This is a genomic window from Caulobacter sp. 1776 (genome assembly GCF_040545685.1).
In the GTDB taxonomy this organism is placed as follows: domain Bacteria; phylum Pseudomonadota; class Alphaproteobacteria; order Caulobacterales; family Caulobacteraceae; genus Caulobacter.
Genome location: NZ_JBEPMI010000007.1, coordinates 287,224 through 399,434, shown reverse-complemented (window position 1 = coordinate 399,434; position 112,211 = coordinate 287,224). Strand labels below are relative to the sequence as shown.

General features: G+C 67.5%; 107 protein-coding genes and 2 pseudogenes (2 of these 109 only partly in view). 68 read left to right on the top strand and 41 right to left on the bottom strand.

Annotation, left to right across the window (positions count from 1 at the left end):
- The 3 genes in view from proS to ABIC66_RS20380 are tightly spaced (each overlapping or abutting the next) and all read left to right on the top strand, a layout consistent with a single transcriptional unit that may run on beyond the window.
- A protein-coding gene (gene proS, locus ABIC66_RS20390) for a proline--tRNA ligase (RefSeq protein ID WP_354072603.1) crosses the window boundary here: on the top strand, positions 1-1,290 show its 3' portion. It extends 39 nt beyond the left edge of the window; only the last 1,290 of its 1,329 coding nucleotides appear in the window; its start codon lies off the left edge, out of view; its stop codon occupies positions 1,288-1,290.
- Complete coding sequence (locus tag ABIC66_RS20385; RefSeq protein ID WP_354072601.1) at positions 1,290-2,570, top strand: lipoprotein-releasing ABC transporter permease subunit; 1,281 nt, start codon at positions 1,290-1,292, stop codon at positions 2,568-2,570. The genes proS and ABIC66_RS20385 overlap by 1 nt, the downstream gene beginning before the upstream one ends.
- Positions 2,563-3,249: an ABC transporter ATP-binding protein gene (locus ABIC66_RS20380; RefSeq protein ID WP_354072599.1), complete on the top strand. Its 687-nt coding sequence runs from the start codon at positions 2,563-2,565 to the stop codon at positions 3,247-3,249. Before ABIC66_RS20385 ends, ABIC66_RS20380 begins: the two co-directional genes overlap by 8 nt.
- Before the next feature lie 6 nt (positions 3,250-3,255).
- On the opposite strand, the gene ABIC66_RS20375 is transcribed toward ABIC66_RS20380, so the two are convergent.
- Together ABIC66_RS20375 and ABIC66_RS20370 are read right to left on the bottom strand one after the other, a co-directional pair.
- Positions 3,256-4,494 (bottom strand): hypothetical protein, encoded by a 1,239-nt coding sequence (locus ABIC66_RS20375; RefSeq protein WP_354072597.1) that lies wholly within the window; start codon positions 4,492-4,494, stop codon positions 3,256-3,258.
- Between the two features lie 36 nt (positions 4,495-4,530).
- Positions 4,531-5,490, bottom strand: coding sequence for a nucleoside hydrolase (locus ABIC66_RS20370; protein ID WP_354072700.1), 960 nt, complete (start codon positions 5,488-5,490; stop codon positions 4,531-4,533).
- A gap of 166 nt (positions 5,491-5,656) precedes the next feature.
- On the opposite strand from ABIC66_RS20370, the gene sidA reads away from it, so the two are divergent.
- From sidA to ABIC66_RS20355, 3 genes are all read left to right on the top strand, one after another.
- Positions 5,657-5,746 (top strand): cell division inhibitor SidA, encoded by a 90-nt coding sequence (sidA, locus tag ABIC66_RS20365; RefSeq protein WP_354072596.1) that lies wholly within the window; start codon positions 5,657-5,659, stop codon positions 5,744-5,746.
- A 37-nt stretch (positions 5,747-5,783) separates the two neighbouring features.
- Entirely contained in the window at positions 5,784-9,215 is a 3,432-nt protein-coding gene (gene dnaE / locus ABIC66_RS20360; RefSeq protein ID WP_354072594.1) for a DNA polymerase III subunit alpha, read from the top strand.
- 96 nt (positions 9,216-9,311) lie between these two features.
- Positions 9,312-9,662: a GFA family protein gene (locus tag ABIC66_RS20355; RefSeq protein ID WP_354072592.1), complete on the top strand. Its 351-nt coding sequence runs from the start codon at positions 9,312-9,314 to the stop codon at positions 9,660-9,662.
- A 224-nt stretch (positions 9,663-9,886) separates the two neighbouring features.
- Here ABIC66_RS20355 and ABIC66_RS20350 read toward each other — a convergent pair whose 3' ends face one another.
- Positions 9,887-10,594, bottom strand: coding sequence for a haloacid dehalogenase-like hydrolase (locus ABIC66_RS20350; protein ID WP_354072590.1), 708 nt, complete (start codon positions 10,592-10,594; stop codon positions 9,887-9,889).
- A gap of 321 nt (positions 10,595-10,915) precedes the next feature.
- Here ABIC66_RS20350 and rpsB point away from each other — a divergent pair, with 321 nt between their 5' ends.
- From rpsB to ABIC66_RS20265, 17 genes are all read left to right on the top strand, one after another.
- On the top strand, positions 10,916-11,776 hold the full coding sequence (gene rpsB / locus ABIC66_RS20345) for a 30S ribosomal protein S2 (protein ID WP_354072588.1): 861 nt from the start codon (positions 10,916-10,918) through the stop codon (positions 11,774-11,776).
- Between the two features lie 148 nt (positions 11,777-11,924).
- Positions 11,925-12,863 carry a translation elongation factor Ts gene (tsf, locus tag ABIC66_RS20340; RefSeq protein ID WP_354072587.1) on the top strand — a complete coding sequence of 313 codons (939 nt, stop codon included), beginning with the start codon at positions 11,925-11,927 and terminating at the stop codon, positions 12,861-12,863.
- A 177-nt stretch (positions 12,864-13,040) separates the two neighbouring features.
- Positions 13,041-13,781, top strand: coding sequence for a UMP kinase (gene pyrH / locus ABIC66_RS20335; RefSeq protein ID WP_354072585.1), 741 nt, complete (start codon positions 13,041-13,043; stop codon positions 13,779-13,781).
- 28 nt (positions 13,782-13,809) lie between these two features.
- The gene (gene frr / locus ABIC66_RS20330; RefSeq protein WP_354072583.1) at positions 13,810-14,376 is read left to right on the top strand and encodes a ribosome recycling factor; all 567 of its coding nucleotides are present in this window, start codon (positions 13,810-13,812) and stop codon (positions 14,374-14,376) included.
- 49 nt (positions 14,377-14,425) lie between these two features.
- On the top strand, positions 14,426-15,205 hold the full coding sequence (gene uppS, locus ABIC66_RS20325) for a polyprenyl diphosphate synthase (protein WP_354072581.1): 780 nt from the start codon (positions 14,426-14,428) through the stop codon (positions 15,203-15,205).
- The gene (locus ABIC66_RS20320; protein WP_354072580.1) at positions 15,165-16,010 is read left to right on the top strand and encodes a phosphatidate cytidylyltransferase; all 846 of its coding nucleotides are present in this window, start codon (positions 15,165-15,167) and stop codon (positions 16,008-16,010) included. Before uppS ends, ABIC66_RS20320 begins: the two co-directional genes overlap by 41 nt.
- Complete coding sequence (gene dxr, locus ABIC66_RS20315; RefSeq protein WP_354072698.1) at positions 15,998-17,197, top strand: 1-deoxy-D-xylulose-5-phosphate reductoisomerase; 1,200 nt, start codon at positions 15,998-16,000, stop codon at positions 17,195-17,197. The genes ABIC66_RS20320 and dxr overlap by 13 nt, the downstream gene beginning before the upstream one ends.
- A 21-nt stretch (positions 17,198-17,218) precedes the next feature.
- Complete coding sequence (locus ABIC66_RS20310; protein ID WP_354072579.1) at positions 17,219-18,415, top strand: M50 family metallopeptidase; 1,197 nt, start codon at positions 17,219-17,221, stop codon at positions 18,413-18,415.
- A 17-nt stretch (positions 18,416-18,432) separates the two neighbouring features.
- Positions 18,433-20,796, top strand: a complete 2,364-nt coding sequence (bamA, locus tag ABIC66_RS20305; protein ID WP_354072696.1) for an outer membrane protein assembly factor BamA — start codon at positions 18,433-18,435, stop codon at positions 20,794-20,796.
- Positions 20,797-20,798: 2 nt separating this feature from the next.
- On the top strand, positions 20,799-21,434 hold the full coding sequence (locus tag ABIC66_RS20300) for an OmpH family outer membrane protein (RefSeq protein ID WP_354072577.1): 636 nt from the start codon (positions 20,799-20,801) through the stop codon (positions 21,432-21,434).
- Positions 21,435-21,487: 53 nt separating this feature from the next.
- The gene (gene lpxD / locus ABIC66_RS20295; RefSeq protein ID WP_354072576.1) at positions 21,488-22,507 is read left to right on the top strand and encodes a UDP-3-O-(3-hydroxymyristoyl)glucosamine N-acyltransferase; all 1,020 of its coding nucleotides are present in this window, start codon (positions 21,488-21,490) and stop codon (positions 22,505-22,507) included.
- 2 nt (positions 22,508-22,509) lie between these two features.
- On the top strand, positions 22,510-22,989 hold the full coding sequence (gene fabZ / locus ABIC66_RS20290) for a 3-hydroxyacyl-ACP dehydratase FabZ (RefSeq protein WP_354072694.1): 480 nt from the start codon (positions 22,510-22,512) through the stop codon (positions 22,987-22,989).
- The gene (lpxA, locus tag ABIC66_RS20285; RefSeq protein ID WP_354072574.1) at positions 22,986-23,777 is read left to right on the top strand and encodes an acyl-ACP--UDP-N-acetylglucosamine O-acyltransferase; all 792 of its coding nucleotides are present in this window, start codon (positions 22,986-22,988) and stop codon (positions 23,775-23,777) included. The genes fabZ and lpxA overlap by 4 nt, the downstream gene beginning before the upstream one ends.
- Positions 23,778-23,786: 9 nt before the next feature.
- Positions 23,787-24,629, top strand: coding sequence for a UDP-2,3-diacylglucosamine diphosphatase (gene lpxI / locus ABIC66_RS20280; protein ID WP_354072572.1), 843 nt, complete (start codon positions 23,787-23,789; stop codon positions 24,627-24,629).
- Between the two features lie 17 nt (positions 24,630-24,646).
- The gene (lpxB, locus tag ABIC66_RS20275; RefSeq protein WP_354072692.1) at positions 24,647-25,798 is read left to right on the top strand and encodes a lipid-A-disaccharide synthase; all 1,152 of its coding nucleotides are present in this window, start codon (positions 24,647-24,649) and stop codon (positions 25,796-25,798) included.
- 81 nt (positions 25,799-25,879) lie between these two features.
- Entirely contained in the window at positions 25,880-27,658 is a 1,779-nt protein-coding gene (fliK, locus tag ABIC66_RS20270) for a flagellar hook-length control protein FliK (RefSeq protein ID WP_354072570.1), read from the top strand.
- Positions 27,655-27,918: an EscU/YscU/HrcU family type III secretion system export apparatus switch protein gene (locus ABIC66_RS20265; protein WP_354072569.1), complete on the top strand. Its 264-nt coding sequence runs from the start codon at positions 27,655-27,657 to the stop codon at positions 27,916-27,918. The genes fliK and ABIC66_RS20265 overlap by 4 nt, the downstream gene beginning before the upstream one ends.
- A gap of 55 nt (positions 27,919-27,973) precedes the next feature.
- Here ABIC66_RS20265 and gltA read toward each other — a convergent pair whose 3' ends face one another.
- Complete coding sequence (gene gltA, locus ABIC66_RS20260; RefSeq protein ID WP_354072568.1) at positions 27,974-29,254, bottom strand: citrate synthase; 1,281 nt, start codon at positions 29,252-29,254, stop codon at positions 27,974-27,976.
- Positions 29,255-29,321: 67 nt separating this feature from the next.
- On the bottom strand, positions 29,322-30,734 hold the full coding sequence (gene gltX / locus ABIC66_RS20255) for a glutamate--tRNA ligase (RefSeq protein WP_354072566.1): 1,413 nt from the start codon (positions 30,732-30,734) through the stop codon (positions 29,322-29,324).
- Between the two features lie 162 nt (positions 30,735-30,896).
- On the opposite strand from gltX, the gene ABIC66_RS20250 reads away from it, so the two are divergent.
- Positions 30,897-33,059, top strand: a complete 2,163-nt coding sequence (locus ABIC66_RS20250) for a ComEC/Rec2 family competence protein (RefSeq protein WP_354072564.1) — start codon at positions 30,897-30,899, stop codon at positions 33,057-33,059.
- Between the two features lie 49 nt (positions 33,060-33,108).
- The gene (locus tag ABIC66_RS20245) at positions 33,109-33,876 is read left to right on the top strand and encodes an isocitrate lyase/PEP mutase family protein (RefSeq protein WP_354072562.1); all 768 of its coding nucleotides are present in this window, start codon (positions 33,109-33,111) and stop codon (positions 33,874-33,876) included.
- 100 nt (positions 33,877-33,976) lie between these two features.
- On the opposite strand, the gene lexA is transcribed toward ABIC66_RS20245, so the two are convergent.
- The 6 genes from lexA to ABIC66_RS20215 all read right to left on the bottom strand — a co-directional run bounded on the left by lexA (position 33,977) and on the right by ABIC66_RS20215 (position 39,038).
- Positions 33,977-34,681 carry a transcriptional repressor LexA gene (gene lexA / locus ABIC66_RS20240; RefSeq protein ID WP_354072560.1) on the bottom strand — a complete coding sequence of 235 codons (705 nt, stop codon included), beginning with the start codon at positions 34,679-34,681 and terminating at the stop codon, positions 33,977-33,979.
- Between the two features lie 171 nt (positions 34,682-34,852).
- Positions 34,853-35,710 (bottom strand): class I SAM-dependent methyltransferase, encoded by an 858-nt coding sequence (locus ABIC66_RS20235; protein ID WP_354072558.1) that lies wholly within the window; start codon positions 35,708-35,710, stop codon positions 34,853-34,855.
- Between the two features lie 51 nt (positions 35,711-35,761).
- Positions 35,762-36,562 (bottom strand): signal peptidase I, encoded by an 801-nt coding sequence (gene lepB / locus ABIC66_RS20230; RefSeq protein ID WP_354072556.1) that lies wholly within the window; start codon positions 36,560-36,562, stop codon positions 35,762-35,764.
- A 58-nt stretch (positions 36,563-36,620) separates the two neighbouring features.
- Entirely contained in the window at positions 36,621-37,409 is a 789-nt protein-coding gene (trpC, locus tag ABIC66_RS20225; RefSeq protein ID WP_354072554.1) for an indole-3-glycerol phosphate synthase TrpC, read from the bottom strand.
- Entirely contained in the window at positions 37,406-38,431 is a 1,026-nt protein-coding gene (gene trpD, locus ABIC66_RS20220) for an anthranilate phosphoribosyltransferase (protein WP_354072553.1), read from the bottom strand. Before trpD ends, trpC begins: the two co-directional genes overlap by 4 nt.
- A gap of 10 nt (positions 38,432-38,441) precedes the next feature.
- On the bottom strand, positions 38,442-39,038 hold the full coding sequence (locus ABIC66_RS20215; protein WP_354072551.1) for an anthranilate synthase component II: 597 nt from the start codon (positions 39,036-39,038) through the stop codon (positions 38,442-38,444).
- Positions 39,039-39,154: 116 nt separating this feature from the next.
- Here ABIC66_RS20215 and ABIC66_RS20210 point away from each other — a divergent pair, with 116 nt between their 5' ends.
- Positions 39,155-39,364 carry a hypothetical protein gene (locus ABIC66_RS20210; RefSeq protein WP_354072690.1) on the top strand — a complete coding sequence of 70 codons (210 nt, stop codon included), beginning with the start codon at positions 39,155-39,157 and terminating at the stop codon, positions 39,362-39,364.
- A gap of 73 nt (positions 39,365-39,437) precedes the next feature.
- Here the strand turns inward: ABIC66_RS20210 and trpE are convergent, their stop codons facing one another.
- Together trpE and ABIC66_RS20200 are read right to left on the bottom strand one after the other, a co-directional pair.
- Positions 39,438-40,973, bottom strand: coding sequence for an anthranilate synthase component I (gene trpE / locus ABIC66_RS20205; protein ID WP_354072549.1), 1,536 nt, complete (start codon positions 40,971-40,973; stop codon positions 39,438-39,440).
- Positions 40,973-42,934 carry a peptidylprolyl isomerase gene (locus ABIC66_RS20200; protein WP_354072547.1) on the bottom strand — a complete coding sequence of 654 codons (1,962 nt, stop codon included), beginning with the start codon at positions 42,932-42,934 and terminating at the stop codon, positions 40,973-40,975. The genes trpE and ABIC66_RS20200 overlap by 1 nt, the downstream gene beginning before the upstream one ends.
- A 139-nt stretch (positions 42,935-43,073) precedes the next feature.
- On the opposite strand from ABIC66_RS20200, the gene tpiA reads away from it, so the two are divergent.
- Entirely contained in the window at positions 43,074-43,835 is a 762-nt protein-coding gene (gene tpiA / locus ABIC66_RS20195; protein WP_354072545.1) for a triose-phosphate isomerase, read from the top strand.
- Positions 43,836-43,924: 89 nt separating this feature from the next.
- A complete protein-coding gene (gene aspS, locus ABIC66_RS20190) occupies positions 43,925-45,763 on the top strand; it encodes an aspartate--tRNA ligase (protein ID WP_354072544.1) in 1,839 nt (612 codons plus the stop codon).
- 92 nt (positions 45,764-45,855) lie between these two features.
- On the opposite strand, the gene ABIC66_RS20185 is transcribed toward aspS, so the two are convergent.
- The 3 genes from ABIC66_RS20185 to ABIC66_RS20175 all read right to left on the bottom strand — a co-directional run bounded on the left by ABIC66_RS20185 (position 45,856) and on the right by ABIC66_RS20175 (position 50,106).
- Positions 45,856-46,728 (bottom strand): pentapeptide repeat-containing protein, encoded by an 873-nt coding sequence (locus ABIC66_RS20185; RefSeq protein ID WP_354072542.1) that lies wholly within the window; start codon positions 46,726-46,728, stop codon positions 45,856-45,858.
- 94 nt (positions 46,729-46,822) lie between these two features.
- Positions 46,823-47,314, bottom strand: coding sequence for a pentapeptide repeat-containing protein (locus ABIC66_RS20180; RefSeq protein ID WP_354072540.1), 492 nt, complete (start codon positions 47,312-47,314; stop codon positions 46,823-46,825).
- Between the two features lie 68 nt (positions 47,315-47,382).
- Entirely contained in the window at positions 47,383-50,106 is a 2,724-nt protein-coding gene (locus ABIC66_RS20175) for a TSCPD domain-containing protein (RefSeq protein WP_354072538.1), read from the bottom strand.
- Between the two features lie 278 nt (positions 50,107-50,384).
- Here ABIC66_RS20175 and ABIC66_RS20170 point away from each other — a divergent pair, with 278 nt between their 5' ends.
- Together ABIC66_RS20170 and ABIC66_RS20165 are read left to right on the top strand one after the other, a co-directional pair.
- Complete coding sequence (locus tag ABIC66_RS20170; protein WP_354072536.1) at positions 50,385-50,780, top strand: NADH:ubiquinone oxidoreductase subunit NDUFA12; 396 nt, start codon at positions 50,385-50,387, stop codon at positions 50,778-50,780.
- A 2-nt stretch (positions 50,781-50,782) separates the two neighbouring features.
- On the top strand, positions 50,783-51,421 hold the full coding sequence (locus tag ABIC66_RS20165; protein ID WP_354072534.1) for a DUF2155 domain-containing protein: 639 nt from the start codon (positions 50,783-50,785) through the stop codon (positions 51,419-51,421).
- Here ABIC66_RS20165 and aat read toward each other — a convergent pair.
- From aat to aroQ, 4 genes are all read right to left on the bottom strand, one after another.
- Positions 51,358-52,011: a leucyl/phenylalanyl-tRNA--protein transferase gene (gene aat / locus ABIC66_RS20160; protein ID WP_354072532.1), complete on the bottom strand. Its 654-nt coding sequence runs from the start codon at positions 52,009-52,011 to the stop codon at positions 51,358-51,360. The two genes, ABIC66_RS20165 and aat, sit on opposite strands and share 64 nt — an antisense overlap.
- A gap of 13 nt (positions 52,012-52,024) precedes the next feature.
- The gene (accC, locus tag ABIC66_RS20155) at positions 52,025-53,371 is read right to left on the bottom strand and encodes an acetyl-CoA carboxylase biotin carboxylase subunit (RefSeq protein WP_354072530.1); all 1,347 of its coding nucleotides are present in this window, start codon (positions 53,369-53,371) and stop codon (positions 52,025-52,027) included.
- A gap of 5 nt (positions 53,372-53,376) precedes the next feature.
- Positions 53,377-53,889, bottom strand: a complete 513-nt coding sequence (gene accB / locus ABIC66_RS20150; protein WP_354072528.1) for an acetyl-CoA carboxylase biotin carboxyl carrier protein — start codon at positions 53,887-53,889, stop codon at positions 53,377-53,379.
- 61 nt (positions 53,890-53,950) lie between these two features.
- Positions 53,951-54,391, bottom strand: a complete 441-nt coding sequence (aroQ, locus tag ABIC66_RS20145) for a type II 3-dehydroquinate dehydratase (protein ID WP_354072526.1) — start codon at positions 54,389-54,391, stop codon at positions 53,951-53,953.
- Positions 54,392-54,470: 79 nt separating this feature from the next.
- Between aroQ and thiS the strand changes: the two genes are divergently transcribed.
- On the top strand, positions 54,471-54,671 hold the full coding sequence (gene thiS, locus ABIC66_RS20140) for a sulfur carrier protein ThiS (protein WP_354072525.1): 201 nt from the start codon (positions 54,471-54,473) through the stop codon (positions 54,669-54,671).
- Positions 54,672-54,800: 129 nt separating this feature from the next.
- On the top strand, positions 54,801-55,613 hold the full coding sequence (locus ABIC66_RS20135) for a thiazole synthase (protein WP_354072523.1): 813 nt from the start codon (positions 54,801-54,803) through the stop codon (positions 55,611-55,613).
- A gap of 4 nt (positions 55,614-55,617) precedes the next feature.
- On the opposite strand, the gene ABIC66_RS20130 is transcribed toward ABIC66_RS20135, so the two are convergent.
- The 4 genes from ABIC66_RS20130 to ABIC66_RS20115 form a co-directional block, all read right to left on the bottom strand.
- The gene (locus ABIC66_RS20130; protein ID WP_354072521.1) at positions 55,618-56,358 is read right to left on the bottom strand and encodes a DsbA family protein; all 741 of its coding nucleotides are present in this window, start codon (positions 56,356-56,358) and stop codon (positions 55,618-55,620) included.
- A gap of 26 nt (positions 56,359-56,384) precedes the next feature.
- A complete protein-coding gene (locus tag ABIC66_RS20125) occupies positions 56,385-57,800 on the bottom strand; it encodes a M48 family metalloprotease (RefSeq protein WP_354072519.1) in 1,416 nt (471 codons plus the stop codon).
- A gap of 144 nt (positions 57,801-57,944) precedes the next feature.
- Positions 57,945-60,656 (bottom strand): Rne/Rng family ribonuclease, encoded by a 2,712-nt coding sequence (locus ABIC66_RS20120; protein ID WP_354072518.1) that lies wholly within the window; start codon positions 60,654-60,656, stop codon positions 57,945-57,947.
- Positions 60,580-60,798: a hypothetical protein gene (locus ABIC66_RS20115; RefSeq protein ID WP_354072516.1), complete on the bottom strand. Its 219-nt coding sequence runs from the start codon at positions 60,796-60,798 to the stop codon at positions 60,580-60,582. Before ABIC66_RS20115 ends, ABIC66_RS20120 begins: the two co-directional genes overlap by 77 nt.
- A 368-nt stretch (positions 60,799-61,166) precedes the next feature.
- Here ABIC66_RS20115 and ABIC66_RS20110 point away from each other — a divergent pair, with 368 nt between their 5' ends.
- The 3 genes from ABIC66_RS20110 (at position 61,167) to prfB (ending at position 66,176) form a co-directional block, all read left to right on the top strand.
- Positions 61,167-62,357 carry an N-acetylmuramoyl-L-alanine amidase family protein gene (locus tag ABIC66_RS20110; RefSeq protein WP_354072514.1) on the top strand — a complete coding sequence of 397 codons (1,191 nt, stop codon included), beginning with the start codon at positions 61,167-61,169 and terminating at the stop codon, positions 62,355-62,357.
- 270 nt (positions 62,358-62,627) lie between these two features.
- Positions 62,628-64,994: a penicillin-binding protein 1A gene (locus tag ABIC66_RS20105; RefSeq protein WP_354072512.1), complete on the top strand. Its 2,367-nt coding sequence runs from the start codon at positions 62,628-62,630 to the stop codon at positions 64,992-64,994.
- 68 nt (positions 64,995-65,062) lie between these two features.
- Positions 65,063-66,176 (top strand): peptide chain release factor 2 gene (prfB, locus tag ABIC66_RS20100; protein ID WP_354072510.1). Its coding sequence is split into 2 segments (ribosomal slippage): positions 65,063-65,131 and positions 65,133-66,176, totalling 1,113 coding nucleotides; the frame shifts between segments, so codons are not numbered across the junction.
- 7 nt (positions 66,177-66,183) lie between these two features.
- On the opposite strand, the gene ABIC66_RS20095 is transcribed toward prfB, so the two are convergent.
- Positions 66,184-66,486: a helix-turn-helix domain-containing protein gene (locus ABIC66_RS20095; protein WP_354072508.1), complete on the bottom strand. Its 303-nt coding sequence runs from the start codon at positions 66,484-66,486 to the stop codon at positions 66,184-66,186.
- Positions 66,487-66,569: 83 nt separating this feature from the next.
- On the opposite strand from ABIC66_RS20095, the gene ABIC66_RS20090 reads away from it, so the two are divergent.
- Positions 66,570-66,938, top strand: a complete 369-nt coding sequence (locus tag ABIC66_RS20090) for a VOC family protein (RefSeq protein WP_354072507.1) — start codon at positions 66,570-66,572, stop codon at positions 66,936-66,938.
- A 56-nt stretch (positions 66,939-66,994) separates the two neighbouring features.
- On the opposite strand, the gene ABIC66_RS20085 is transcribed toward ABIC66_RS20090, so the two are convergent.
- The 4 genes from ABIC66_RS20085 to tyrS all read right to left on the bottom strand — a co-directional run bounded on the left by ABIC66_RS20085 (position 66,995) and on the right by tyrS (position 70,806).
- Entirely contained in the window at positions 66,995-67,480 is a 486-nt protein-coding gene (locus ABIC66_RS20085; protein ID WP_354072505.1) for a bactofilin family protein, read from the bottom strand.
- Positions 67,461-68,612, bottom strand: coding sequence for a peptidoglycan DD-metalloendopeptidase family protein (locus ABIC66_RS20080; RefSeq protein WP_354072503.1), 1,152 nt, complete (start codon positions 68,610-68,612; stop codon positions 67,461-67,463). Before ABIC66_RS20080 ends, ABIC66_RS20085 begins: the two co-directional genes overlap by 20 nt.
- A 249-nt stretch (positions 68,613-68,861) precedes the next feature.
- On the bottom strand, positions 68,862-69,323 hold the full coding sequence (locus ABIC66_RS20075; protein ID WP_354072502.1) for a peroxiredoxin: 462 nt from the start codon (positions 69,321-69,323) through the stop codon (positions 68,862-68,864).
- Between the two features lie 142 nt (positions 69,324-69,465).
- Positions 69,466-70,806, bottom strand: coding sequence for a tyrosine--tRNA ligase (gene tyrS, locus ABIC66_RS20070; protein WP_354072500.1), 1,341 nt, complete (start codon positions 70,804-70,806; stop codon positions 69,466-69,468).
- 200 nt (positions 70,807-71,006) lie between these two features.
- Here tyrS and ABIC66_RS20065 point away from each other — a divergent pair, with 200 nt between their 5' ends.
- Positions 71,007-72,110 (top strand): anhydro-N-acetylmuramic acid kinase, encoded by a 1,104-nt coding sequence (locus ABIC66_RS20065; protein WP_354072498.1) that lies wholly within the window; start codon positions 71,007-71,009, stop codon positions 72,108-72,110.
- Positions 72,111-72,187: 77 nt separating this feature from the next.
- Here ABIC66_RS20065 and ABIC66_RS20060 read toward each other — a convergent pair whose 3' ends face one another.
- Both ABIC66_RS20060 and ABIC66_RS20055 read right to left on the bottom strand, forming a co-directional pair.
- A complete protein-coding gene (locus tag ABIC66_RS20060) occupies positions 72,188-73,468 on the bottom strand; it encodes an NAD(P)/FAD-dependent oxidoreductase (protein ID WP_354072496.1) in 1,281 nt (426 codons plus the stop codon).
- A gap of 92 nt (positions 73,469-73,560) precedes the next feature.
- On the bottom strand, positions 73,561-74,211 hold the full coding sequence (locus ABIC66_RS20055; RefSeq protein ID WP_354072494.1) for an alpha/beta hydrolase: 651 nt from the start codon (positions 74,209-74,211) through the stop codon (positions 73,561-73,563).
- A gap of 182 nt (positions 74,212-74,393) precedes the next feature.
- Between ABIC66_RS20055 and ABIC66_RS20050 the strand changes: the two genes are divergently transcribed.
- From ABIC66_RS20050 to ABIC66_RS20010, 9 genes are read left to right on the top strand one after another with little or no spacing between them, the layout of a single operon-like run.
- Positions 74,394-74,855 carry an Rrf2 family transcriptional regulator gene (locus ABIC66_RS20050; protein ID WP_354072492.1) on the top strand — a complete coding sequence of 154 codons (462 nt, stop codon included), beginning with the start codon at positions 74,394-74,396 and terminating at the stop codon, positions 74,853-74,855.
- Positions 74,852-75,991, top strand: a complete 1,140-nt coding sequence (locus ABIC66_RS20045) for a cysteine desulfurase family protein (RefSeq protein ID WP_354072490.1) — start codon at positions 74,852-74,854, stop codon at positions 75,989-75,991. The genes ABIC66_RS20050 and ABIC66_RS20045 overlap by 4 nt, the downstream gene beginning before the upstream one ends.
- Positions 75,991-77,460 (top strand): Fe-S cluster assembly protein SufB, encoded by a 1,470-nt coding sequence (sufB, locus tag ABIC66_RS20040; RefSeq protein ID WP_354072488.1) that lies wholly within the window; start codon positions 75,991-75,993, stop codon positions 77,458-77,460. The genes ABIC66_RS20045 and sufB overlap by 1 nt, the downstream gene beginning before the upstream one ends.
- A complete protein-coding gene (locus tag ABIC66_RS20035) occupies positions 77,457-77,846 on the top strand; it encodes a hypothetical protein (RefSeq protein ID WP_354072486.1) in 390 nt (129 codons plus the stop codon). The genes sufB and ABIC66_RS20035 overlap by 4 nt, the downstream gene beginning before the upstream one ends.
- Positions 77,839-78,588, top strand: coding sequence for a Fe-S cluster assembly ATPase SufC (sufC, locus tag ABIC66_RS20030; protein ID WP_354072484.1), 750 nt, complete (start codon positions 77,839-77,841; stop codon positions 78,586-78,588). Before ABIC66_RS20035 ends, sufC begins: the two co-directional genes overlap by 8 nt.
- Positions 78,585-79,607 (top strand): Fe-S cluster assembly protein SufD, encoded by a 1,023-nt coding sequence (gene sufD / locus ABIC66_RS20025; protein ID WP_354072482.1) that lies wholly within the window; start codon positions 78,585-78,587, stop codon positions 79,605-79,607. Before sufC ends, sufD begins: the two co-directional genes overlap by 4 nt.
- Positions 79,607-80,833, top strand: coding sequence for an aminotransferase class V-fold PLP-dependent enzyme (locus ABIC66_RS20020; RefSeq protein ID WP_354072480.1), 1,227 nt, complete (start codon positions 79,607-79,609; stop codon positions 80,831-80,833). Before sufD ends, ABIC66_RS20020 begins: the two co-directional genes overlap by 1 nt.
- A 7-nt stretch (positions 80,834-80,840) precedes the next feature.
- Positions 80,841-81,200, top strand: a complete 360-nt coding sequence (locus ABIC66_RS20015) for an SUF system Fe-S cluster assembly protein (RefSeq protein ID WP_354072478.1) — start codon at positions 80,841-80,843, stop codon at positions 81,198-81,200.
- Between the two features lie 14 nt (positions 81,201-81,214).
- A complete protein-coding gene (locus ABIC66_RS20010; protein ID WP_354072476.1) occupies positions 81,215-81,610 on the top strand; it encodes a HesB/IscA family protein in 396 nt (131 codons plus the stop codon).
- Here the strand turns inward: ABIC66_RS20010 and ABIC66_RS20005 are convergent.
- Complete coding sequence (locus ABIC66_RS20005) at positions 81,573-82,424, bottom strand: lysophospholipid acyltransferase family protein (RefSeq protein WP_354072474.1); 852 nt, start codon at positions 82,422-82,424, stop codon at positions 81,573-81,575. The two genes, ABIC66_RS20010 and ABIC66_RS20005, sit on opposite strands and share 38 nt — an antisense overlap.
- Complete coding sequence (locus tag ABIC66_RS20000) at positions 82,421-82,981, bottom strand: TetR/AcrR family transcriptional regulator (protein WP_354072472.1); 561 nt, start codon at positions 82,979-82,981, stop codon at positions 82,421-82,423. The genes ABIC66_RS20005 and ABIC66_RS20000 overlap by 4 nt, the downstream gene beginning before the upstream one ends.
- A 94-nt stretch (positions 82,982-83,075) precedes the next feature.
- On the opposite strand from ABIC66_RS20000, the gene ABIC66_RS19995 reads away from it, so the two are divergent.
- Together ABIC66_RS19995 and ABIC66_RS19990 are read left to right on the top strand one after the other, a co-directional pair.
- Positions 83,076-84,050, top strand: a complete 975-nt coding sequence (locus ABIC66_RS19995) for a glycosyltransferase family 9 protein (RefSeq protein WP_354072470.1) — start codon at positions 83,076-83,078, stop codon at positions 84,048-84,050.
- Positions 84,051-84,455: a DUF6165 family protein gene (locus tag ABIC66_RS19990; protein ID WP_354072468.1), complete on the top strand. Its 405-nt coding sequence runs from the start codon at positions 84,051-84,053 to the stop codon at positions 84,453-84,455.
- A gap of 55 nt (positions 84,456-84,510) precedes the next feature.
- Here ABIC66_RS19990 and ABIC66_RS19985 read toward each other — a convergent pair whose 3' ends face one another.
- Both ABIC66_RS19985 and ABIC66_RS19980 read right to left on the bottom strand, forming a co-directional pair.
- Positions 84,511-85,314: an enoyl-CoA hydratase/isomerase gene (locus ABIC66_RS19985; RefSeq protein ID WP_354072466.1), complete on the bottom strand. Its 804-nt coding sequence runs from the start codon at positions 85,312-85,314 to the stop codon at positions 84,511-84,513.
- A gap of 137 nt (positions 85,315-85,451) precedes the next feature.
- A complete protein-coding gene (locus tag ABIC66_RS19980) occupies positions 85,452-86,513 on the bottom strand; it encodes a GGDEF domain-containing protein (RefSeq protein WP_354072464.1) in 1,062 nt (353 codons plus the stop codon).
- A gap of 335 nt (positions 86,514-86,848) precedes the next feature.
- Between ABIC66_RS19980 and ABIC66_RS19975 the strand changes: the two genes are divergently transcribed.
- The gene (locus ABIC66_RS19975) at positions 86,849-88,015 is read left to right on the top strand and encodes a glycosyltransferase family 61 protein (RefSeq protein WP_354072463.1); all 1,167 of its coding nucleotides are present in this window, start codon (positions 86,849-86,851) and stop codon (positions 88,013-88,015) included.
- Between the two features lie 4 nt (positions 88,016-88,019).
- On the opposite strand, the gene ABIC66_RS19970 is transcribed toward ABIC66_RS19975, so the two are convergent.
- On the bottom strand, positions 88,020-88,292 hold the full coding sequence (locus tag ABIC66_RS19970) for a hypothetical protein (RefSeq protein WP_354072462.1): 273 nt from the start codon (positions 88,290-88,292) through the stop codon (positions 88,020-88,022).
- A 156-nt stretch (positions 88,293-88,448) separates the two neighbouring features.
- Between ABIC66_RS19970 and ABIC66_RS19965 the strand changes: the two genes are divergently transcribed.
- Together ABIC66_RS19965 and ABIC66_RS19960 are read left to right on the top strand one after the other, a co-directional pair.
- Positions 88,449-88,889 (top strand): hypothetical protein, encoded by a 441-nt coding sequence (locus ABIC66_RS19965; protein WP_354072460.1) that lies wholly within the window; start codon positions 88,449-88,451, stop codon positions 88,887-88,889.
- Positions 88,886-89,569: an HTTM domain-containing protein gene (locus ABIC66_RS19960; RefSeq protein WP_354072458.1), complete on the top strand. Its 684-nt coding sequence runs from the start codon at positions 88,886-88,888 to the stop codon at positions 89,567-89,569. Before ABIC66_RS19965 ends, ABIC66_RS19960 begins: the two co-directional genes overlap by 4 nt.
- A gap of 68 nt (positions 89,570-89,637) precedes the next feature.
- Here the strand turns inward: ABIC66_RS19960 and ABIC66_RS19955 are convergent, their stop codons facing one another.
- A complete protein-coding gene (locus ABIC66_RS19955; protein WP_354072456.1) occupies positions 89,638-91,290 on the bottom strand; it encodes a DEAD/DEAH box helicase in 1,653 nt (550 codons plus the stop codon).
- Between the two features lie 122 nt (positions 91,291-91,412).
- Here ABIC66_RS19955 and ABIC66_RS19950 point away from each other — a divergent pair, with 122 nt between their 5' ends.
- From ABIC66_RS19950 to mfd, 3 genes are read left to right on the top strand one after another with little or no spacing between them, the layout of a single operon-like run.
- On the top strand, positions 91,413-92,144 hold the full coding sequence (locus ABIC66_RS19950; protein WP_354072688.1) for a class I SAM-dependent methyltransferase: 732 nt from the start codon (positions 91,413-91,415) through the stop codon (positions 92,142-92,144).
- 23 nt (positions 92,145-92,167) lie between these two features.
- The gene (locus ABIC66_RS19945; protein ID WP_354072454.1) at positions 92,168-92,461 is read left to right on the top strand and encodes an FAD assembly factor SdhE; all 294 of its coding nucleotides are present in this window, start codon (positions 92,168-92,170) and stop codon (positions 92,459-92,461) included.
- Positions 92,462-92,481: 20 nt separating this feature from the next.
- Positions 92,482-95,949, top strand: a complete 3,468-nt coding sequence (mfd, locus tag ABIC66_RS19940) for a transcription-repair coupling factor (protein ID WP_354072452.1) — start codon at positions 92,482-92,484, stop codon at positions 95,947-95,949.
- Between the two features lie 11 nt (positions 95,950-95,960).
- Here mfd and ABIC66_RS19935 read toward each other — a convergent pair whose 3' ends face one another.
- Both ABIC66_RS19935 and ABIC66_RS19930 read right to left on the bottom strand, forming a co-directional pair.
- A complete protein-coding gene (locus tag ABIC66_RS19935; protein ID WP_354072450.1) occupies positions 95,961-96,122 on the bottom strand; it encodes a hypothetical protein in 162 nt (53 codons plus the stop codon).
- A gap of 773 nt (positions 96,123-96,895) precedes the next feature.
- The gene (locus ABIC66_RS19930; protein ID WP_354072448.1) at positions 96,896-97,411 is read right to left on the bottom strand and encodes a GNAT family N-acetyltransferase; all 516 of its coding nucleotides are present in this window, start codon (positions 97,409-97,411) and stop codon (positions 96,896-96,898) included.
- Between the two features lie 141 nt (positions 97,412-97,552).
- Here ABIC66_RS19930 and secG point away from each other — a divergent pair, with 141 nt between their 5' ends.
- The 14 genes and pseudogenes from secG to ABIC66_RS19865 all read left to right on the top strand — a co-directional run bounded on the left by secG (position 97,553) and on the right by ABIC66_RS19865 (position 111,168).
- The gene (secG, locus tag ABIC66_RS19925; RefSeq protein WP_354072446.1) at positions 97,553-98,125 is read left to right on the top strand and encodes a preprotein translocase subunit SecG; all 573 of its coding nucleotides are present in this window, start codon (positions 97,553-97,555) and stop codon (positions 98,123-98,125) included.
- A gap of 113 nt (positions 98,126-98,238) precedes the next feature.
- Positions 98,239-99,891 (top strand): CTP synthase, encoded by a 1,653-nt coding sequence (gene pyrG, locus ABIC66_RS19920; protein ID WP_354072445.1) that lies wholly within the window; start codon positions 98,239-98,241, stop codon positions 99,889-99,891.
- A 116-nt stretch (positions 99,892-100,007) separates the two neighbouring features.
- A complete protein-coding gene (rpmF, locus tag ABIC66_RS19915) occupies positions 100,008-100,190 on the top strand; it encodes a 50S ribosomal protein L32 (protein WP_010919589.1) in 183 nt (60 codons plus the stop codon).
- A gap of 122 nt (positions 100,191-100,312) precedes the next feature.
- Entirely contained in the window at positions 100,313-101,302 is a 990-nt protein-coding gene (locus ABIC66_RS19910; protein ID WP_354072443.1) for a retropepsin-like aspartic protease, read from the top strand.
- An 81-nt stretch (positions 101,303-101,383) separates the two neighbouring features.
- Complete coding sequence (eno, locus tag ABIC66_RS19905) at positions 101,384-102,664, top strand: phosphopyruvate hydratase (RefSeq protein ID WP_354072441.1); 1,281 nt, start codon at positions 101,384-101,386, stop codon at positions 102,662-102,664.
- Positions 102,665-103,034: 370 nt separating this feature from the next.
- Positions 103,035-103,337 (top strand): FtsB family cell division protein, encoded by a 303-nt coding sequence (locus ABIC66_RS19900; protein WP_047405705.1) that lies wholly within the window; start codon positions 103,035-103,037, stop codon positions 103,335-103,337.
- Between the two features lie 165 nt (positions 103,338-103,502).
- On the top strand, positions 103,503-104,534 hold the full coding sequence (gene pdhA, locus ABIC66_RS19895; RefSeq protein ID WP_354072439.1) for a pyruvate dehydrogenase (acetyl-transferring) E1 component subunit alpha: 1,032 nt from the start codon (positions 103,503-103,505) through the stop codon (positions 104,532-104,534).
- Positions 104,531-105,895, top strand: a complete 1,365-nt coding sequence (locus ABIC66_RS19890; protein WP_354072438.1) for a pyruvate dehydrogenase complex E1 component subunit beta — start codon at positions 104,531-104,533, stop codon at positions 105,893-105,895. Before pdhA ends, ABIC66_RS19890 begins: the two co-directional genes overlap by 4 nt.
- Before the next feature lie 55 nt (positions 105,896-105,950).
- A pseudogene (locus tag ABIC66_RS24280) lies at positions 105,951-106,226 on the top strand (GFA family protein); the annotation flags it as partial.
- A gap of 75 nt (positions 106,227-106,301) precedes the next feature.
- Positions 106,302-106,385 (top strand): annotated as a pseudogene (locus tag ABIC66_RS19885) (aldehyde-activating protein); the annotation flags it as partial.
- A 12-nt stretch (positions 106,386-106,397) separates the two neighbouring features.
- Positions 106,398-107,702 carry a pyruvate dehydrogenase complex dihydrolipoamide acetyltransferase gene (locus ABIC66_RS19880; RefSeq protein ID WP_354072436.1) on the top strand — a complete coding sequence of 435 codons (1,305 nt, stop codon included), beginning with the start codon at positions 106,398-106,400 and terminating at the stop codon, positions 107,700-107,702.
- Between the two features lie 25 nt (positions 107,703-107,727).
- Positions 107,728-108,204, top strand: coding sequence for a glutathione peroxidase (locus tag ABIC66_RS19875; protein ID WP_354072435.1), 477 nt, complete (start codon positions 107,728-107,730; stop codon positions 108,202-108,204).
- A gap of 83 nt (positions 108,205-108,287) precedes the next feature.
- Positions 108,288-109,688, top strand: coding sequence for a dihydrolipoyl dehydrogenase (lpdA, locus tag ABIC66_RS19870; RefSeq protein ID WP_354072433.1), 1,401 nt, complete (start codon positions 108,288-108,290; stop codon positions 109,686-109,688).
- Positions 109,689-109,707: 19 nt separating this feature from the next.
- Entirely contained in the window at positions 109,708-111,168 is a 1,461-nt protein-coding gene (locus ABIC66_RS19865; RefSeq protein ID WP_354072432.1) for a DUF6880 family protein, read from the top strand.
- A 12-nt stretch (positions 111,169-111,180) separates the two neighbouring features.
- Here ABIC66_RS19865 and ABIC66_RS19860 read toward each other — a convergent pair whose 3' ends face one another.
- Positions 111,181-111,576, bottom strand: coding sequence for a DoxX family protein (locus ABIC66_RS19860; protein ID WP_354072430.1), 396 nt, complete (start codon positions 111,574-111,576; stop codon positions 111,181-111,183).
- Between the two features lie 79 nt (positions 111,577-111,655).
- Positions 111,656-112,211 carry the 3' end of an AMP-binding protein gene (locus tag ABIC66_RS19855; protein ID WP_354072429.1) on the bottom strand. Its footprint extends 998 nt past the window's final position, so only the last 556 of its 1,554 coding nucleotides appear in the window; its start codon lies beyond the right edge, outside the window — the gene reads right to left on this strand; its stop codon occupies positions 111,656-111,658.

Genomic DNA, 112,211 nt, shown 5'->3' with positions numbered 1-112,211 from the left:
GCACCGTCCGACGCCCAGATCGTTTCACACCAGCTGATGCTTCGCGCCGGCATGATCCGCCAGGAAGCCGCGGGTATCTATGCCTGGCTGCCGCTGGGCCTTCGCGTGCTGAACAAGGTCGAGCAGATCGTCCGCGAGGAAATGGATCGCGCCGGGGCCATCGAGCTGCTGATGCCGACTCTGCAACTGGCCGACCTGTGGCGCGAGTCTGGCCGCTACGACGCCTACGGTCCCGAGATGCTGCGCATCAAGGACCGCCACGAGCGCGAGCTGCTGTACGGGCCCACCAACGAGGAAATGATCACCGAGATCTTCCGGGCCTATGTGCGCAGCTACAAGGACCTGCCCAAGAACCTCTACCATGTGCAGTGGAAGTTCCGCGACGAGCGCCGTCCGCGCTTCGGCGTGATGCGCGGCCGCGAATTCCTGATGAAGGACGCCTACAGCTTCGACCTCGACGCCGAAGGCGCGCGCAAGGCTTATAACCGCATGTTCGTGGCCTATCTGAACCTGTTCTCGCGCATGGGTCTGAAGGCCGTGCCGATGCGCGCCGACACGGGCCCGATCGGCGGCGATCTCAGCCACGAGTTCATTGTCCTGGCCGAGACGGGCGAAAGCGCCGTCTTCTGCCACAAGGACCTGGTCGAGATGCCGCCCCCGGGGCCGGACGTCGACTGGTATGGCGACCTGCAGCCGCTGGTGAACCAGCGCACGGCGCTCTACGCCGCGACCGAGGAAATGCACGACGCGGCGGCGTTTGACGCGCTGCCCGAGGGTGATCGTCTGTCGGCGCGCGGCATCGAGGTCGGCCATATCTTCTCGTTCGGCACGAAGTATTCCGAGCCGATGAAGGCCCTGGTCACGGGCCCCGACGGCAAGGACGCGCCGGTGCAGATGGGCAGCTACGGCGTCGGCGTCTCGCGTCTGCTGGGCGCGATCATCGAGGCCAGCCACGACGACGCCGGGATCATCTGGCCGGAAGGCGTCGCGCCGTTCGACGTCGGCATCGTCAACATGCGCCAGGGCGACGCGGCCTGCGACGCGGCCTGTGAAACGGCCTACGCCGCGCTCAAGGCCGCCGGCAAGGACGTGCTCTATGACGACACCGACGCCCGCGGCGGCGCCAAATTCGCCACCATGGACCTGATCGGCCTGCCCTGGCAGCTGATCGTCGGCCCCAAGGGCCTCGCCGACGGCGTGGTCGAGATCAAGAATCGCAAGACCGGCGAGCGCCAAACCGCCTCGCTGGAGTCGGTCCTCGACGGCCTGATCAAGAGCAAGACCGCCTGATGCCAGACGCCCGCGCCGCCGGTCCCTTCAGTCGCTGGGAGCGCTCCGTCGCTCGCCGGTACCTGTTCGCCAAGCGCAAGAACGGCGGCGTGGCGCTCATCTCGGTCATTTCGTTCTGCGCGGTGATGCTGGCGGTCTTCGCCTTGATCACCGTGATGAGCGTGATGAACGGCTTCCGAGCCGAGCTGCTGGGCCGGATCCTCGGCTTCAACGGCCACCTTTACGCACAATCGCCGCTGATCAATGGTCCGGACCGCGACACCATTATTCGGCGGATCAAGGCCTCGCCAGGCGTGATCCAGGCCGCGCCGATGGTGGAGGCCCAGGCCATGGTCATCGGCCCGACCCAGGTGACCGGCGCCATCGTGCGCGGGGTGACCACCACGGATCTGCGGCACATGTCGCTGATCGCCGGTAACATCAAGAGCGGCGGCATGGACGGCTTCGGCCAGGGTGAATACGGCGGCGACATCGTCCTGATTGGCGATCGCATGGCCCAGACCCTGGGCGTGCGGCCAGGCGACGCCATTACCCTCATCTCGCCCACGGGTCCGGCCACGGCGTTCGGGACCTCGACCCGCGAGAAGAACTACATCGTCGGCGGGATCTTCAGCGTCGGCATGAGCCAGTTCGACGAGGCGTTCGTCTACATGCCGCTAGAGCAGGCCCAGCTGTTCTTCGGTCGCGACACCTCGATCGACTATGTCGAGATCAAGCTCGACGACCCCGACAAGGCCAAGGATCTCAAGCATGCCGTCGAGGTGGCCAGCGGTCCCGGCGCGCTCGTGACCGACTGGCAGGACAAGAACCACAGCTACTTCACCGCCCTCCAGGTCGAGCGAAAGGTGATGCGGCTGATCCTGTTCTGCATCGTGGCCATCGCCACCCTGAACATCATTTCCAGCCTGGTCATGCTGGTGAAGAACAAGGGCAAGGACATCGCCATCCTTCGCACCATGGGCGCGGGGCAGGGGGCGGTGCTGCGCATCTTCCTGATGGCCGGCGCCTCGATCGGCGTGGCCGGCACCATCTGCGGCCTAGCCCTGGGTGTGGTGTTCTGCGCCTACATCACCCCCATTCAGAACTTCGTGGAATGGGCCACTGGCACGGCCGTGTTCAGCGCCGACGTCTACATGCTCTCGCACATCCCGGCCAAGATCGACTGGGCCGAGGTCGGCGGCATCGTGGCGGCGTCCGCCCTGATGAGCATCATGGCGACCCTGCCGCCCGCCTGGCGCGCCTCGCGCCTCGATCCGGTGGAGGCGCTTCGCTATGAGTGATCCTGTCCTAGCCTTGCGCGGGGTCGAGCGCGTCTACAAGACCGAGGCCGGCCCGCTGCCGGTGCTCCGCGGCGTCGACATCGACGTCTATCCGGGCGAGGTCGTCGGCCTGATCGGCCCTTCGGGCTCGGGCAAGTCCTCGCTGCTGCACTCGGCAGGCCTGCTGGAACGCCCCGATGCCGGCCTCGTGGCTCTGGAGGGGCGCGACTGCTCCAAGCTGTCCGAGCGAGTCCGCACGCGCATCCGTCTCGGCACGGTTGGGTTCGTCTACCAGTTCCATCACCTGCTGCCCGAGTTCTCGGCCCTCGAGAACGTCGCCATGCCCCTGACCATCGCCGGCAAGAGCCGCCGCGAGGCCGAAGCGCGCGCCAAGGACCTGCTGGAGGGTCTGGGCCTGGGTCACCGCATGAACCACCAGCCTGCCCAGATGTCCGGCGGCGAACAGCAGCGCGTGGCCATCGCCCGCGCCCTGGCCAATCATCCCAAGCTGTTGCTGGCCGACGAGCCGACCGGCAATCTCGATCCCGCGACCTCAGCGGCCGTGTTCCAGTCGCTCTATCAGGTCTGCCGCGAACAGCGCGTCGCGGCCGTGATCGCCACGCACAACATGGAACTGGCCCGCTACATGGACCGCGTCGTCGCCCTCAAGGACGGCCACTTGGAGGCGCGGACCTTTTAATCGGCGTCAGAACTGGCGGCGAAAGGCGGTCTGCAGGACCGTTTGGCTTTGCCGCGGCGCTAACCCCAGTCTGACGCGGTCGCGGCGGAAGCTGTCGATGTGCAGCGCCTCGAACACGATCTGGCTGTTGGGTTTGACATCCCAGCGATAGGCGGCCAGGCCCGACCAGCCGTGCTCGGCGTTGTTGTCGGTGGCCTTGTTGGTCCGGTCGGTTGTCGAGAAATGATCGTAGCGCACGGTCGCTGACCCCCGCCCCAGCGCCTTGCCGGCCGAGACATAGGCCGCCTCGAAACCCATGTCGGCCCAAAGACCCAGGGCGTTCGAATAGCCCATCAGAGTCTCGCCGGTCAGGACTTGGGCCTTCACCGCGACGGCGTCGAGATCCAGCCGCATGCCGAGGTTCCAGAATCGGGTCTCCCACGACCATTCGCGATAGTCGTTGACGCTGGTCCGGTCGCCCTCGTTTTCGGAACCGAACAGGTCGAAGGTCAGGACGGACGATGGCCGCCACTCGACCCGCCCGTAATAGCCGACGCGCCCGTCGATCTCGGCCAGCGGCGTGGTCGACGGTGCTTGACGCACCGCCATGCGGGGGCTGAGCGGCGGCAACGGGAAACGGCCGAACACCGGCGACTTGAGATCGTGCAGGGCCCAGCCTCGAAAGGTCAGCTCGGTGCCCGATGTGTCGCCGTTCTTGAAGCCGCCGGCCGTCAGGCTGAACGTCTGGCCAGCCAGGGTGCGACGGATCGTGGCCTCGACGCCGACGACCTTGGTCTCCTCGGCCACCCAGGTGTTGATCGCGGAGGGCGTGATGGTGTCGGGCACGGACCAGTCCAGGCCGTCGTGCTCCAGTGAGATCGGCGGATAGAACACCCCAGCCCGAGCCGACAGGCGCATCGCCGAACCCGGGCGCGAGCGATAGGCCAGGTAGCCTTCGCCGAGGTCGACCAGATGACGCTGGCCGTCCTGGCTCTCGCCGACAACCACGGCCGAGACGGTGTCGGAAAAGCGGGGATTCCAGACCAGGGCGGCCTCACCCAGGCGCAGGCCCTGATGGCCATCACCGAACCGGGCCTTGCCCACGCGGCCGTCGATCCAGGAGGTCTCGCCGTCGGCCGCGACGAGGCGCAGATCGACGAGGCCGGAGAAGGTGTCGCGGGCGAACAGCTCCGCCTGCGCGCACGCTGAACTCGCGCTCGCCAAGACCAGCGCCGTCCCCACAACGGTCGAAGTCAGCTTCCCCATGGGCCGGAAGCCTGCGGGAAGACCGCTGCGAATAGGTTAAGAGAGCGCCTGCTTCATCGCCGCGAAGAAGCCGGCCTGGTCGATCCGTTTGATCACCCTGGCATTGGGCGCGCGGCGCTTTAGGGCCGGATCGGCGATCTCGATGTCCGGCAGGATCGCGTGCGAGACGGAAAGATAGCCGCGCGTCAGCTCGCCCATCGTCTCGACATCGACCACGCAATCCTCGGCCTCGAGGATCAGGGTTTCGTCCAGGGCGATGGCGCAGGTGAGGGCGTCGGGGTGCAGGCTGCCATCCAGCCCCTCGGTCTCGCGGGCGAAGGCCAGGGAAGCGCGGTTCACGTCGGTGAAGAACCGGGCCTTCTCGGTGCCCAACGCTTCCAGTTCGGCGAGCTGGGCGGTGCTCCACAGACCGTCCCGCAAGGTCAGGGTCCAGGTGGCGATCGACAGGTTGAACCCGGCGTTGACGACGATCTTGGCCGCCTCGGGATCGACATAGAAGTTGTACTCGGCCGCCGGGGTGACGTTGCCGACCCCGTTGTCCGTGCCGCCCATGATCCAGAGATGCTTCAGGGCCTGGGCGATGCGCGGTTCGCGCAGGTAGGCCAGGGCGATGTTGGTCAGCGGGGCCTGCGCGATCAGGACGATCTCGCCGGGCGCGGCCATGATCCGCCGCACGAGTTCGTTCACCGCGTGACCGTCGGCGGGGCGTTGGGCGGCCCGCGCGAAGCCGCTGTCGCTCATGCCGTCGTGACCGAAGACATAGGCCGCATCGAGCGGCGCGCGCGTGAACGGCGTCTCGGCCCCTAGATAGATGGGGACCTCGCCCGCCTTGCCGCATCGCTCCAGCGTCACAAGCGCGTTCTCGGCGTGCTGGGCGAAGCCGACATTGCCGTGGGCGATGGTGATGGCCTCGACGGTGACGCCGGGACGGGAGAGGGCCAGCATTAGCGAGAAGACGTCGTCGCCGGCGGTGTCGGTGTCGATGATCAGGCGCATGGCCTGGATCTGCCCCGATCCGGCGCGCTTGGCCATAGTCGTTCAAGCGGAGGCGGGGCCTATCGAGTGACTCGCCCGAAGAAAATGCGGTGGAACGTCGCGGAACATCTTGTGAACAGAACAAAAGCGGAATATGGAACAAAACAAGAAATCTGTGGAGGTTCCGATGATCCGTATCGCGCGTGAGTCTTTGGCTCTTGTATCGGTCGTCAGCTTCGTCTGGATGATGTGCACGGTCGCCCAGTTGGTGGCCTGAGTCGTCCAAGCGGCTGTCGTTTAGCGGAGGTCGGTCAATGGCGGACGGGGAAGGACAAGGGTTCGTCCATCTGCGGGTCCGCTCGGCCTATTCGCTGCTCGAGGGGGCCATCAAGGCCGATCAGATCGGCAAGCTGGCCGCGGCGGCGGGCATGCCGGCCGCGGGGATCGCCGACCGCGCCAACCTGTTCGGGGCTCTGGAATATTCGTCCTACGCCAAGGACGCGGGAGTCCAGCCGATCATCGGCTGCGCCATTCCGATCACCGGCATCGGCGGCGGCCCGACCGAGCGTTGGGCTCGGGCGCCGACGATCATGCTGTTGGCCCAGAACGAGCGGGGCTATCTCAATCTCTCCGAGCTCTCGTCGATCGCCTATCTCGACAGCGCCGAACTGCCCGAGCCGATCGTGCCCTGGGCCAAGGTGGTCGAGCACAGCGAGGGTCTGATCCTGCTGTCGGGCGGCACGGACGGTCCGGTCGACGCCCTGTTCGCCGCCGGCAAGACGGCCGAGGCCTCGGCGGCCCTGGCCGAGATGCAGCGGGTCTTCGGCGACCGCTTCTATGTCGAGCTGCAGCGTCACGGTCTGCCCAAACAGGCGGCGGCCGAGCCCGGCTTGGTGAACTGGGCCTACGAGAACGACGCGCCGCTGGTCGCGACCAACGACGTCTATTTCGCCAAGGAAAACTTCTACGCCGCTCACGACGCGCTGCTTTGCATCGCCGACGGTTCGTTCGTCGGCCAGGATGAGCGTCGGCGGGTCACGCCCGAGCACTGGTTCAAGCCGCCAGCCGACATGCGCAAGCTGTTTTCGGACCTGCCGGAAGCCTGTGACAACACCCTCGACATCGCTCGGCGCTGCGCTTTCATGGTGCACAAGCGCGACCCGATCCTGCCCAGTTTCCCGACCGGCGACGGCCGCGACGAGGGCGAGGAACTGACGCACCAGGCGAAAGAGGGCCTGAAGATGCGCCTCGACGGTCTGGAACTGGCCGCGCCCGAGGAGGAGTACTGGAAGCGGCTCGATTTCGAACTCGACATCATCAAGAAGATGGGCTTCCCCGGCTACTTCCTGATCGTGTCGGACTTCATCAAGTGGGGGAAGTCGCATGGCATCCCGGTCGGTCCGGGGCGCGGTTCGGGCGCCGGCTCGCTGGTTGCGTGGGTGCTGACCATCACCGATCTGGATCCGCTGCGCTTTGGCCTGCTGTTCGAGCGTTTCCTCAATCCCGAGCGGGTCTCGATGCCCGACTTCGACGTCGACTTCTGCCAGGAGCGACGCGAAGAAGTGATCTCCTACGTGCAGGAGAAATATGGCCGCGACCGCGTGGCCCAGATCATCACGTTCGGCAGCTTGCAGGCTCGCGCCGTTCTGCGTGACGTCGGCCGGGTGATGCAACTGCCGCTGGGCCTGGTCGACCGTCTCTGCAAGATGGTGCCGAACAACCCCGCGGCGCCCGTCACCCTGGCGCAGGCTATCGATCTGGAGCCACGCCTCAAGCAGGCTAAGAACGAGGACGCCAACGTCTCGGCCTGTCTGGATGTGGCGCTGCAGCTGGAAGGTCTGTTCCGCAACGCCTCGACCCACGCCGCCGGCGTGGTGATCGGCGACCGGCCGCTGACCCAGCTGACGCCGCTATACAAGGATCCACGCTCGGACCTGCCGGCCACCCAGTTCAACATGAAGTGGGTCGAGAGCGCGGGCCTGGTAAAGTTCGACTTCCTGGGCCTGAAGACCCTGACGGTGCTGGACCGGGCGGTGAAGCACCTGAAGAAGCGCGGCATGGAGGTCGATTTGGGCCGCCTGTCGTTCGACGACGCCAAGAGTTACGAGCTGCTCGCCTCGGGCCAGACGGTCGGGGTGTTCCAGCTCGAAAGCCAGGGCATGCGCGACACTCTGCGCAAGATGCGCTGCAGCTCGATCGAGGAGATCACCGCGCTGATCTCGCTGTATCGACCGGGCCCGATGGACAACATCGATACCTTCGTCGACTGCAAGTTCGGCCGCAAACCCGTCGACACCCTGCACCCGTCGCTGGAGACGGTGCTGAAGGAGACCTACGGCGTCATCGTCTACCAGGAACAGGTGATGCAGATCGCCCAGATCCTGGCGGGCTACAGCCTGGGCGAGGCCGACCTTCTGCGCCGGGCCATGGGCAAGAAGAAGAAGGAGGAGATGGATCTCCAGAAGATCCGTTTCGTCTCCGGCGCCAAGGAAAAAGGTGTCCCCGAGGAGCAATCGGGCTCGATCTTCGAACTGGTGGCCAAGTTCGCCGGCTATGGTTTCAACAAGTCGCACGCCGCCGCCTACGCCTTCATCTCGTACCAGACGGCCTGGTTGAAGGCGAACACGCCGGTCGAGTTCTTCGCCGCGTCGATGAGCCTGGACTTGTCGAACACCGACAAGCTGGCCGTCTTCCATCAGGACGCCCGCCGGTTTGGCGTGACGGTGCGCGCTCCGGACGTCAATGTCTCCGGCGCCGACTTCGAAGTCGAGAACGGCGAGGTGCTGTACGCCCTGGGCGCCATCCGCAACGTCGGTCTAGAGGCCATGAAGCACCTGGTGGCGATCCGCGAAGAGGGCGGGCCGTTCCGCGACATCTTCGACTTCGTCGAGCGCATCGACCCCAAGCAGGTCAACAAGCGCGCCATCGAAAACCTGGCCCGGGCCGGGGCCTTCGACCAGATCCATAAGAACCGCGCCCAGATCGTGGCCTCGGCCGACGTTCTGACAGCCCACGCCCAGAGCTGCCATGCCGATCGCCAGGGCGGGCAGGGCGGCCTGTTCGGTTCCGATCCGGGCGCGGGCCGTCCGCGCTTGGCCAAGACCGAGAACTGGAACCAGGTCGATCTGTTGGACGAGGAATTGTCGGCGGTCGGCTTCTACCTGACCGGCCACCCGCTCGAGGACATGGTCGGCATGCTGCGCCGCCGGCGCACGGTGATGCTGGCCGAGGCCATGGTCCAGGCGGAAGCGGGCATGGAGGCGTTCCGCATGTGCGGCGTCGTCCGCCGCCGCCAGGAGCGCGCTTCGCAGAGCGGCGAGAAATTCGCCTTCGTCTCGCTGTCGGACCCGACCGGCGAGTACGAGGTGCTGTTCCCGCCGGAATCGCTGCGCAAGTGTCGTGACGTTCTGGAACCTGGGAAGGCCGTGGCCATCAAGGTCCGCGCCAAGGCCCGCGACGGCGAGGTGCGCTTCTTCGGCGACGACGCCGAGCCGATCGAGAAGGCCATCGAGAACGTCGTGGCCGGCCTGCGGGTGCATCTGTCGCCCAGCGCCGCCGAGATCGACGCACTGAAGCGGCGCCTCGAGCCAGCCCAGGCCCAGAAGGGCGGGGAGGTGACCTTCGTCGCCGCGATCGCCGGCGGTCGTGAGATCGAATTGCGTCTGCCAGGCCGCTACACGCTCGACGCCGCCCTGCGCGGGGCCTTGAAGACCGCGCCGGGCGTGGCGCTGCTAGAGGATGTGTAGGAATATATTCCTATGATGGCACCTTGAAATGGCCATCGGCCGGGCGCCGGCATTGGTTGAAGAGAGCCCTCCGCGGGCCGCGATGGGAGAGAGACGATGGCCAATCATGAAGGCGGATGCCAGTGCGGGCGCGTCCGCTATGCGGTCGACATCGACCTCGACAACCTGATCACCTGCAACTGCTCGCGCTGCGGCAAGCTGGGGTCGATCCTGGGCTTCGCGGGCGCCGACGCCTTCGACCTGCAACGGGGCGAGGACGCCCTGACCGAGTACCAGTTCAACACCCACAAGATCTCGCACTTCTTCTGCGCGACCTGCGGCATCCAGTCTTTCGGGCGTGGCGTCGCGCCGAACGGGCAGGCGATGGTGGCGATCAATGTTCGCTGCCTGGACGACGTGGATGTCTTCGCGCTCCAGCCGAAGCAGGTCGACGGCAAATCGTTCTGAGGGATTGAGGCCGGTATAGGTCTGGCTATCAGTGGATGGCGGAGGACTGTGCGTAGGCTCGCCTCGGCTCATATCAGGATGAGGACAGCAAAGCCCTGACACCTCTTCTAAGGAGCGCTCTCCTGAGCGCGTCTCCAAGAACGCACCGAGCAAACCTCTGATTGGGATCGAAGATGGCCCGACGCTGCCGAGATATCCCAGATCGGTCGCCCAAGCTGTCCACCTCACCACGCCGCCGCGCGGCCGTTGGCCAGGCCCGCCCGGAATAGCCGACGTTCGGCGGCCTTGCCGCCCTTGACGATGACCGGCTTCTCGGCGCCGCGCAGCAGCGGCAAGTCGTCGAGACTGTCGGTATAGGCGTAGGTCCAGCGCGCGCCGTGGCCAGCCTCGGCCAGGGCCTGGCATTTGCGCTGGTTGCGGCAATGGACATCAGCGACCCAGCCGCCGCCGCGGTGCTTCAACGACGTGCCCAACACTTCGATCTGATGGCCGAGCGGCCCGATCAGCGCCTCGGCGAGGAGGGCGGGAGCGGCCGTGACGACGACAACGCGGTCGCCGCTCTCTAGGTGCTCGCGCAAGGTGGCGAGACCGCCGACCCGCCAGGCCAGGGCGCTCTGGCCGTCACGAAAGGCTTGACTGAACCGGGCGCATGACTCGCGAAGGCCGCGCTCGCAGAGGCCGACGGTGGCGATCCATAGCAGAATCGAGGCTCCGGCGCGGCGAGTGCGTGGGATCGCGACCATCGGGCATGCGATCGGCGCGACGGCTAGAAACGCCAGGGCGCGGAGCGGGGAGCGGCGGACGCGGTCCCAGAGCCACAAGGCCGTGGAATCGCCGTCCAACAGAGTTCCGTCCAGGTCGAACACGGCGAGCATGGCCAGGATCTCCGGCCCGCCTTCGAGCGCGAAGGCGAGGGCATTGGGCCACGCCAATGTGTAGATCCGGCGAAGCCCGCCTCAATCTCCTGTGGAGAGATGGCGGTATTTCGACGCCGATGCGGCGCGATCGGGCCGCTTCGCGCGACGCCGCCGCCGAGAAACCGTCCGGAGGCGGTCGACGCGTGCGCGCCGACGCTCAAATGCGGTCAGGGCTTGCTTTTTGTTCCGTCAGGGCCTATCTGCGCGCCCATTCCACACGTGGACGTTCGGTTGCGACCGGGGAGACATCCCGGCGTCGCCGTTCCGGTCCCGCTCCAGAATGGTCTGGAACGGGGGTGTCCGCGGAGGTTCAACCGGAAAAAGGATCAAGGCCCGATGGCTCTTCCCGAATTCTCCATGCGTCAGCTCCTGGAAGCCGGCGCCCACTTCGGCCACCAGACGCACCGCTGGAACCCGAAGATGGACCGCTACATCTTCGGTTCGCGCTCGAACATCCACATCATCGACCTGTCGCAGTCGATCCCGCTGCTGCACCAGGCTCTGGTGAAGGTTCGTGAAGTCGCCGCCGCCGGCGGCCGCGTGCTGTTCGTCGGCACCAAGCGCCAGGCCAGCGACCCGGTCGCCACGGCCGCCAAGCGCTGCGCCCAGTACTATGTGAACCACCGCTGGCTCGGCGGCACCCTGACCAACTGGCGCACCGTCTCGGGCTCGATCGCCCGCCTGCGCGAGCTGGAAGGCGTTCTGGCCGGCGAAGGCCAAGGCCGTTCCAAGAAGGAACTGCTGCAGCTGACCCGCGAGCGTGACAAGCTTGAACTGTCGCTGGGCGGCATCAAGGACATGGGCGGCATCCCCGACATCATGTTCGTGATCGACACCAACAAGGAAGCGATCGCGATCCTGGAAGCGCGCAAGCTGAACATCCCGGTCGTCGCCATCCTCGACACGAACTGCGATCCGGACGGCATCACCTACCCGATCCCGGGTAACGACGACGCCGCCCGCGCCCTGCAGCTGTACTGCGACCTGATCGCCGACGCCGTTCTCGACGGTCTGGCCGCTGGCCAAGCCGGCTCGGGCGTCGACCTGGGCGCCGCCGTGAACCCGACCGAGCCGGCCCTGGCTCGCGCGCTGGCGCCGGAACCGACCCCGGAAGCGGTTGTCGAAGCCGCCCCGGAAGCCGCTGTCGAGGCTGCTCCGGAAGCCGCTGAAGTTGCTCCGGAATCGGCCGAAGGCTGATTTCCCACGTGTCTTACGTCCCGTTCGATCGGGACGCGGGACCGTCGCGACCCTGACATGCGACCGGGCTAGAAGCCCGGTCGCTACTCGTATGAATATGGCGGGCTGCGAAGCCCGGTCGCTAACCGTTTGAATCTGGAGATTTCCCATGGCTGAGATCACGGCTGCGCTGGTCAAGGAACTGCGCGAAAAGTCCGGCGTCGGCATGATGGACTGCAAGAAGGCGCTGCAAGAAAACGCGGGCGACATCGACGCGTCCATCGACTGGCTGCGCGCCAAGGGCCTGTCCAAGGCCGCCAAGAAGGCTGACCGCGTCGCCGCCGAAGGCCTCGTGGGCATCGCCGTCCGCAACGACGGCGCCGGCATGACCGCCGCCGCTGTCGAAGTGAACGCCGAAACCGACTTCCTGGGCCGCAACGAGCTGTTCCAGAATGCCGTCCGCAAGATCGCGGCCGTCGGCCTGGACGCCGAGGGCGTCGACGCCATCAACACCGGCAAGACCTCCGACGGCGAAGTCGTGTCGGACGTGCTGACCAACCTGATCGCCACCATCGGCGAGAACATGGTCCTGCGTCGCTCGGCGCGCTTCAGCGTCGCCACCGGCGCCGTCGCGACCTATATCCACAACGCCACCGCGCCGGACCTCGGCCGCATCGGCGTGCTGGTGGCCATCGAAGGCGCCGGCGACCAAGCCAAGATCCTGGAGCTGGGCCGCAAGATCGCCATGCACGTCGCCGCGACCTCGCCGCTGTCGTTGTCGCCGGATGATCTGGACCAGGCCGCGATCGAAAAGGAACGCGCCATCTTCACCGAACAGGCGCTGGAATCGGGCAAGCCCGCGGCCGTCGTCGAGAAAATGGTCGAAGGCCGGATCCGCAAGTTCCTGGAAGAAGTCGTGCTGCTGAAGCAAGCCTTCGTCATGAACCCGGACCAGACCGTTGAACAGCTGGTCGCCGAGACGGGCAAGGAACTGGGCTCGACCCTGACCGTGAAGGGCTTCGTGCGCCTGGGTCTGGGCGAAGGCGTGGAAAAGGCTCCGGCCGGCGATTTCGCCGCTGAAGTCGCCGCCATGGCCGGTCAAGCCTAAGGCCGGAACCCGAGGCCCTCGGGCCTTGGTCAGACAATCAGGGCGCGGCGCGTCTAGACGCGCGCCGCGCCCTTTTTGCGCCTGCCACGCGGCTCTCGAGCCCCGGTTGGCAAAACACGTCCCACTTCTGTAGAACGCACGTAATGTGCGTGCCGACGACTCAGGAATAGCGGTCCCATGTCCGATACCAGCGCACCCCAGAAATATCGCCGCATCCTGTTGAAAGTGTCGGGCGAGGTCCTGATGGGCGACACGCCCTACGGCATCGACACCAACACCGTGCAATCGGTCGCCGACGACGTGGCCGAGATCGTCAAGTCCGGCGTAGAGCTGTGCCTGGTGATCGGCGGCGGCAACATCTTCCGCGGCATGGCTGGCGCGGCCAAGGGCATGGAGCGCTCCAGCGCCGACTACATGGGCATGCTGGCGACCGTGATGAACGCCCTGGCCATGCAGGACGCCTTGGAGCGCATCGGCGTCGAGACCCGCGTGCAGTCGGCGATTCCGATGGCCACGGTCTGCGAGCCCTACATCCGCCGCCGCGCCCAGCGTCACCTCGAGAAGGGCCGGGTCGTGATCTTCGCCGCCGGCACCGGCAACCCGTTCTTCACCACTGACACCGCCGCGGCCCTGCGCGCGGCCGAGATGCAATGCGACGCCCTGTTCAAGGGCACCAGCGTCGACGGCGTCTACACGGCCGATCCGAAGAAGGATCCGTCGGCCCAGCGCTATGACCGCCTGACCTATATGGACGTCCTGGCCAAGGACCTGCGGGTCATGGACGCTTCGGCCGTGGCGCTGATGCGCGACAGCAACATTCCGATCGTGGTCTTCTCGATCAAGGGGCGCGGCAATCTGCTGACCGTCCTGCGAGGCGAGGGGACCCACACCGTGGTCGCCGAAGACCGCGCCGCCTAAAGCTCAAGACTAGCGAGGAGAGCCCATCATGGCCGCCGCCGAAAAACCCGTCCTGTCGCGCTACCGCGATCGCATGGACAAGGCCGTCGCCGCTCTGAAGGAAGAGTTCGGCAGCCTGCGCACAGGCCGCGCGTCGGCTAGCCTGCTCGACCAGGTGATGGTCGAGGCCTATGGCTCGACCACGCCGCTGAACGCGGTGGCCTCGGTCAGCGTGCCCGAGCCACGCCAGATCAATGTCAGCGTCTGGGACCGGGGCGTCGTCGTCTCGGTCGAGAAGGCGATCCGGGCGTCGGGCCTGGGCCTGAACCCGGTCGTCGAAGGCCAAAATCTGCGCATTCCGATCCCGCCGCTGACCGAGGAGCGCCGCAAGGATCTCTCCAAGATCGCCGGCAAATACGCCGAGCAGCAGAAGATCGCGGTCCGCAACGTCCGTCGCGACGCCAATGACGACCTGAAGAAGGCCGAGAAGGACGGCGCCATCGCCGAGGACGAGCGCAAGAAGATGGAAGCCGAGGTCCAGAAGATGACCGACGACGCCATCAAGCGGGTCGACGAGGCCTTGAAAATCAAAGAACAAGAGATCATGCAGGTCTAATCGCCTTCCCGGGAGTTAGTGGGGAGGCGACGAGGGAAGGTTGAAGCGAATGCCGGCGACCACCGGTCTGCAGAACGTTTCGGAACGCGCCGGGGGCGATGCGTCCGATCAACGTCTGCACGTGGCCATTATCATGGATGGCAACGGCCGCTGGGCGAAGCAGCGGGGGATGCCGCGCGTCTTGGGCCATCGCGCCGGGGTCAATGCGCTCAAGCGCACCGTCGAGGGCGCCCAGAGCCAGAACGTCGGCGTGCTGACGGTCTTCGGCTTCTCCACCGAGAACTGGCGCCGTCCGGCGCACGAGGTCTCCGAGCTGATGAGCCTTCTGAAGGCCTACGTCGAATCGGACCTCGAGCGCTTGGCCAAGGCCGGGGTGCGCGTGCGCATCATCGGCCGCCGCTCGGGTCTGTCGGCCGATATCGCCGAAGTGATCGAGCGGGCCGAGCGCCGCACCGAGAAGAACACCGAGTTCACGCTGCAGGTGGCGTTCAACTACGGCGGCCAGGCCGACATCACCGATGCGGCGCGCGCCTTCGCCGAGAAGGTTCAACGCGGCGAGGCCCAGCCGTCGGACCTGACCGAGGAGACGTTCGAGCGATTCCTGTCGACCGCCGCGGCTCCGCCGCCGGACCTGATCGTGCGCACCAGCGGCGAGCGCCGCATCTCGAATTTCCTGCTGTGGGACTGCGCCTACGCCGAACTGGTGTTCCAGGACGTGCTGTGGCCCGACTACGGCCCCGAGGCGCTGGCCGCGGCCATCGCCGACTATCGCCGGCGGGATCGACGGTATGGAGGAATCGCGGCCGATGACGTCGCCGTCGCCGGCTAAGCGCTTCAACTGGGGCAACCTTCGAATGCGTGTGGTCTCGGCCACCGTGCTCGTGCCTACGGTCGTGGCCGCCGTCTGGCTGGGCGGCTACTGGTTCCTGGCCCTGGCCCTGGTCTGCGTGGCCCTTCTGGCCCGCGAATGGGGCAAGATCAGCGCGCCCAAGGCGCCCCGCGCGGTCGGCGGCGTGGTCGGCGTCTTCTGCGCCCTCGCGGTGCTGGCCGGGTTCCTGCATCACTTCTTCATCGCCTGGAGCGTGGTCCTGGCCGGTGCTTTCCTGGCGGGCCTGATCGCGCGCGGTGCGGTCGAACGCCGGGCCGACGCGGCCTACGGCGTCGTCTATATCGCCCCCGCCGTCATCGCGATGGTCTGGGTCCGCTCCCTGGAGTTCGGTCTGCGCTGGACACTGCTGCTGTTTGTCGTGACCTGGTTCGCCGACATCTTCGCCTATGTGGTCGGCAGCCTGCTGAAGGGGCCCAAACTCTGGCCGCAGATTTCGCCCAACAAGACCTGGTCCGGCTTCATCGGCGGCCTGGTGGCCGCGATGATCGGCGCGGTCATGGTCTCCGAGCTGGGCAATCTGCGGCTCGTCTGGCCGGCCGCGGCCTTGATCGGCCTGCTGGGCGGCTTGGCCACCATGGCCGGCGACCTGTGGGAATCGATCCTCAAGCGCCGGTTCGGCGTCAAGGATAGCGGCGACATCATCCCCGGCCATGGCGGCGTGCTGGATCGCGTCGACGGCCTGATGTTCGCGGCGATCGTGGTCGCGGCCATCCGACTGATCGACCATTGGGGCTGGAACCATTGACCTTCCCCCGCAAGGTGGTGGTGTTGGGTTCGACCGGATCGATCGGCCTCTCGACCCTGAGCCTCTTCGAGGAATCCGGCGCGCCGGTTGAGATCCTGGCCCTGACGGCCGGGCGTAACGTCGAACGTCTGATTGAGCAGGCCACGCGCTGGCGGCCTGAGGTCGCGGTGATCGAGGACGAGACGAAGCTCCAACAGCTAAAGGACGGCCTGGCTGGAACCGGTGTGCGCGCCGCGGCCGGTGCGGCCGCGGTCGCCGAAGCCGCCGCCATGGGCGCGGATTGGGTGATGTCAGCCATCGTCGGCGCGGCGGGCCTGGCCCCCACCGTGGCGGCCGCCCGCACCGGCGCGACCATCGCCCTGGCCAACAAGGAAAGCTTGGTTTGCGCCGGGCCGGCGCTGCTGGCCATCGCCAAGACCGCCGGCGGCTCGATCATTCCAGTCGATTCAGAGCATTCGGCGATCTTCCAGGTGCTGCAGCCGGACTGCGCCCATCGCGTGGCTCGTCTGATCCTGACGGCCTCGGGCGGTCCGTTCCGCACCTGGGACAAGGCCGCCATGGCGGCCGCGACCCCAGAACAGGCGATCGCCCATCCCAACTGGTCGATGGGCGCCAAGATTTCGGTCGATTCCGCGACGATGATGAACAAGGGGCTCGAGATGATCGAGGCTTCCTACCTGTTCGGAACCCCGGAAGACCGCGTCGACGTCGTGATTCATCCCCAGTCCGTGATTCATAGCCTGGTGGAGTACGCCGATGGTTCAACCCTGGCCCAGCTGGGCCCGCCGGATATGCGCAGCCCTATCGCTTGCGCGTTCGCGTGGCCCGACCGTCTGCCGTGGCCAGCGCCCCGTCTGGATCTGGCCGCCTACGGCCAGCTGACCTTCGAATCGCCTGACCTCGAACGCTTCCCGTCGATCGACATCGCCCGCGAGGCGCTGCGCCTGGCTGGAGGCGCGCCAGCGGCCATGAACGCCGCCAACGAGGTCGCCGTCGCTGCTTTCCTTGACCGGCGGATTGGCTTTCTCGATATTGCCGCCTCGGTGGCGGGGACCCTAGAGCGTATGAATAGTCTTGGCAGCCTCTCCGGTACTGGCAGCGACGCTGTCGACAACGCGATGATGATCGACGCCAGCGCTCGCCGTATTGCGGCCGAGGTTGTCGCGCAAAAGCATCGCCGGCTCTGATCCGGGGGACCCGGCCACCTAATGACCGACGTGTTGATCATCATCCTTTCCACGGTCTTCGTGCTGTCCGTCGTGGTCACCATCCACGAGCTGGGACACTACTGGGCCGCCCGCGCCTGCGGCGTGGCCATCGACTGCTTCTCGCTGGGTTTCGGCCCGCCTCTGCTGTCCTGGCGCGACAAGCACGGCGTCGAATGGCGCATCGCCTCGATCCCGCTGGGCGGCTATGTCCGCTTCCTCGGCGACGAGAACGCCGCCAGCGTGCCTGACCAGGACAATCTGGAGGCCATGCGCGCCTCGATCGTGGCGCGGGAAGGCGAGGGGGCGCAGGCCCGCTATTTCCATTTCAAGCCGGTCTGGCAGCGCGCGATCATCGCCGCGGCGGGTCCGGTGTCGAACTTCATCCTGGCCATCCTGATCATGGCCGTCTTCCTGGTCACGATCGGTACGCCGCGCTCGACCCCCGTCGTCACCAGCGTCGAACGCGGGAGCGCCGCCGAGGCGGCCGGCTTCAAGATCGGCGACACGATCCTGAAGGCCGACAGCCGCAAGATCGACAGCTTCCAGACCCTTCAAAACTACATCGGCCTGCGCGCCAATCTGGCGGTCGATTTCACCGTCAAGCGCGACGGGCGCGAGGTTCATCTGAACGCGACACCGCGTCTGATCGAGACCACGGACCGCTTCTCGGGTCGCACCAAGGTCAGCCGTCTGGGCATCGGCAATGCCGGAATGACCCATCTGAAGCGCTCGACCGTGCTCGGGGCCATTCCCGACGCGACCGTCGAGGTCTGGGGCATGATCAAGACGATCGGCTTCTATCTGGGTCGCCTGGTCACCGGCCAACTGCCCGCCGACCAGATCAGCGGCCTGATCGGCATCGGCCACACCGCCGGCGCGGTGACCAAGGCCAGCGCCGAGGGCGCGCCCAACGTCGCCACCATGGCGCTGCGGGTCTTCGTCTCGTCCATGCTGCTGATCGCCAGCCTGTCGGTCAGCATCGGTTTCATGAATCTGCTGCCGATTCCGGTCCTCGATGGCGGACATCTGCTGATGTACGCCTACGAAGCCGTGGCCAAGCGGCCTCTACGGGCGGATTTCCAGGCGGCCGGGTTCCGCGCGGGGCTTGCCTTGATCCTGGGTTTCATGCTGTTCGCGGCGTGGAACGACCTTAACCGCTACGACGTGTTCAAATTCATCGGCGGCCTGTTCACGTGAACGCCCGCCCTCCGTCCATGATTGGTCACATGAACAAACTTCGCGCCCACAGCGCCGCGTTCGCCACCGGTGTGGCGCTACTCCTCGGCTCGACGGCCCTGACGGCCCCGCAGCAGGCGTTCGCCCAGGCCGCCCAGTCGGTTCAGGTGCAGCGCATCGTCGTGCAGGGCAACGAGCGTATCGAGCAGGGCACGGTGCTGTCGTATCTGCCGATCCAGCCGGGCGACACCGTCGATTCCCAGCGCCTCGACCTAGCGCTGAAGACCCTGGCTCGCACGGACCTGTTCGCCGACGTGAAGATCGAGATGCAGGGCGGCGATCTGATCGTGAAGGTCGTCGAGAACCCGATCATCAACCAGGTGGTCTTCGAGGGGAATTCGTCCCTGAAGGAAGACAAGCTGAAGGACGAAGTCCAGATCCGTCCGCGCGGGATCTTCACCCGCGCCAAGGTCCAGGCCGACGTCCAGCGCATCATTGAACTTTATCGCCGTTCGGGCCGCATTTCGGCGACCGTGACGCCCAAGGTGGTCGAGCTGCCGCAGAAGCGCGTCGACCTGGTGTTCGAAATCAGTGAAGGCCCGAAGAGCGGCGTACTGGGGATCAACTTCCTCGGCAACAGTGAGTACTCGGACAACGACCTGCGCGACGTGGTCGTGACCAAGGAAAGTCACTGGTACAAGATCCTGACCAGCAACGACAACTACGACCCCGACCGGATCGAGTACGACCGCGAACAGCTGCGCAAGTTCTACCGCAACCGCGGCTATTTCGACTTCCGCGTCGTTTCGTCGGTGGCCGAACTGGCGCCCGACAAGAACGGCTTCGCCGTCACCTACACCCTCGACGAGGGCCCGAAGTACAAGTTCGGCAAGGTCACCGTCGAAACCGAACTGAAGAAGCTGGACGGCAACCTGCTGGCCCAGATCCTGCCGATCCGCACCGGTCAGCTCTACGAGGACGAGCGCATCGAGCAGGCCACCGACGCCCTGACCTTCGCGGCGGGCGCGGCCGGCTTCGCCTTCGTGGACGTGGTGCCGCGCTATGTGCCCAACCGCGAGACAAAGACCGTCGACGTCGTGTTCAAGGTCCGCGAAGGGCCGCGCGTCTATGTCGACCGCATCGACATCGTCGGCAACACCCGCACCCTGGACTACGTGCTGCGTCGCGAATTGGAAGTCGCCGAGGGCGACGCCTACAACCGCGTGCTGGTCGACCGCTCGAAGAACAACATCCGTCGCCTCGGCTTCTTCAAGGAAGTCGACATCGAGGACACTCCGGGCTCGGCCCCGGATCGCACCAGCCTGAAGGTCAAGGTCGAGGAGCAGCCGACCGGCGAACTCTCGTTCAGCGCCGGCTACAGCTCGGTCGACAAGCTGGTGCTGGACGTCGGCATTACCGAACGCAACTTCCGGGGACGCGGCCAGAACCTGCGCGCCCGCGCCTCGGTCGGTTCGCTGCGTCAGCAGATCGATTTCGGGTTCAGCGAGCCGCGCTTCCTGGGGCGTAACCTGGTGGCGGGCCTCAACCTGTACACCTTCCGCTACGACCTGTCGGACTACGCGGCCTACGACACCAAGTCGGTCGGCGGCGACGTGCGCTTCGGCTTCCCGCTGACTAACGACTCGTCGATGAGCCTGCGCTACACGATCCGCCAGGATGACGTCAGCGTCGCCGACAGCCTCTGCGCAAGCGGTTCGGTCTCGCAGATCCTCTGCCTTCAGCGCGGCGCGTACATCACCTCGATGATCGGCTACGGCCTGCGCATCGACAAGCGGAACGACCCGATCAACCCGACCCGCGGCTGGTTCGCCGATCTGAACCAGGACCTGGCCGGCCTGGGCGGCGACGTGAAGTACCTGAAGACCGAGGCCGACGCCGGCTGGTACTACGGCTTCACCAAAGACCTTGTATTCAGCGCCACCGGTTCGTTCGGCTATATCGAGGGCTGGGGCGGCGACAACGTCCGCATCAACGACCGCTTCTATCGCGGCGGCACCTCGTTCCGCGGCTTCGAGATCGCCGGTATCGGTCCGCGCGACATCTCGAGCACGAACAACTCGATGGGCGCCAAGCTCTACGCCATCAGCACCTTCGAGCTGACCGTTCCGACCTTCCTGCCCGAGCAGTACGGCATCAAAGCCGCCCTGTTCAGCGACGTGGGCACGGCCGGTCTGCTGGATGATGTGGATCGTCAGAAGTCGCCTGGCGTCTTCGATCCGAACATCAAGGACAACCTCGGCCTACGTGCGACGGCCGGTATCTCGATCGACTGGAAGTCCCCCATGGGCCCCATCCGATTCGATATCAGCCGCATTTTGGCCAAGGAAAGCTACGACCGAACCGAAACGTTCCGGTTCTCCACCTCCACAAGGTTCCAATAAACATGTCCAAGTTCCTGTCCGCGGCCGCGTCCAGCGTCGTCGCTCTCGCCATCGCGACCAGCGCCTCGGCCCAGACCGCTCCCGCGGCGCCGGCCGCTCCGGCCGTCACCCATGGTCCGGCGCTGCCGGGCGTCTGCATCTTCTCGAGCCCGCGCGCCGTCGCCAGCTCGCAGGTGGGCAAGGCCGTCGACGCGCGCCTGAAGACCATCATCCAGCAGGTCAACGCCGAGCTGACCGCCGAGCGCACCGGCCTCGACAACGAAGCCAAGGCCCTCGACGCCAAGAAGGCGACCTTGGCTCAGGACGCCCTGGAGCAACAGGCCAGCGCTCTGCAGGTCAAGGCCAACGCCTGGCAGCGCAAAGGCCAGCTGCGCCAGAAGGAAGTGGAAGCGACCGAGCAAAAGGCGCTGGCGCGCGTCTATCAGGAGCTCGATACGCCGATCAAGCAGGTCTACCAGGCCCAGAAGTGCAGCATCCTGTTCGACCGTGAATCGGTGATGCTGGCCAACCCGTCGATGGACATCACCGACGCCGTGGTCACCGCGCTCGACGGCCGCATCAAGACCCTGACCTTCGACCGCGAACGCCTCGACCAGCAGGTCCCGGGCGCCGCGGCTCTGCAACCGACCAATAAGTAAGCGAATCGTCTCCTTTGGGCTTACCTAAGGGAACGTTATCGCCGTGAGGAGCCATGCCGGACCCGCGTTTCTTTGACAGCCCGGGTCCGGCGTCGCTTTCCGAGCTGGCCCGGGCCGGCGCCGCCGAACTGGCGGACGCGGCCTGGGGCGACCGCCTGATCGTCCGCGCCGCGCCGCTCGACACGGCCGACGCCGAGGCGGTGACCTTCTTTTCCGACGCCAAGCGCAAGGACGCCGCCGCGGCCACCAAGGCCGGGGCCTGTTTCGTGCGCCCGGAGCATCGTGACTTCCTGCCGTCCGGCTGCGCGGCCCTGGTGACCAAACACCCGCAGGCGGCCTGGGCCGCCGCGGCTAATTGTCTGCACGCGCCACGGCGTCACGATCCATCCGCGCCAGCTGTGCATCCGCGGGCCGAGCTCGAGGACGGCGTGCTGCTGGGGCCCAATGTGACGATCGGCCAAGGCGCGCGGATCGGGCGGGGCACGCGGATCGGCCCTGGTGCTGTCATCGGCCCGGGCGTGCTGATCGGTAGGGATTGCGTGATCGGTCCCAACGCCGTGATCGGCTTCGCCCTGCTGGGGGATCGGGTGTCGATCTCGGCCGGCGCGGTGCTGGGTGAAGCGGGCTTCGGCGCGGCCGCTGGTCCGCGCGGCATGGTCGACTTGCCGCAGCTGGGCCGGGTGGTGATCCAGGACAACGTCACGATCGGCGCCAACAGCTGCGTCGACCGAGGCGCCTTCGCCGACACGACGGTCGGCGAGAACACCAAGATCGACAACCTCGTGCATGTCGCGCACAACGTCCGTGTGGGACGCAATTGCGTACTAGCGGCCTATACCGGGCTATCGGGTAGCACGATCGTCGGCGACGGCGTCGCGTTTGGCGGCAAGGCCGGCGTCGCCGACCACTTGAACATCGGCTCGGGCGCGAGCATCGGGGCCGCCGCCTCGGTGTTCAAGGACGTGCCGGAAGGTGAAACTTGGACGGGCTTTCCGGCGCGACCGCTCAAGCGGTGGCTCCGGGAGACCGCATGGCTGTCGCGCATGGCGGGCGGCCGAAGGACGAGGGGCTGAGTATGGGCCAGAACACCGAGCAAGCGGTGCGGACCGATATCGACATCGCGGAGATCCTGGCGCGCATTCCGCACCGCTATCCGTTCCTGCTGGTCGACCGGGCCGAGGCCTACGAACCGCACAAGTCGATTGTCGGCATCAAGTGCGTGACTATCAACGAACCCTTCTTCCAGGGGCACTTTCCGGGCAATCCGGTGATGCCTGGCGTACTGATCATCGAAGCCCTGGCCCAGACGGGCGCGGTGCTGATGAGCAAGTCGCTGGAGGTCGATACCGAAGGCAAGACCATCTTCTTCATGTCGGTCGACAATGCCCGCTTCCGCAATCCGGTGCGTCCCGGCGACGTGATCCGGATGGAGGTCGAGGTGGTCCGCGCGCGCTCGTCGATCTTCAAGTTCAAGGGCGTGGCCAAGGTCGGCGACAAGGTGGCGGCCGAAGCCGAGTTCGCGGCCATGGTGGTCGAGACAGGCCCCAAGGCATGACGATCCACCCCACCGCCATCGTCGCGCCCGAGGCCAAGATCGCTTCGGACGTCGAGATCGGGCCCTACAGCATCGTCGGCCCCGACGTGACCCTGTCGGCCGGCGTCCGCCTGCTGTCGCACGTCGTTATCGAAGGCGCGACGACGCTGGGCGAAGGCTGCGTCGTCCATCCGTTCGCCAATCTGGGCGGCCCACCACAGCACCTGGGCCACAAGGGCGAGCGTACCGAGCTGCTGATCGGCCCGCGCAACATCATCCGCGAGCACGTGACGATGCACACGGGCACGGCCTCGGGCAAGGGCGTGACCACGATCGGCTCCGACGGCCTCTACATGGTCGGCTCGCATGTGGCCCACGACTGTTCGGTCGGCGACTTCGTGGTGCTGGCCAAGGGCGCCACCCTGGGCGGCCACGTGGCCATCGGCGACTATGTATTCATGGGAGGACTGGCCGCCGCGCACCAGTTCTCGCGCATCGGCCGCTACAGCTTCATCGGCGGCCTGGCCGCCGTGACCAAGGACGTCATCCCCTACGGCTCGGTCTGGGGCAATCACGCCCACCTCGAGGGCCTGAACCTGGTCGGCCTCAAGCGTCGGGGCTTCTCGCGCGAGACGATCAACGCCCTACGCGCGGCCTATCGCCTGATGTTCGCCGACGAAGGCACTTTCCAGGAGCGTCTCGACGACGTGGCCGAGATCCACGCGGGCAATCCCGAGGTGATGGAGATCGTCGACTTCATCCGCGCCGACGCCAACCGTCCGCTTTGCCTGCCCGAGCGCGAGGTCTAGGCTCATCCGATGCGTAAGCTTGGTCTGATCGCTGGCGGCGGCGCGCTTCCCGTCGAGCTGGCGGCCCATTGCGAGGCCGCTGGGCGGGCCTTTTCGGTCATGCGTCTGCGCGGCTTCGCCGACCCGGCTCTGAGCCGCTATCCGGGCCAGGAGCTCGGCCTCGGCGAGTTCGGCAAGGTGTTCAAGGCCCTGCAGGCCGAAGGCTGCCAGGTCGTCTGTTTCGCCGGCAACGTCAAGCGGCCAGACTTTTCCGCCCTGATGCCGGACGCCCGGGGCCTGAAGGTGCTGCCAGGCCTGATCGTCGCCGCGCGCAAAGGTGACGACGCCCTGCTGCGCCGCGTGCTGGACGAGTTCGAAAAGGAAGGCTTCGAGATCGAGGGCGCTCACGAGGTGATGGGCGAGATGACCCTGCCGCTGGGGCGCCTGGGCAAGCTGACACCGCGCCCCGAGCACATGGTCGACATCGACAAGGCCTTGTTGGTGGCGCGCGAGATCGGCCGGCTGGATGTGGGGCAGGGCGCCGTGGTCTGCGATGGCCTGGTCCTGGCCGTGGAGGCCCAGGAAGGCACCGACGCCATGCTGCGCCGGGTCGCGGAGCTTCCTCAAGCGATCCGGGGCTCGGCCGAGCGTCCCAAGGGCGTGCTGGCCAAGGCCCCCAAGCCGATCCAGGAGACCAGGGTTGACCTGCCGACCATCGGCGTGGCGACCATCCAGCGCGCCGCCCGCGCGGGCCTGGCCGGCGTGGTGGGCGAGGTTGGCCGCCTGCTGGTCGTCGACCGCGAGGCGGTGATCGCCTGCGCCGACGACCTTGGCCTCTTCGTGCTGGGGGTCGATCCGCAGGGGCGGTCCTAGTGCCCCCGCTCAAAGTCATGCTGGTGGCCGCCGAGGCCTCTGGCGACGCGCTCGGCGCAGGCTTGGCCAAGGCGCTGCGGGCGCGGCTGGGCGACAAGGTCGTCTTCGTGGGCGTCGGCGGGGCCAAGATGGCCGAGCAGGGGGTGGAGAGCCCCTTCGATATCGCCCAGCTGTCGATCCTGGGCATCGTGGAGAGCCTGAAGGCCTATCCGAGGGCCATGGCTCGGCTTAAGGACACCCTGGCCCTGGCGGCCCGGGAAAAGCCCGACGTGGCCGTGCTGATCGACAGCTGGGGCTTTAACATCCGCCTGGCCCACGCTCTGCGCAAGCTTGACCCCAAGCTGCCGCTGGTGAAGTACGTCGCGCCCCAGGTCTGGGCCTATCGCGAGGGCCGCGCGCGCAGCTTGGCCAAGGCCGTCGATCTGCTGCTGTCGATCCAGCCGATGGACAAGCCGTATTTCGACGCCGCGGGTCTCGATAGCGTCTTCGTCGGCAACTCCGCCCTGGCCAAGCGCTTCGACCACGCCGACGGCGCCCGATTGCGCGCGGCGATCGGAGCCTCGGCCAGCGACCCGATCCTGCTCGTCCTGCCTGGCAGTCGGCCATCCGAGATCGAGCGGGTCATGCCGGCCTTCGAGGACGCGGTGCGCCGCCTGAAGGCCGACCGGCCCGACCTCGTGATCGTCGTCCCGGCCGCCTACACGGTGGCCGAGGCCGTGAAGGCGCGTGTCGCCGGCTGGCCGTTCAGGGCGCACGTGATCGAGGACGACGGGTTGAAAGACGACGCCTTCGTGGCCGGCGATGTCGCCCTGGCCTGCAGCGGCACGGTGACGACCGAACTGGCCTTGGCCGGTCGCCCGATGGTGGTGGGCTACAAGACCGGAGCGATCACCTACGCCATCCTGAAGCGCTTAATGAAGCCGCGCTGGATCACCCTGTTCAACATCGCCGCCGGCAAGACCGTCGCGCCCGAACTGATCCAGGACGCCTGCGAAGGCGAGGGGCTGGCGCGAGAGGTGGCGCGGTTGCTGGATGATCCGGCTCTGCGCGCCCGTCAGGTGGCCGAGCAGAGCGCCGCGCTCGACAAGATGGGGCGGGGCATGCCCGACCCCTCCGAGGCCGCCGCCGACGCTCTGCTGGGTTTCCTAAGCGGGACTGCCGCGTCTTAAAACCCATGGTTAAGGTGGTTAACCGGGGGTTTACGCTCCACGGCCTACCTTCATGACACCTGTCGCCGTGGAGCCGTCGTCGTGGCCATCGACCCGACCACGCCCCTGACCCCAATCCTTCCATCCCTTCCGGCTGGAACCGCGCCGGATTCGGTCGCGGTGTTGCAGGCCCTGGCGCGTCAGGCCCAAGCCAATGCGACCGCTCAACTGAGTGAGATCGTCGGCCGACCCACCGCCCAAGCCCCGAAGACCGGCGCGCCGGTGGAGCAGGTCAGCCAGACCTCGACTCAGGACGCGGCTCATACCACCGACGCGTCCGGAACCAAGACCGGGCCCGTCATTCAACAGGCCCTGGCCGCCAAGGCGCCGTCCGAGACTCGGATGGCGCGCGTCGTGCGCGCCGCCGCCGCCGAGGCCGTGCCGCGCCAGGCGGGACTGGCCCCGCTGATGGCCAATGTCCGCGCCGTCGTCGATCGTCCAGACATGCCAATCGAGGTGCGCGAGGCGGGCAGGGCGCTTTTGGCGCGCACGCCCCAGGCGGCGGAAATCATCACATCGCAAGGCCTGCGCCGCGCCGTCGAGCACTCCGGCGTATTTCTGGAGGCCAGGATCGCCCGCGCCGCCGCCGCGCCGTCCTCCGAGAGCGCGCCTGCGGCCATCCCGTCCAATGACATGAAGGCCGCGCTTCTGATGTTCCGGGGCGCTCTGTCCGCCTGGCTGGCCCGCGCCGCGCCGCCCATCGCCGGCGATCGGTCTTCGCCCGAGGCCGCGCTCGACGCCGCGTCCACACCGACCAGCGAGGCTGAATTCGGGCCAGCGCCGAAGCCCACTGGCTCGATACCCGCAACCTCGACACCCATCCTCCAGACGACCGCGCGTCCGACGCCGGCGCCTCCGACGCCGCCCAATACCGCCCCTGTCGCGGAGGACGCGGCCGTCGGGACAGCGCCCGTCTCATCGCCGATCCAGATGGAATCGGCGGGCGACACCCCATCCATCGCCAAGCCACCGGCCCCCGAACGCGGCCCAACCGGCCCATCGCCCGAAGACGACGCCATCGCGGCGCGGTTCGGCTCGTTCGTGGCCGCGCCCAAGACGGCTTCGCCCCCCGCCGCCTCTATCGGCCGCGCGGCGGTGTCGGCTCTGGTGCAACTGGGTCTGCTCGCCGAAGAGGCTGCCCACGAGGATGACGCCGCCGCTCTCCTGGCCGAGCCGAAGGCGCCGGTGGCGCGGGGCTATGGTCCCGCGAGCGCCGAAGCCGGGCGGCCCAAGGTCCCACCGCCGCCCTATGCCGGCGGGCCGATGGCGGGGCAGAAACCGACGCCGCCAATGCTGCTCGGCGAACTCCCGACCGCCGACATGGTGCGCGGCCTGCTCAAGGGGGCGAGCGCCGCCCTGGCGCGGCAGGACCTGATGCAGATCGCCTCGCTGCCCGAACCCCATGGGCATGAGGCCGAAACCGCCGAGGCCAAGCCCCAAACCGCGCGCCTCAATCTCGACCTGCCATTCATGACGCCCCAAGGCGTGGCGGTCGCCCAGTTCGAAATCAGCCATGACGGGGGCGGTTCGGGCGGCGGCGCGGTCGGGTCAGCCGAACGCACCTACAAGGCGCGCTTCTCGATCGATGTCGAGCCGCTGGGGCCTGTCCACGCCCTGGTCACCCTGACCGGCGCGCGGGCCCGGGTATCGCTATGGGCCGAGCGCGCCGAGACCATCGCCCGTTTTCGAGCCGGCGAGGAAAGCCTGGCAGCCGCTCTGCGCCAAGCCGAGCTGTCGCCCGAGGTCGCCGTCCATTCGGGCGCGCCGCCGACGCAGGGCGGCGTCAATCCGCTGGGCCATTTCGTGGACCAGGCCTCATGAGCGGGATCACTGGGCCCACTGGGCGGCCGCGCATCGCCGTGGCGTTGCTCTACGAGGAGCCTAACGCCCCCAAGGTCGTGGCCTCGGGCCAGGGTTGGGTAGGTGAGAAGATCATCGAGACGGCCCGCGAACACGGCGTGCCGATCGAAGAGGATCCGGTGCTGGCCCAGGCGCTGTCGACCATCGAGGTCGACGAAGAGATCCCCGAGGCCCTGTATCGAGCCGTGGCCGAGGTCCTCAGCTTCCTGCTGAAGCGCTAAACGAAAAAGGCCCCGCCGAAGCGGGGCCTGATCCGTCGTTCCAAAGACGAAACGCCTAGCGTTTCTCGACCGGCACGTAGTCGCGTTGCGTGGCGCCGGTATAGAGCTGACGCGGACGACCGATCTTGCGGGTGGGGTCCTCGAACATTTCCTTCCACTGGCTGATCCAGCCGACGGTGCGGGCCAGGGCGAACAGCACGGTGAACATGTTGGTCGGGAAGCCCATCGCGCGCAGGGTGATGCCCGAATAGAAGTCGATGTTCGGATACAGCTTACGGTCGATGAAGTACGGATCGCTCAGCGCGACCTTCTCCAGTTCCTGGGCGACCTGCAGCAGCGGGTCGTCGTTGTGGCCCAGTTCCGCCAGCACTTCGTGCGCGGTCTTCTGCATGACCTTCGCGCGCGGGTCGAAGTTCTTGTACACGCGGTGGCCAAAGCCCATCAGCTTGTACTTGCGGTCCTTCACGCCCTGGACGTAGTCCGGGATGTTCTCGACCGAGCCGATCGTCTCCAGCATCTCCAGCGCTTCCTGGTTGGCGCCGCCGTGCGACGGGCCCCACAGACAGGCGATGCCGGCGGCGATGCAGGCGAACGGGTGCGCGCCCGACGAACCGGCCAGGCGGACGGTCGAGGTCGAGGCGTTCTGCTCGTGGTCGGCGTGCAGGATGAAGATCCGGTCCATGGCGCGGGTCAGCACCGGGTTCGGCTTCCAGTCCTCGGCCGGCACGGCGAAGCACATGCGCAGGAAGTTTTCCGAGTACGACAGGTCGTTGCGCGGCGACACGAACGGTTGACCGATCGTGTACTTGTAGGCGCGAGCGGCGATCGTCGGCATCTTGGCGATCAGGCGATGAGCGCTGATCTCGCGCTCACGGGCGTCGTCGACATTGATGCTATCGGCGTAGAAGGCCGACAGGGCGCCGACGGCGCCGGTCATCACCGCCATCGGATGCGCGTCGCGGCGGAAGCCTTGGAAGAAGGCGTCGAACTGCGCGTGCAGCATCGTGTGGTAGGTGATGTTCTTCTCGAACTTGGCGAATTCGGCCGCGCTGGGCAGCTCGCCGTTCAGCAGCAGATGGCAGACCTCGAGGAACGAGGACTTTTCGGCCAACTGGTCGATCGGATAGCCGCGGTGCAGCAAGACGCCGGCGTCGCCATCGATATAGGTGATCTTGCTTTCGCACGAGGCGGTCGAGGTGAAGCCCGGATCGAACGTGAAGTGGTCGCTCTCGGCATAGACCTTCCGGATGTCGAGGACGTCCGGACCCGTGCTGCCCTTGAGGATCGGCAGGTCGTAGCTCTTGTCGCCGATCGTCAGCGTGGCTTTATCGGTCATACTTAGACCCCTTCATAATTGGAACGAGCAGTCCAACTTTCGCTTTTCGCGGGTGCGTTATAGCGCCTCATGCGCGCGGCGCCAGGGCGTCGTCAAGGCGCCCCAAACTCTCCTCGCGGGAGAGGGCCGCCATGGTCTTGTTCAGATCCGGGGCCTGAGCGCCGCCGGTCAGGATTCCGCGCAAGGCCGGGCCGAACTTGCCGAAGCCGACGCCCTCGGAATCCGCGAAGGATTTCAACACGGTTTCAAGCGTGGCGGCGTCGAACGCCGGCGCGGCGGCCAGTTGATCGCGCAAGCGCTTCAGCCGCTCGACCGTTTCCTCGGTGAGCTGCTTTTGGGTTTTCTCTTCCAGCGCGAGCGGTCGAACCTTCAGTGCGAACGCACAGTGATCGACCAGTTCGAGGATGGTCTTGGCGCCCTCCTTGACCTCCGGAACCGTGCGGGCGATGCGCTCGAGGGCGTCGGCGGGCAGGGGCTCGCCACGCTTCCGGGCGGCGTCGAGGGCCAGGTCCGTCAGGCGGGCGTCGTCGGCCTTGCGCAGGTGCTGGGCGTTGATGTGGTTCAGCTTGGCCCAGTCCAGGCGCGCCGGCGCCTTGACCACGTCCTTGACGTCGAACCAGCTGATCGCCTGCTCGTCGTTGAACACCTCGTCGTCGCCGTGACCCCAACCCAGGCGGGCCAGGTAGTTGCGCATGCCCTCCGGGATGTAGCCGAGATCGGCGAACTCGCCGACGGCCTGGGCGCCGTGACGCTTGCTGAGCTTGGCGCCGTCCGGGCCGTGGATCAGCGGGATGTGGGCGAAGGCCGGCACGGCCCAGTCCATGGCCTGATAGATCAGGCTCTGGCGGGCGGCGTTGTTCAGGTGGTCGTCGCCGCGGATCACGTGGGTGACGCCCATGTCGTGGTCGTCGACGACCACGGCCAGGTTGTAGGTCGGGGCGCCGTCCGCGCGCAGCAGGACGAGGTCGTCGAGCTCGATATTCTTGAAGGTCACCGGGCCCTTGACCAGGTCGTCGACCACGGTCTCGCCGTCCAGCGGGCCCTTGAAGCGGATCACGTGCGGAACCGACAGGTCACCTTCCGGCGCGTCGCGCCAGGGCGAGCGGATGGCGCGGCCTTCGGCGCGGGCCTTCTCGCGGGCGACTTCCAGCTCCTCGACGGTCATCCAGCAGCGATAGGCGCGACCCTTGGCCAACATGGCCTGCACGACCTCGGCGTGGCGCGGGGCGCGGGTGTGCTGGAAAACGACCTCGTCATCCGATTCCAGGCCGAGCCAGTTCAGGCCCTCGAAGATCGCGGCGACGGCGGCCTCGGTCGAACGCTCGCGATCGGTGTCCTCGACGCGAACAAGGAACTTCCCTCCCGTATGCCGTGCATATAACCAGTTGAACAGCGCCGTGCGGGCGCCGCCGATATGCAGGAAACCGGTGGGCGAGGGGGCGAAGCGCGTGACGACGCCGGTAGGAGTGGGGTTCGACATGGGCTTCAAAACTGTGGGGCTGGACGCCGAAATGGCCTTGAGGAGCGCGAACCGCAAGGCGGCTTGGGCGGCGCGTCTTAGCATGCCGGTTCACGCCGGGCCTAGCGGTTTTCCGCGTCGCCGCGAACTTGGCTTAACCGTCAAAAATACAACGGTTTCCGGATGTTAGGCGCGGAAGCGGTCGATATCGCGCCACCGGCGACCAAGGTCCGGCTCTCGTGGCGCGGGCTGGCGTCACTGGCTTTGGCCGAACTGCGAGTCAATCAGGAGCGCGTCTTCCTGTGGACGCCCGTCGCGTTCGGCCTCGGCGCGGCCGGCTATCTGGAGGCGCGGGCTGAGCCATCGCTCTGGGCGCTGGGCGGACTGGCCCTGGTCCTGGCCGCGCTCTGGTGGGCGGCGCGGCGCTGGAACGCGCCAGCGCTCATACTCGCCCTGGCCGGACTGGCGGCGTTTGGGGCGGCCGGCGGCCTCGCCGCCAAGATCCGTAGCGACCGCGTAGCCGCGCCGATCATGACGGGCGAGCGGGTCGTGCGGCGGGTGGACGGCCTTGTCGTCGACGTCGTCAGTCCCGGCGCCGGCGGCCCGCGCTTGTTGATCGCGCCGGTAGCGGTGTCGGGCCTGCCGCCTGAGCGGACGCCCCGCCGGATCCGCGTCACGATCGGCGAGAACGAAACGCCCGCGCCGGGTCAGGCGGTGCGGCTGAAGGCGATGCTGGGACCGCCGCCGCCGCCCGCCGCGCCGGGGGCCTACGACTTCGCCCGCGACGCCTGGTTCGATTCCGTCGGCGGCGTCGGTTTCGCGATCGGCGACGTGGATGTCACCGAGCTGGATCCGCCACCCTGGCGCCTGTGGCTGACGATGGCGGTCAATAGCTTCCGCTGGAGCCTGGCCCAGCGGATCTTGCGGCGCATGGGACCGACCAGCGGCGGCATCGGCGTGGCCATGGTGACGGGACACGAAGCCTGGATCACCCAGGACCAGACCGACGCCATGCGCGCCTCGGGCCTGGCGCACATCCTGTCGATCTCGGGCCTGCACATGGCCATCGTCGGCGGTTTCGTGTTCGGGCTGGCGCGCCTCGTCGTGGCGGCGTGGCCATGGCTGGCGTTGCGAGCGCCCGGCAAGAAGATCGCGGCCGTGGCGGGTCTGGTCGCGGTCCTGGGCTACCTCGTCATCTCGGGCGCGCCACCGCCGGCCGAACGGTCGGCGATCACGGCCAGCGTCGCCTTCCTGGCCATCCTGTTCGACCGCCGGGCGATCACCCTGCACGGCCTGGCCGTGGCCGCCTTGCTGATCCTGGCGTTGAAGCCCGAGACGGCCGGCGAGCCGGGCTTCCAGATGTCGTTCGCCGCCACCGCCGCCTTGGTCGCGCTCGCCGAGGCCTGGCCCCAGCCCGTACGGGAGATCTCCACGCCGTGGTGGATCCGCTGGCCGCAGGCCGGGATCGCGTGGCTGACGGCCAGCATCGCGGCCAGCCTGGTCGCCGGCCTAGCGACCGCGCCATTCGCCATGCAGCACTTCAACCGCGTCGCGGTCTGGGGTCTGCCGGCCAATCTGGCGGTCGCGCCCCTGTCCTCGTTCGTGATCATGCCGTTCCTGGCGATCGGGACCCTGCTCGAGCCATTCGGCCTGGGCGCGCCTTTCCTGGCCGTGGCCGGCTGGGGGATCGACGCCATGGTCGGGATCGCCAACGGCTTCGCCGATGCGCACGGCGCCCAACGGATCGTGGCAAGCGCGCCCCCACAGGTGCTGGTGGTCGCATTTCTGGGCCTGATGATCCTGTGCCTGTGGCGCGGCAAGCTGCGCTGGATCGGCGCGCCGCTGGCCCTGGCCGTCGCCCTGTGGCCAAGACCCGCGCCGCCGGACGCCTGGATCGCCGCCGACGGGGCGACAGCGGCGGTGCGCTCGGGCGACGCCGCCGTGCTGCTGCGCACCGACGCCAAGCGGTTTGGGGCCGAGCTGTGGGCGCGGCGACGGGGCCTGACCCCAGCGACCTGGAGCCTCTATGCCTGTGACAAGCGCACCTGCGCCCCGGCTCTGGGGGCTCCGGTCCGGCTATCGATCGCCTGGAGCCGCAAGACGCCGGACGCCGAGACGCTGTCAGGCCTTTGCGTGCGCAGTGAGGTGGTGGTGGTCCGCGCGGCTGCGCCGGAACGGATCCCGCCTTTGTGCGCCGACGCGGTGCTGCTGACAGCCGAGGATTTCGCTCGAGGCGGCGCCGCGGAGCTCTATCGCCGCCCGGATGGCTGGCGCATCGTCTGGGCCCAGCCCTTGCGCGGCGACCGCCCTTGGAGCGGCCTGCTGACACCCCATGTCACACCCTGACGCTAAGCGTCGTCATGAGCGCGAGCCAACGCGCCTCGGAGGAGTAGCCATGTCCAATCCGTTCGCCGCCCGCCGCGCGGCCTTCCGCGCGCTGCATGCCGAAGGCTGCTTCGCCCTGCCCAATCCGTGGGACGCCGGCAGCGCCAAGCGGCTTCAGAAGCTGGGCTTCAAGGCCCTGGCCTCGACCAGCGCCGGCATGGCCTGGGCGATGGGTAAGGACGACGGCCAAGTCACCCGCGACGAGGTGGTCGCACACCTGCGCTATCTTTGCGCCGTCACGGACCTGCCGGTGAATGCCGACTTCGAGAACGGTTTCTCCGACACCGCCGAGGGCGTCGGCGAGAATGTGACCCTGGCCATCGAGGCCGGCGTCGCGGGCCTGTCGATCGAGGACTGGTCGGGAACCGGCCTCTATGACCTTCCGGTCGCCGTGGAGCGCCTCAAAGCCGCCCGGGCCGCCATCGACGTCTCCGGCCAGGACGTGATGCTGGTCGGGCGCACCGAGGGCTACCTGCGGGGCGTTCGCGACCTGGCTCCGACGCTCGAGCGCCTCAAGGCCTACGCGGCGGCCGGAGCCGATGTTCTCTACGCGCCGGCGGTCACCGATCCCGATGAGATCAAGGCCATTGTTGAGGCCGTCGCGCCCAAGCCGGTCAACGTCCTGTTCTGGGGGGCGGAGATGTCGGTCGACAGCCTGGGGGCGCTGGGTGTGCGCCGGGTCAGCACCGGCGGTTCGCTGGCCGCCGCCGCCTGGGCCGGCTTCGACAAGACGGCCAAGCTGCTGGCGGAGGAGGGGCGTCTGACGCCCAAGGCCTAGTTCCAAGTGTCATCCCGGACGGTCTAAAGGACCGATCCGGGACCGCCGGAAACGCCGAGCTTGCGGCGGTCCCGGCTTTCGCCGGGATGACAGAATAACGTTAGTGATACCGGCGGATCAGGCCGACCAGCTTGCCCTGCACCTCGACCTGGTCGGGGCCGAAGATGCGGGTCTCGTACTTGGGGTTGGCCGCTTCCAGGGCGATCGAGCCACCCTTCTTGCGCAGGCGCTTCAAGGTGGCTTCCTCGCCGACCAGGGCGACGACGATTTCGCCCGAGGTGGCGGTGTCGCCCTTCTTGATGATGACGTAGTCGCCGTCGAGGATGCCGGCCTCGATCATCGAGTCCCCTTGGACCTCGAGAACATAGTGTTCGCCGCCGCCCAGCATCGACTCGGGCACTGGCAGGCGCTCGCGCTCGTGCTGGATGGCGTCGATCGGCGTGCCGGCGGCGATCTTGCCGAGGATCGGCAGCTCGCGGCTGTCGTTGGCTGGGGCCGCGGTCGTTTGGGCCGGGGGCGGCGCGCCACCGCCTTCGAACACCTGCGGGCGGAAGGCGCCCCGTCCCTTGGGCGGCGCCGCGGTCGTGGCCTGCTGCGGCAGCTTCACCACCTCAAGCGCTCGGGCCCGGTGGGCGAGGCGGCGGATGAAGCCGCGCTCCTCCAAGGCGGTGATCAGCCGGTGGATGCCCGACTTCGAGGCCAGATCCAGGGCCTCCTTCATCTCGTCGAACGAGGGGGAGACGCCGGTCTCCTTGATCCGCTCGTGGATGAACATCAGCAGTTCGTGCTGCTTACGGGTGAGCATGGCGACCTCGGCTGGAGCGCGGAACAAACCGCAAACCTTGCGAATGTTCTCTAGGCGTTCCGCGTCAAAGTCAAGTCACGGCCACGGCGGGTCGGAAAGATCAGTAAAATCAACAGCTACGTCCGGCGACGCGGTAAATAGCCACCAGAATCAAAAGCTTAACGAAAGCTTTCAGGCGCGCTTGCGGGCCACGATGATATCCTGGTCCTGCATGGGCTGACGCCGCCAGACCCCCAGGGCCTGGTTGAGCACGTCGAGACCCAGTTCGTCGTACTGAACGAGGACCGGCTCAAGGTCGTAGCCGATCACCGACTCGGGCAGGTCCGGCGTCGCGGTCCAGCAGCCGTCCAGGGCGTGGACGAAATCGAAAGCGATCTGGCCGTTGCCGGTATTGTCGCGGGCCTCGTCGTCGATCAGGTACCAGGAGACGATGCTGATGCCGCCGGGCTTCAGCACCCGGGCGATCTCGCGCGAGAACTGGTCCTTGTCCTCGGTCAGCAGGTGGGTGAACACCGAGCCTAGCCAGACATAGTCGAAGCTGGCGTCGGAATACGGGAAGACGAAGGCGCTGGCCGGCTGCGAGCCTTCCGGATTGTACCGGTCGCTGTGCATGTCGGCGTGGATGAAGTCGAAGCGTGGATCGCCGACGGCGATGTTGGCTTTGCACCAGGCGATGGCCTGGGCCATCACGTCGAAGCCGCTGTACCGGCCGTTCTCGTCCAGATAGTCGACCAGGGGCGCGGCGGCGCGACCGATGCCGCAGCCGACATCGAGAATGGCGTGATGCGGCTGCAGTCCGGCCTCGATGAACAGCCGCTTGAACTCCTGACCGACCCGGACGAAGTCGGCGTCGGCGGCCCCGACCAGGTGCCAGAGCTCTTGCGGGGCGGCGACCGCGTTGGGGTCGACCGGCGGCTCGATAACGACGGCGGGCGCGCCGCTCAAGGCGCGGCGCAGGCGGCCCAGAACCGGGCGCAGCGGCGCGGGCGTGGCGTTACGCAGCGCCGCCAGGAAAGAGCCGTCCCGCATCCGATTCCCTTTCGATCCGAAGCGGGCCGGACCCTAGCGGCGCGCCGGGCTCTAGCCAACCTTGGGCGCGGGCAGCTTGCGGAAGGTGCGATCCAGCCGCAGGCCGTGACCGTTCCACGAGAACAGCACGCGTTCGGCGCGGCCGACCAGGTTCTCGGCCGGGATGAAGCCCATGCCCAGTTCCGGCGGTAGGTCGGCGTCTCGCGCCACGTCCCAGGGACAGGAGGCATAACCCTTGGCGGTCGAGCCCGGATTGAAGCGACTGTCGGCCGAGTTGTCGCGATTGTCGCCCATCACGAAATAGCAGCCGGCCGGCACGGTATAGACGCCTGTGTTGGCGGCCGGGGTGTCGGCGCCGAAGCTGTTGGTGGCGTAGGTCCGGCCGTTCGGCAGGGTCTCGCGCAGGTGGCGCACGGGGATCGGATAGGCGTCCGGCGCGCCGTCGGCGTCGATCCCGGTCAGGGTCTGGGTGGCGGCGACGCCGTTGATGCGCAGTACGCCCTGGGTCACCTGGATGCGGTCGCCCGGCAGGCCGATGACCCGCTTGATCACGTCGGTGCGGCCGTCGGACGGTTTCTTGAAGACGACGATGTCGCCGCGCTCGGGCGCCTTGCCCATCAGACGGCCGTGACCGACCGGCGGGCTCAAGGTGATCGAGTGGCGGCTCCAGCCATAGGGATATTTCGAGACCAGGACGTAGTCGCCGACCAGAAGGGTGGGCTGCATCGACTCCGACGGGATCGTGAACGGCTGGCAGAACACCGTGCGCGGGACTAGAAACACGATCAACACGAGGGCGACGGTCTTGGCGGTCTCGATCAGGCCCTCGGCCCAGCGTGGTTTCGTCGTCATTCGTCCGTCTCCCGGTTCCGTCAAGCGTAGGACGGCAAGCTTGGCCAAATCGTGGCGCCTAGCCCAGCAAGGCCTTGGTGGCGGCCGTGACGTCGGCGTGGCGCATCAGGCTTTCGCCGACCAGCATGGCCTTGGCGCCGGTCGCCTCCATCCGCACGACGTCGTCGTGAGTGAAGACGCCGCTCTCGGTGACCAGCAGAGCGTCCCGGGGCGCCAGGGCGGCTAGGCGCTCGGTGACGGCCAGGTCGACGACGAAGCTCTTCAGGTCGCGGTTGTTGATCCCCACGAGGTCCGAACCCAGGGCGCCGGCTCGGGCCATCTCGGCTTCGTCGTGGACCTCCACGAGGGCGTCCATGCCCAGCCGTTTGGCCTCCGACATCAGCTCGGCGGCCAGGACGTCGTCGATCATGGCCAGGATCACCAGAATGGCGTCGGCGCCCAGGGCGCGGCTTTCGGCCACCTGCCAGGGGTCTACGAGAAAGTCCTTGCGGATGCAGGGCAGGGAGACCGCCGCGCGCGCGTCGATCAGATAAGGATCGGCGCCCTGGAAGCTGGGGCTATCGGTCAGGATCGACAGGCAGGCCGCGCCGCCGGCTTCGTAGGCGCGGGCCAGGGCCGGCGGATCGAAGTCGGCGCGGATCAGACCCTTGGACGGCGAAGCCTTCTTGATCTCGGCGATCAGGGCGAGCTTGCCGGGCGCGTGGCCAGCGATCAGAGCCTGCTTGAAGCCCCGAGGCGACGAGGCGTTGCGGGCGGCCGCGTCTAGCGCGGCCTGGGTGCGCCGACGCTTGCGGTCGACGACCTCTTCGCGCTTGTAGGCGGCGATTTTCGCCAGGATATCGGTCACGCGGCTATGTCCGTGTTGGTGGCGGTCACCAGGCCGGCGAGAGCGGCCTTGGCGCGGCCTTCATCGATGACGTCGGCGGCCAGTTCGATGCCCTCGACCAGGGTCTCGACCTTGTCAGCGACTAGGAAGGCCGCGGCGGCGTTCAGCAACACGATGTCGCGATAGGGGCCGGGCTCGCCGTCGAACAGGCGGGTCAGGGCCGCGGCGTTGAAGTCCGGATCGCCGCCGGTGATGTCCGACAGCGAAGCGCGCGGCAGGCCGACGGCCTCGGGCGTGATCTTGAACAGGCGGATCACGCCGTCGCGCCATTCGGCGACCTCGGTCTCGCCCGTGGTGGTCAGCTCGTCCATGCCCGAGCCGTGCACCGACCAGGCGCGCTCGGCGCCCAGCGCGCCCAGGGCCTTGGCGATCGGTTCGACGAAGCGCGGGGCCGAGACGCCCACCACCTGCCGCTTGGCGCCGGCCGGATTGGTCAGCGGGCCCAGCAGGTTGAAGATGGTGCGGAAGCCCAGCTGTTGGCGGATTGGCGACACGTGCTTCATCGCCCCGTGATGGGCCTGGGCGAACAAGAAGCAGATCCCGGCCTCGTCCAGGGCCCGCCGCTGCTGCTCGCGGGTGGCGTCTATGTTGACGCCAAGCGCGGTCAGGACATCGGCGGTGCCGGACTTCGAGGTGATGGCGCGATTGCCGTGCTTGGCGACCTTTAGCCCCCCGCCAGCGGCCACGAAGCCCACGGCGGTGGAGATGTTCAGGGTGTGAAGACCGTCGCCGCCGGTGCCGCAGACATCGATGACATCGTACGGATGCTCCAGCTGCACGGCCGCGCGGCGCATGGCGCGGGCGCACGCGGCGATCTCGCCGACTGTCTCGCCGCGCAGGCGCATGGCGGTGACGGCGGCGGCGACCTGGGCCGGCGTCGGCTCGCCGCGCAGGCAGGCGGCGAAGAACACCTCGGCGTCGTCGTCGCCCAGGGTCTGGCCGTCGGCCAGCTTGGCCAGCAGCGGCTTGAAAGCGTCGGACACGGCGCGGATCCTAGACCCAGACCGCCGCGTCGCGCTTGACGCCCGCTAGGTCGATGAAGTTGGCCAGCATCTGGTGGCCCCCCTCGGTGGCGATCGATTCCGGGTGGAACTGGACGCCGTGGACCGGACGAGTCTTGTGCTGCACGCCCATGATCTCGCCGTCGTCGGTCCAGGCGGTGACCTCCAGGTCGGCCGGCAGGTCTTCGCGGCGGACGGCCAGGCTGTGATAGCGCGTGGCGGTGAACGGGTTGGGCAGGCCCCGGAAGATGCCCTTGTCGTCGTGGCGGACCTTGCTGACCTTGCCGTGCATGACCTGCTTGGCGCGGATCACCTCGCCGCCATAGGCTTGGCCGATGGCCTGGTGGCCCAGGCACACGCCCAGGATCGGCAGGTCGGCTGGGGCCCCGCGCAGCAGCGGCAGGCAGATGCCGGCCTGGTCCGGGGCCTTGGGCCCGGGCGACAGCAGGACGGCGGCGGGCCGCAGGCCCAGGGCCTCCTGCACCGTCAGGGCGTCGTTGCGGTAGACGACCGTCTCGGCCCCCAGCTCGTTCAGATAGTGGACGAGGTTGTAGGTGAAGCTGTCGTAGTTATCGATGACCAGGATCATGACGCCGCCTTTCGGAGGTCGGTTCTAGCGCGGGCGGAGCCGATGTGTAGCGGCATTTTCGCGCGCGGCTTTCAGTTACGGTTACAGCGGTCGCGGTCTTCAAGCATCATATGGGCATGGACCCGCGTGATTCCGCCCTGGACCCCGTCGCTGTCGCCTATGTCCGCGCTCTGCTGCGGCCGAAGACGCGCATCCAGAAGATGGCGCCGGTGCTAGCCGCCGCGGCCTTCGCCGCGTTCTGCGCGCTCAGCTTCGCCACGGTGATGGTGCTGGCGCCGCCGACGGTCACCCAGCACCTTCCGGACGACCGGTTGGGCGGTCCTTGATTCTTGGTCGCGTGACGGGCGTCAAAACCGGCTTCCACTTTTGACTGTCACGCTCCGAAGGCAGCCCTAAGGCTCAGCTGAATCGCCAGGCTTCCTCGGCCGCGCGTTTGAGGGCGCGGGACTTGTGCAAGGTCTCGTCATATTCGGCGTCCGCGTCGCTGTCGGCGACGATGCCGCCGCCGGCCTGGACGTACATCATGCCGTCCTTGACCAGCGCCGTGCGTAGCACGATGCAGGTGTCGACCGAGCCGTCGGCGCCGAAATAGCCCACCGCGCCGGCGTAGCCGATGCCGCGCTTTTCGACTTCCAGCTCGTCGATGATCTCCATGGCCCGGACCTTGGGCGCGCCCGAGAGCGTGCCGGCGGGCAGGGCGGCCATCAGCACGTCGACCGGATCGACGCCCTCGGGCGCATTGCCTTCGACGTTCGAGACGATGTGCATCACGTGGCTGTAGCGTTCGATCTTGAAGCTCTCGGTCACGCGGACCTGCGGACCTTTCGGGATCTGGCTCGGCTGGTTCTTGCCGGCCTCCCGCAGCATCGCGACGCGGCCGACGTCGTTGCGGCCCAGGTCCAGCAGCATCAGGTGCTCGGCGCGCTCCTTGGGATCGGCCAGCAGCTCGGCTTCCAGCGCCGCGTCCTCCGCCGGCGTGGCGCCACGCGGACGGGTGCCGGCGATCGGGCGGATGGTGATCTTGCCGTCGCGCAGGCGGACGAGGATCTCGGGGCTGGAGCCCACGAGGTTGAAGCCGTCCAGGTTCAGGAAGAACAGGAACGGCGACGGGTTGGTCCGGCGCAGCGACCGGTACAGCGCGAACGGCGGCAGGTCGAATGGGCTGCGGAAGCGGTGACTGGCCACGACCTGGAAGATGTCGCCGGCGGCGATGTAGTCCTTGGCCTTGGCGACCACCTGGGCGTAGTCGGCGCGGCTGACCGGCGTCGTGAAGTCCATCGGACCCCGCGGCGCGCGCGGCGCGTCGTGGGCCAGCGGGCGATGCAGGTCGGCCATCACCGTCTCGATCCGCGCGCGGGCGGCCTCGTGGGCGTCCTTGGCCGAGACGCCCGGCTGCGGTCGCACGGCGGTCGTCAGGATGATCTCCTGGGCGATGGCGTCGAAGATGGCCACGATCGACGGACGGGTCATGATCCCGTCGGGGAGGCCCAGCTTGTCTTCGTTGATGTCCGGCAGGCGCTCGACCAGCCGAACGAGATCGTAGCCCAGGGCCCCGAACACGCCGGCGGCCATGGGCGGCAGGCCCTTGGGCAGCTCCATCCGGGCCTGGGCGACCAGATCGCGCAGGCTGTCCAGAGCGCCGCCCGGTTGCGGCGTGAACCGGCCGGCGGCGATGGCCTCGCCCTCGGCGATCTCGGCCTGGTCGCCTCGGCAGCGCCAGACCAGGTCCGGGTTCATGGTCACGATCGAATAGCGACCGCGCCAGGCCCCGCCTTCGACGCTCTCGAACAGGAAGCTGTAGGGACGCGCCTGGGCGATCTTCAGATAGGCCGAGACCGGGGTCTCGAGATCGTCGATCAGGCGGGTCCAGACGACCTGCTGGCGCCCGGAAGCGTAGATTTCCGAGAAGGCGTCGAACGCGGGTTCCAGACTCATTACTCGGCTTTCTTTCCGGCCTTGGCGCCTTCGGCCTTGGCCAGGGCGTCGGTGTCGGCGCCGATGGCCTGGCGGGCCAAGGTCAGGTTGCTCTTGGTCTTCAGTTGGACCTTGGCGGCGTTGCGCGAAGCCTCGCCCAGGTCGCGCATCAGGCCGCTGGAGGCCTGGGTCTGGGTGTAGGCGGCGACTTGCGCGATGGCGTTCGTCGGGGCGGGGCGAACCGCCTCCAGCTTGGCGACCACGAAGGCCTCGCCCTGCTGACCGGCGCGGGCGACGAAGGCCTCGCCGGGCTTGGCGGTGAAGGCCGCGGCCAGGAACTCGCGACCCAGGCCCATGTGCTGCTGGGCGTTCTGGCGCGAGAGGCCGGCGACCTTCTGCACCTGCGACTGGGCCGAGGCGGCGACGGCTTCCAGGCTCTCGCCTTTCTTGACGCGGGCGGCCAGGGCGTCGGCCTTGGCCTTGAGGCGCTTGCCCATCTCCTGGCCCAGCCAGACGGCGGTCAACTGCGGCTTGATCTCGGCCAGGGGCGGCATGGCGGCCGGAATGACCTTCTCGACCTTCACGGCGTAGTACTCGCCCTTGCCAAGCTCGATCAGCTCGCTTTCGCCGCCCTGGCTCAGGCCGAACGCGGTCTTGACGATATCCGGGGTCAGGCCGGGGACCGGCTGGCCTGTCTGGTCCGTACCCTGGGCGGTGATCGGCGCGAGCGTGGCGACCATGGCGCCGGCCTTGCTGGCGGCCGCCACCAGGTCCGCGCCGCCATCATGGGCGTCCTGATAGGCCTGGGTCTGGTCGTACGCCTTGCTCTGGGCGGTCTGGGCGCGAACCTCGGCCTCGAGCTGCGGACGGACGCTTTCCAGCGTGGCGACGACGCCGGGCGTGACCTTGGTGACCTTGATCACCGATACGCCAAGTTCGCCATTGATCGGGCCGCTGACCTGGCCGGCGGCCAGGGCGAAGGCGGCGTCGGCGACCTTGCGATCCGGCACGGCGGTCTTGGGCTTGTCGGTCAGGACCAGCGGCGTCTTACCGAACGCCTTGGCGACGGCGACGGGATCCTCGCCCTTGCCGAGGCGCTGGGAAATGGTCGCGGCGGCCTTGGCGTCCGGCGCGGCGATCTGGATCAGCGAGCGGGTCTCGGGCTTGGCCAGGCTGTCCTTGCGGAAATCGAAGGCCTTTTGCAGGTCGGCCGGGTTCACCGCGACGGTCGGCTCGAGCGCCTTGGCGCTGACGCGCATGATCGACAGCACACGGGTCTCCGGACGCGTCAGGCGCTCGGCGTTTTCCTTCATGAAGGCGGTCAGCTGGGCGTCGGTCGGCGGCGCGGGCCGTTCGATCGAAGCCGGATTGATCGCGAAGGCGGCGATGTCGCGACCTTCCAGCAGATAGGCGCCTTGCAAGGCGGCGTAGATGCGCGGAGCCTTCAGGCCGGCGGCGACGGCCGAGAAGAAGTGGGCCTGGGCGATCTCGTCGCGCAGCGAGGCTTCATAGGTCTGCGGCGTCAGGCCGTTCTGAGCCAGCAGCGCCGCATAGGCCTGCGAGTCGAACTTGCCGGTGATCGGGTTGAACGGACGCTGGGTCGGCGGCAGCTGGCTCATCTGTTCGTGCACGATATTCCCGACCAGCTTGTCGGACGGGGCCACGCCCATGTCACGGATCGCCGCGGCGATCGATTCCTGCAGGACCAGTTCCTGCAGGATCTGACGGTCGACGCCGCGCTCGACGGCCTGGTCGGGCGTCAGGGCCTCGCCGTTCCGGCGCTCGACCTCCTTGCGGTAGTTGTCGAAGCGCGACTTGAAGTCTTGGGCGGACAGGGTGCGCGAGCCCGCGCTGATCACGCCCGACCCTTTCGGCCCCTTGAACACGTCGCTGATGCCGAAGATGGCGAAGCTGACGATCAGCAGGCCAAACAACAGCACCGCGAACGGCGATTTGGCGAAGGTGCGGAAACCGGCGAGCATGCGTGCGAAAACCTTCCAGTCGGATCGCCAAACGAATGGGCAAGGCGATCGAGAGCAGCCGATATAGTAGAGCCGTAGGCGAGGGGGCAAGCGGCCTGGACTTGACTTCCCAAGCGAGCGTGACCCCAAGAAGGCGGTCATGACCCTTTCGAGCACGACTCCCCGGCCGCTGATCGCCGGAAATTGGAAGATGAACGGTCTTTCGGCCGCTCTCGACGAGGCCCGCGCCGTCGCGGCGGGCCTGGATCGCCAGCCGGCCGCCGCCCGCGTCGCCGTCTTTCCGCCCGCCACCCTGCTGCACCGCCTCGCGCAGGCCGTCGAGGGTTCGTTCGTGCTGGTCGGCGGCCAGGACTGCCACCACAAGGCCAGCGGCGCCAATACCGGCGACATCTCGGCCGAGATGGTGGCGGACGCCGGCGGAAAGCTGGTGATCTGCGGCCACTCCGAACGCCGCACCGATCACGGCGAGACCTCCCCCCAGGTGGCCGGCAAGGCCGAGGCGGCGCTGGCCGCGGGCCTGGAGCCGATCATCTGTGTCGGCGAGACCCTGGACCTGCGCCAGTCGGGCCAGGCGGTCGCGTTCGTCGTGAATCAGGTGCGCGAATCCCTGCCGCTCAGCCTGGCGGGGCAGGCGTTCAACGTGGCCTACGAACCTCTTTGGGCGATCGGCACCGGCCACACCGCCTCGATTGACAACATCGTCGAGATGCACGCGGCCATCCGCGCCGAGCTCATCTCCCTGTTTGGCGAACAGGGGCGGGGCGTTCCGATCCTGTACGGCGGCTCGGTGAAGCCCGAGAACGCCCGTGAGATCCTGGCCGCGCCCGACGTCGGCGGGGCCCTGGTCGGCGGCGCCTCGCTGAAGGCCAAGGATTTCCTGGCCATCGTCGAGGCGGCCTGAGCCGACATCCCGACCCCAGAATCCTTGACATCACGGCGCCCACGTGCGCCTTACCGCGCCTTGCAAATCACCGCGTATTCAAGACTTTCATGACCTCCATGCACGCCTATCGCACCCACAACTGCGGCGCTCTGCGCGCTTCCGACACCGGCTCCTCGGTGCGCCTGTCGGGCTGGATCCACCGCAAGCGCGACCACGGCGGGCTGGTCTTCATCGACCTGCGCGACCACCACGGCCTGACCCAGTTGGTCCTGCACCCGGAAACCCCGGGCTTTGGCATCGTCGAGCGCCTGCGCGCCGAGAGCGTGATCAAGATCGATGGCGAGGTTGTCGCGCGCGACGCCAGCGTGGTGAACCCCAACCTGCCCACGGGCGAGATCGAGATCCGCGTCTCGGCCGTCGAGGTGCTCTCGGAAGCGGCCGAACTGCCGCTGCCGGTGTTCGGCGAGCCGGACTATCCGGAAGAGATCCGCCTCAAACACCGCTACCTCGACCTGCGCCGCGAGACCCTGCACAAGAACATCGTGCTGCGCTCGCGCGTCATCCAGTCGATCCGCAACCGCATGTTCGCGCAAGGTTTCAACGAGTTCCAGACGCCGATCCTGACGGCCAGTTCGCCGGAAGGCGCGCGCGACTTCCTGGTGCCCTCGCGTCTGCATCCGGAAAAGTTCTACGCCCTGCCGCAGGCGCCCCAGCAGTTCAAGCAGCTGCTGATGGTCTCGGGCTTCGACCGCTATTTCCAGATCGCCCCGTGCTTCCGCGACGAAGACCTGCGCGCCGACCGTTCGCTGGAATTCTACCAGCTCGACGTCGAAATGAGCTTCGTGACTCAGGAAGACGTGTTCGCGGCCATTGAGCCCGTCATGCACGGCGTGTTCGAGGAGTTCAGCAACGGCAAGCCCGTTTCGCCGATCGACGGGACCCACACCTTCACCAACGACTTCGGCCAATCGTTCGAGCACAAGGGCTTCGAGCGCCTGACCTACGCCCAGTCGATGGCCTGGTACGGCAGCGACAAGCCGGACCTGCGCAACCCGATCAAGATGCAGGATGTCTCGGCGCACTTCCGTGACGGCGGCTTTGGCCTGTTCGCCAAGATCCTTGGCGCCGACGCCAAGAACCAGGTGTGGGCCATTCCCGCGCCGACCGGCGGCAGCCGCGCCTTCTGCGATCGCATGAACAGCTGGGCTCAAGGCGAAGGCCAGCCGGGTCTCGGCTATGTGTTCTGGTCGGAAGACCAGGGTTCGTGGGGCGGTCCGATCGCCAAGAACCTGGGCGAGCCGACCCAGGCCCTGATGGAGTCGCTGGGCCTGGGCGCGGGCGACGCGGCCTTCTTCGTGGCCGGCGACCCGGCCGTGTTCGCGAAGTTCGCGGGCCTGGCCCGCACCCGAGTCGGCACGGAGCTGAAGCTGGTCGACGAGAACCAGTTCAAGTTCTGCTGGATCGTCGACTTCCCGATGTTCGAGTGGAACGAGGACGAGAAGAAGGTCGACTTCTCGCACAATCCGTTCTCGATGCCGCAAGGCGGTCTGGAGGCCCTGGAGACCCAGGATCCGCTGACCATCCGCGCCTATCAGTACGACATCGTCTGCAACGGCTACGAGCTGTGTTCGGGCGCGATCCGGAACCACAAGCCCGAGATCATGCTCAAGGCTTTCGCCACGGCCGGCTACGGCCCCGAAGTGGTCGAAGAACAGTTCGGCGGCATGCTGAACGCCTTCCGTTATGGCGCCCCGCCGCACGGTGGTCTGGCGCCCGGCATCGACCGCATCGTCATGCTGCTGGCCGACCAGGTCGCCATCCGCGAGGTCATCGCCTTCCCGCTGAACCAGCAGGGCCAGGACCTGCTCATGAACGCCCCGGCCAACGTGCTCGACAAGCAACTCAAGGAGTTGCACATCCGCACCGCGCCGCCGATCAAGGTGTAGGCGCGCGCAAGCGCCCGATACGGAAAAGCCCTCCGATCTTTACGATCGGAGGGCTTTTTCTTGATCCGTGGATCAGCCGACGAGCGCGGCGATCACCACTTCGGAGGTTTTGGCGGGGCGGGCGGCTTCGGCGCGGCTGGCGGCGCCTTGGGCATCTCGCGCAGAAGCATGAAGTGCGCGTTCCTCAGGCCGTTGCAGGGCCGCACGGTCAAGCCCGAAGGCAGGCGGACGCCGCCGTCGCCACAGGCTTCGTCCAGCTGGTCCTGGTCCAGGCCCCTCGCGCCGGTGAAGTCCGCGCCGGTCAGGATCGCCATGGTCAGGTCGGCGTTGTGGAAGTCCGCGCCCGAGAAGTTGGCGCCCTGCAGGCTGGACCCGGTCAGGTCGGCGTTGCGGAAGCTGGCGCCTTCGAACCGGCCGCCAATCAGGCTGGCGCGGTTGATGTCCGAGTTCGAGAAGTCCGCGTCGCGGGCGATGACGCCCTGCAGGCTCGAACCGGTCAGCTCCGCGTTGGACAGCCGGGCCTTGGTCAGATTAGCGCCGATCAGCTGCGAGCCATGCAGTTCCGATGACGACAGGTCGACACGGACCAGTATGGCGGACTGCAGGTTGGCGCCGCTGCTCTCGACGCCGGACATCCGGGCGTCGGTGAAGTTGGCGGCGACGAAGTTGGCGCCGCGCATCTCGGCGCCGCGCAGGTCGGCGCGGCTCAGATCAGCCGAGCTGAAGTTGCTGCCGTAGAACATCGCGCCGCGCAGGTCCGCGCCAATCAGGATCGCCTTGACGAAGGTCGCGCCGGCGAACTTGGCGTTCATCAGCTTGCGGCCGGCCAGGTCGCAATTGGCGCACATCCCGCCGAAGGACGTCAGCTTGGCGACGTCCTTGTCTTCGATCGAAGCGTGGGCCGGGCCGGCCAGGGCCGCGAGGCTCAGCGTCAAGGCGGCGATGGAAACGCCCAAGCGGGACATCGACTTCTCCGTGCAGTCCATACGCGACTGTGTGAGTTACGGTTTGGACCGAGGGGCGCCCAGAAGCCACTTAAATCGCGGTAATGACGGGGATTTAACGGCAGCGCGGCATGGAGAGACCGCGCGGAGTCAACGTGGAGTCGTCGCCGCAGGCCTGGTTCAACTGGCCCTGGGTCAGACCCACGGCTCGGCTCATTTCGGCGCCCGAGAAGTTGACGCCCGACAGTCTAGCCCCGGAGAAGTTCGCGCCCTGCAGATAGGCGCCGACGAAGCTGGCGTTGGTCAGGTCGGCGCGGGCGAAGCTCGCCCCGGTCAGCACCGCGCCATAGGCGTTGAGGTCGCGCAGGTCGCCGCCGGCGAAGCTGGTGCGGTTCATCACCGCCGCCGAGAGATCGGCCTGGCGCAGGCGCGCGCCGGCGAGGTTCTTGTTCTTCAGCTCGAGGTTCGCCAGGTCGGCCTGGAACAGATTGCATCGCGGGCAGCTGGCGCCGTTGCGCACGGCCGAGATCTGGCTGGCGTTTTGGGCGCTGGCGGCGGTGGCCGAGGTCAGGGCCAGCAGGGTGGCGAGCAGGGCGAACGGTTTCATTTTGGCGCAAGTCCTACGCGAAAAGGGCTCATCCACCCTGACGTAGCAAGCTTAACGCCAACCGAACGTTAGGACGAGGCGACGGGCCCCGGACGTTCCGATTGCGCCCCGCAGGTGTCGCAGACGGTCAGGCCGCCGCGCCGGGATAGCGAAAGGTCGCCGCAAGCCGGGCACATCTCGCCCTCGGCGCCCGGGCGCTCCGCGCCCTCGACTCGGCGACGGCCGAACGAGGCGAACACCAGGTTGTCGGGCGTCACGCCGCGCGAGAAGCCCTTGGAGATGAACTTGCTGGCCAAAACCGGATCAGGGCCGACGTCGTCGATCTCGTCGTCGGTGAGCGGCGACTTGCCCCAACCCAGGCCATCGGCGTTGAATTGGCCGGCGTCGCCATTGGCCAGGTCGTCGCGGCCCAGATACGAGACGCCCAGTTCGCGGAAGATGTAGTCCAGAATCGAGGTGGCCGACTTGATCGAATCATTGCCCGAGACCGGCCCCGCGGGCTCGAACTTGGTGTAGACGAAAGCGTCGACGAACTCGTGCAACGGCACGCCGTGCTGCAGACCCAACGACACGGCGATGGCGAAGTTGTTCATCAGGCTGCGGAAGGCCGCGCCCTCCTTGTGCATGTCGATGAACAGCTCGCCCAGCTCGCCGTCCTCGTACTCGCCGGTGTGCAGATAGACCTTGTGGCCGCCGACGGCCGCCTTCTGGATGTAGCCCTTGCGGCGGTCGGGCAGGCGGCGGCGCGAGCGGTCGCGCTCGACGATCTTCTCGACCACGCGTTCGGTGACGACGGGTTCGCGAGGCGCGGCGCGGGCGGGCTCGGCGGCCGGCTCGTCGGGCAGGTCCAGCTTGAAGTCGACCGGCGTGGCGGCGCGTTGCAGTCGCAGGGCGCGGATGCCCGAGCGCGCGGCGGCGGCCTGGGCGCGGACGGCGTCGGCCGGCCGGGCGTCGAAGGCGACCGGGATGGCGACCGGCGCCGGCAGGCAGGCGAAGCTCTCGACGGCCGCCAGCATGGCCAGGCGGTCGGCGAAGACCGGGGCCTCGACCGAGCGGAAGGCTTCGCGCAGTTCGGGGTTCAGGGCGTCGCAGTCGCCCAGGGTTCCCGCGCCCAGGGCGTGGCGCTCGGCGGTCGCGATCTCCGTCACGGAGAAGTCGGCGAAGGCCAGGGTGTCGAAGTCGCGGCGGGCCACATCCTCGGCCGAAGCGCCCAGAACGTCACGCAGGAAGCCCGCGCCGACCACGGCGGGGGCGAAGGCGGCGCGCAGACCGTGGTGCTCGCGAAGGGCGTGCTCGGCCTTCTCGATTTCGTGAGCGGTGAAGCCCCGAGCCTGCAGCATGGCGTGGTCGATCGCCGGGCTCTCGGCCAGCGAGCCGTGCCCCAGGGCGTGGCGGCGGGCGGCGTCCAGATCGACGTTCTCGGTAGAGAGAGCCTCGAAGGCGGCGGCGCTGAAGGCGGGCAGCAGGAAGCCGTCGGCGGTCTGGGTGACCGAGACCGGCGCCATCGCGCCGGCGGGGCCCAGGGGGGCGCCGCCGAGACGCAGGGCGGCCTCGGCGTCCTCGAACGGACCGACGAGGGCCGTCGAGCGCAGGCCGTGCTTGCGGCCCAGGGCGTGGGCGGTGGCCAGGGCGGCGGCGGCCTCGGTGGCCAGCTCGGAGCGCAGGGCGGCGGCGCGGACGCGGCGCTCGGCCAGGGTCTTCAGAACGCTCTGCTTGTCCTGGGCGAAGGCCTCGTCCTGGCCCAGAGCGGCGGCGGCCTCGGCGCTGGCCGATAGGGCCGCGCCGACGGCCAGGGCCCAGAGCGCGGCGGCGCCGTCGCGGCCCTCGACGCTGGTCTGAGAGAGACCTTGGCTGAGCAGGCAGTCGCCGACGCCCGCCAGCGACAGCCGCGCCGGGCGCTCGCCGCGGTCCAGCTCCAGGGCGGTGCCCCAAAGGTGGCAGACATAGGTGAAGCGCTCGACGTCGAAGGTCTCGCCGTCGAGGAAGGCGCTGGCGTCGATCGCCGCCCCGATCCCGACGCCCCGCGCCAGGAGCTCGGCGTCGGTGGGCGAGAAGGTCAGGGTGAGGGCGCTGGTCTCCCAGCCGACTTGGGCGGCCAGGGTGGCGGCTTCGTCGCCAGCGGCCACGCCCTGGCGCGAGGCCGAGGCGACCATGACGCGTTCGCGGTCCGGCGCGGCGTCGATCAGGGCGGAACGCGCGGCGTCGGCCGTGGCGATGGCGTCGAGGATGGTGCGGTCGTCGGCGCCCAGATCGCGGGCCTTGCGGGCGGCGCGGGCGAGAGCCGGGTTCTTGCGGACATCGCCGCAGGCGCGCGGATCGCCCTGGCAGCGGCGGACGGCGTCGGCGACATGGACCAGGGCGGCGTCGAGGCGCGCGGCCGCTTGGGCGGCGAGGAGGCGGCCGCGGCGCTGGGCCAGGGTCGTCTTTACCGCGCTTTCGAATTCGAACTCGCCGATGTCGGCCAGCCGCCCCAGCCCCACCTGGCCGCCAGCCGGCGTGGCGAGGCCCGAGAGCATGGTGGCCAGCAAGGCGTCGCGGAAGGCGCTGGCGTCGGCCTTGTCGCCGAACAGCCCGCGCGCGAGGCCGGCCTGCGCCACCTTGTCGGCGTAGCGGGCCGGTCCGCCGCCCAGTGGCGCCTTAGGCTCGATTTCGCCGGCCCAGTCCAGCCAGGCCTCGACGCGGGCGTCGCTCCAGGACGACGGGGCCGAGACCACGACCACGCTGTCGGCGCGCTCGAGATCGCGCCATTCCATGGTGGGAACAACTCCGGCGGCTTTGGCGGGCGTGCGCATGGGCGAGTTCCGGGTCCGGGCGGTCGTGATACCTTACCAAATTCCTAACGGGTGATTCCGTGCCGCCGGGATGCGCGTAAGGTCGCACCCCAAGCTAGAGCCTCGTTCGCTCGGCCTCAATAGATGTTGCGGGTCCAAGGGGGGCTAATCCACAAGATGTTGAAATTGCGCCGACCGGACCGACGCTGGACGCTGGAGACGCGGAAGGCTATGTTCCGCCGACTTCGCCGCGCCGGTCGCGGCCCCTTTAAGCCCTTGCAATTTCGGGTGCGAACGTAGTGCTGAAAGCGATCTTCACGTGGTGGAACGGTGCGACCCTGGGTCAGCGCTTCCACATCGGCCGCCGCGGCGTCTTCGTGGGCCAGGACGAATACGGCAATCGCTACTTCGAGGCCCGCGACAACAGCGACAGCTATGACGAGCGCAAGCGTCGGTGGGTGATCTACAGCGGCTATGCCGAAGCCTCGAAGGTCCCGCCGGACTGGAGCGGCTGGCTGCACTACACCTTCGACGAGACGCCGGACCAGGCGCCGCTGAAGCGCCGCGAATGGGAGAAGGATCATCTTCCCAACCTGACCGGCACCGTTCACGCTTGGCGCCCGAAGGGTTCGCTGACCCGGGGCGGCGAGCGCGCGGCCGCCACCAGCGACTACCAACCCTGGTCGCCGGAATAGGCATGACGGCCCGTCGGGCGTCCCTGATCGCCGCCGTCGCGGCCCTGTCCGGCCTGGCCGCGACGGGCGCCGCTCTCGCGCGCCAGAACGCCCCGCAGGCGCAGGTCCCGCCGTCGGCGCCGCAAGCGCCCGCGGCGCCGACACCCGGAGAGCTGCGTCCGGCCCAGCCGACCCAGGTCCCGCCCGCGATCACCAATCCCAATCCGCCGGCCTCGCCGCCGCCCGCCGCCGTGACCGCGCCCAAGCCGGCCGCTGTGGCGCCGACCAAGCCGGTCGAGCCCGCCAAGAGGCCGCGCTACGCGATCGCCATCCTCCAGGCGCTGGACAAGGTCACGACCGAGACGATGCGGTTCGAGGTCCCGGTCGGTCAGCCGATCCGCTACAAGACCTTGATCTTCACCGTCCGCGCTTGCGAGACGGCGGCCGCCGACGAGATCGCTCCGGAGACCGCGGCCTATGTCATCGTGGATACCCAGCCCAAGGCCCAGGCCGGCCGCGCGGCTCCGCCAGGACGCCAGATCTACAAGGGTTGGATGTACGCCAGCTCGCCGGGTCTGAACCCGCTGCAACACCCGGTCTATGACGCCTGGCTGATCGCCTGCAAGCAGTCGGTCCCGGATGCGCCGCCCGCCAAGCCGTAGAAGTCGCCCTGGACCGCCAGGGCCTTGGCCAGTCGCCGTCTATAGTCCGCGCGGCCGATCTCGATCACCCCGAACTGCGTCAGGTGCTCGGTGAGGAACTGGGTGTCCAGCAACTGATAGCCGCCGGCCAGCAGCCGCGCGACTAGATGCACTAGCGCCACCTTGCTGGCGTCGCGGGCGGTCGAGAACATGCTCTCGCCGAAGAACGCGCCGCCCAGCGACACGCCGTAGAGACCGCCGACCAGCGCGTCGCCCAGCCAGGTTTCAACGCTGTGGGCCAGGCCTCGGGCGTACAGCTGCCCGTAGAGCCGCTGGATGGGATGGTTGATCCAGGTCTCGAGACGGCCAGGGCGTGAGGCCGCGCAGGCCTCGATCACCGCGTCGAAGGCGGTGTCGATGCGCACTTCGTAGGGGCCGTTGCGCACCGTCCGCGCCAAGCGCTTGGGAATATGAAAGTCCCCGAGCGGCAGGACGCCACGCCGCTCGGGATCGATCAGGAAGACGCTCTGGTCCTCGCGGGCGTCCGCCATCGGGAAGACGCCGCGCTTGTAGCAGGCGATCAGATCGTCGACCGAGAAGGCGTCGTCCATCGCCAGCCTCGGATCAGCTCTCTTGAGCTTTGATCCAACGTTCCAGCCAGTGGATGTCGTAATCGCCGGCCAGGATGTCGGGCTGCACCAGGAGGTCCTGGAACAGTGGGATCGTCGTTTCGACGCCGCCGACGACCATCTCGCCCAGGCAGCGCTTCAGGCGGGCGATGCACTCGGCGCGGTCGCGGCCGTGCACGATCAGCTTGCCGATCAGGCTGTCGTAGTAGGGTGGGATCGCGTAGCCGGTGTAGATCGCCGAATCCAAGCGAACGCCCAGGCCGCCGGGGGCGTGAAAGTCCGTGATCGTGCCGGGCGAGGGCGTGAAGGTCCGCGCGTTCTCGGCGTTGATCCGGCACTCGATGGCGTGACCCTCGAAGACGACATCCTCTTGGGTGAACGACAGCGGCAGGCCGGCGGCGATGCGGATCTGCTCGCGCACCAGGTCGATGCCCGTGATGGCCTCGGTAACGGGGTGCTCGACTTGCAGGCGGGTGTTCATCTCGATGAAGAAGAACTCGCCATTCTCCCACAGGAACTCGATCGTGCCGACGCCGAGGTAGCCGATGGCCTTGACCGCATCGACGACGATCTTGCCGATCTTGGCGCGATCGACCGCGCCGAGGGCGGGCGAGGGGGCTTCTTCGAGAACCTTCTGGTGGCGGCGCTGCAGCGAGCAATCCCGCTCGCCCAGGTGAACCACGTTGCCGTGACTGTCGGCGATAACCTGCAGCTCGATGTGGCGCGGCTTCTGGAGGTAGCGCTCCATATAGACCGTGTCGTCGCCGAACGCGGCGCGGGCTTCGGAACGGGCGGTCGAGACGGCCTCGGCGAGATCCTCACGGGTCTGGGCGACCTTCATACCGCGACCACCGCCGCCGGAGGCCGCCTTGATCAGCACAGGGAAGCCGATTTCCTCGGCGGCCGCGAACGCCTCTTCCTCGGTCGAGACGCCGCCGTCCGAGCCGGGGACGACTGGAATGCCGGCGTCCTTCACGGCTTGTTTGGCGGTGATCTTGTCGCCCATCATTCGGATGTGCTCGGGCTTCGGACCGATGAAGGTGAAGCCGTGCGCGCCGACGATCTCGGCGAAGCGGGCGTTCTCCGACAGGAAGCCGTAACCCGGGTGGATGGCCTGCGCGCCGGTGATCTCGGCCGCCGCGATGATCGACGGGATGTTCAGATAGCTCTTGGCGGCGGGGGCGGGGCCGATGCAGACGCTTTCGTCCGCCAGGCGCACCCACATCGAGTTGCGGTCGGCCTCGGAGTGGACCGCCACGGTGGCGATGCCCATTTCCTTGCAGGCGCGGTGAACCCGGAGCGCGATCTCGCCCCGGTTCGCGATCAGGATCTTGTCGAACATGATCGTTACTCGATGACGACGAGCGGCTCGCCGAACTCGACGGGCTGCGCGTCTTCAACCAGGATCTCGACGACCTTGCCGGCCTTCGGAGCCGAGATCGGGTTCATGGTCTTCATGGCTTCGACGATCAGCAGCGTCTGGCCGGCCGAGACGGTGTCGCCGACCTTGACGAAGGCGTCGGCGCCCGGCTGGGGCGACAGATAGACCGTGCCGACCATCGGCGATTTCACGGCGTCGCCGCGCGCGGCGGCCGGGGCCGGAGCGGATTCGGCGGCGGGCGCGGCGGCCGGAGCCGGCGCAGAGGCGACCGCGGCCGGGGCATAGGCCGGAGCGGCCTGCTGGACGTAGTTGACGGGGGCCGCGGTCAGTTCGCGCGCCACTCGGATCGTCAGGCCGGCGTGCTCGACCTCGATCTCCGTGAGGCCCGTGTCCTTCAGGATGTCCGCGATCTTGCGGACCAGACGGGCGTCGATGGCCGGAGCTTCGACCGGATCGGCGGGGGCCTTGGGGTTCGACATGGAAGCTTACCTTGTTCTTTCAAGACGCCTCGGCGGCGGAAAACGCCGGGCGATGTCGTTGTTAAACGCGGATCAGGCCGAGAGCGGCGTCGATCGCTAGTTCATAACTCGCCGCGCCGAAGCCGGAGACGATCCCGGTGGCCGCTAGCGAAACGAAGGTGTGGCGGCGGAATTCCTCCCTCGCCGCCGGGTTGGACAAGTGACACTCGATCACCGGGATGCTCAAGGTCTTGAGCGCATCCAGAAGCGCGATCGAGGTGTGGCCGTACCCGGCCGGATTGATAATGAGCGCCGAGGCCGACTCACGCGCCTCCTGCACCCAATCGATCAGCACGCCCTCATGGTTGGACTGGCGGAAGACCACCGAAACGCCGCGCGAAGCCGCCCGCGCCTCACAGCGCGTACGGACATCATCGAGCGTGTCCTTGCCGTAAATCTCGGGCTCGCGGGTCCCCAACAGGTTGAGATTGGGCCCGCTCAGCACGTGGATCGGTTTTACCATGCGGCTCCGCCGTCGATTCCGGGAGGTCTTGTATAGCCGGTTCCGCCGGGTCACAAGCACGGCTCGCTTCGGAGGTGAGATGAGGCTTCTGCTGAACGGTGAAGAACGGGACGTGGCGGACGTCGTCACGATCGCCGATCTGGTGAGCGCCTTGGGCTTGGACGCCCGCAAGGTGGCCGTCGAGCGCAACCTCGAGATCGCTCCGCGCTCGACCTATGCCGACACCGCGCTGGCCGACGGCGACCGTATCGAGATCGTCACTTTTATCGGTGGCGGCTGACTTTAGACGCTGTCATCCCGGCCAAGTGCGAAGCACGCCGAGCCGGGACCGCCGGAAGCGCGGAGTTTGTCGCGGTCCCGGGTCTTCGCCCGGGATGACAGGGAATGGGGAGGGGCGTAAACCAGCCGCATGAACGCGCACGTTTCCCCCGACTCCGTCACGGCGACCGATTCCGAAGAAACCTGGACCGTCGCCGGCCGCACCTTTCGCTCGCGCCTGATCGTCGGCACGGGCAAGTACAAGGACTATGCGACCAACGCCGCCGCCGCCCGCGCGGCCGGGGCCGAGATCGTCACCGTGGCCGTGCGCCGCGTGAACCTGACCGATCCGAGTCAACCGCTGCTGGTCGACTACGTCAAACCGACTGAGTTCACCTATCTGCCGAATACGGCGGGCTGCTTCACGGGCGAGGACGCCGTGCGCACCCTGCGCTTGGCTCGCGAGGCCGGCGGCTGGGATCTGGTGAAGCTGGAGGTGCTCAGCGACCCCAAGACCCTGTTCCCGGACATGGAAGAGACGTTGCGGTCGCTGAAGCTGCTGGTCGCGGAGGGCTTCCAGGTCATGGTCTATTGCTCGGACGACCCGGTCTACGCCCGCAAGCTGGAAGACGCCGGCGCGGTCGCGATCATGCCGCTGGGCGCGCCGATCGGCTCGGGCCTGGGCATCCAGAACCGCGTGAACCTGCGGATCATCGTCGAGAACGCCAAGGTGCCCGTGCTGGTCGACGCCGGGGTCGGCACGGCCTCGGACGCGGCAATCGGCATGGAGCTGGGCTGCGACGCCATCCTGATGAACACCGCCATCGCCGAGGCCAAGGATCCGATCCGCATGGCCAAGGCGATGAAGCATGCCGTCATCGCCGGCCGCGAGGCGTACCTGGCCGGGCGGATGCAGAAGCGGCTATATGCCGATCCGAGCTCGCCGCTGGCGGGGCTGATCTAGGCGGTCACCCCGCCTTCGCGCTGGCCGCCCGCGTCTGCTCGATCGCTAGCTTCAGGGCGTTGATGTCGGCGCCCGGGACCAGGGTGTCGCCGACGATGAAGGCCGGGGTGCCCGACAGGGCCAGGGTCTTGGCCAGGGCGTCGGTGTCGGCCAGGTGCTGGGTGACGGCTTGGCTCTCGCCGATCGACTTGGCCTTGGCGATGTCGATGCCCAGGCTCTGGGCGATGCGCAGGGCGGCGGCGGCGTCGAGGGCGTTTTCGGCCATCAGGGCCCTGTAGAGCTCCAGGCTCTTGCCCTGGTCCTTGGCCCCCAACGCCAACCGAGCGGCGGCCTCGCTGTCGTGGCCGAAGATCACGAAGTCCTTCAGCACCAGGCGGATGTCCGGGTTCTTCTGGACCAGTTCGACGATCTCGGGCGCGGCGCGGCGGCAATAGCCGCAGCGATAGTCGAAGAATTCTGTGACCGTGATCGCGCCGGCCGGGTTGATGACGATGTCGCGCGGATCGTGCTCGATGGCCTGGCGGTACTGGCCAATCGCCTTCTGAGCCGAGGCGGCCTGCTGGGCGGCCTGTTTTTCCTGCAGCTTCTGACTGGCTTCCACCAGCACCTCGGGATGCTCCAACAGGTAGGCGCGGACCTTTTCGCCGAACGCCTTGTCGGGCTTGGCCTTGTCACAACCGGCGAGGGTCAGGCCGGCGAGAGCTAGCGGCAGGGCAACGGTCGCGGCGCGGCGAAGCAGGGTCATCGATGTCTCTGAGAGAGGAGGGGCGCTCAGCGCCCGAGGTTGGATTGGACGGCGCCTTCCTTGGCCAGGGCCTTGAGGTCCTGGTTGGAGGGGCGCGAGGCCAGGACGATGTCGGTGGCGCGACGCCAGTCCGGGGTGTTCTTGGTCAGCAGTTCGCGGGCCCGCATGGCGAAGACCCGGGCTTCTTGCACCGCGCCTAGCGAGAAATACTGCTCGGCGGTCGCCAGGCGCGCCTCGCCGTCCTTCTTCTGCTTGTCGTAGGCCTGGGCCAACAGGCGCCAGGTGACGGAGTTGTCGGAATCGTTCAGCAGGCTGCGCTTCAGCTCCTGAACGCCTTCCTCGACCTTTTTGGGATCGTCGAGGCTGATCAGGGTCTGGCCCAGATTGACCCGTAGCAGGGCCGCGTCGGGCTTCAGCGCCACCGACTTGCGTTGCGGCTCTTCCGCCTGAGGGATGCGGTTGAATTCGAACAGGATCTGGCCCTTGAGCTCCCAGAGATAGGGATTGTCGGGATGCTCGGCGATCAGCGGGTCCAGCAGCTGCAGGGCCCGGTCAGGCTCTTTCATCTGGTAGTAGGCGATGGCGCGGGCGTAGCGCGCTGGGAAGCCTGTGTCGGTCTCCTTGTACTTCATCAAGGCGACCTGCGGATTCAGGAAGCCTTCCAGCTTGGCCTTCATGACCTCGTGCTGGGCAAGGTCTTCGGGCGTATCGACGGCGCTGTAGTGGGGCTGGCGCTCGACACGGCTGCGCAGCACCTCGATCCGTTCGGACGACAGGGGGTGGCTACGGAAATATTCGAAGCGGCGGGCCTGATCGAAGACCTCCTGGTAGCGGAAGTTGTCGAAGAACTCGACGAGGCCGCGACCCGACTGGCCGGTGGCCTCCAGGAAGCCGGCGCCGGCCTGGTCGGCGCGTGACTCTTGTTCGCGGCTATAGCCGAGGGCTCCAAGCGCCCCGGCGTACTGCGCGTTGCCCAGCAAAGCCGCGCCGGCGTCGGGCGCGCCGGCCAGGGCGGCCAGGACGCCCAGGCCCATGGTCAGGATCATCGGCTTGAGGCCGGCCTTCATCATCTCGCCCGAACGGATCGGGTGGCCGCCGGCCAAGTGTCCGGTTTCGTGGGCGATGACGCCGCGCAGCTGGTTGGGATTCTCGGTCTGCAGGATCAGGCCGGTATTGAGGCCCATCTGCAGGCCCTGGGTCGCGAAGGCGTTCAGCGACTTGTCGCCGACGATCAGGATTCGGACCGTCTTGGGATCCAGGCCCGCCGCCGCGTAGATCGGATCGGCGTCGTGGTGCAGAATCTCTTCGATCTCGGTGTCGCGGATCAGCGACGGACCGCCGTCCTGGGCGAGCGCGACCTTGGGAACGCCGGACGCCAGAATCGACAGCGCGGACAACGCCACGCCCAATCGTTTCCCGGCACGCCCGTTACGCGAGGTCATCCCATGATCTCCAGATCGCGCCCCCGCGAACCCTGACCAGTCTAACTTGGAAGTCGAACGCGAGGGAACAAGGGTTTCCGTCTCGCGTCCCGAGGATTTCGGCCCGCGCGCTGGTCAGGACGCGCGGGCCGTCATCAGATCAGCCTACCGGCGCCACCAGCCCTTGCGGGGCTTTTCGGGCGGGGTGGTGATTTCGGCCGGATCCGGCTGGGCCGGAGCGGCGGGCGTCGCTTCGAGGACGGGCTCGGGTTCCGGCGTAGGAGTCGGCTTCGGAGCGGGCTCGGCAGCTGCCGCGACGACCGGCGCCTCTTCCGGTTCGGGCGGCGCGACGGCCACCGTCTCGGTCACGATCTCGGCCACGGCCTCGACGGCTTCGGCTTCCGCGACGGCCTTCTTGCCGCGCGAGCGCGGGCGTTTGGCCTTTTTCGGGGCTTCCTCGGCTTCCGGCAGTTCGACCCAGACGTCGGCCGGCGGTCCGGCGATCACCGGCGGGGCCAGGATCGGGGCTTCGAACGGCTCGGCGGGTTCGGCGCTGACGGCCTCGACGGGAGCGGCTTCGGCCTGAACGGTCTCGGCGCGTTCGCCACGGCGGCCGCGATCACGTCCGCGACGGCCACGTTCGCGTTCGGGACGCTCGGCGCGTTCCGGACGTTCAACCACTTCGGCGGCTTCCGCGCGGGCTTCCGGCGCCGGGCGGCGCGACTCGCTGTTGCCGCCGACCAGGGCGGCCGGGTCATGCCAGGTGAAGACGTTCTCGCCGAACGGGACGCGCGGACGGATCCACACGAAGGCGTCGGCCGGACGATCGCCGTCCTCGCGGCCGCCACGACGGCCGCCGCGGCGGCCGCGGCGACGACGGCGACGACGGGCGTCCTCGTCCTCGTCACCGAATTCGGCGCGATCTTCGGCGTCGCCGTCGACCTCCTCCTCGTCGGTCTCGCCTTCCGCTTCGGTTTCCGTCTCGGGTTCGTCGCGACGACCGCCTCGGCCGCGGCCCCGGTCGCGACGGCCACGGCGGCCCTTGCGGTCGCCGCGATCGTCGTCGCGCGCCTGCTTGCGGCTCGAGGCGTCGTCGTCATCGGTGTCTTCGCGCTCGATATCGTCCTCGTCGTCGAGAACGACATCCTCGTCGTCTTCTTCCTCGTCGGCGAAGGCGGCCGGATCGAAGTCGTCGTCTTCCTCGACATATGGGGCCGGCGCCACGGCGATACGTTCGCCCAGCTCGGTGCGCTCGATCTCCTGATCGCCGGCGTGCAGGCTGTCGTCGACCAGCACGGTGATGTGCAGGCCGTGGGTTTGCTGCAGGCGCTGCAGATAGGCGCGCTTTTCGTTGAGGATGTAGAGGCCGACCGAGCGGGCGACCTTCAGGATCACCGCGCCGCTGCCCTTCAGGGCCTCGGCCTCGACCGCGCGCAGGGCGGCCAGGGCGCTGGACTCGACCGAACGGACCCGGCCCGTGCCTTCGCAGTGTTCGCAGACGTGGGTGGTGCCTTCCAGGACGCCGGTGCGGCGACGCTGGCGGCTAATCTCCATCAGGCCGAAGCCCGAGATCTTGCCCATCTGGATGCGGGCGCGGTCGTCCTTCAGAGCGTCCTTCAGGACCTTCTCGACCGTGCGGTTGTTCTTGCCTTCATCCATGTCGATGAAGTCGATGACGATCAGGCCGGCCAGGTCGCGCAGGCGCAACTGGCGGGCGGCTTCCTCGGCGGCCTCGACGTTGGTCTTGAGGGCGGTGGCCTCGATGTTGCGCTCGCGCGTGGCCTTGCCCGAGTTGACATCGATGGCGACCAGGGCCTCGGTCTGGTTGATCACCAGATAGCCGCCGGAACGCAACGGCACGACGGGCGAATAGATTTGGGCCAGGTGGTCTTCGATCTTGTACTTGACGAACAGCGGCGTCGGATCGCGGTAGTTGAAGACCTTCTTGGACTGGCTCGGCATCAGCATGCGCATGAAGTCGCGCGCTTCCTTGTAGCCGGCGTCGCCCTCGACCCAGATGCCGTCCAGGTCCTTGTCATACATGTCGCGGATGGCGCGTTTGACGAGGTCTTCCTCCTCGTAGATCAGCGCCGGCGCGATCGAGTGCAGCGTGTTCTCGCGGATGTTTTCCCACAAACGCAGCAGGTATTCGTAGTCTCGCTTGATCTCGGCCTTGGTGCGCTTGGCGCCGGCCGTGCGGACGATCAGGCCCATGCCTTGCGGCACGTCCAGGCTTTGGACCACGCCCTTCAGGCGCTTGCGGTCGGTGATCGCCGTGATCTTGCGGCTGATGCCGCCGCCGCGGGCGGTGTTGGGCATCAGGACGCCATAGCGACCGGCTAGCGACAGGTAGGTGGTGAGCGCCGCGCCCTTGTTGCCGCGCTCTTCCTTGACGACCTGGACCAGCATGATCTGCCGGCGGCGGATCACTTCCTGGATCTTGTACTTTCGCATCAGCCGGCGCTTGCGGCGCGCGAGCTCTTCTTCGACGTCGTCATCGTCGTCGTCGACCGCGCGATCGCCGCCGTTGACGTCGTCCTCGTCGTCGCCGCCCGAGGCGCGACGCGAGACGGGGGTGTCGTCGTCGTCGTCGCCCGAGTCGTCGCGCATCAGCGCCTCACGATCGGCGACCGGGATCTGGTAGTAGTCCGGGTGAATTTCGTTGAACGCCAGGAAGCCGTGGCGATTACCGCCGTACTCGACGAACGCGGCCTGCAGGCTGGGTTCGACGCGCGTCACCTTGGCGAGATAGATGTTCCCACGGAGTTGTTTGCGGGTCTGGCTTTCGAAATCGAATTCTTCAACCCGAGTTCCGTCCACGACGACCACACGCGTCTCTTCGGCGTGTGCTGCGTCGATCAGCATCTTCTTCGACATTAAGGGAGTCTCCACGGCGCGCGGCGGGCGCGAGGCCCGGTCGCCGATATGAATGAGGGGCGCGCGCGTCACCGTCCGTCGCTCCGCCAGTGCGGTTGCGAGAGGTCGGATGCCAAAGGCGGACGGGTGCGGCGCAGCCCATTGAGGTTTCGTTTGTCCCTACCGCGCTAGGCGCGGACTGGATGGCGCGTCGTCGCCGGAAGGGCGTTTGAGCTCGACGCGAGCCCCGCGACCCAGCGTCTCGGTAGGCGTCTTGCCTGCTCCGTCGGCCGCGTCTCGAACACTATCTAGTCTGCCGTTCCCGCTCCGGAAGAGGTTCAGGACCACTTTCGACGCGGGGGCGGCCCGCACGGAGTCGTGACGATCACGGACTTCGCGCGCGGCGGGACTGTAGCCACATCGGCGCACAAAAGAAAAGCTTTCGACGGACGATGTCGACTTAACCCTTTCGCTACCGAGCCCGAGCGATATTGACGTTCGGTTCACCAGTTCCGGATACCGCGGGCGGGTATGCGTAAGCTTCTTATCAGTTTGGCCCGCATGGGCTGGGTCAGGGCGGTCCTGATCATCGGCGGTCTCACGACGGCCGGCGTCGCCGTGGCCACGGCCCAGGGGCCGGCCGCGCCCGCCGGCGTGCAGAAGGTCCGCTTCGGCGGCGACCGCACCGAAACCCGTGTCGTCATCGATCTGGACCGGGCCGCCGCTGGTAAGCTGATCGCCGACGGCATGGACGACCAGCGCCTGGTCATGGCGCTTCCGAACGTCACCGTTTCCGGCGATCTGCAGGGCGCGGGCCAGGGCCTGGTCAAGCGCTGGCTGATCGACGAGGCCGCGGGCGGCGCCCGTCTGCGCCTGGATCTGGCCGGCAAGGCGGAGGTTCGCCGCCGCTTTCTGCTGCCGCCGGGCGACGGCGCCACCGCCTATCGCTATGTCATCGACCTTAAGGCCGTGGACGCGGTTCCCATGGTTCCGGCCGCGCCGCGCCTGACCCTGGCGACCCTGCCGGTCAAGGCCCCGCCGCTGCGCCTGAAGAAGGTCATCGTCATCGACGCTGGTCATGGCGGCAAGGATCCCGGCTCGCTGGGCGCCAATGTCTACGAGAAGGACGTCACCTTGGCCGCCGCCAAGGCGCTGAAGGAGCGCCTGGAGCGCACGGGCCGCTTCCAGGTGGTGCTGACCCGCGAGACCGACACTTTCATCCCGCTGGAATCGCGCGTGCAGATCGCCCGTCGCGCCGACGCGGATCTCTTCATCTCCCTGCATGCCGACTCGGGTCCGGACACCGGCACCCGCGGGGCGTCGGTCTACACCCTGTCGGAAAAGGGCGCCGACAGAGTCGGCCGCGTCCTGGAAAAGGACGACTGGCTGATGAAGGCCAACCTGCCGGGGCGCGATCGGGCCGTCAGCCAGATCCTGCTGGACCTGTCGCAGCGCGCCACCAAGAACCGTTCAGCCGCCTTCGCCCAGCTGCTGCTGGCCAATGTCGGCGAGGAGACCACCCTGCTGCGCCGCAGCCATCGCGACGCCGGCTTCATCGTCCTGCTGGCGCCCGACGTGCCGGCCGTGCTGCTGGAGATGGGCTTCATCACCAATGTGGACGACGAGGCCTTCCTGACCACCAAGGCCAGCCGCGCCCGCCTGGTCAACGCCGTCAGCGACTCGATCGAGGCCTATTTCTCGGCGGGCCTGCGCAAGTCCTAGAGCCTGTCCGTTTCTGATGGAGACATCAGAAACGGATAAACAGGCTCTATTTCAAACATGTAGAGCGTGGCAGGCGCCGAAACCGCTCACACTTTCGGCTGCCACGCTCTAGGGACCGCGCTTCCCCTTTTCCTCGTCGCGCTCTAATCACAGGGACGATCGTTCGCGTTTCCCCAAGATGACGCGGCCGCAAAACCGTTTACGGTTCGGCGACAAGCGATCTAGTGAAGGGTGTGCGGCAGGCGAGGGGACCTGCCCGACGGAGGTCGCGTGGATCTGAAACCCACCGAACGATGGATGGCCATCGCCGGCGTGGCGGTGCTTTCGGCCATTGCTGTCGCGGGTTTCGCGATCGCGATCTATGCCGCGTGGCTGTTCCACGACATGCCCGACGCCGGTGAGCTGCAGGACTATCGTCCGCCGACCGCCACGCGCGTTTACGCCTGGGACGGCACCCTGATCGGCGAGTACAGCAAAGAGCGCCGGATCTTCATCCCCTATGACCAGATCCCGCCGCAGCTGGCCCAGGCCTTCCTGGCGGCTGAGGATCGCAACTTCTTCCAGCACGGCGGCGTCGACGTCGGCGGCCTATCGCGCGCCATGATCAAGAATGTCGGCAACGCCATTCGCGGCAAGCGCCTCGAGGGCGGCTCGACCATCACCCAGCAGGTCGCCAAGAACGTCCTGCTGACCAGCGACGCCACGGTCGGTCGCAAGTTCAAGGAAGCGATCCTGGCCCACCGCCTGGAGCAGTCGCTGACCAAGCAGCAGATCCTCGAGCTGTATCTGAACGAAATCTGGCTGGGCTACCGCTCGTTCGGGGTCGGCGCGGCGGCCTACAACTATTTCGGCAAGTCGTTGCCGGACTTGACCCTGGCCCAGTGCGCCTATCTGGCCTCGCTGCCCAAGGGGCCGGACAACTACCACCCGATCCGCAACAAGGCCAAGGCGATGGCCCGCCGCAACTGGGTGCTGGGCCAGATGGCCGAGCAGGGCTGGGTTTCCAAGGAAGACGCCCGCAAGGCGATGGCCGAGGACCTGGTCGTGCAAGCCGCCCCAAAGCGCGCCGCCTATCGCGACGCCGACTATTTCGTCGAGGAAGTGCGCCAGCGCGGCGTCGCAACCCTCGGCCCCCGCCTGAACGAAGGCGGTTACTACATGCGCACGACTCTGGATCCGCGCCTGCAGACCGCTGGCCGTGAGGCTCTGATGGACGGCCTGGAGAAGTACGACCGGCGCCACGGCTGGCGCGGGGCCTGGGGCCATGTCGAATCGACCGACCTGGCCTGGGAGAAGACCGCCCTGGCCAAGCCGATCCCGTCGGAGCGCAACGCCTGGCGTCCGGCCCTGGTGGTTTCCAACGACGGCCGCGTGCGCCTGGTGAAGAACGAAGGCGAGGGTCAGATCGTCGGCGAGGACGTCGCCTGGGCCAAGGCCGGCAAAGGTCTGAAGGCCGGCGACCTGGTGTTCGTCGAGAAGACGGACGCCGGCTACCGCCTGCGCCAGGTGCCGATCGTCAACGGCGCCTTGGTGGCCATGGAGCCCTATACCGGCCGCATCACCGCGCTGGTCGGCGGCTACAGCTATTCGCTGTCGAATTTCAACCGCGCCACCCAGGCGATGCGCCAGCCGGGCTCGTCGTTCAAGCCGTTCGTCTACGCCACGGCGCTGGAGAACGGCTACACGCCCGCCAGCGTGGTCGTCGACAGCGCCATCACCTTCAAGGGCGCGAACGGCGAGGACTGGAGTCCTGAGAACTACCACAAGGAGTTCTACGGCGCTCAGCCGCTGCGCAAGGGCCTGGAACAGTCGATCAACGCCATGACCGTGCGCCTGGCCCAGGGCGTCGGCATGAAGAAGATCGTCGATTTCGCCAAGCGCGCCGGGGTCGTTCGCGACATGGACCCGGTGCTGGCCATGGCCCTGGGCGCGGGCGAGACCACGCCATTCAAGCTGACCGCCGCCTACGCCGCCTTCGTCAATGGCGGCCGCCGGATCGAGCCGCATCTGATCGAGCTGGTCCAGGACCGCGAGGGCAAGGTGATCTTCCGCGCCGACAAACGCGACTGCGTCCGCTGCGACGCCGGCTTCAACGGCGACGAGAGCCCGCGTTTCGCCGCGCCGGGTGACCAGATCATGGATCCGGTCACCGCCTATCAGATCACCTCGATGCTGCAGGGCGTGGTCCAGCGCGGCACCGCCGCCGCCGTCAGCTCGTTGGGCCGGCCGCTGGCGGGCAAGACCGGCACGACCAACGAATACCGCAGCGCCTGGTTCGTCGGCTATTCGCCGAACCTGGTGGTCGGGGTCTTCGTCGGCTTCGACGACAACCGCTCGCTGGGCGAGGCCGAGACCGGCGCCACCGACGCCGTGCCGGTGTTCATCGACTTCATGAAGGTGGCCCTCGACGGCCAGCCCGTCGTCGACTTCAAGCCGCCGAAGACCGCCAAGTTCGCGATGGTGCACGGCAATCGCGAGGCCTTCCGTCCGGGCACCGAGCCCAAGGTCCAGGTCGCGCCGACCGGCCCGATCCCCTACAATGAGCTGCCGCAGGGCCTGCCTCCGGTGCCGCAGCCACAGGCCCAGCCCGGTAAGCCGCCGCCCCAGAAGGTCGATCCGCTCAGCGGGCTCTACTAGATGTCATTGCGCGGTGGAGCGACGCACGCTATCTCCCGCGCCCTTCAACACTGTCACGGAGTTACGTGATGCGACCGGATGTCGAGGCCGCCGCGGCTGACATCGAGCAGTCCGTGGGACTGCTCAGGAGGCGTCTTTGACTGGGATGTCGCCCTTAGAAAGCTCGATGAGCTGAACGCTCGGGTCGAGGATCCGACCCTCTGGGACCGTCCGTCGGAAGCCCAGGCCGTCTCGCGCGAGCGCGCCGCCCTGGCCGCCAAGGTCGAGGCCGTGCTGGGCATCGAGCGCGACGTCAAGGACGCGCTGGAATACGCCGAACTGGCCGACATGGAGTCCGACGAGGACTCGCTGAACGACGCCCGCGCCCAGCTGAAGGCCATCAAGGAGCGCGCCGGTCGCGCCGAGCTCGAGGCCCTGCTGTCCGGCGAGGCCGACGGCAATGACGCCTATATCGAGATCAACTCGGGGGCCGGCGGCACCGAGTCGTGCGACTGGGCCGGCATCCTGCTGCGGATGTACACTCGCTGGGCCCACGCCCACGGCATGACGACCGAGCTGATCGAAGAGACCGACGGCGACCAGGCCGGCATCAAGTCCGCGACCCTGCTGGTCAAGGGCCAGAACGCCTACGGCTGGTTGAAGACCGAGGCCGGGGTGCACCGCCTGGTGCGGATCAGCCCGTACGACAGCAGCGCCCGCCGTCACACCTCATTCGCCTCGGCCTGGGTCTATCCCGTGGTCGACGACACGATCGAGATCGAGATCAACCCGGCCGACGTACGGACCGACACCTACCGTGCTTCGGGGGCCGGCGGTCAGCACATCAACAAGACCGACTCGGCCGTGCGCCTGACGCACATCCCGACCGGCATCGCGGTGGCTTGCCAGGCCGGCCGATCGCAGCACCAGAACCGCGAGGAAGCCTGGAAGATGCTGCGCGCGCGCCTCTACGAGGCCGAGCTGCAGCGGCGGGAAGCCGCCCAGCAGGCGCTCGAGGACCAGAAGACCGACATCGGCTGGGGACACCAGATCCGCAGCTACGTCCTGCAGCCCTACCAGATGGTCAAGGACCTGCGGACCAACGTCGAGACCTCCGACACCCAAGGGGTGCTGGACGGCGATCTCGACGCTTTCATGGGGGCCTCGCTGGCCCAACGCGTCGGCGCAACGCGCGACGCCTGACAAGCCTCTAGTCCCGTTGGCGCTTCCAAGGCGTCAGCGGGACATAGGTCGCCGGCTCGGTCGGACCCTGGCGACTGACCGTGATCAAGCCTCTTCGCTTCAGGTTCTCGACAGCGTTCTGGACGGTGCGCCGCGACTGGCCCGTGCGCTCGGCCAGCTCCGCGTGGCTGAAGCTGGCGCGGCCGTCGGCGTGGGCGGCCACGATGGCCAGATAGACGAGGAACGAGGACGGCCGATGGTCGTGTCCTGCGAGGTCGGCCATCAGGGTGTCGAGGACGTAGCGGTCGATCGCATAGCTCTGCGTATCCATTGCTATAGCAATGCCTGCACGTCTTCACCGAGGCAAGATTGGGCGGCTACTCCGTCGCATCACTCGCAGGGAAGGGGACCGCCATGAGCGTGATCAGCAAGGTGAAATTCGTCAGCATCCCGGTTAGCGACCAGGATCGGGCCCTGGCCTTCTGGACCGAGAAGGTCGGCCTGCGCGTGGCCACCGACCAGCCGATGGGCAATCAGCGCTGGATCGAGCTGTCGATCCCCGGCGCCGAGACCGGCCTGGTGCTGTTCACCCCCGAGGGGCACGAGAACCGCATCGGCAGCTTCTTCAACGGCTCGCTGGCCTGTGACGACGTCGAGCACGCTTATCGCAAGCTGACCGAGAAGGGCGTGGAATTCGAGGGGCCGCCCGAGAAGCAGCCCTGGGGGACCTTCGCCAAGTTCAAGGACCCGGACGGCAACACGTTCGTGCTGTCGAGCCGCTAAACAAAAAACGCCCCGGATCACTCCGGGGCGTTCGTGTTTCTTAAGCGCGGAAGACCTCAGCCCGCGGCCGGCTTGGCCAAGGCCAGCTGCTCGGGGTGCGGGGCCGGCTGGGCGGCCGGGGCTGGGCGTTGGAACTTCAGGCTACGGCCCTGGAAGAAGGCGCCGGTTTCCATCGCCAGCTGCTCGTGGGTGATGTCGCCGTCGACATACGAGGTGCCGTAGAGACGGACCTGCTTGGAGGTGATCGCGCCGACGACGCGGCCGCGCACCTCGACCGCCTCGGCATAGATCGAGCCCTCGATATGGCCGGTCTCGCCGACGGTCAGGCGGCCGACGCGGACGTCGCCCTTGACCACGCCGTCGATCTGCAGCTCGCCCTCGCCGGTCAGGCTGCCCTCGATGGTCAGGTCGGCCGACAGCAGGCTGGCCACCTTGGGCGGCGCGCGGCGCGCGGCTTCGGTCGGGGCGATCGCCATCGGCGTCGGCAGCGGTTCGATGCGGCCCTGAGACTTGGGCGCCGACTTAGCTTGCTTGCTGAACATACTCACCAGCCTTCAAGTAACGATTGGGATTCTGGGCCTTGCCGTTGACCCAGACTTCGTAATGCAGGTGCGGCCCGGTCGAGCGGCCGGTCGAGCCCATGGCGCCGATGCGCGCCCCCATGGCCACCCGCTGGCCGACGCGGGCGCCGATGGTCGCCAGGTGAGCATAGCGGGTCTTGAAGCCGCCGCCATGGTCGATCTCGACGGTGTTGCCATAGCCCGAGCGCACGCCCGTGAACGACACGACACCCGGCGCGGTGGCCATGATCGGGGTGTAGAAGGCGCCTGGGAAGTCCAGGCCCGAATGGAAGGCTGGCCGGTGCGTGAACGGATCGAAGCGGACGCCGTAGCTGGATGACAGGGCCGGATTGCTGGTCGGACGATAGAAAGGCAGCTGCTTGGCCGCCGCGCCCAGCGAACGCATGTCCGACATATCATTGGCCGCGTGCTGGATGCGGCTGGCGAACTCCTCGTCGACGTCGAGGACGGCGGCGAGGGCGCGCGGATCCTTGGCCTCGATCAGCGGACCGCCCAGCGAGGCGCCGCGGCCGGTGAAGTTGCCCGCGTCCAGGCCGGCCATGCGCATGGCCAGGCGCAGGCGGTCGGCGCGGCTCTTGGCAAAGCCCTCGGCGGCGTCGATCAGGCGTTCCTGATCCATGCGGGTGGCCTGGATGCGTTGCACCGGGCTAGCGGCCAGCAGGCGGGGCTTGGCGACCTTCAGCGCGTCGGCGGCGCCGGGCACGCCCTTGAAGTCGGAAACCAGCAGGGCAAGGGCGGCGTGGCGCTTCTCGACCGAGGCGGCCAGGTCTTCCAGCGAGCCGTTGGTGGCCGACAGCTGAGCCACGGCGCTGTTCAGGCGGCCCTGGCGATCGGCGTTGAGGCGCTCGTAATAGGCTTTCTGCTTGACCAGCTGCTGGTCGGTCGAGCTGACGGACAGAGCGCTGACCATCATCGAGGCGGTGCAGACGCCCATCCATAGCGCGGTCGCGGCGACGGCGGTCGCGCCCAGCAGTTGCTTGTTGGTGGAGAAGACATAGCCGCGCATCTCGCCGCCGGAGCGGATATAGATGTGCCGTTCGGGAAACAGGGCTTCGAGAGAGTGCCGCAGTCGCTTAAAGCGCTTGATCGCCATCGCCCAAGAAACCCCCCGTTTCAGGTCTGGGCGATATGCTACGAGAAAGCGGAAACACGCAAGACTCTTCGCGCCCGAAGTGAGCGCGAGTCGCGAAAAGTAACATTGCGCCTCGATCCTTAACGTTTCCTGACCGCGAAAGTCACCCGTTAAGGCTGCGATAGCGTGGAAAGGTCACAGGTTGAGGCGCGGATACAACACCGCCACGACCGAACGGTTCCCGTAGCGGGCGAAATACTTGGCGAGAGGCTACTTAATCGCCTTGGCGGCGTTCATCACGGCCTTGATGTGGCCGGGGACCTTAACCTTACGCCAGACTTCGCGGACGACGCCCTCGCGATCAATGAGGAAGGTCGAGCGATCGATGCCCATGTACTTGCGGCCGTACATGCTTTTCTCGACCCAGGCGCCGTACGCCTCGACGACGTCGCCCAACGGGTCGGCGGCCAGCTCGATGGTCAGGTCGTGCTTCTTGCGGAACTTGGCGTGCGAGGCGGCGCTGTCCTTGGAGACGCCGACGATCACCGCGCCCAGCTTCTGGAACTCCTCGACTTCCGACGAGAACTGCAGGGCTTCCGACGTGCAGCCGGCGGTGTCGTCCTTCGGGTAGAAGTAGAGCACGACGTTCTTGCCCTTCAGGCCCGTCAGGCTGACCCGGCCGGTGTCGGTCGGCAGGTCGAAATCGGGGGCCTTGTCGCCGGGTTGCAGCATCGAACGCTTCTCCACCTTGAAACTGTCATCCCGGACGCGCGAAGCGCGATCCGGGACCGCCAAAAGCTCGGCGTTCGTGGCGGTCCCGGCTCTCCGCTACGCTGCGGCCGGGATGACAGTCAACCAACTAAACCGGCAACAACTAAACCGGCTTGACCAATACGATTTTCTTCTTGCCGGCGGCCAGCTTGACGACGCCCTCGACCAGATCGGCTGAGGTGATCGTCCGGTTGGCGTCGGCCTCGGCCTTGTCGTTGACCTTGACGCCGCCGCCCTGGGCCAGACGACGGGCTTCGCCGCGCGAGGCGGCCAGGCCGGCGTCGGCGAACAGGGCCGCCAGCACGATACCGGCTTCCAGGGCCGCGGCGGGCACCTCGAAGGTCGGCAGGTCGGCCGACAGCGCGCCTTGCTCGAAGGCCTTCTCGGCCGCGTCGCGCGCCTTGCGGGCCTCGTCCTCGCCGTGGGCCATGCGGGTGGCCTCGTCGGCCAGCACCTTCTTGGCCTCGTTGATCTGGGCGCCTTCGAGGGCTTCCAGCTCCGCGATCCGCTCCAGCGGCAGGTCGGTGAACAGCTTCAGGAAGCGGCCCACGTCGGCGTCCTCGGTGTTACGCCAGAACTGCCAGTAGTCGTACGGGCTCAGCTGCTCGGCGTTCAGCCATACCGCGCCGGCCATGGTCTTGCCCATCTTGGCGCCCGAGGCGGTGGCCAGCAGCGGCGTCGTCAAGCCGAAGGCGGCCTTCTGGTCGACGCGACGGGTCAGCTCCACCCCGTTCAGGATGTTGCCCCACTGGTCCGAGCCGCCCATCTGCAGCACGCAGCCGTACTTGCGGTTCAGCTCCAAGAAGTCGGTGGCCTGCATCAGCATGTAGTTGAATTCGAGGAAGGTCATCGGCTGCTCGCGCTCGAGCCGCAGCTTGACCGAGTCGAAGGCCAGCATCCGGTTGACCGTGAAGTGCACGCCGTAGTCGCGCAAGAACTGCACGTAGCCGAACTTCGAAAGCCACTCGTCGTTGTCGACCATGATCGCATCGGTCGGCCCGTCGCCGAAGGTCAGGAACTTGGCGAAGACCTGCTTGATGCCGGCGATGTTGGCGGCGATGTCGGCGTCCGACAGCAGCTTGCGGCTCTCATCCTTGCCAGTCGGGTCACCGACCTTGGTCGTGCCGCCGCCCATCAGGACGATCGGCTTGTGGCCGGCCTGCTGCAGGCGGCGGAGCATCATGATCTGGATCAGCGAGCCGACATGCAGAGACGGGGCCGTGGCGTCGAAGCCGATATAGGCGGTGATGATCCCGCTGCTCGCAGCGGCGTCGAGTTCTTCGGGGTGCGTGATCTGATGGATGTAGCCACGCGCCTCCAGGGTTCGCAGGAACTCCGACTTGAAGGGCGACGCGGCGGACATGGATCGACTCTCTGATTGGGCGGTCTTGGAAAGAGATGGCGCGCCGTCTAGCACGGCGAGGTCTGAATGTGAGGGCTTCATTTCGTGACTCCGGGCGAGGGCCGGAGCGCATGATCGATCAAATGGAGCGACCCCGGCGAGACGGGGTGGCGACGTGTCTGGTCGGCCTCCCGCTATGGCAGCGGGCGGTAATAGGGGCGGGCCAGGATGCTACCCAACAGGATGGGGGCGTCGATCATGGGGTCTAGCTACCGTTTCGCGACCATGGCAGTCAACGGATCATGCGTATTCTTGGATTCATGACCGGCACCTCGCTCGACGCGGTCGACATGGCGGTGCTGGAGACGGACGGCGAAGAGATCCAGAGCTTTGGACCCGCCGGCGAACGCAAGCTCCGCGAGGAGACCCGCGATCTCTTGCTGGTCGCCACCGAGGTCGCCCGAGGCTGGCCGCGCGACAAGCCCGCGCCGGAGATCTTCACCGAGGCCGCGCAGGCCGTGGCCGACGAACACTTCCACGCCGCCGAGAGCTTCCTGGCCGAGCACGGCCTGGCCTGGAGCGATTTCGACCTGCTGGGCGTCCATGGCCAGACCGTGCTGCATGAACGCCCGACGCCGGACCGGATCGGCCGGACGGTGCAATTACTGGACGCCGAGCGCTTGGCCAAGGCCACCGGCCGGCCCGTGGCGTTCGACTTCCGCACCGCCGACGTGGCGGCGGGCGGGCAGGGCGCACCCCTGGCTCCGATCTATCACGCCGCCCGCGCCCGGGCCTCCGGCCTGGCCGCGCCGGTAGCCGCGCTGAACATCGGCGGGGTGGCCAACATCACCCTGATCGGCGACGACCACGATCTGCTGGCCTTCGATACGGGTCCCGGCAACGGCATGATCGACCTGATGCTGCAGGAGCGGGGGCTGGGCCGGTTCGACGAGAACGGCCGCCTGGCCGCGTCGGGCCGGGTGGACCAGGCGATCCTCGATCGGTTCCTTGACAGTTCCTACTTCTCCGGCCCCGCGCCCAAGTCGCTGGACCGCTACGATTTCCCGCTCGACTTGGTCGAGCCGCTATCGGCCGAGGACGCCGCCGCGACCCTGGTGGCGTTCACGGCGGAAGCCGTGGTCAAGGCGTTCGAGCTGGGCGCGCGGCCCAGCGCCCTGATCGTCTGTGGCGGCGGCCGGCACAATCCACAGATCATGCGAGTGCTGGCCGAACGCGCGCCGGTGCCGGTCAGGACCGCCGAGGACTACGGCTGGCGCGGCGACAGCATCGAGGCCGAGGCGTTCGCGTACCTCGCGGCGAGGACGGCGAGGGGCCTGCCGATCAGCTTCCCGGGCACGACGGGGGTGAAGGCGCCGATGACGGGCGGAAGGATCGTAACCCCATAACCTTTTGTGTCATCCCGGCCACAGCGAAGCGGAGCGCCGGGATCGGCGCTGCGGGCCCTGCAGGATGACACCTGTTTTCAGTGCAATTTGAGTCTGCCCGACACCCGTTGCTGCAGCAGCCGCGCCAGCGCCAGGGTCACCGTCCGGCCGACGCCCAGGATCGCCCGGTGGTGGTCCAGGTGCAGCGACATGTAGGCCCACTTGGCCAGCAAGCCTTCGACGAAAAAGTTCGGGCCGCCCAGCCCGCCCATCAGCGCCCCGACGCCCTTATTGTCGCCCAGCGACACCAGCGAGCCGAAGTCGCGATAGACGAACGGCGCCTCGGCTCGGCGCTGGGCCAGACGGGCCAGAAGCGCCTTCTCCAGATAGCTGGCCTGCTGGTGCGCGGCCTGGGCGCGGGCGGGGATGGTCTTGCCGTCCTTCCACGGCGCGGCGGCGCAGTCGCCCAGGGCCCAGACGTCGGAGGCGGAGGTCTCCAGGCGGGCGTTGACCACGAACTGGTTGCCGCGATTGGTTTCCAGGCCGTAGGCGGCATTGCCGTCGGCGGCCTTGATGCCCGCCGCCCAGACGATCAGGTCGGCCGGAACGTCGCCCTGGCTGGTCTCCAGCCGGTCGAGGCGGACGGCCAGCACCTTGGCGTCTGTCTTGACCGCCACCCCCTTGCGCTCGAGGGCCAGCGTGGCCTTGTCGGCGATCTTCTGCGGCAGGCCATTGAGGATGCGCGGCGCGGCCTCGACCACGGTGATGTCCAGGCGAAAGCGCTGCTCGTCGCCCAGGCTGCCCAGCAGCTCGCGATGCGCCTCGATCAGTTCGGCCGACAGCTCGACCCCGGTCGCGCCGCCGCCGACGATGGCGACCCGCATGATCTTGTCGTCGGAGAACGAGGCCTTGGTGAAGGCCGCCAGCAGACGCGCGTGGAAGGCCTCGGCGTCCTCGGTGCGCTCCAGCAGATGGGCCTGCTCGGCGCCGGGCGTGCCGAACAGGTTCGAGCCGGACCCGATCGCCAGCACGCCATAGGTGAAGCTGATGGCCCGTTCGGGCGCCAGGACTTGGCCGTCGTCGCCCATGATCGCCTTCAGGGTCAGGCGCTTGGCGGTCGGGTCGAAGGTCGAAAGCTCACCGAGCAGGAAGTTGAAGCCGTTCGAGCGGCCCAGGATCGAGTAGGAGATGCCTTCCTGATGGACATCCAGCGTGCCGGCCGCCACCTCGTGCAGGGTCGGCTTCCAGATGTGGAAGCTGGAACGGTCGATCAGCAGAACGCGGCGTTTGCCATTTCGGCCGCCGAGTTTGCGGCCTAGCCGCGACGCCAGCTCCAGCCCGCCGGCGCCCCCGCCGACGATGACGATGTCGTAGTGCATCACCGTCTCCATCATTATTCATCAATCGATGAATATATAAGGCGAGCGGCGGCAGCGAAAAAGGCCTCCCGCGCGGGAGGCCTTCTGACGTTTTAGATCGGGTCCGCCGCCAGGCGCTTGTCGAGATAGTCGCTGACGCTTTTCTCGACGCTGGGCAGGTGCTCGGCCCAGAAGTGGGTGGCCTTGTCGATGACCTCGTAGTCGATCGTGATGCCCTTCTGGGTGCGCAGCTTGGTGACCACGCGCTCCACCTCGACCGGCGGAGTGATGGTGTCGGCCGAACCGGTCAGGAACAGGCCCGAGGCCGGGCAGGGGGCCAGGAAGCTGAAGTCGTACATGTTGGTCGGCGGCGACACCGAAATGAAGCCGTCCGTCTCCGGGCGGCGCATCAAGAGCTGCATGCCGATATAGGCGCCGAAGTCGAAGCCGGCGACCCAGGTCTGGCTGGCGGCCGGATTGCTGGTCTGCAGCCAGTCCAGGGCGGTCGCGGCGTCGGCCAGCTCGCCGATGCCGGCGTCGAACTCGCCCTGGCTGCGGCCCACGCCGCGGAAATTGAAGCGCAGGGTCGCGAAACCGCGCTTCATGAACAGGTGGTACAGCTGCACGGCCACTGGGTGGTTCATGTGACCGCCGGCTTTCGGGTGCGGATGCAGGATCAGCGCGATCGGCGCTGTCTCGGTCTTGCCCGGAGAATAGCGACCTTCGATCCGCCCGGACGCGCCGGTCAAAATCACATCAGGCATGTCGTTCCCTTGAGCTCGCCAGCGGCCCGTGCCCCGACGATTTGGCTCGCCGGAATACTTGACTACTGCGCTTGGTCTTCCTAGATCGCAACCAGTTCGCGGGCTGGAGGGCCCGCGCGCGAAGTCGCGGCTTGTAGCACACGCAAAAGCCGATGCGCGCGGAATCTGCAAGGGGTAAGGCGATGCGCCTGAGCACCAAAGGACGATACGCGGTCATGGCGATGACCGACCTGGCCAAGCGCCAGGACGAAAGCGAGGGTCGCGCCGTGGCCCTGGCCGAAATCGCCGCGCGCCAACAGATCTCGCTGTCCTATCTGGAGCAGCTGTTCGCGCGCCTGCGCCGCAAGGGCCTGGTGATCAGCGCCCGCGGCCCTGGCGGCGGCTATCGTCTGGCCAAGGCGTCGACCGAAACCTTCATCTCCGACATCGTGCTGGCGGTCGACGAACCGCTGCGCGCCACCCGTTGCGGCTTCACCAAGGGCCAGGCCAAGGGCTGCATGGCCGGCGGCGAGCGCTGCATGACCCACGGCCTATGGGAAGAGATGGGCCGCCAGATCCACGGCTACCTGGCCAGCGTGTCGGTCGCCGACGTACTGAACGGCGAGCTGCGTCCCGCCCGCCCGCTGGAGATCGCGGCCGAGTGAGCATCCGTCGCACATCGGTCTATCTCGACTACAACGCCACGGCGCCCCTGCGCCCGGAGGCGAAGGAAGCGTTGCTGCGCGCCCTGGAGAGCCCGGCCAATCCCTCGTCGGTCCACGCCGCCGGCCGCGCCGCGCGCGACATGGTCGAGCGGGCCCGCGCCGAGGTCGCGGCCCTGGTCGGCGTGCCGGCGGGTTCGGTGACCTTTGTCAGCGGCGGCACCGAAGCCAATGCCCTGGCCATCGAAAGCGCCAAGGCCGCCGGCGTCCAACGCATCATCCTTTCCGCCGTCGAGCACGACGCGGTGACCGAGACGGCCAAGGTCTCGGGCCTGCCGATCGAGATTCTGCCGGTCGACGCCGATGGCGTCGCCGACATCGGCTGGCTGGCCCAGGCGCTTGAAGCGCCGGGCAAGGCCCTGGTCTGCCTGATGCTGGCCAACAACGAGACGGGCGTGATCCAGCTGGTCGCCGAGGCCTCGGTCCTGGTCCGCGCCGCCGACGGCTGGCTGCACGTCGACGCCGTCCAGGCGGCGGGCAAGATCGCGATCGACTTCTCCGCCCTCGGCGCCGACACCATGGCGCTGTCGGCCCACAAGCTGGGCGGGCCGCAAGGCGTCGGCGCCCTGGTCGCCGGAACGCGCGCCACCGTCGTCCGTCGCCAGCACGGCGGCGGTCAGGAGCGTGGCCGCCGGGCCGGCACCGAGAACGTCGCCGGCATCGCCGCGTTCGGCGCGGCCGCTCGCGCGGCGCAGGAAAGCCTTGCGTCGATGGTCGAACTGTCCCATTGGCGCGACGCCCTGGCCGAACGGGTCAAGGCCCAAGGCGCTGTCGTGCTCGGGGAGGGCGCGCAACGCCTGCCCCAGACATTGTGTTTCGCGGGCGAAGGCTTCGGCTCCGAGGTCCAGGTCATGACCATGGACCTGGCCGGGGTCATGGTCAGCGCCGGCAGCGCCTGCTCGTCGGGCAAGGTCAAGGCCAGCCGCGTGGTGGAAGCCATGGGCCGGTCCGATCTCGCCCCCTTCGCCCTGCGGGTCAGCGGCGGCTGGGCGAGCACGGAAGACGATTGGATCAAGTGCGGCGACGCCTGGCTCGCCGCCTGGAAGCGTATCGGCGCCCGGCGCCGGGAGGTGGCGTAGTGGCCGCGGTCAAGGAAACTGTCGAAACCGTCGCCGCGCTCGAGAAGTACGAGCACGGTTTCACGAGCGAGATCGACCAGGAGTTCGCCCCCAAGGGCCTCTCCGAAGACATCGTGCGCTTCATCTCGGCCAAGAAGGACGAGCCGGCCTGGATGTTGGAATGGCGCCTTGACGCCTACCGTCGCTGGCTGGAGCTGGACGAGCCCGACTGGGCCAAGGTCAGCTATCCGAAGATCGACTACCAGGACACCTACTACTACGCCGCGCCCAAGACCAAGGATGGCCCCAAGAGCCTGGACGAGGTCGATCCGGAGCTGCTGGCCGTCTACGCCAAGCTGGGAATCCCGCTGAAGGAGCAGGAGGTTCTGGCCGGCGTCGAGGGCGCGCCGCGCTACGCCGTGGACGCGGTGTTCGACAGCGTCAGCGTCGTCACCACCTTCAAGAAAGAGCTGGCCGCCGTCGGCGTCATCTTCTGCTCGATGAGCGAGGCGATCCGCGAGCACGGCGATCTGGTGCGCCAGTACCTGGGCAGCGTCGTGCCGACCTCGGACAACTATTTCGCCTGCCTCAACAGCGCGGTCTTCTCGGACGGCTCGTTCGTCTACATCCCGCCGGGCGTGCGCTGCCCGATGGAGCTGTCGACCTATTTCCGGATCAACGCCAAGGACAGCGGCCAGTTCGAGCGCACCCTGATCATCGCCGACAAGGGCGCCTACTGCTCGTATCTCGAGGGCTGCACGGCCCCGATGCGCGACGAGAACCAGCTGCACGCGGCGGTGGTCGAGCTCGTGCTGCTGGACGACGCCGAGATCAAATATTCGACGGTCCAGAACTGGTATCCGGGCGATCCGGAAACCGGCAAGGGCGGCATCTACAACTTCGTCACCAAGCGAGCCGACTGCCGCGGCGACCGTTCCAAGGTGTCGTGGACCCAAGTCGAGACCGGCTCGGCCATCACCTGGAAGTATCCGTCCTGCGTGCTGCGGGGCGAGGGGAGCTCGGGCGAGTTCTACTCGATCGCCGTGACCAACGGCCACCAGCAGGCCGACACCGGCACCAAGATGATCCACCTGGGCGCCAACACGCGCTCGCGGATCGTCGCCAAGGGCATCAGCGCCGGCAAGTCGACCAGCACCTATCGCGGCCTGGTCAGCGCCCACCCCAAGGCCAAGGGCGCGCGCAACTTCACCCAGTGCGACAGCCTGCTGATCGGCAAGACCTGCGCGGCCCACACCGTGCCCTATATCGAGGCCCGCAACGGCCATTCGGTGTTCGAGCACGAGGCCACCACCACGCGCCTCTCCGACGACCAGCTGTTCTATTGCCAGCAGCGCGGCCTGAGCCAGGAAGAGGCCGTGGCCCTGCTGGTCAACGGCTTCGTCAAGGACGTGCTGCAGCAACTGCCGATGGAATTCGCCGTCGAGGCTCAGAAGCTGGTGGCGATCAGCCTGGAAGGCTCTGTGGGATGACGACCGTCACCCTCTACCAGCCCGTCGGCATGGAAGAGCTGCAGGCGATCAAGGCGTCAGGTTGGACCGAGCTGCCGCCGCATGATTTGGAGCAGCCGATCTTCCGGCCGGTGGTCGACGAGGCCTATGCCGCCCAGCAGGCCCGCGACTGGAACGCCGTCCATAGCACCTATCGGCGCGGCTACATCGTGCGCTTCCAGGTTTCGGCGGACTTTCTGGCCGCCTATCGCGACAAGGTCGCCGGCACGCCCGGCCACGAGGAATACTGGATCCCGCCCGAGGATCTTTCGCTGTTAAACGCCGCCATCCAAGGCCAGATCGCCGTCGCCGGAACCTTCGCGGGCCACGACGCGGAATACAGAAAACTCAACGAGACCCATGCTTAAGATCCAGAACCTTCATGCCCGCGTCGAGGACAAGCCGATCCTGAAGGGCGTCACGCTGGACGTGCCGGCCGGCGAGGTCCACGCGATCATGGGCCCGAACGGCGCCGGCAAGTCGACCCTGTCCTACGTGCTGAGCGGCCGTGGCGGCTACGAGGTGACCGAGGGCTCGGCCAAGCTGAACGGCGACGACCTGCTGGCCCTGGAGCCCAACGAGCGGGCGGCCAAGGGCCTGTTTCTCTCGTTTCAGTATCCGCTTGAAATCCCCGGCGTTCCGGCCCTGACCTTCATCCGCACCGCCCTCAACGCCCAGCGCCGCGCGCGCGGCGAGGACGAGATCGCGGCCCCGGCATTCCTGAAGTTGGCCAAGGAGAAGGCCGCGGCGCTGAAGATCGACTTCGACATGCTCAAGCGCGGCCTGAACGTCGGCTTCTCGGGCGGCGAGAAGAAGCGGATGGAGATCTTCCAGATGTCCATGCTGTCGCCGAAATTCCTGATCCTGGACGAGACCGACAGCGGCCTCGACATCGACGCGCTGAAGATCGTCTCTGAAGGCGTCAACGCCCTGCGTTCGCCCGAGCGTGGCATGCTGGTGATTACCCACTATCAGCGCCTGCTGGACTACATCAAACCCGACAAGGTCCACGTGCTGGCCGCCGGCCGCATTGTCGCCTCGGGCGGCCCGGAACTAGCTCTGCAGCTGGAAGCCGAGGGCTACGACAAGTACGCGGGCGTCGCGGCGTGACCCTTTTAACCGCCCTCAAGACCGGCGACCTGACCGCGCTGCCGTCCCGGCGAGACGAGGACTGGCGCTGGACCGACCTGCGGGGCCTGCTGCGCGCCTTGCCGCCGGCCGCGCCGGCGCATGACGGTGAGGTTCCGGCTGGTCCGTTCTCCCAGCTGACGGACGCCGAGACGGTCTTCGTCAATGGCCGCCTGGTCGCCTTGGCCAGTTCGGGGGTCGTGGCCCTGCGCTTCGTCGCCCTGGCCGACAAGGCCTCGCAGACCGCCAGCCACAGCCTGGTCGTGGAGGCCGGCGAGCGCCTGGTCCTGCTGGAAAGCCACGAAGGCCGCGCGGCCGGCTATGTGGCTGACGTCACGCTCGAGATCGCCGTGGGCGAGGGCGCTTCGCTAGAGCGCATCGTCCTGGTCGAGGACGACGCCGAGGCGATCAACGTCGTGACCGCCGAGGTCGATCTTGCTCCTGGCGCGACCTACGCCCAGACCGTGCTGACCTCCGGCGCGCGCCGCCAACGGATCGAGACACGGGTCAACCATCCCGGCGCCCACGCCCAGGTCCGTCTCGACGGTGTCTATCTGCTGGACGGCCAACGCCACGCCGACCAGACCACCGTGGTCACCCATGCCGGCGTCGACGGCGTCACCAGCCAGCTGACCAAGGGCATGGCCGCCGACCAGGCGCGCGGCGTCTTCCAAGGCCGCATCGTGGTCGCGCAAGGCGCCGACCAGACCGATGCGCGGATGGGCCACCACGCCCTGATCCTGTCCGACAAGGCCGAGATCGACGCCAAGCCCGAACTGCTGATCTTCGCCGACGACGTCTCGTGCGCCCATGGCAACACGATCGGCGCGCTGGACGAGGAGGCGATCTTCTACGCCCGCCAACGCGGCATCCCGGAAGCCGAGGCCAAGGCGATGCTGACCGTCGCCTTCGTCGGCGAGGTGGTCGAGCGGATCGAGCACCCAGGCGCGCGCGACATCGCCGCCGCCTGGGTGGCCCGCAAGCTGGGGAGCCCCACCTAATGGCTTTTGACGCCCCCTTCGACGTCGCCGCGATCCGCGAGCAGTTCCCGATCCTGCAACGGACCGTGCATGGCAAGCCGCTGGTCTATCTGGACAGCGCCGCCAGCGCCCAGAAGCCGAACGTGGTGCTGGACGCCATGACGGACCTGGCGCGGACCTCGTACGCCAACGTCCATCGCGGCCTGCACACGCTGGCGAACGAAACGACGGAAGCCTATGAAAAGGCCCGTGAAAGCGTCGCGCGCTTCATCAACGCCGAGCCGACCGAAGTGGTCTGGACCAAGAGCGCCACCGAGGCGGTGAACCTGGTCGCGGCCTCGTTCGGCCTGTCGCTGAACGCCGGCGACGAGGTCGTGCTCTCCGAGATGGAGCACCACGCCAATATCGTACCGTGGCACTTCCTGCGCGAGCGCAAGGGCGTGGTCCTGAAGTTCATCCCGGTGCTGGACGACGGCCGCCTCGACATGGAGGCCTTTAAGAGCCTGCTGTCGGAAAAGACCAAGATGGTCGCCGTGACCCATATGTCGAACGTGCTGGGCACGGTCAACGACGTGGCCGAGATCGTCCGCCTGGCCCACGCGGCCGGCGCGCCGGTGCTGCTGGACGGCTGTCAGGGCGTGGTTCACACCCGGGTCGACGTGAAGGCGCTGGACGTCGACTACTACGTCTTCTCTGGCCACAAGCTGTACGGCCCGACCGGCATCGGCGTGCTGTATGGCAAGGCCGAGCGTCTGGCGGCCCTGCCGCCTTACCAGGGCGGCGGCGAGATGATCGGCTCGGTCAGCCTCGACAAGATCACCTATGCCGACCCGCCGCACCGGTTCGAAGCCGGCACCCCGGCGATCCTCGAGGCCGTCGGCCTGGGCGCGGCGATCGAGTGGCTGAACGGCCTGGATCGCGACGCCATCTTCGCCCACGAGCACGCCCTCTACAGCCGCGTCGCCGAGCAGCTGCGCGGCGTCAACGGCGTGCGGATCCTGGGCGAGGCCCCGGGCAAGGGCGCGGTGCTGTCATTCACGGTCGAGGGCGCCCACGCCCACGACATCGCCCAGGTGTTGGATCGCTACGGCGTCGCCGTGCGCGCCGGAACCCATTGCGCCGAGCCCTTGATGCGCCGTTTCGGCGTCACGTCGAGCGCGCGCGCCTCGTTCGCCCTATATAATACGGAAGCCGAAGCCGACGCGTTCGTGGACGCGCTGGCCAAGGCCCGCAGTTTCTTCAGTTGAGCCGCTCATGACCGACGCCGCCGCCTCTTCCGAGCCTGTCACCGCCCTCTCGAAGGATGAGCTGAACCGGCTGACGGACCTGCTGATCGAGAAGCTGAAGACCGTCTACGACCCGGAAATCCCGGTCGACATCTACGAGCTGGGCCTGATCTACAAGGTCGACGTCAGCGACGACAAGGACGTGACCATCGACATGACCCTGACCGCGCCGGGCTGCCCGGTGGCCGGGGAAATGCCGGGCTGGGTCCGCGACGCGGTGATGGAGATCCCAGGCCTGAAGTCCTGCAATGTCGATTTGGTGTTCGAGCCGCCGTGGGACGCCTCGCGGATGAGCGACGAGGCCAAGCTGCAACTGAACATGTTCTGATCGGTTCGAAAGCCATGGAAACCGCGATCACCGTCCGTCCCCGCCGTCCGCGTCCCAAGGTCGTCACCCTGACCGACGCCGCGGCCGCGCGCGTGAAGGAGATCATGGACCGCGCGGATAAACCCTATGCCGGCCTGCGGGTGGGCGTGAAGAACGGTGGCTGCGCGGGCCAGGAATACGTCTTCGAATACGCCGCCGAGAAGGGGCCGATCGACGAGGTCGTCGAGGACAAGGGCGTCACCATCCTGATCGAGCCCAAGGCGGTCCTGTTCCTGATCGGGACCGAGATCGACTACGAGATCACCAAGCTGTCGTCGAAGTTCGTGTTCCACAATCCGAACGAGACCGACGCCTGCGGCTGCGGCGAGAGCGTCACGATCCAGCCGGCGGCTGAAACCCCTCTCCCATAGGGAGAAGATTGGCCGTGGCCGCCGTCGGCGCGCTGACCACGTTCTTCCGCCCGTTCCATTCCACCAGCACCGACGGCTTGACCGCCTCACCGCGCGCCTGGGCGATCAGTTCGTTGGTGCGGCCCTCGATCGCCGCCTCCATGCGCGCCATGAACTCGGCCTTCTCCAGGCCCTGGGGTAGGGGCGGCAGGAACTCGACCGTGGCGGTTCCCGGCGTCTTCAGCTTCTCCGTCTGCTTCCAGAAGCAGCCGAGGTTTGTCGCCACCGGCACGACCGGCAGGCCGAAGTCCTTGCTCATGTGGTAGACGCCCGTCCGGTAGCGGAACCGCTCGCCCGGCGCGGCCAGATGGCCTTCGGGATAGATCAGGATCCGTCGGCCCTCGGCCGCGACCTGGGCGGCGCTCTTGGACAGGGCCTCGCGGGCCTCCGGTCCGCCGCAGCTGTCGACGACGATGGCGCCGAACTTCTTCAGGATCGCCCCGACCAGCGGAAACCTCTCCAGGTGGTCGCCGGTCACGAAGCTGAGATTGTCGATATGGGCGAACATCACGAAGCCGTCGCCCCAGCTGTGGTGCTTGGCGGCGATGATGAACGGGCCGTCGGGCAGATTCTCGCGGCCCTTCAGCTCGACCTTCACGTCGGCGAAGAACGCCAGCGCCCACAGCATCCGTTGGCTGTAGAGCCGCAGGGCGAAGGCCACCGGCTTGCGCCCCGGCAGCAGGGCGGACAAGGCCGCCGACAGGCCGTAGACGATCGACAGAACCCAGTAGTAGGCGTTGAACAGCACGCTGCGCATGGACGTCTGATCCTTCAACGAGCGAAAAGCACGGCCTTCACGGCCGCGGTCATCAGGGGCGCATGAGCCGAGAGGGCGTCGCCGCCCAGGCGGCCGTAGGCCTTGTTCTGGGCGGTCTGGCCGATCACCCCGATCGCCATGGCGGCCAGCACGCGCGGGTCGCCGGGCGGCAGCTCGGCATTGATCATCGCCCGCTTGATCACGTCCTCGATCAGGGTGACCGGGTCGCGGCCGTCCTCTTGGTAGTAGGGCAGGAAGTGGTGCAGCTGCAGCAGGTGGAACGAGAACAGCAACCAGTCCTCGTCGGCCACCGCGCAATAGGCCTTCACCAGGGCGGCGGCCTTGGCGTTGATTCCGTCGGCGGCCGCGGCCTCGGTCTCGATCAGCGTCGAGAGCCGGCGGTGGCAGTCCATGAACAGGCCGACGGCTAGGTCGTCCTTACTCTTCCAGTGGCGGTAGATCGCGCCCTCGGACACGCCAGCGCGGGCGGCGATGGTCTTGGTCGTGGTCGCATCGACGCCCTCGACGACGAAGGCCTCGAGGGCTGCGCGTTCGATGCGGGGCTTGGCGCTCATGGGACAAGCTTCGCATGGCGCGGCCGCAATGCAAGTGAGTGTTCACTTACATTTCCGTGATTGACCGAAGATGGAGGGGCGGCGACACACGGCCATGGTCCGGACGGTTCTGATCTATTCGATGGGCGAGGTGATCGGCGACGGCCTGATCAAGCTGCCCTTCATCGCCGGGCTGCGCGCGGCCTTTCCCGACGCCCGCATCAGCTGGTGCGCGGCCAAGGGCGAGACCGTCTATGCCGGACCACTGAAGAGTGTGGTGGTCGGCTATCTGGACGAGGTGATCGTCGAAGGCCGCAACGGCCCGAAGCTCGCAGACAGTCTGCCGTGGAGCAAACCGTTCGGGGGCCGCAAGTTCGACCTCGTCATCGACACCCAGGAGAACCTGCGCCGCAGCGGCGTCGCCCGTCGCGGTGCGTCTGGCCGCTTCGTCTCGGCCGCCCGCCACGCCCGCGACAAGGACTGGCCGGTGGCCGTCAGCGATCGCCTGGCGCGCCTGCTGGCCCTGGCCACGGACGGGCGGGGCGCGCCGCGTCCCCTGGCGCTGAACAATCCCGACGCGCTGAAAGCCGCCGAAGCCCTGCTGCCGACCGGTCCAACCTATGTCGGCCTGGCGCCGGGCGCGGGCGGTCAGGACAAGCGCTGGCCGCTGGAGCGCTATCTGGCGCTGGCCCGTCGTGTGGCCGCCCGGGGCTGGACCCCCGTCTTCTTCTTTGGGCCCGACGAGGCCGAAGACGCCGCCGTCGCCGCGCGCGAGGTCCCGGAAGGCCTGCAGCCCGAGCGCGACCGCACCGACGGCTTCGCCAGCGTGAAGGGCCCGCTGCTGGTCATCGCCCTGGCCGGACGCCTTTCGGCGGGCGTGGCCAACGACGCCGGCCCCGGCCACATGCTGGCCGCCGGCGGCGCGCCGCTGCTGTCGCTGCAGCAGGACCGTCGCAAGGCGGTGAAGTTCCGTCCCGCTGCTCAGCGGCTTGAGATGCTGGTCGCGGAGGACTACGGAAGCGGCATGGGCGCCCTGCCGGTCGACGCGGCCTGGGACGCCCTGCAGATCCTGATCGCCGGAGCCCCCTGAATGTCCATCCTCGCGCCGATCTCGGCGGGCGAACTGGTCGACAAGATCACCATCCTGCGGGTCAAGGCCCAGCGCATTGGCGATCCGGCCAAGGAGGCCAATGTCCGCAAGGAGCTGGCCCTGCTGGAGGCCACCGCGCGCCAGCACCTGCCCGACAGCGCCGACATCGCCCGCCTGACCGCCGAGCTCACCGACGTTAACGCCGCCCTCTGGGACATCGAGGACGGCAAGCGCGACTGCGAGCGTCGGCAGGACTTCGGTCCGGACTTCGTGGCGCTGGCTCGCCGCGTCTACATCGACAACGACAAGCGCGCCGCGATTAAGCGCGCCATCAACGAGGCCGCCGGTTCGGAGATTGTCGAGGAAAAGAGCTACAAGCCCTATCTCGCGACATCGAAAGACTGACGTAAGTCGTTCGCGGCGCTTAAGAAAAGGTCGCGAACATGATGTCTCCTCGCCGCTAGCGCCCCTTGAACGCCGCCGCGCGCTTCTGGAGGAAGGCGGTGACGCCCTCGATGAAGTCCTCGGTCTTGCCGGCCGCCTTTTGAGCCTTACGCTCGGCGTGCAGCTGGCCAGTCCAGTCACTGTCGAGGCTGTCCCAGACGAGCTTGCGGATCGCGCCCAGCGCCGCGGGCCCCTTGGCCAACTCCAGGGCCAGGGCGTGGGCGACAGGGATAAGCTCGGCGTCCGGCGCGCAGCGATTGACCAGGCCCCACTGAAGCGCGGTGGCCGCCGGGATCTTGTCGCCCAACAGCATCATCTCCATGGCCCGCGCCTTGCCGATCAGGCGCGGCAGCAGATAGGTCGAGCCGCCGTCGGGCACGAGGCCGATGCGGCGGAAGGCCTGCAGGAAATAGGCGCTCTCGCCGGCGACGATGATGTCGCCCATCAGCGCGATCGAGCAGCCGATCCCCGCCGCCGGGCCGTTCACCGCGGTCACGATCGGCAGCGGGAAGTCGCGCAGCAGCGTCATCAGCGGGTTGTAAACGGCTTCCAACGCCGAGCCGGCGTCGGGCTTGCCGTCGACGTCCAGTTCGCGCCCGGCCGCGCCGCCGCCCGAGAGATTGGCGCCCGAGCAGAACCCGCGACCTTCACCGGTCAGGATCACCGCGCGCGCCTCGACCTTGCCGGCCGCGATCGATGAGAAGGCGTGGATCAGCTCGCGGGCGATCTCCAGGCTGGCGGCGTTCAAGGTGGCGGGATCGGCGAGGGTGACGGTGGCGACGGCGTCCTGGGTCGCGAGGCGGATCTTCTGGTAGTCCACGGCCTGGGGGTCTCCCGTTGATCTTCGGGAGAAGTCTAGGCGCCTTTGCCCCTTGGGAAGGCTAGTGGAATCTTCACATGAAAACGCCGCCGATCTTGCGACCGGCGGCGTTCAAGTCGGTAGTCCAGCTGAACGGATTAGGCGGCGTTGGCCGAGGCCGGCATGGATTCCGCCGCGGTGACGCGGTTGCGACCGCCGCGCTTGGAGGCGTAGAGCGCCGCGTCGGCGCGTTCCATGATCGAGTGGCCGCTCTCATTCGGGCGACGCTCGGCGAAGCCCGACGAGATGGTGATGGCGCCCAGGTCCTCGTTGGTCGAGCGACGCTTGAGCATGCGGGAGGAGACCTCGACACGGATCTCTTCTAGGGTGGTGGCGACGACCGAGGCGGCTTCGCGCGGGAAGATCATCGCGAACTCCTCGCCGCCGTAGCGGGCGGCGAAGCGCGGCGGGGCGGCGACGCGGCCGATAACCGACGCGACGTAGCGGATGACCTGGTCGCCGGTCTGGTGCCCCCAGGTGTCGTTGAAGCCCTTGAAGTGGTCGATGTCGAGCACGGCCAGGCAGATGGTGGTGCCGCTGTCGTCGGCGTCGGAGCAGGCGCGATCCAGCTCTTCGTCGAAGGCCTTGCGGTTGGCCAGGTTGGTCAGGCCATCGGTCGTGGCGTCGCGGCGGACCTGTTCCAGGTGCTCGCGCAGACGCTCGACCTCGGCGGTAGAGTCGGCCAGGCGCGTTTCCAGCGACTGGTTTTCCTTGTGCACGCGGCGGGTGGCCTCGGCCAGGCTGGCGACCACGGTCTTGATGGCGTCGACGTCGGTCGACTTGTCCAGGCTCTTGGTCGCGCCGGCCAGTTCCTTGCCGAAGGCGGCGTTCGACTTCTGGGCGTTCTGGATGGCCTTGGAGACGGCTTCCAGCTCCTTGGACAGGATGTCGCCGGCGTCGCGGATCTGTTCGTTCAGGCGCGCCTTGGGCAGGTAGGTGGCGGCCAGCTCCTCGCTGACCAGTTCGGTCATCGGTTCGCCGAGCGAAATCAGCCGGGTCAGTTCACGGGCAAGCGCGCCGTCGGGATCGGCCACATAGTGGGTCCACAGCTCGAAGTTCAGCGCGGTCGGCCACACCTGGTGGCGTTCCATGAGCTCCAGGGCGCGCGAGGCGATCTTGTAAGCCTCGGGACCGCGCAGCGTGGTTTCGACGTCCGACATTTTCTCTTCCCCCGTCGGCGATTCCCCTTGCGGAAAGGCCGATCGCCTGGAGCCCGACCCTAAACTCGAGAGTTCTTACGAGCCGTTAAGAACGAACGATGTTCGCTCACGCATGGTCGCGCGCTAGCTCATGACGATCATTTAAAAAGCGCATTCCGAGCCGACTGGCCGAAACGCGTAGTCTGAAACAAGGCCCTGAACGCACTCGTGAATCTGCCTTCTGACTCCTGCGGGGCGGCGATGGCCCAGGCCCGGCAGCGCCAAAAAGCCGCGCATGCGCGCCGCCGGTCGCCGGCCGGGATGACAATGGGCGGATTGCATGCTCCAAGCGGCGCATGACCGCGCCGCTTTTCCTGCGCCCCACCGTCGAAGCTCAGGATCTGCCGCGCATGCAGACGCCTCAGCTGCGCGAGCGTTTCGCGCGGGGCGAGACGGGCGTCGCCTGGTCGCCGGAGCAAGACGCCTCGGCCGGCGCGCCGCTTGGCGTCCTGGGTGGTCCCGAAGCCGGCGCCTGGCCTCACGACATCACCGTCGCGCCGCCCGTCAATGTTCCGGCGCTGTGCGCGATCGGTGAGGCCTGGTGGTTTCCGCGGTTCGGCGGGCTGATCGGAACCGACGGCGCGCTCTATAACGCCACGATCGGCGAGGCGCGGCACGGCTCGGAGGACCTCTCGGCGATCCCGGGCGTGCTGGACGGGGCCGCGCGCTTCGCGCCGCCGGCGTCGGCGCCCGTGCTTGAGGCGGGAGCGGTCTTCCTGCCCTGGGGCGCGACATTCAATTACGGCCACTTCGTGATCGACGCCCTGCCGTCGCTGCTGGCGCTGGAACGGGCCGGGCTGCTCGCCGATACGCCGGTCCTGGCGCCCAGGCTGAGCGACTGGCAGCGCGATCTGATCGCCATGGCCTTTCCGTCGATCCAGCTTCGCGAGGTCGACGCGCCGACCGTTCGGCTAGGGCGGGCGATCTTCTCGACCAGCATGGACCACTTCCTACACCACCCGAACGGCCTGCTGGCCGATGTCGCGGCGCGGATATTGGAGCGGGCGCCCATTGCACGGGAAGGGGCAGGGCGCGAGGCGCGGCGCATCTATCTTTCGCGGCGCGGCCAGTCGATGCGGGTGATGGTCGGCGAGGTGGCGTTCGAGCGGGCCCTGGCCGCGCGGGGCTTCACGATCGTTCGGCCCGAGACGCTGAGCGCGGCCGAGCAGGTCGCTTTAATGCGCGACGCGCAGGTGCTGGTCGGCGCCAGCGGCGCGGCCCTGGCCAACGCCGTCTTCCTGCCGCGCGGCGCCCGGGTCGTCGAGATCCAGCCCCTGAACTTCACCAGCCAGTGGGTGAGGGCGGCCTGTCGCCAGGTTGGGGTCGACTGGCGCGGCTATGTCTGCGCCTCGCCATGCCCGGCGCGCGAAGCGCCGCTGCTGGCCAGGTTCCGCCGTGGTTTCAAGTTCGCCTTCAGGCCGCCGCTTGACGATCTGCTGACGTTCGTCGATCGGGCGCTATAGGGGTCTAGAGGATGCCCTTGCGGCCCGGGGCCCACGGATCCAACGACTGCTGCTCCTCGCGATGGACCATGCCGTAGTAGCCGGCCGCCCAGACCAGGATGAAGACCACCAGGCCGCCCCAGAAACCGCCCGGCGTGGCGAACCACACGGTCAAGGCGCTGATCACCGAGGCCAGGCCCAGCATCGCCCAGCGCAGCAGGACGGCGAAGGCGTGGTAGGTCTTCTCGTGCGCGATAAGAACGGCTTGCTTGTCGAGTTCGGGTTCGATGGCGGCCAAGTGCAGTCCTCCCTGTAACTGTTGGGCGCGACCGGCCTTCTCTGGCGCGATCAAGCCGAGAATGTCCGAACGATAACAGCGTTCCACGATGGTGGCTATCGAGGTTGGGCGGAGCGCGTAGGCTGATCCTCGCGATTCCCAGCCGCCGCGTGATCCATGCCAAATCCCCTCCAGCTGCTGGCGCCGGCGCTGATCCCGTCCTGGAACTTCTTCGACGTGATCGCCCCGTCGCCGCGTATCGAATACGCACTGCTGCGCTCGGTGGGCGACGCCTCGGGCGATTGGCGCGAGTTTCGACCGCGGCCGCCGCGGGTCTCCCCGATCGCCATGCTGACGCGCCTGGTCTGGAATCCGCGCTGGAACGAGACGCTGTTCCTGGCCAGTTGCGCCGAGCGCCTGACCGAAACCCCGACGCCACATAGCGAGGACGAGATCTTCAGGCGCATCGCGGCGGACCTCGCGGCTGAACCGCGGGACGACGAACGACCCTGGCTGTGTTTCCGCCTGGTCTTCGTCAGTCGCGAGGACGATGCGCTGGTCAGCGAGGTGCTGTTCCAGCCCGCGCCGCGCCGACTGGTGGAGATCGTGGTCGCATGACCCTGGAAGCCGCCACCCGCCTGACCGAGGTCCTGCTGGCGCTGGCTCTGGTCCAACAGAGCCTGGAGCACCTGGTCCGGTTCCGGAACGAGCGCTTGCTGTTCGGGGCGCGGATCGGCCTGTGCCTGCTGTTGATCTCCGGCGTCGCCTCGCCCTGGCCTCTGGTCGGGCTGGCGGCGCTTTCGCTGGTCGTCCTTAGGCGGTTCGAAGGTCCCTACAACGGCGGCAGCGACCGGATGGGGCTGCTGGCGCTGTGGTGCCTGACCCTGTCGCGACTCGCGCCGATGCCGGCCCTGAAGGAACTGGCCTTCGGCTATCTGGGCGCGCAGCTGGTGCTGTCCTACGTTATCTCCGGCGGGGTGAAGATCGTGAACCCCGACTGGCGGACGGGCCGGGCGCTGGCCGATGTCTTCCAGTTCTCGGCCTATCCGGTCAGCGAGGGCCTGCGGCGCTGGGCCGAACGCCCGCGTGTGCTGCTGGCCATGTCGTGGGCGGTGATGCTGTTCGAGCTGGCCTTCCCGCTGAGCCTGCTGTCGAGGCCGACCCTGGTCGCCGGCCTGGTCGTCGCGGGGACCTTCCACCTGGCCAATGCCTGCCTGTTCGGGCTGAACCGGTTCTTCTGGACCTGGCTGGCCGTCTATCCGGCGATCGTGTGGCTGCAGGGCCGGCTGTTCCACTAGGCCGGACAAGCCAAAGGCGCCGAACGTTTCCGTCCGGCGCCTTCGCGTTGGTTCGATGATCGAAGAGCTTAGCGGCCGCCGCGCGGCGGACGCGCCAGGAAGGCCGGGACGTCGTTGCCGAAACCGACTACGCGACGATCGTCGTCATCGCGGTCGCGAACCGGCTGGACGCCGCGCACCGGACGCTCCGGACGCTCGGCGCGTTCGGGACGCTCGCCGCGCTCCGGACGTTCGCTGCGTTCCGCGCGCTCGGAACGTTCGGCGCGGGCCGGACGCTCAGGGCGCTCAGGACGTTCTGCCTCGGCCGCCGGAGCGGCTTCGGCGCGGGGTGCGCGATCGCGCTCGCGGCGCGGCTTGCGTTCGCGGGGCGGACGCGCCTCGGAGACGGCGGCTTCCGGCGCCTCGGCGGCGACGGCTTCCACGGCCTCGGCGGGCGCTTCGGCGGCGGTCTCTTCCGAGCGGCCACGGCTGCGCGGCGCGCGGGGCGGACGTTCGCCGCGATCGGCGCCGCGCTCGCCGCGGTCGCGATCACGGCCGCCACGCTTGCGTTCGCGGTCGCCTTCGCGCTTGACGGTCACGGCGTTGGAGTAGTCGAGGTCGAGCTTCTCTTCCTCGGGCGTCGAGCCGATCAGCTTGACGACCTTGTCGAAGCCCTTGTCGTCCGCCGGCGTCACCAGCATGTAGGTGATGCCCGTCCGTCCTGCGCGGCCAGTGCGGCCGATGCGGTGGACGTAGTCGTCGGCGTGGTGCGGGACATCGTAGTTGAAGACGTGGCTGACGGCCGGGATGTCCAGGCCGCGCGCGGCGACGTCCGAGGCCACCAGGATCTTCAGCGCGCCCGAGCGGAAGTCCGCCAGGGTCTTCATACGCTGGGACTGGTCGAGGTCGCCGTGAATCGGCGCGGCGTCGAAGCCGTGGACCCTCAGCGACTTGGCGACGATGTCGACCTCGGTCTTGCGGTTGCAGAACACGATGCCGGTCTCGATCTGGGCCTTCTCGATCAGCGCCCGTAGCGCCAGGCGCTTGGCCTTGGGATCGGAGGAGGGGACCTTGACCAGCAGCTGGGTGATGTTGGCGTTGGTCGTCGCCGGCTTGGCCACCTCGATCCGGACCGGATCCTTGAGGAACTGCTTGGTCAGGCGGGTGATTTCCGGCGGCATGGTCGCCGAGAAGAACAGGGTCTGCTTCTTCGGCGGCGTCATCTTGAAGATGCGCTCGATGTCCGGGATGAAGCCCATGTCCAGCATGCGGTCGGCTTCGTCGACGACCAGGAACTGCACGCCGGTCATCAGCAGCTTGCCGCGCTCGAAGTGGTCGAGCAGGCGGCCGGGCGTGGCGATCAGCACGTCGACGCCGCGATCCAGCTTCTTTTCCTGGTCGCCGAACGAGACGCCGCCGATCAAGAGCGCCCACGAGAGCTTGGTGCCCTTGGCGTACTTCTCGAAGCTGGAGGCGACCTGGTCGGCCAGCTCGCGGGTGGGGGCGATGACCAGGGCGCGCGGCATGCGGGCCTTGGCGCGGCCCGACTGCAGCTTGTCGATCAAGGGCAGGGTGAAGGCGGCGGTCTTGCCGGTGCCCGTCTGGGCGATGCCGAGCACATCCTGGCCCGCGAGGGCGACCGGAATGGCCTGGGCTTGAATGGGGGTCGCAGTGGTATAGCCGGTGTCGGCGACCGCCTGCAGGGTCGTGGGCGAGAGCCCGAGATCGGAAAATTCTGTCATTACACGCTGGTCTGATCGGAGCCGCCCGTGCTTGGGCGAGCGGGCGGCGCGGATTCGCCAGACCTGCTCCGAAGGTCGCGATAAATAGGCCGAAAGTCGGCAAAGTCAATCGCCACAAGGCGATAGGAGGTATTCGGAAGATGAGCGACGGCGGCTGGAACAAGTCCGCGAAGGCCTGGATCGCCGACATGGGCGAGGCGGGCGACTATGGGCGGCGCTACGTTCTGGACGCGCCGATGGTCGAGCGGCTGCGATTGCTGACGCCCGGACGGACCCTGGATGTCGGCTGCGGGGAGGGGCGGTTCTGCCGGATTCTGCGCCGGGAGGGTTTCGATCCCGTTGGCCTCGACCCGACCCTGGAACTGCTCGAGGCCGCGAAGGCCCGCGATCCGGATGGCGTCTACGTCGAGGGCCGCGCCGAGGCGCTGGACTTTTCCGACGCCAGTTTCGACCACGTGGTCAGCTGCCTGTCGCTGATCGATATCGAGGCCGCCGACCAGGCGATCGCCGAGATGGTTAGGGTGCTGAAGCCGGGCGGAACCTTGCTGGTCGCCAACCTGACCAGCTTCTCGACCGCCCGCGTCCACGACGGCTGGCAACGGGGACTGCTAGGCCAGAAGACGCACTTCGCCATCGACCGCTATCTGGAGCCGCGCGCCAACTGGGAATCCTGGCGCGGCATCGAGATCGTCAACTGGCATCGTCCGCTCAAGGACTACATGCGGTGGTTCCTGAGCCAGGGACTGATCCTGACCCATTTCGACGAGCCCGCGCCGAACGGCGGTCCGCCCGAGCGTGCTGACAGCTATCGGCGCGCGCCCTGGTACCTCATCATGGAGTGGCGCAAGCCCTGACGTCCCTCTATATCCGCCCGCGTATGACCATCGACCACGACTCCCGCCTTCGGCGCCTTCGTTTCCGCGCCTGGCATCGCGGCTTTCGGGAAGCGGACCTGATCCTGGGCCCGTTCGCGGACGTCCATGGCCCGAACCTGACGGACGCGCAGTTCGACACGCTGGAAACCCTGCTCGAACAGTCGGATCGCGAGATCTACGCCTGGATCGTCGGCCAGGAGGCGACGCCTGACGCTTTCGAGACCGACGTGATGAGCATGATCCGCGCGTTCAGGTTCGAGGCGCACGCCTCGCGCCCCGTCGGCGACGGCGCCTAGACCCTAGCTGAAGAGACTTCATGGCCTACGACGCCAAACAGATCGCCAAGGCCGCCGGCGGCTTGACCCTGGCCGGCGCGCCGGAGGGATTCGACACGCTGGTGATGGCCGACATCGCCCGGGCGCGCGGCGGCCTGACGGCGTTCGTGGCCCGCGATACGGCCCGCGCCGGCGCCTTCATCGACAGCCTGAAGTTCTTCGTCCCGGAGATCGAGGCGGTGCTGTTCCCGTCGTGGGACTGCCTGCCCTATGACCGTATCGGTCCGTCCTCGGGTGTGTCGGCGACGCGGATGTCGACCTTGTCGCGCCTGGCCCGGGGCCTGGGCGAGACCAAGCCGGCCATCCTGGTCATCGCCGCGCCGGCCCTGCTGCAGCGCGTGCCGACCAAGGACGTGCTGCTGCGCGCCAGCTACTCGGCCAAGGTCGGCAACAGCGTCGATATCAAGGACCTGGAGCGCTACTTCGCGGTCAACGGCTATACCCGCGCCTCCACCGTCTCCGAGCGCGGCGAGTTCGCGATCCGCGGCGGCGTCATCGACGTCTACCCGCCCGCCGCCGAGGAGCCGGTGCGCCTGGACTTGTTCGGCGACACGCTGGAAAGCATCCGCGCCTTCGACCCCGAGACCCAGCGCTCGACCAAGCAGCTGAAGGCCATCGACCTGCTGCCGGTCAGCGAGGCCCTGCTGGACGCCGACGGCATCTCGCGCTTCCGCAAAGGCTATGTCGCGCAGTTCGGCGCGCCGGGCGACGATCCGCTGTACGCGACGGTCAGCGAGGGCGGCCGCCGCGCCGGTCTCGAACACTGGCTGCCGCTATTCTACGAGCGGATGTCGACCCTGTTCGACTACCTGCCGGCCGGATCGCTGATCGGCGTCGACCATCAGGCCGCCGAGGCTCGCGACGAGCGCTTGGCCATGATCCAAGACGCCTACGAGGCCCGCGCCCAGGCGGACCGCAAGTCGGCCTATCGCCCATTGCCGCCCGAGGCCCTGTACCTGACGACCGCCGAGTGGGATCGCGAGCTTTCTGACCGTCCCCATCGACAGTTCACGCCGTTCCAGCCCCAGGGCCTGGACGTCGTCGACCTGGGGGCCAAGCTGGGCCGGACCTTCGCCGCCGAGCGGGCCCAGGATAGCGTCAACCTGTTCGAGGCCACCGCCGACCACGCCAGGAAGCTGGCCGCCGCCGGGAAGCGCGTGCTGTTCGCCTCGTGGTCCGAGGGCTCGTCTGAGCGCCTGGGGACCATGCTGGCCGACCACGGCCTGAAGAAGATCCCGTTCGCCGCCTACTGGCAGGCGGCCAAGGCCAACGACCCCAAGGTCCCGCAGCGCGTCGTGCTGCCGCTGGACCACGGCTTCGAGACCGACCAGCTGGCGGTTATCTCCGAGACCGACATCCTGGGTGATCGCCTGGCTCGGCCGCGCAAGAAGCGCCGCGCCGCAAACTTCCTGGCCGAGGCCAGCGCCCTGACCCCGGGCGACCTGGTCGTCCACATCGACCACGGCATCGGCCGCTACGAGGGCCTGAAGACCCTCGACGTCGAGGGCGCGCCGCACGACTGCCTGGACCTGCTGTATGGCGGCGAGGCCAAGCTCTATCTGCCGGTCGAGAACATCGACCTTTTGACCCGCTACGGCGCGGCGGACGCCGAGACCGTACAGCTGGACAAGCTGGGCGGCGCGGCCTGGCAGGGCCGCAAGGCCAAGGCCAAGGAACGCCTGCGGGTCATGGCCGAGGGCCTGATCCAGATCGCCGCCGCCCGCCAGCTCAAGCACGTCGAGGAAACCGACCCGCCACATGGCGTGTTCGACGAGTTCTGCGCCCGCTTCCCCTATGAGGAGACGGACGATCAGCTCAGCGCCATCCACGACGTGCTGGAAGACCTGTCGTCCGGCAAGCCGATGGACCGTCTGATCTGCGGCGACGTCGGTTTCGGCAAGACCGAGGTCGCCCTGCGCGCGGCCTTCGTCGTGGCGATGAGCGGCAAGCAGGTGGCCGTCGTCTGCCCGACGACCCTGCTGGCCCGTCAGCACTACAAGACCTTCAAGGACCGCTTCCAGGGCTGGCCGGTCAAGGTCACGCGCCTGTCGCGCCTGGTCACCGGCAAGGAAGCCGCCGAGACCCGCGAGGGCCTGGCCAACGGCCAGTTCGAGATCGTGGTTGGCACCCACGCCATCCTGTCCAAGCAGGTGTCGTTCAAGGACCTGGGCCTGGTCATCGTCGACGAGGAGCAGCACTTCGGGGTCAAGCACAAGGAGAAGCTGAAAGAGCTTCGCGCCGACGTGCACATGCTGACCCTGACCGCCACGCCGATCCCGCGCACTCTGCAGATGGCGCTGTCGGGCATCCGCGAGATGTCGATCATCGCCACCCCGCCGGTCGATCGCCTGGCGGTGCGCACCTATATCAGCCCGTTCGACCCGGTGACCCTGCGCGAGGCCTTGCTGCGCGAGAAGTATCGCGGCGGCCAGTCCTACTATGTCGTGCCGCGCATCAAGGACCTGGAGGACATCGAGAAGTTCCTGCGCACCCAGGTGCCCGAGGTGAAATATGTCGTCGGCCACGGCCAGATGGCGGCCACCCAGCTGGAAGACGTGATGACGGCCTTCTACGAGGGCCAGTATGACGTGCTGCTGGCGACGACGATCGTCGAAAGCGGCCTCGACATCCCGTCGGCCAACACCCTGATCGTCCACCGCGCCGACATGTTCGGCCTGGCCCAGCTCTACCAGATCCGCGGCCGCGTCGGTCGGTCCAAGGCCCGCGCCTACGCCTATCTGACCACGCCGGTCGAGAAGTCGCTGACCTTGTCGGCCGAGAAGCGCCTGCAGGTGCTGCAGTCGCTGGACAGCCTTGGCGCCGGCTTCCAGCTGGCCAGCCACGATCTGGACCAGCGCGGCGGCGGCAACCTGCTGGGCGACGAGCAGAGCGGCCACATCAAGGAGATCGGGGTCGAGCTCTACCAGCAGATGCTGGAGGACGCCGTCGCAGAACTGCGCCAGCGGCAAGGGCAGGAAGCCTTGCTGGAAGATCGGGGCTGGTCGCCCCAGATCAACACCGGGGCGGCGGTAATGATCCCGGACGACTATGTGCCGGACCTCAATGTGCGCCTGTCGCTGTATCGCCGCCTGTCGGAGGCGGAAAAGGCCGCCGATCGCGAAGCCCTGGCCGCCGAGATGATCGACCGTTTCGGCCCGCTGCCGCCCGAGACCGACTCCTTGCTGAAGGTCGTCGCCATCAAGGGCCTGTGCCGCGAGGCTAATGTCGCCAAGATCGACGTGGGGCCGAAGGGCGCGGTCGCGAGCTTCCGGGGCGACACCTACGCCAACCCGCTGGGCCTGATGCAGCACGTGGCCAAGAACAACCTGATCTGGAAGGTGCGTCCCGACCAGAAGGTCGTCGTGAAGGGCGAATGGGACACCCCCGCCCAGCGCCTCGACGCGGCCGAGAAGATCCTGACCGTGCTGGCCAAGCTGGCGAGGGGCTAGCGCCGCGCGGCCTAGTCGGCGCCGTTGCCCGGGTCGGTGGCGCTGGGATCGTGCGTCGCGTCGGTCTTCTTGGTCGGATCCAGTTCCGCCGGCGGCGGCGCCTCGAGGCCGGCGGGATGGGTCTCCCGATCACGCGCGTCGTTGTTGGTCGGCTTGGTCTTTTCGCCGGGCATGGTGATCGCCTCCGCTGTCCGAAGGAAACCCTCGGGCCTGGCCTTGGCTCCCGATTTTGGACGTTGCGCTCGGGGATAGCCCCGTCGGGCTGCGGGTGTTGATCCCTCTCTCTTCGAGAGAGGAAGGGCTCGCGCCGTTAGGCGTGGGAGGGTGAGAGGTTAGGCGAAGCCGGTGGGGATTCGCGCATCTCGCTGAGTTTTCAAGATTTATCGGTGGGCTGTGTAACCTCTCACCCTGCCATGCTGCGCATGGGCCCCTCCCTCTCTCAAAGAGAGAGGGGTGATGGAAGGCATGGGCGTTCAGCCTCTCTCATCCTCCCCTCCAAAACCTCGCTTATGCTTTCTCTCACCTCGTCGCGAGGAAAGGGCGCATGGCCAGCGACCGATTGCGGCTTCGGGGGGCGATCGAGCGGGGCCAGGTCCGAGGGGGATACTCGGACGGTCCGGGGATCTGGTTGCTGGCCAGACCCGCCCGCCGTCGGCGTGGTCGAAGGCAAAAGGGCGTGTCAGGCTGCAAGCCCGTCCTCTTCGACCTCTGGAGCTTGCCGGAAACGGTGAGGTCCGGGTCCCGGTAAGGCCTGAACAGGGCCACCCGACGGGACGCTGGCGGATAACGGTCGCGCGGGGCGTTCGGGCTTCGTCGAAACGGTACTTACAAACTCATACTCCGGACGGCGTCCGGCGCTCCGCGTCCCTTTCCACGACCTTCGCAGCTTCAGGCGCGAGGTCGATGAAACACGCTCCCTCGGGGAGCGGGGAGGAGAGAGAAAATTCTACAGCTTCAGCCCGTAAAGCCGCCGATCTCGCCGCTCGCCGTCGCGGTGCACCGCGCCCTTCAGATAGCCCTCGGCCTTGAAGCCCAGCTTCTGCAGCAGGTGTTCGGCGCGGTTGTCGCCGACGTGGGTGCTGGCCACCAGGCTCTTGAGGCCGCTACTGGCGCCGTAGGCGAGCAGGGCGCTGACCGCCTCGGCGCCGAAGCCCTGGCCCCAGCCCTTGCGGTCGACCACGAAGCGGATCTCGGCGCGATCATGGCGCTTGTCGATGTCGATGAACTCGCAATAGCCCAGGAATGCGCCGCTGGTCGTATGGCGGATGGTCCAATAGGCCGCGTCGCCCGCGGCCATCTCGTCGACCTGGGCGCCGACGCGGCTGGCGACCTCGTCAGGGTCCTCGATCGGCTCCTGGTCGAGGTTCGACATCACCTCCGCGTCGCTGAGGAACGGGTAGATCAGGGGCGCGTCGTCGACCGTCAGGGGAGCGAGGGTCAGGCGTTCGGTCTCGAGGATCATGCGGTCCGGGAACTTGGCTGGGGGGCTTGCGCTGGGGAGAGAGCTTCCCAGCTATGGCGCGGAGCCGCCTCTAGTGGTAGAGGGGCCGCTTCGTTTTTCACGCGGCATTTCGCCCGCGCCCGGATCGAGAACACTTTCGTCATGCTCATCGGCGTCCTGCTGGCTATTAACATCGTTGTCTGCCTCGGTCTGATCGGGGTCGTCCTGCTGCAACGCTCGGAAGGCGGCGCGCTGGGCATGGGCGGCGGCGGCTCGGGCAGCTTCATGACCGCGCGCGGCGCGGGCGATCTGTTGACGCGCATCACCTGGATCCTGTTCTCGGTCTTCCTCCTGATCAGCCTGACTCTGACCATCCTGACGGGGCGCGCCAATACGGGCGGTTCGGTGGCTGACCGTCTGGACATCAAGGGCCTGGACGCCAAGACCCTGAACGCGGCGCCGGCGCCTCAGGCTCCCATTGGGACTCCCACGCCCGGTTCGCTGAACTCGCTGCCGTCGACGGGTTCGCAAGCCGGCGCGATCCAGGCTCCGGCCCCGCAGATCAACACGCCGGCTCCGGCCGCCCTGCAGCCGGCCCCGACCCCGGCCAAAACGGCGCCGAAGCCGGCCGCCAAGGCTCCCGCCCAAGCCGCGGCCAAGCCGGCCGAAACGGCTCCAACGGTCGCCGCGCCCCCGGCCGTCGCGGCCCCGCCGGCGGATCAGCCCAAACAATAACCGTCCCGGACGGACTTCCACTGACCCCCGAGGGCGACCTCGGGGGTTTAATCTTGTTGATGAACGCCGGTCTTTTCCCCGGCGTCCACGAATCACGGGTAATCTGATCGCCCATGACGCGGTACATTTTCATCACCGGCGGCGTGGTTTCCTCGCTTGGCAAGGGTTTGGCCTCGGCGGCGCTCGGCGCGCTGCTGCAGGCGCGTGGCTACAAGGTTCGCCTTCGTAAGCTCGATCCCTATCTCAACGTCGATCCGGGCACGATGAGCCCGTATCAGCACGGCGAGGTCTTCGTGACCGACGACGGGGCCGAGACCGACCTGGATCTCGGCCACTACGAGCGCTTCACCGGCGTGTCGGCGACCAAGGCCGACAACATCACCACTGGCCAGATCTACAAGACGATCATCGAGAAGGAGCGCCGTGGCGACTATCTGGGCGCGACCGTCCAGGTGATCCCGCACGTCACCAACGAGATCAAGGACTTCGTCCTGTCGCCCGCCATGGACGAGACGGGCGAGAAGGCCGTCGACTTCGTGCTGGTCGAGATCGGCGGCACGGTCGGCGACATCGAGGGCCTGCCGTTCTTCGAGGCCATCCGCCAGCTGCGCCAGGACCTGCCGCGCGGCCAGAGCTGCTACGTGCACCTCACCTTGCTTCCGTTCATCAAGACGGCCGGCGAGATGAAGACCAAGCCGACCCAGCACTCGGTCAAGGAACTGCGCTCGATCGGTATCCAGCCGGACATTCTGCTGTGCCGCTGCGAGCAGGAGATCCCGCCCGAAGAAAAGCGCAAGATCGCCCAGTTCTGCAACGTGCGGCCCTCCGCGGTCATCCAGGCGATGGACTCGTCCTCGATCTACGCTGTCCCGATCGACTATCACCAGCAGGGGCTCGACGCCGAGGTGCTGGACGTCTTCGGCATGAACGACGCGCCGGCGCCGGACCTGTCGCGCTGGCAGACGATCGACGACACCGTCCAGCACCCCGATGGCGAGGTAACCATCGCCGTCGTCGGCAAGTACACGGTGCTCAAGGACGCCTACAAGTCGCTGATCGAGGCCCTGCACCATGGCGGCCTGGCCAACAAGGTCAAGGTCAACCTGGACTGGGTCGAGAGCGAGACCTTCGAGGGCGACGAGGGCGCGGCCGCGGCTCGCCTGGAGAACGCCCACGCCATCATGGTGCCCGGCGGCTTCGGCGAGCGGGGCGCCGAGGGCAAGATCCGCGCGGCCCAGTTCGCTCGCGAACGCAAGGTGCCCTATTTCGGCATCTGCTTCGGCATGCAGATGGCCGTCATCGAGACCTTGAGGAACGTCGCCGGGATCAAGGACGCCAGTTCTAGCGAGTTTGGTCCGACCGAGCGTCCCGTGGTCGGCATCATGACCGAGTGGATCAAGGGCAACGAGACCGTTCAGCGCCGCTCCAGCGACGATCTGGGCGGCACCATGCGCCTGGGGGCCTACGAGGCCGTGCTGACGGCGGGATCGAAGGTCGCCGAGATCTACGGCTCGACCGAGATCAGCGAGCGCCACCGCCACCGCTACGAAGTCAATATCGGCTACGCCCACCTGATGGAGGACGCCGGTCTGAAACTGACCGGCCGTTCGCCCAACGGCGTATTGCCCGAAATCGTCGAGCGGGAAGACCATCCGTGGTTCATCGGCGTCCAGTATCACCCCGAACTGAAGAGCCGTCCGTTCGCTCCGCATCCCCTGTTCGCCAGCTTCATCGCGGCGGCGAAAGAGCAGGGGCGACTGGTCTAAAGCACGCTGTTGCATCTCCGAAGAGATTCGGGCATAAGCGCGCCCTCACGCGGCGGCCTGGGCATTGCCCGAGTCGCCGCTCTCGATTTTCACGCTCAGCGAGCAGAGTCACTTCGATGGCCGTTCCCAAAAGAAAAACTTCGCCTTCTCGCCGGAACATGCGCCGGTCGCACCACGCCCTGGGCGCGAACTCGTTCATCGAGGACAAGGACACCGGCGAGCTGCGCCGTCCGCACCATGTCGATCTGAAGACCGGCATGTACAACGGCAAGCAGATCCTGACGCCGAAGGAAGACTAAGGTCTCCTTTCACGTCTGACGGCTTGAAGACGCCGCCCGGCTCGCCCGGGCGGCGTTTTTCGTCGCATTTTCGTCGTAAGCCCAAAAAACGGTGTTAGCCTCTCGGCCAGGGAGGTACGCCCATGCTCACACGCCGCGACATAGCGGCGGGACTGGGAATTTCGCTTGTCGCGCCGCCAGCGCTGGCTGAAGCGATCACGCCTGTTTCGCTGTCGCAGACGCCGCTCCCGCCAGCCCCTGTTCCGGCCGAGCAGCCGCTGCTGATCCTGGACGCCTCCCTCGACCAGGACGCCCGTCTGACCGTGCCGGTTTCGCTCAACGGGCAGGGCGAATATCAATTCGTCGTCGACACGGGCGCCGACCGCAGCGTCGTGACCCCCGGCCTGGTCGAGCGCCTGGCCTTGCCCCGTGGTCCCGACGTCATCGTTCACGGCGTCTCGGGATCGATCACCTGTCCCACGGCTCGGGTGGCGAACCTCCGCACCGGCGACGCTCGCCTTGCGGACGTCATTCTGCCCGTGCTGCCCTACGATCGGGTCGGCGCCGATGGCCTTCTGGGCGTCGATATCCTGGAAGGGCGCAACGTGGTCATGGACTTCCGCAAGAAGCAGCTGGAAGTCCGTCGCAGCCAGACGATTTCGCAACTGGTGCGGAGTTCGCGCGAGGTCTCGGTCCAGGCCGACGAGAAATATGGCCGTCTGACCTTGGCCGACTCGCGGATCGCCGGAGCGCGCTCGCTGGCCTTCATCGACTCGGGCGGCGGGGTCAGCATCGGCAACATGGCCCTGGCCCGCGCCATCGCCGCGCGCCGGCGACGGTCCTCCGACATCGTCCAGCAAGCGCGCCTATTGACCGCCGGTGGCGAGATGCAGCTGGGCGAGTTCCGCATCGTGCCGTCCATCGTCATGGGCGACCTGCGGGTCACCAACATTCCAATGGCCTTCGCCGATCTGCACATCTTCGACGTCTGGGGCCTCAACAACCGGCCCGCGGCGCTGATCGGGGTCGATGTGCTGCGGCTGTTCGCGCGGGTCGAACTGGACTTCGGCGCGGGCCGGGTGCTGTTCCGATTGGGGCAGGGCGGTCTGGTCGCGCCCACGTTCAACGCCTGAGGCCTGACGTGGCGTAAGGCCCATGGTTGCGATGTCGGGGCTACGCCGGTAAGGGGAGGCGCCTTTTCCCAGGGAGCTCCCATGACCGAGATCGTCGATATCATCGCCCGCGAAATCCTCGATAGCCGCGGCAATCCGACGGTCGAGGTCGACGTCGTCCTCGAGGACGGCGCCTTTGGTCGCGCCGCCGTGCCGTCGGGCGCCTCGACCGGCGCCCACGAAGCCAATGAAAAGCGCGACGGCGACAAGGCCCGCTATCTGGGCAAGGGTGTCCTTCAAGCCGTCGACGCGGTCAACGGCGAGATCTTCGACGCCCTGTCGGGCGTGGACGCCGAGGACCAGCGCCGGGTCGACAATCTGCTGATCGAGCTGGACGGCACACCGAACAAGGCCCGCCTGGGCGCCAATGCCATCCTGGGCGTCTCGTTGGCCACGGCCAAGGCCGCCGCCGAGTCGGCCGGCCTGCCGCTTTACAAGTACGTCGGCGGCGTGAACGCCCGCGTACTGCCGACCCCGATGATGAACATCATCAACGGCGGCGCCCACGCGGACAATCCGATCGACATCCAGGAATTCATGATCCTGCCGACCGGCGCCAAGAGCTTCAGCGAAGCCCTGCGCATGGGCGCCGAGATCTTCCACGGCCTGAAGAAGGCCCTGAAGGACGCCGGCCACAACACCAACGTCGGCGACGAGGGCGGTTTCGCCCCGAACCTCGGCTCGGCCGAGGACGCGCTGGCCTTCATCGTCAAGGCCGGTGAAGCCGCAGGCTACAAGGCCGGCGACGACTTCGTCCTGGGTCTGGACGTCGCCGCCACAGAGTTCTTCAAGAACGGCAAGTACGAGCTGGAAGGCGAGGGCAAGAGCCTGGATCCGGCCGGCATGGTCGACTACCTGGCCGGCCTGGCCGCGAAGTTCCCGATCCTGTCGATCGAGGACGGCATGTCGGAAGACGACTTCGACGGCTGGAAGCTGCTGACCGACACCCTGGGCAAGAAGGTCCAGCTGGTCGGCGACGACCTGTTCGTGACCAACCCCAAGCGCCTGCAGGTGGGCCTGGACAGGGGGCTGGCCAATTCGATCCTGGTCAAGGTCAACCAGATCGGCACGCTGTCGGAAACCATCGACGCCGTCGAGCTGGCTCATCGCCATGGCTACACCAGCGTCATGAGCCACCGCTCGGGCGAGACTGAGGACTCGACGATCGCCGACCTGGCGGTCGCCTTGAACTGCGGTCAGATCAAGACCGGCTCGCTGGCCCGCTCGGACCGGGTGGCCAAGTACAACCAGCTGCTGCGCATCGAGCAGGCGCTGGACGACCAGGGCGTCTATCTGGGCCGCCGGGTGCTGAAGGGCCGTTAAGCCCCGCTCAGATCGCCAAAGCTATAGAGGCGCGGCTACCGACAGGGGCCGCGCCTTTTGCTTGAGGTGCGATCGGCTGTTCGATTCTCCTGCCCCTCCGAAGCGGACAAACGAGGCGAGACGGCTACCAAGGCGGTTAACCCACAAATTTTCTAAAAGCTGGGCAGTGGTTTCAAACGAGACCATTTTTGCGCCGTTCGCGGTCGCGAAATAGCTTCGGCGATGCGGCATCTAGATGCCGCTGAAACCATCTCACTTGAAAGCATCGCTCGGGCGCCGAGCGAGCAGCCCATCGGCGTTCGCAATGCCTAGATTTAGAAGGCGTTAAGCACGGTCGGCGATCCTGCGAATCCCTCTCCGGGAAGCTCAGATGTTCGCCCGACTGCAACCTTTCCTGCCGACCGCGGCGATCTTTTTCCTGATTTTCTACTTCGCCTTTCATGCTCTGACGGGTGATCGAGGCCTGCTGTCGATATCGCAGCGCAACGCGGACCTCGCAGCAAAAACAAAGGAACTCAGGAAGATACGCGCGGAGAGGATGGACCTGGAGGCCCGCGCTCGTCTATTACGCAGCGGCAGCCTGTCGGCTGATCTCCTGGAGGAGCGCGCGCGTTCTCTCCTAGGATACGCCGACCCGAGGGACTATGTGATCCGGGTCAAGCGTCCGAGCTGACCGGTCCCGTAATCTCGGAATCGGCTGTCGGTCGATCCGGAGCCCTTCGGCTTCGGCTTGATCTTAATGGAACACCAGGGCGTTTCCTTCGCGGAACCGACTATTTTTCGGCGGGAAATGCTCTCAGGGCGAAGGCCGCGATGAAGATTGGCCAGGGAGATTTGAATGGCGCGTACGCGCAAGGCTGAAGCCTCTGAGGGGAAGGCGCCGGTAACCGGTGTCAACACCTTCGTCGGCAAGGACGAACTCCTGAAATTCTATCAGGACATGCTGCTGATCCGCCGCTTCGAGGAGCGCGCTGGTCAGCTGTACGGCATGGGTCTGATCGGTGGCTTCTGCCACCTGTACATCGGTCAGGAAGCCATCGCGGTCGGCATGCAGTCGATTTCGCAGAAGGGCGACCAGATCATCACGGGCTATCGTGACCATGGCCACATGCTGGCCGCGGGAATGGATCCTCGAGAAGTGATGGCCGAACTGACCGGCCGCGCGGGCGGTTCGTCGCGCGGCAAGGGCGGCTCGATGCACATGTTCGACATCGAGACCGGCTTCTACGGCGGCCACGGCATCGTGGGCGCTCAGGTGGCGCTCGGCACTGGTTTGGCGCTGGCCAACCACTACAAGGGCAATGGCAACGTCTCGTACGCCTATATGGGCGACGGCGCGGCCAACCAGGGCCAGGTCTACGAGAGCTTCAACATGGCCCAACTGTGGAAGTTGCCGGTCGTGTACGTGATCGAGAACAACCAGTACGCCATGGGCACCAGCGTCGAGCGCGCCGCGTCCGAAACGGCTTTCCACAAGCGCGGCGTCTCGTTCCGGATCCCGGGCGAGGAAGTCGACGGCATGGACATCGTCGCCGTGCGCGAAGCCGGCGCCCGCGCCAGCGAGCACGCTCGCAGTGGTCAAGGCCCCTACATCCTCGAGATGAAGACCTATCGCTATCGCGGTCACTCGATGTCCGACCCGGCCAAGTACCGCACCAAGGAAGAGGTCGACGAGGTTAAGACGACCCGCGATCCGATCGACCACATCAAGGAGCGCCTGGCCAAGGCCGGTGTGACGGAAGACGACTTGAAGGGCGTCGACGCGGAAGTTAAGCGCATCGTCGCCGAGGCCGCCGAGTTCGCCCGCACCAGCCCCGAACCGGATCCTTCCGAACTCTACACCGACGTATACTTGGAGGCCGCCGAGTGACGGACATCCTGATGCCCGCGCTTTCCCCCACGATGGAGGAAGGCACCCTGGCCAAGTGGCTCGTCAAGGAAGGCGACACCATCAAGGCCGGCGACGTGATCGCCGAAATCGAGACCGACAAGGCGACGATGGAAGTCGAAGCCGTGGACGAGGGCGTGATCGAAGCCATTCTGGTCCCCGCCGGCAGCGAGAACGTCAAGGTCAACACCCTGATCGCGCGCCTGAAGGGCGAAGGCGAGGCGACCCCGGCCGCCGCTCCCGCGCCCGTGGCCAAGCCGGCCGCCGCCGAGCAATTCTCGGGCGAGCCTGAAAAGGCTCCGCCGCAGGCCGCCACGCCGGCCGTCGAGCTGAAGGATCCTGAGATCCCCGCCGGCACGCCGATGAAGAAGATCACGGTCCGCGACGCTCTGCGCGACGCCATGGCCGAGGAAATGCGCAAGGACGACCGGGTTTTCCTGATGGGCGAGGAAGTCGCCCAGTATCAGGGCGCCTACAAGGTCAGCCGTGAGTTGCTGCAAGAGTTCGGCGACAAGCGCGTCATCGACACCCCGATCACCGAGCACGGCTTCGCCGGCATGGGCGTCGGCGCGGCGATGGCCGGCCTGAAGCCGATCGTCGAGTTCATGACCTGGAACTTCGCCATGCAGGCGATCGACCACATCATCAACTCGGCCGCCAAGACGCTCTATATGTCGGGTGGTCAGATCAAGTCGTCGATCGTGTTCCGCGGCCCGAACGGCGCGGCCTCGCGCGTCGGCGCTCAGCACAGCCAGGACTACGCCGCCTGGTACGGCAACGTCCCGGGCCTGAAGGTCATCGCGCCGTACGACGCGGCCGACGCCAAGGGCCTGCTGAAGGCCGCGATCCGCGACCCGAACCCGATCGTCTTCCTCGAACACGAGATGATGTACGGTCACGAGTTCGACATCCCGGACGTCGAGGACTGGGTCGTGCCGATCGGCAAGGCCAAGGTCCGTCGCGAAGGTTCGGACGTCACCCTGGTGGCCTACAGCCGCATGGTGGGTTTCGCCCTGAAGGCGGCCGAGGAACTGGAGAAGGAAGGCATTTCAGCGGAGGTCGTCGACCTGCGCACGATCCGTCCGATGGACCACGCCACCGTCCTGGAAAGTGTCAAGAAGACCAATCGCCTGGTCACGGTCGAGGAAGGCTGGGGCCCGATGGGCGTCGGCGCCGAGATCGTCGCGCGCATCACGGAGTTCGGCTTCGACTACCTGGACGCCCCGCCGCTGCGGGTCCACCAGGAGGACGTGCCGCTACCCTATGCGGCCAATCTGGAAGCCCTGTCGCTGCCTTCGGTCGAGAAGATCGTGAAGGCGGCCAAGGCGGTCAGCTACAAGTGATCCCGATGCCCGCTCATCCTGGCTCCGGCCCGTGTGAGCGGGCGAGGGCGCGCTGATGACGATCCTGAATGGCTCCTGCCATTGCGGCGCGGTGCACGTGCAGCTCGAACCGGGCAAGCCCCTGATCGAGCTACCGCTCCGCGCCTGCCAATGCCAATTCTGTCGTCGCCAGGGCGGTCGGACGACCAGCCATCCGGACAGCCGGCTGCACATCACGGCCGCGCCGGGATCGCTGCATCGCTACCGGTTCGGTCGGCGCCAGGTCGATTTCCTGATCTGTCGCGAGTGCGCCTGCTACATCGCGGCGATGATCGAGGACGACGGCCAAGCCTATGCGACGCTCAACGTCGTCGGGACCGGCCTGCCGGGATTTGACGGTCGCGAGCCCGAACGGCTGGACTATCACGACGAAACGGACGAACAACGCCTTGCCAGACGCAAGGCCAAATGGACGCCGACCACCTTGGTCGAAGCGGTCCCGAACGCTTGAGGAAGAAGCTCAATGTCGATCGACATCCTGATGCCCGCCCTGTCGCCCACCATGGAGGAGGGAACCCTCGCCAAGTGGCACGTCAAGGTCGGCGACACGGTCAAGGCCGGCGACGTGATCGCCGAGATCGAGACCGACAAGGCGACGATGGAAGTCGAAGCCGTCGATGAAGGCGTGGTCGAGGCTATCCTGGTCGACGCCGGGACCGAGAACGTCAAGGTCAACGCGCTGATCGCCAAGCTAGCCGGCGAGGGCGATAGCCCCGCGCCGCCGCCGAAGGCGGACGCCCCGAAGGCCGCCGAAGCGCCGAAGCCGGCCGCGCCGGTTCAGGGGGGCGGCGAGACCGCCGCGCCTGCCAAGCCCGCGCCGGCCGCGCCCGTCGCTGCCGACGGCTCGCGCGTCTTCGCCTCACCGCTGGCCCGCCGCCTGGCCTCGGCCGCTGGTCTGGACCTGAAGAGCGTCAAGGGCACCGGTCCGCACGGCCGCGTGGTCAAGTCGGACGTCGAAGCCGCCAAGTCGGGCGGCGCACCCGCCGCCAAGGCCGCGCCGAGCACGGGTCCCGCCGCTGCTCCGGCCGCCGCCGAGCCGCGTAAGGTTCAGTCGCTGGAGCAGATGGGCATCCCCGCCGGCTCGTACGACCTGATCCCGCTGGATGGTATGCGCAAGACGATCGCGCGCCGCCTTACCGACAGCTTCCGCGACGTGCCGCACTTCCCGCTGACGATCGATCTGGAGATCGACGCCCTTCTGGCCGCGCGCGCCAAGATCAACACACTGCTGGAAGGCCAGGGCGTGAAGGTGTCGGTCAACGACATCATCATCAAGGCCGTGGCCGTGGCCCTGAAGCGCGTGCCCGAGGCCAACGCCTCCTACACGCCCGAAGGCATCGCCATGCACAAGCACGCCGACATCGCCGTGGCCGTGGCCATCGATGGTGGCCTGATCACCCCGATCGTCCGCGCCGCCGAGACCAAGGGCCTGGCTCAGATCTCGGCCGAGGTGAAGGATCTAGCCGCTCGCGCCAAGGCCAAGAAGCTGAAGCCCGAGGAATTCCAGGGCGGCACCTTCTCGGTCAGCAACCTGGGCATGTTCGGCATCAAGGCGTTCGCCTCGATCATCAACGAGCCGCAGGGCGCGATCATGAGCGTCGGGGCCGGCGAGCAGCGTCCGGTGGTCAAGAACGGCCAGCTGGCCGTGGCGACCGTGATGACCGTGACCCTGACCTGCGATCACCGCGTGGTCGACGGGGCCATCGGCGCCAAGTTCCTGGCGGCCTTCAAGCCGCTGATCGAAGAGCCGCTGACCCTGATCGTCTGATCCTGGTCGCGGAATAGGGGCGAGCATGTCGGTCTACGACTATTCGGCCAAGACGCTGGACGGCCAGGACGTGAACCTGGCCGACTATCGCGGCCAGGTGCTGCTGATCGTGAACACCGCCAGCAAGTGCGGGTTCACGCCTCAGTACGAAGGCCTCGAGGCGCTCTACAGGGCTCACAAGGACCGCGGCTTCACGGTCCTGGCCTTCCCCTGCAACCAGTTCGGCGCTCAGGAGCCGGGGAACGCCGAGGAGATCGCGAACTTCTGCTCGCTGACCTACGACGTGACCTTCCCGGTGATGAGCAAGATCGACGTCAATGGCGCCGACGCCCACCCGCTCTATCGCTTCCTCAAGAAGGAGCAGAAGGGCGTCCTGGGCACCGAGGCGATCAAATGGAACTTCACCAAGTTCCTGATCGGCAAGGATGGCGAGGTTGTCGAACGTTTCGCGCCAACCGTGAAGCCCGAAGATCTCAAGGCCGCGGTCGAGGCGCTGCTTTAGTTTCTCCCGGATCGGCTTGCAGGCCGATCGAACTAGGCCGTCCGGCTCCTCCCGGGCGACGTCCAAGCTAGGGTAAGATGAACATGTCCACGGAATTCGATGTCGTCGTCATCGGCGCCGGTCCTGGCGGCTACGTGGCCGCGATCCGCGCCAGCCAACTGGGCCTGAAGACGGCCATCGTCGAGCGCGAAAACCTGGGCGGCATCTGCCTGAACTGGGGCTGCATCCCCACCAAGGCCCTGCTGAAGTCGGGCGAGATCTACGAGCAGCTGTCGCACCTCTCCGGCTACGGCCTGTCGGTCGAAAAGGCCTCGTTCGACTTCGCCAAGATCATCGACCGCTCGCGCGGCGTGGCCAAGCAGATGTCGAGCGGCATCGCTTTCCTGATGAAAAAGCACAAGATCGAGGTCATCGAGGGCGAGGCCAAGCTGGAGAAGGGCAATCCGTCTCCGAAGCTGGTCATCGCGCTGAAGGCCGGCGGCAGCCGCACGGTCCAGGCCAAGAACGTGATCCTGGCCAGCGGCGCCCGGGCCCGCGAGATCCCGGCCATCGGCGCGGTCTCGGACGGCGACAAGATCTGGACCTATCGTGACGCCTTGGCGCCCAAGACCATGCCCAAGTCCCTGGTCGTGATCGGCTCGGGCGCCATCGGCATCGAGTTCGCCAGCTTCTACCGCGCCCTCGGGGCCGAGGTGACCGTCGTCGAGGCCGTAGACCGCATCATGCCGGTCGAGGACGCCGAGGTCTCCAAGGCCGCCCAGAAGGCCTTCGAGAAGCGCGGCATCGCCTTCCGTATCGGCGCGAAGGTCAGCAAGGTCGAAAAGACCAAGACCGGCGTCTCGGTCACGGTCGATGTCGGAGGCAAGATCGAGCAGCTGACCGCCGACGTCTGCATCGTCGCCGTCGGCATCGCCCCGAACACCGAAGGCCTGGACGCCATCGGCCTGAACATGGATCGCGGCCACGTCGTCACCGGCAAACATGGCGAGACCAATGTCGCCGGCCTCTACGCCATCGGCGACGCCGCCGGCCCGCCCTGGCTGGCGCACAAGGCCAGCCACGAAGGCATCCACGCGGCCGAGCATATCGCCGGCTACAAAACCCCAAACGTCAACTCGCCGATCCCGGGCTGCACCTACGCCAATCCGCAGGTGGCTTCCGTCGGTCACACCGAGGCCGGCGCCAAGGCCGCCGGCATCGAGGTCAAGGCCGGCCGCTTCCCGTTCCGCGTCAACGGCAAGGCCGTGGCCGCCGGCGAGATCGAGGGCTTCGTGAAGACCGTGTTCGACGCCAAGACCGGCGCGCTGATCGGCGCCCACATGATCGGCCACGAAGTGACCGAGATGATTCAGGGCTTCGTCACGGCCATCACCCTGGAAGCGACCGAGGAAGACCTGCACGGCATCGTCTACGCCCACCCGACCATGTCGGAGGCCATGCATGAGGCCGCGCTGGACGCCTACGGCCGCGTCCTGCACATCTAGGAATAGCTAGGGAGACCGGATGGCGCGCAAGGCCGCCGCGACGGGAGACAAGCCGGCCAAGGCGAGGAAGGGGTCCAAGACAACCCTTTCCGAAGCGAACTTGGTCGACCTCGGCCCCGAGCGCCTGGCCGCCATCCTGCTGGACCTCTCCAGCGACAGCCACGTCAAGCGCGTGTTGCGTCTGGAGCTGTTCGCCGAGGCGGGCGGCGATGGGCTGGCGCTGGAGATTTCCAAGCGCCTCGCGGCCATCGGCAAATCGTCCTCGCGCATCCATTGGCGCAAGCGGGTCGCCTTCGCGCGCGATCTCGACCTGCATCGGCGGATGATCGAACGGCTGGCGGAGGACGATCCGACCGCCGCGCTCGACCTAATGCTGGACCTGCTGGATCTGGCGACGCCGGTCCTGGATCGCCTGAGCCAGGCCGAAGGGCCGATCGGCGACGTGTTCCTGGCCGCTCGCGACGGGATCGGCGCGATCGCCGCCAAGGCCATGCCCGATCCGATCGCCCTCGCCGAGCGGATCGCCAAGCTGCTCCGCCGCGACGACTACGCCCAGTTCGGCCCGTTGATCGGCGCTCTGGGGCCAGCGCTCGGCCCCAAGGGCCAGGCGCATCTGCGCGAGACGCTGGAGAAGATGCTGGCGGCTCGGTCGCCCCGTTCCGCCCACCTGTTCGACGCCCAGGGCGCGATCTACAAGGACGCCCTGCGCCGCTTGGCCGACGCCAGCGGCGACGTGGACGCCTTCGAGGCCACCTTCGCCCCGGAACTGCGCCGCACGCCCCTGGTCGCGGCCGAGATCGCCCGCCGCCTACTCGCGGCGGGACGGGGGGAGGACGCCTTGGCGACCCTGCAGGCCGGATCGCCCCATGAGCAACGAGGTCGCCACGCCAGCAGCCAGGAAGAGCGCGCGGCCTGGGAAGAAGCAATGCTCGAGGCCCTGGAGGCCACGGGACACCATGAGGAGGCCCAGAAGCGCCGCTGGGCGGACTTCGAGGCCACACTGTCGATCCCTCGCCTGCGGGCCTATCTGAAGGGGCTGCCGGACTTCGACGATGTCGAGGCCGAGGACCAGGCCAAGCTGGTCGCCAAGCACTTCCCGCGTTTCGACACGGCCTTGGCCTTCCTGGTGTCCTGGCCGGACCTGGCGGCGGCGGCGCGGCTGATCCTGACCCGCTCGGGCGAGATCAACGGCGCGGACGAGACGTTGATGGCCGAGGCCGCGCGGCGGCTTGAAGGGAGCTATCCGCTGGCGGCGACCCTGCTCCTACGAGCCTCGATCCAGCACGTGCTGACCTACGGTGTCGCCACGCGCTACGCCGAGGCCGCGCGCCAATTGCTGGAGGCGGAGTCGCTGTCGGCGATGATTCCCGACTACGGCGAATATCCCGACCACGCGGCCTTCGTCGCCGACCTGCGCGTCATGCACGGCCGCAAGCAGGGCTTCCGCGCGGAGCTGGAAGCCCTGGGCGGCGTGTTTTAGGGGCGGCGTGTTCTAGGGCCGCTTCCTCACCTGGGCGTCGAGGCTCCATTCACCGGGGCCCTGGAACACGAGGTACAGGAACACAAAGCAGAACAGGATCGCCGCCTCGCCGCCATTGAGCGCCGGCCAGAAACCCTTGCCGCCATGCGCCAGGAAGTAAGCCACCGCCATCTGTCCGGAGAGGATGAAGGCGACGGGGCGAGTGAAGAGGCCCAGCACCAAAAGGCCGCCGCCAACGACCTCGAGCCAGGCCGCGGCGACCAGCAGCGGCGGCAGCGGATCCGGCGCGCCTGGCTGGGCGGCCGGGAAGTGGAAGAGCTTCATCAGGCCGTGCTCCATAAAGAGCAGGGCGGTGATGATGCGCAACAGGCTGAGCACGCGCGGCGCCCAGACGCTAAGACGTTCCATTCGTTGGTCCTCCTTGATGCGAACGTTGGGAGCTCTTGCGGCTCGACGCTTACTCGAAGGCTAGGCTGGAACTGTCGCTCTAGGCGGCCCGGGCGTCGGTCTCGGCCATGCGCTGAATGGCGACATAGTCGGTCTTGCCGCTGCCCAGCACCGGCACTTGCGGCACCTTGAGGATCTTGCGCGGCACGGCCAGTTCCGGCGCCCCGATCGTCTGGGCGTGGGCCACCAGCGACGCCACGGCGGCGTCGTGGCGATCGGTGACCAGGACCAGCTTCTCGCCCTTCTTTTTGTCGGGCATCGAGATCACGGCGTGGCGGCCATCGGGCCAGACGGCCGAGGCGAGGTCCTCGGCGGCGGTCAAAGAGACCATCTCCCCGCCGATCTTGGCGAACCGCTTCACGCGACCCTTGATGGTGATCCACAGATCGTCGGTGACCGTGACCACGTCGCCCGTGTCATGCCAACCGCCCTCGGGAGCGTCGACGCCGCCATCTTCGCGCAGGTAGCCCGACATGATGTTGGGGCCGCGCACCAGCAGGCGGCCGCCCTCGGGGATGCCTTCGACCGGTTCGACCTTCCAATCCTGGCCGGGCAGCAAACCGCCGACGGTGCCACGGCGGTTGTCGTCGGGCTTG

Coding starts and splice junctions, on each gene's coding strand:
- ABIC66_RS20175 (WP_354072538.1), bottom strand. CDS start 50,106: ATGCGCACGCCCGCCAAAGCCGCCGGAGTTGTTCCCACCATGGAATGG.
- tyrS (WP_354072500.1), bottom strand. CDS start 70,806: ATGAAGCCCTCACATTCAGACCTCGCCGTGCTAGACGGCGCGCCATCT.
- ABIC66_RS20010 (WP_354072476.1), top strand. CDS start 81,215: ATGGAAACCGCGATCACCGTCCGTCCCCGCCGTCCGCGTCCCAAGGTC.
- lpxI (WP_354072572.1), top strand. CDS start 23,787: ATGCGTAAGCTTGGTCTGATCGCTGGCGGCGGCGCGCTTCCCGTCGAG.
- fabZ (WP_354072694.1), top strand. CDS start 22,510: ATGGGCCAGAACACCGAGCAAGCGGTGCGGACCGATATCGACATCGCG.
- lepB (WP_354072556.1), bottom strand. CDS start 36,562: ATGACGACGAAACCACGCTGGGCCGAGGGCCTGATCGAGACCGCCAAG.
- lpxA (WP_354072574.1), top strand. CDS start 22,986: ATGACGATCCACCCCACCGCCATCGTCGCGCCCGAGGCCAAGATCGCT.
- ABIC66_RS20120 (WP_354072518.1), bottom strand. CDS start 60,656: ATGTCGAAGAAGATGCTGATCGACGCAGCACACGCCGAAGAGACGCGT.
- ABIC66_RS20065 (WP_354072498.1), top strand. CDS start 71,007: ATGCGTATTCTTGGATTCATGACCGGCACCTCGCTCGACGCGGTCGAC.
- ABIC66_RS20060 (WP_354072496.1), bottom strand. CDS start 73,468: ATGCACTACGACATCGTCATCGTCGGCGGGGGCGCCGGCGGGCTGGAG.
- ABIC66_RS20245 (WP_354072562.1), top strand. CDS start 33,109: ATGTCCAATCCGTTCGCCGCCCGCCGCGCGGCCTTCCGCGCGCTGCAT.
- thiS (WP_354072525.1), top strand. CDS start 54,471: ATGAGGCTTCTGCTGAACGGTGAAGAACGGGACGTGGCGGACGTCGTC.
- ABIC66_RS19865 (WP_354072432.1), top strand. CDS start 109,708: ATGGCGCGCAAGGCCGCCGCGACGGGAGACAAGCCGGCCAAGGCGAGG.
- ABIC66_RS19935 (WP_354072450.1), bottom strand. CDS start 96,122: ATGCCCGGCGAAAAGACCAAGCCGACCAACAACGACGCGCGTGATCGG.
- ABIC66_RS19945 (WP_354072454.1), top strand. CDS start 92,168: ATGACCATCGACCACGACTCCCGCCTTCGGCGCCTTCGTTTCCGCGCC.
- lpdA (WP_354072433.1), top strand. CDS start 108,288: ATGTCCACGGAATTCGATGTCGTCGTCATCGGCGCCGGTCCTGGCGGC.
- ABIC66_RS20265 (WP_354072569.1), top strand. CDS start 27,655: ATGAGCGGGATCACTGGGCCCACTGGGCGGCCGCGCATCGCCGTGGCG.
- ABIC66_RS20385 (WP_354072601.1), top strand. CDS start 1,290: ATGCCAGACGCCCGCGCCGCCGGTCCCTTCAGTCGCTGGGAGCGCTCC.
- ABIC66_RS20135 (WP_354072523.1), top strand. CDS start 54,801: ATGAACGCGCACGTTTCCCCCGACTCCGTCACGGCGACCGATTCCGAA.
- gltX (WP_354072566.1), bottom strand. CDS start 30,734: ATGTCGAACCCCACTCCTACCGGCGTCGTCACGCGCTTCGCCCCCTCG.
- ABIC66_RS20090 (WP_354072507.1), top strand. CDS start 66,570: ATGAGCGTGATCAGCAAGGTGAAATTCGTCAGCATCCCGGTTAGCGAC.
- mfd (WP_354072452.1), top strand. CDS start 92,482: ATGGCCTACGACGCCAAACAGATCGCCAAGGCCGCCGGCGGCTTGACC.
- ABIC66_RS19975 (WP_354072463.1), top strand. CDS start 86,849: ATGACCGCGCCGCTTTTCCTGCGCCCCACCGTCGAAGCTCAGGATCTG.
- ABIC66_RS20320 (WP_354072580.1), top strand. CDS start 15,165: ATGGAGGAATCGCGGCCGATGACGTCGCCGTCGCCGGCTAAGCGCTTC.
- ABIC66_RS19900 (WP_047405705.1), top strand. CDS start 103,035: ATGTTCGCCCGACTGCAACCTTTCCTGCCGACCGCGGCGATCTTTTTC.
- ABIC66_RS19960 (WP_354072458.1), top strand. CDS start 88,886: ATGACCCTGGAAGCCGCCACCCGCCTGACCGAGGTCCTGCTGGCGCTG.
- aat (WP_354072532.1), bottom strand. CDS start 52,011: ATGGACGACGCCTTCTCGGTCGACGATCTGATCGCCTGCTACAAGCGC.
- ABIC66_RS20210 (WP_354072690.1), top strand. CDS start 39,155: ATGGACCCGCGTGATTCCGCCCTGGACCCCGTCGCTGTCGCCTATGTC.
- ABIC66_RS19880 (WP_354072436.1), top strand. CDS start 106,398: ATGTCGATCGACATCCTGATGCCCGCCCTGTCGCCCACCATGGAGGAG.
- accC (WP_354072530.1), bottom strand. CDS start 53,371: ATGTTCGACAAGATCCTGATCGCGAACCGGGGCGAGATCGCGCTCCGG.
- ABIC66_RS20035 (WP_354072486.1), top strand. CDS start 77,457: ATGACGACCGTCACCCTCTACCAGCCCGTCGGCATGGAAGAGCTGCAG.
- ABIC66_RS20020 (WP_354072480.1), top strand. CDS start 79,607: ATGGCTTTTGACGCCCCCTTCGACGTCGCCGCGATCCGCGAGCAGTTC.
- gltA (WP_354072568.1), bottom strand. CDS start 29,254: ATGACCGATAAAGCCACGCTGACGATCGGCGACAAGAGCTACGACCTG.
- lpxD (WP_354072576.1), top strand. CDS start 21,488: ATGCCGGACCCGCGTTTCTTTGACAGCCCGGGTCCGGCGTCGCTTTCC.
- ABIC66_RS19990 (WP_354072468.1), top strand. CDS start 84,051: ATGTCCATCCTCGCGCCGATCTCGGCGGGCGAACTGGTCGACAAGATC.
- ABIC66_RS20235 (WP_354072558.1), bottom strand. CDS start 35,710: ATGCGGGACGGCTCTTTCCTGGCGGCGCTGCGTAACGCCACGCCCGCG.
- eno (WP_354072441.1), top strand. CDS start 101,384: ATGACCGAGATCGTCGATATCATCGCCCGCGAAATCCTCGATAGCCGC.
- ABIC66_RS19875 (WP_354072435.1), top strand. CDS start 107,728: ATGTCGGTCTACGACTATTCGGCCAAGACGCTGGACGGCCAGGACGTG.
- ABIC66_RS20215 (WP_354072551.1), bottom strand. CDS start 39,038: ATGATCCTGGTCATCGATAACTACGACAGCTTCACCTACAACCTCGTC.
- tpiA (WP_354072545.1), top strand. CDS start 43,074: ATGACCCTTTCGAGCACGACTCCCCGGCCGCTGATCGCCGGAAATTGG.
- aspS (WP_354072544.1), top strand. CDS start 43,925: ATGACCTCCATGCACGCCTATCGCACCCACAACTGCGGCGCTCTGCGC.
- ABIC66_RS20370 (WP_354072700.1), bottom strand. CDS start 5,490: ATGCGCCTGATCATCGACACCGACACCGCCGGCGACGACGTCTTCTCG.
- ABIC66_RS19965 (WP_354072460.1), top strand. CDS start 88,449: ATGCCAAATCCCCTCCAGCTGCTGGCGCCGGCGCTGATCCCGTCCTGG.
- ABIC66_RS20200 (WP_354072547.1), bottom strand. CDS start 42,934: ATGCTCGCCGGTTTCCGCACCTTCGCCAAATCGCCGTTCGCGGTGCTG.
- ABIC66_RS20080 (WP_354072503.1), bottom strand. CDS start 68,612: ATGGCGATCAAGCGCTTTAAGCGACTGCGGCACTCTCTCGAAGCCCTG.
- ABIC66_RS20015 (WP_354072478.1), top strand. CDS start 80,841: ATGACCGACGCCGCCGCCTCTTCCGAGCCTGTCACCGCCCTCTCGAAG.
- ABIC66_RS20115 (WP_354072516.1), bottom strand. CDS start 60,798: ATGGGCTGCGCCGCACCCGTCCGCCTTTGGCATCCGACCTCTCGCAAC.
- accB (WP_354072528.1), bottom strand. CDS start 53,889: ATGTCGAACCCCAAGGCCCCCGCCGATCCGGTCGAAGCTCCGGCCATC.
- ABIC66_RS20380 (WP_354072599.1), top strand. CDS start 2,563: ATGAGTGATCCTGTCCTAGCCTTGCGCGGGGTCGAGCGCGTCTACAAG.
- ABIC66_RS19980 (WP_354072464.1), bottom strand. CDS start 86,513: ATGTCGGACGTCGAAACCACGCTGCGCGGTCCCGAGGCTTACAAGATC.
- ABIC66_RS20180 (WP_354072540.1), bottom strand. CDS start 47,314: ATGAAACCGTTCGCCCTGCTCGCCACCCTGCTGGCCCTGACCTCGGCC.
- sidA (WP_354072596.1), top strand. CDS start 5,657: ATGATCCGTATCGCGCGTGAGTCTTTGGCTCTTGTATCGGTCGTCAGC.
- ABIC66_RS19930 (WP_354072448.1), bottom strand. CDS start 97,411: ATGATCCTCGAGACCGAACGCCTGACCCTCGCTCCCCTGACGGTCGAC.
- aroQ (WP_354072526.1), bottom strand. CDS start 54,391: ATGGTAAAACCGATCCACGTGCTGAGCGGGCCCAATCTCAACCTGTTG.
- ABIC66_RS20050 (WP_354072492.1), top strand. CDS start 74,394: ATGCGCCTGAGCACCAAAGGACGATACGCGGTCATGGCGATGACCGAC.
- ABIC66_RS19995 (WP_354072470.1), top strand. CDS start 83,076: ATGGTCCGGACGGTTCTGATCTATTCGATGGGCGAGGTGATCGGCGAC.
- bamA (WP_354072696.1), top strand. CDS start 18,433: ATGATTGGTCACATGAACAAACTTCGCGCCCACAGCGCCGCGTTCGCC.
- ABIC66_RS20165 (WP_354072534.1), top strand. CDS start 50,783: ATGACGGCCCGTCGGGCGTCCCTGATCGCCGCCGTCGCGGCCCTGTCC.
- tsf (WP_354072587.1), top strand. CDS start 11,925: ATGGCTGAGATCACGGCTGCGCTGGTCAAGGAACTGCGCGAAAAGTCC.
- trpE (WP_354072549.1), bottom strand. CDS start 40,973: ATGAGTCTGGAACCCGCGTTCGACGCCTTCTCGGAAATCTACGCTTCC.
- frr (WP_354072583.1), top strand. CDS start 13,810: ATGGCCGCCGCCGAAAAACCCGTCCTGTCGCGCTACCGCGATCGCATG.
- ABIC66_RS20095 (WP_354072508.1), bottom strand. CDS start 66,486: ATGGATACGCAGAGCTATGCGATCGACCGCTACGTCCTCGACACCCTG.
- lpxB (WP_354072692.1), top strand. CDS start 24,647: ATGCTGGTGGCCGCCGAGGCCTCTGGCGACGCGCTCGGCGCAGGCTTG.
- ABIC66_RS20300 (WP_354072577.1), top strand. CDS start 20,799: ATGTCCAAGTTCCTGTCCGCGGCCGCGTCCAGCGTCGTCGCTCTCGCC.
- ABIC66_RS20000 (WP_354072472.1), bottom strand. CDS start 82,981: ATGAGCGCCAAGCCCCGCATCGAACGCGCAGCCCTCGAGGCCTTCGTC.
- ABIC66_RS20310 (WP_354072579.1), top strand. CDS start 17,219: ATGACCGACGTGTTGATCATCATCCTTTCCACGGTCTTCGTGCTGTCC.
- ABIC66_RS20110 (WP_354072514.1), top strand. CDS start 61,167: ATGCGTAAGCTTCTTATCAGTTTGGCCCGCATGGGCTGGGTCAGGGCG.
- ABIC66_RS20125 (WP_354072519.1), bottom strand. CDS start 57,800: ATGACCTCGCGTAACGGGCGTGCCGGGAAACGATTGGGCGTGGCGTTG.
- ABIC66_RS20185 (WP_354072542.1), bottom strand. CDS start 46,728: ATGTCCCGCTTGGGCGTTTCCATCGCCGCCTTGACGCTGAGCCTCGCG.
- pdhA (WP_354072439.1), top strand. CDS start 103,503: ATGGCGCGTACGCGCAAGGCTGAAGCCTCTGAGGGGAAGGCGCCGGTA.
- ABIC66_RS19910 (WP_354072443.1), top strand. CDS start 100,313: ATGCTCACACGCCGCGACATAGCGGCGGGACTGGGAATTTCGCTTGTC.
- ABIC66_RS19860 (WP_354072430.1), bottom strand. CDS start 111,576: ATGGAACGTCTTAGCGTCTGGGCGCCGCGCGTGCTCAGCCTGTTGCGC.
- ABIC66_RS20375 (WP_354072597.1), bottom strand. CDS start 4,494: ATGGGGAAGCTGACTTCGACCGTTGTGGGGACGGCGCTGGTCTTGGCG.
- sufC (WP_354072484.1), top strand. CDS start 77,839: ATGCTTAAGATCCAGAACCTTCATGCCCGCGTCGAGGACAAGCCGATC.
- ABIC66_RS20250 (WP_354072564.1), top strand. CDS start 30,897: ATGTTAGGCGCGGAAGCGGTCGATATCGCGCCACCGGCGACCAAGGTC.
- lexA (WP_354072560.1), bottom strand. CDS start 34,681: ATGCTCACCCGTAAGCAGCACGAACTGCTGATGTTCATCCACGAGCGG.
- ABIC66_RS20075 (WP_354072502.1), bottom strand. CDS start 69,323: ATGCTGCAACCCGGCGACAAGGCCCCCGATTTCGACCTGCCGACCGAC.
- ABIC66_RS19955 (WP_354072456.1), bottom strand. CDS start 91,290: ATGACAGAATTTTCCGATCTCGGGCTCTCGCCCACGACCCTGCAGGCG.
- ABIC66_RS20130 (WP_354072521.1), bottom strand. CDS start 56,358: ATGACCCTGCTTCGCCGCGCCGCGACCGTTGCCCTGCCGCTAGCTCTC.
- rpmF (WP_010919589.1), top strand. CDS start 100,008: ATGGCCGTTCCCAAAAGAAAAACTTCGCCTTCTCGCCGGAACATGCGC.
- uppS (WP_354072581.1), top strand. CDS start 14,426: ATGCCGGCGACCACCGGTCTGCAGAACGTTTCGGAACGCGCCGGGGGC.
- ABIC66_RS20085 (WP_354072505.1), bottom strand. CDS start 67,480: ATGTTCAGCAAGCAAGCTAAGTCGGCGCCCAAGTCTCAGGGCCGCATC.
- pyrH (WP_354072585.1), top strand. CDS start 13,041: ATGTCCGATACCAGCGCACCCCAGAAATATCGCCGCATCCTGTTGAAA.
- rpsB (WP_354072588.1), top strand. CDS start 10,916: ATGGCTCTTCCCGAATTCTCCATGCGTCAGCTCCTGGAAGCCGGCGCC.
- dnaE (WP_354072594.1), top strand. CDS start 5,784: ATGGCGGACGGGGAAGGACAAGGGTTCGTCCATCTGCGGGTCCGCTCG.
- pyrG (WP_354072445.1), top strand. CDS start 98,239: ATGACGCGGTACATTTTCATCACCGGCGGCGTGGTTTCCTCGCTTGGC.
- ABIC66_RS20055 (WP_354072494.1), bottom strand. CDS start 74,211: ATGCCTGATGTGATTTTGACCGGCGCGTCCGGGCGGATCGAAGGTCGC.
- ABIC66_RS20355 (WP_354072592.1), top strand. CDS start 9,312: ATGGCCAATCATGAAGGCGGATGCCAGTGCGGGCGCGTCCGCTATGCG.
- secG (WP_354072446.1), top strand. CDS start 97,553: ATGCTCATCGGCGTCCTGCTGGCTATTAACATCGTTGTCTGCCTCGGT.